We start from the raw sequence: 115,343 nt of genomic DNA, 5'->3' as shown, positions 1-115,343 counted from the left end.
AGAAAGCGGTAATTTTCTTCATCTAGTAGATATGAAACTAGATTGTGACCAAGATGCTTTATTAGTTAAGGTAAATCCCGTTGGTCCAACATGCCACAAGGGAACCGATACCTGTTGGGAAGAGGAAAATAACGCTTCTTACGGGTTTTTAAGTAAACTCGAGGCTATTATCCAAAATAGAAAAGACCAAGCAGAAGGTAAAGTAGTCCAGGAAGAAGGCGCTAAGCCAAGTTATGTCTCGTCCCTCTTTAAAAGCGGAATCAATAAGGTTGCCCAAAAGGTCGGAGAAGAAGCTGTGGAAGTGGTTATCGAGGCAAAAGATAATGACGACAAACTGTTTAAGGACGAAAGTGCCGATTTGTTGTTCCACTATCTAATATTACTCCAAGCAAAAGGCTTTACCTTAAAAGATATTGTAGCGGTTTTGGAGGCACGCCATTCTTAAGAAATTAAAGATTACTTACTGGCTTCTGGTTCAGCACTAAAACACTCGTCCATTAGTCCAATAAGGTCTTGGGTGCTATTGTAGACTTTTTTGCTATAATAGCGCCCTCTATCCCAATCGACTGGATCGGAAGCCTTTTTCGCATCTTCTATGTTTTCTGCTACCTTGTCCGAGAGATTGTCGCATTTACAATCTGTTAGGTATTCGACAATTTTTTCATAAGAGGCCAAAGCTTTGGAAGAAGCATACTTTTGATGGTCGAAATTATTAGCCTTTAAGGCTTTTTTTGCGTGCATTAAGGCATAAGTAGCTGTGGAATAAGCTAGTTCACAGTTGCTTTTCTTGGGGAGGGTATACGTACAGAAAAAAGCGCATAAAACACAGTATATTTTAATCATCGTCAAAATAGGTTAAGATTGGTTCCTAGAAGAACGGATTATATGTGCTATTATTGTTTTTTATAGCATTCAGAAAACCAGTTTCTCCTGTTTTTTTAGAGAGTATCCAATGTTCATTGCTTTGGAAATAAAATCACCACCAAACTATAAAGTGTTTTTCTATAGGTCGCAGCGGCTTTTTAATCCATATCATAAGCGACTGTTCATTTTTCATGTAATTCCTTACCGTTGGTAAAATATCGAAATGTGAGGACCAGATGACGTCTTTATGGGGGGGTATGGGCCATTCTTTTTTGGCTGGAATATAGTATTCGAATTCTTGAAAACCTTCGGATTCAAAGATCTGGAATGAAAACCAATACCCTATGATGCATTTTGGATTGAAGGAGGGTAATGTTGTACTTTTATTAGTAAACGGTACAAACAATTGTGCTTTAAAACATACGTGATGCTGTAATGCTTCCTGGGCTATCCCTAGGTCACTTAAAGCTAAAATTCCCTCAGGAGAATATATTAGGGGGATTTGGTGATTTATAATTTTTTCTTTTTTCCTAAAAAAAGAATCCCTTCGGTTAGGACCTATCAATTGTTGCTGCTCCTCCGGAATATTGGGGTCTACTAAATAAAACTTATAGGTAAGCTCTATGTGTATAAGAAGGTTTGCAGTTAAATCTTCTACAATAAAATCTATTTCACCTAGACTGATCTTGTTTTTTCTAACCGGAGTATTATGTGCTAGGATACGGTAGGTGGCAGCGCTATTGATTAGCTGAAAGAAAACCTGCTCTAATTGATGTCCTAATCTTAGATTCGTAGGTAATGGTTGAGGTTTAAAATCTTTAAAATCTATCTCGGGAAAAACAAACTGTTGTATACCATTTAATTGACCGATCCATAATGGCGGTGTTTCATAAAATCCAATAAACCTTGACAAGTTCTTGTCTTCCATAGCTGTTGGGTACGCTTTGATCCGTTAAGTTTTGTTTAAAAAGCCCAAGATATAAACCAAATGTATTAAATTTATAGTATGGGCAAGAATAAAAGAAAAGGGTTTCGCTTTTCAAATTACGAAGCACCTGAACTGACTCCCTTCGATAAGCTTTTTGATATTTTCAAAGAATTAATCACACATACTTCGGGCGATGTGGATGAGGCTTTAGATTGGCTAAGGGAGTTAGATAAGGAATACGAGCTTACCGATGAGAACTATACCATTGACGACTTTATAGCAGACCTTAAAAACAAAGGATTCCTCCGGGAGGAGCATAAAGCAGATAAGAATGATGGTGGGGGTGCCGGAAAGAGCGATATGGCCATCACGGCTAAAATGGAGCGTATTATTCGTCAAGCGGCCTTAAATCAAATATTTGGAAAAATTAAACGCAGTGGTAACGGCAGCCATAAGACCGGTACCTCTGGCAGGGGAGATGAGCATTTGGGCGAATTGCGAGAATATCGTTTCGGCGATAGCCTAGAGCGTATCTCCATGACAGAAAGTTTAAAAAATGCCCAGATTAACCACGGGATGGGTAACTTTTTTCTTAGTGAAGAAGATTTAGTGGTTGAAGATACCCAGTATAAAGCCCAAATGAGTACCGTGCTGATGATCGATATCAGCCATAGTATGATTCTTTATGGAGAGGATAGGATTACCCCGGCCAAAAAAGTAGCCATGGCATTGGCAGAATTGATTACCACCCGATATCCAAAGGACACTTTGGAGGTATTGGTATTTGGAAATGATGCCTGGCCCATTCCTATAAAGGACCTGCCTTATTTAAAAGTAGGCCCCTACCATACCAATACGGTTGCGGGGATATCACTGGCCTTGGATATGCTGAGAAGGAAAAAGAATACGAATAAGCAGATATTTATGATTACCGACGGAAAGCCAAGTTGTCTTAGGTTGCCCGATGGTACATATTATAAAAACAGCGTTGGCCTGGACGATTATATCGTAGAGAAATGTTATAACATTGCTAGGCAAGCAAGGAAATTACATATCCCCATAACCACCTTTATGATAGCTAAAGACCCCTATTTAACGCAGTTCGTAAGGCAATTTACAGCGGCGAATAAAGGGAAAGCTTTTTTTACCGGATTAAAAGGTCTTGGAGAAATGATTTTCGAGGATTATGAGCAAAATAGAAGAAAAAGATTAAAGGGATAAGTAACAACAATAAGAATCCTGCGACAGTAGGGGTTTAGAATATAGAAATATGGATGTAAACTATACGGAAATTACTAACCTAGAACAGCTTAAAGCATCGGGCTACCAACCAAAGAAAATTAAAGACGAACTTAGGGACAACCTTATTCTCAAAATAAAAAACAAGGAAAACAGCTTTCCAGGGGTATGGGGGTATGAAAACTCCGTAATCCCCGAATTGGAAAGGGCAATTCTATCGCGGCACAACATCAACCTCCTTGGCCTAAGAGGGCAGGCAAAAACCAGGTTAGCGCGCTTAATGGTAAATCTATTGGACCTGTACATTCCTATTGTTGCCGGTTCGGAAATAAACGACGATCCATTAAACCCCATTTCTAGATATGCTAAAGAATTGATAAGGGAAAAAGGAGGCGCAACTCCAATTTCTTGGTTGCATAGGGATGAACGGTTTTACGAAAAACTTGCTACTCCAGATGTCACTGTGGCCGACCTAATAGGGGATGTAGACCCTATTAAAGCGGCTAATTTAAAACTTTCCTATGCCGATGACCGGGTAATCCATTTTGGAATGATCCCTCGTGCCAACCGTTGTATATTCGTGATTAATGAACTTCCCGATTTACAAGCAAGAATACAAGTGTCCTTGTTTAATATTTTGCAAGAAGGCGACATTCAGATAAGAGGATTTAAATTGCGACTACCCCTCGATTTACAGTTTGTGTTTACGGCAAACCCAGAGGATTATACTAATAGGGGGAGTATTGTGACACCTTTGAAAGATAGGATAGGGTCTCAGATATTAACCCACTATCCAGAAGATATTGCAACGGCTAGAAAAATTACGCAACAAGAATCTAAACTCGATAAGCGTCAGATCGATGCGGTATATATGCCTGATGTAGCCAAGGATTTATTAGAGCAAATAAGTATCGAAGCTAGAAAAAGCGAATATGTAGATGCTAAGAGCGGTATCAGTGCCAGGATGAGCATAACAGCCTTTGAAAATTTATTGAGTACCGCAGAACGACGAATTCTTAAAAGCAAAAAGGACAATACAGCGGTTAGATTGTTAGATTTTATGGGCGTCATACCGTCCATAACCGGAAAAATAGAACTAGTCTATGAAGGCGAACAGGAAGGCGCTGATGGTGTTGCGCAAATTTTGATTGAAGATGCCGTAAAATCTATTTTTGCCGAATATTTCCCGAAAATAGAAAAGCTAGAACGCAAGGATGTCGAAGGGCCATATGATGAGTTGATCAGTTGGTTCTTTAACGGAGAAGGGCTCGTTGTTTTAGACGATGCTACCGATGAAGAATACAAGAACCAGCTGAACAATATACCGCCATTAAATGCCTTAATGGAAAAATATAATCCTAACATTATAAAAGAAGACGTCTACTTTTATAAGGAATTATTGCTTTGGGGATTGGCCGCTTATAATAAGCTTAGCAAACAGCGATTTACAGAAGGATATGAATTTAAAGATTTATACGGAAACTACATTAAAGGGCTGTAAACGGTGAGTAAACGTCGAGGTGTTATTCAATTTCGGACGCTAGATCCGGATCTAAATAATTATGGTTGTATTTTCCTCTAAGGAGTTTACGTTTAATAAATAAAAACACGGTGAATAGTAGCAAGAACACCTTTAAACATATCTTTAGTGCGGCCATGGGGATCAATGTAGACGGAATAATTCGATCGTGGAATTGTCCCAAAGACACGACAGGAATCAGGGTTTCGATTATTTGAAAAAGGTATATCAAGCATATAAAATACATAGTATATTCAATATCTCGCCTCACCGTATCCGGGTATTCCATATAGGTAGTTTTAGGCCAAAAAATGTATAGGGGATAAATGATGGCTAAAATCGGGGAAAATGTAATTTTTTAATTTGTAAAAAAATTAAAACGGTTGAAGTATAGGCCGTAAAAACTTAAAATCACAATAATTAGAATCGCCAAAAGCGTTGAGGATATGGAAACCTTCATAATTTTAATGTTGGGGGAAGTATGCAAATGCCTCGGTGTTATAAGATATTCTTATATATAGATATTATTTTAGGCGGTAACTTTTAAATAAAGTCGTTATGCTGTTACTAATCGGAGCTTAACAAAAAATGCAATCAATATAATAAGTTTTTGTTTAATTATTGGGGCGTTCCCTCCTTCGTCGGGCGGGCCCTTGGCTATATCCCTTGCTTTGCTGCGGGGATGCCGCCGCGGTCCCTAACGCATAAGACATTCATCAGGATGAAAATATCTTCTAAAAAAAGTCAACAGTAATCCACTTCCTAAGGTCGCGTAATAGGTTTTCTTTTAGAAATAAAATAGGAGCTTAATAAATAAGTATGGCTTCCTTAAAGATACGAATAATACAATCGCAATTAAGGACTTAATAGGATGTTTATTGGTGTTTGTTTAGAATTAAGAAGTGGTAATGACCTAGGATTTGTTGTCTATGTCTAAAGGTTATTAGGCTAAGCAGTGCTAAGAAAAAATACATCAAGGATATCACAATGACCATAAAATGAAATACTTCCGATTGTAGGGTGCTTTCGAACTTACTATAAGAGAGGAGATTTATTAAAGTTTCAGCACCTCTATACATGTAAATTAAAAATGCAGGATACAAACCATACTCCAAATTTAGCACTGTAGAATCTATAGAGGCCGATCTTCTAATCCGACTGTTCAAAACATAAAGATATATAAGATGTACAATGGCTAAAACCGGAAAAATATAATTGTCGACTTTATTAAAGTAGAATTTATTGGAGTATAGGCCATAAAAGTTTAATACAACTAGAAAAATCAGTGCGATCACTGATAAAAGAAGGCAAACTTTAAAGGAAAAAATACGTAAAATGAATTTCATTTTGGACTTGTTCACTATTTTTTTTCAAAAACACAAAGATCGCCCTGATATTTCGAAACAATATAATTAATCGATAAAAGGTATAAGTTGCTAGAGGAAATACCGTTTGCCGAGAATATATTGAGTTTAATGAGGTGTTTAATTAAATTTAAAAAGTAAGAATTGCACATAATGTTTTAGAAAAAAGAAGGGGTTAAAAATGGCTTTTTAAAATAAACGTATGGTGCCAAAACAACTGTTATTTGATATTGGTTTTGATGCTTTAAACTCCAGTATATCCTGTTGTATCGGTTGTTTTTAGTGGTCCTATTTGTTAAAGGAGTCTTTTCTTTACGTAATTTTCGAACTCCTAAAAAAAATCGAAATTGAAACACAGCTCATAGGGTAGGTTAAAAAGTTAACCATCACCTGTATTGTAGGAGGTAAAATGGTTTTATCCGATGTTTTTGGAGTATAATTGATGGGTTTAGAGTATTATTGTTGCCGATAAATTAAAACTTAATAAACTATATAGTCTTTTTGTCCGGATAACCGATTTTAACATAAAACAACAAAACATTACAATTAACAAAAGCATGCAAACACAACGGTTTTATTACGTAATTCATGTCCAATTTTTAGGATTTCGGTATAGTGGTTGGCAAAAACAACCACAACACAAAACAATAGAAGGCATGTTGGTTAAAACCTTAAAGTACATATTGCCAGAGAGGAAATTTAAAATATTAGGAGCCGGACGAACCGACGCCAAAGTGTCTGCGCTAAATACTGCCTTTGAATTGTTTTTAGATGACGAACCTATAAGGAGCCCTACTGATTTTTTAGAAGAATTCAATACCAATCTTCCTCCAGATATCCGTGTAACCAGCATTAATACGGTCGATGAAAATTTTAATATTATCAAAGAAAGTAAATGCAAGGAATATGTGTACCTCTTTTCTTTTGGGCAAAAGAACCACCCCTTCGCAGCTCCTTTTTTAGCCAATATTATCGACGATTTAGATTTGGATTTAATGAAAAAAGGGGCATCCTTGTTTGTGGGAACGCATAATTTTTCTTCCTATACAGCCAGGTTGCAGCCTAATACTAAAGTGAACCGCACGATTGATTCTTGTGAAATAAAGCGAAATGAAATAATACAGGCTAATTTTTTTCCCGAATACAGCTATGCCTTGCATATAAAAGGAGCTGGTTTTATGCGGTATCAAATAAGAATGATTATGGGAGCACTAATTCAACTTGGAAAAGGAATACTAAGCCTCGAGGACATAAAGACTTCCTTGGAAGAAGTAGATTCACCTACCTTAACTTTTGTAGCGCCTGGCTCTGGATTATTGCTGAATAACCTAGAGTTTAATTAATACGATTTCCAATTATTAAAAGTTTTTATTTACAAGATCGTTTTTAAAGTTTTTTTGATTGCCGGAATAAAATTTATCTAGGAAGTCAATAAATACTAAATTAGTGGACAACTGTTCGCGACGAGATTTTAAAAACCTCAATAATACATCCCATGGCCAAAAAGAAACCCAACAAAAATACACCTCCAAAAAAACACTCCAAAAGACATCAGAAAATGGGGAAAGCCCCAGGAACTGTTATTTACATGGGGTATAGGGATGGGGGGAGTACTTCGGTCAACGTATTGGAATATGATGAAAACTCTATCCTTGAGCGGACGATTGACCCAGATACCCCTGATGGGCTTACATTTATTGAAGAGTTGACGGCTTCACCTACAACCACTTGGATAGATGTAATTGGGCTAAGCGACGAGTCTTTTGTAGAAAAACTAGGTAAAACACTTGGATTAAATCCATTATCCATTGAAGATGCCGTAAACACCAATCAGCGAGCAAAAATAGATGAATACGATAATTATATTTTTGGGGTTTTTAAAATGCTTTATTTAGACGCCGAAAATGAATTGGTGGCCGAGCATGTTGCATTGGTCTTGTCCAAGAATACCGTTGTGGTTTTTCAAGAGCTCAAAGACGATGTATTTAATGGCTTAAGGGATCGTATTACAAACAAGACAGGGCGTATTAGGTCCAGATCGGCAGATTATTTGTTCTTTGCCCTTTTAGATGCTATTATAGATCATTATTACGTAGTTCTCGAAAACGTAAACCTGAAAATTGAACTTTTAGAGGAGGAAGTATACGAAAATCCTAAATCACGAACCGCACATAAAATCCAGGAATTAAAGAAAGAGGTTCTTAGAATCAGAAGATATGTATATCCTGTAAAGGAACTTGTAAATAAATTAATAGATTCTGAACATGAGCTCATTTCTAAGGATACCAAGCTTTTCTTGAGAGATGCTATGGATCACAGTACAGAGATAAATGAAAGCCTGCAGATATATAGGGAGATGTCTATGAGTTTAATGGAGATGTACATGAGCAATATCAGCAATAAAATGAACGAGGTGATGAAAGTGCTGACCATTATGGCTTCAATTTTTATTCCATTGACTTTTATTGTAGGGGTTTATGGGATGAACTTTGATAATATGCCTGAGTTAAAAATGCCGAATGGTTATTTTTATGTTTGGGGACTCATGTTAATAATCTTTATAGGCTTGTTAATATACTTCAAAAAAAAGAGGTGGCTTTAACTTTTGTTAAGTTAATTCCACTTAATATTCGTTAAAGGACGTTAAAAATGTGAGAAACACCCTTAAGGTTGTTATCTTAAGGGCGTTGGGAGACAAGGCCGATGCCTATCCAAATGGTTGTATTCCACCTGCTATTCTCTAGAATAGCCTTTCTTGTCAATATTCTTCCCAAATTAAAACATATTGTTCAATCACTAAAATTTATTTCATATTTATGGCCTATCTAAATATTAAAGAAGAAAAATTGTTACCTGTAGTCGTAGAATTAAATACACTTTTGGCAGATTACCACATGTATTATCAAAAGTTAAGGAATTTTCATTGGAATATTCTTGGGAAAAACTTTTTCGAATTGCATCAGAAGTTTGAAGAACTTTACGGAGATGCCAGAATAAAAATCGATGAGATTGCCGAACGGGTACTGACTTTGAGATATCATCCATTGAGTAATTATAGCGATTACCTCAAAACTTCGGCTATAGAAGAAAGTGAAAGTTTTTTAAACGATCGAGAAATGGTTTCCGAGATTTTAGGATCTCATAAAATTCTATTGAGCCAAATGAGCAAGGTTATACAGGCAGCCAATACGATCGAAGATGAGGGGACGGTAGATCTAATAGGCGCATATATCCGCGATCTAGAGAAAACGAGCTGGATGTTGGATGCCTGGCTAAAAGACTCTTCCGATCATTTAAAAAGCGTTGCACAGGGCTCATAAAGTCCTTTTTAGAACGAAATAAAGTCAATTTTAAATTTTAAGGGCTAAGAATGTATTAGTTTAATTAAAAATTGTATTATCTTGTTATGTAAATTGTTAGATATCATATAAATATAAACTTTTAAAATTCAAAAAATGAAAAAAGTAATTTTGAGTATGATTATGTTGTTTGCCTTTTCATCCATAACTATTGGTTGCAGGGAAACAAAATCAACAGAAGAAAAAATCGAAGACGGAATTGAAAAAGTAGGCGATGATCTCGAAGAAGGTGTAGAGGAAATTGAGGATGAGATTGATGATGCCACCGATGATTCCCAATAAAAAAGACAGGGAATTTACAGCAAAAAGAGCACCTCAGGTGCTCTTTTTATTATATATAATGATTTGTTTTCACTTCTATAGAAGTGAAAACTTTATTGGCCCTAGCATATTAATCGAATAAATCAGAGGACAGATAGCGATCGCCCCGATCACAAATTATAGTAACGATAACGCCTTTGTCTATACTTTGAGCTAGTTTCACAGCTGCTGCCACGGCACCGCCACTGCTCATTCCTGCAAAAATCCCTTCTTCTTTTGCAAGTCGCCTAGCCATTTCGCTAGCCTCCTTTTCGCTGACTTCCATGACCGAATCTACCTTTTTAGGGTCAAATATCTTGGGGAGGTATTCTTTTGGCCATTTTCGTATTCCTGGAATTTTAGATTCATCGGTAGGCTGTACACCTACAATCTGTATCTTGGGATTTTGCTCTTTTAAAAAGGCTGAGGTGCCCATAATGGTACCTGTTGTACCCATGGATGACACAAAATGTGTTATTTTTTCAGCGGTATCCTTCCAGATTTCTGGTCCAGTGGTTTTGTAGTGTGCTTTCCAATTGTCGTCGTTAGAAAATTGGTTGATCATGACAAAGCCTTCTTTTTTGACTTTTGATTCGGCGTAATCCCTAGCGCCTTCAATACCTACATCTGCTGGCGTTAGGGTAACCTTTGCCCCGTAGGCACGCATGGTCTGTACTCTTTCTTTGGTAGAGTTCTCGGGCATGACCAGTTCTATGTTTAATCCGTAGATACCGGCAATCATCGCTAAGGCTATTCCCGTATTGCCGCTAGTAGCTTCTATTAATTTAGAGTCCCTCGAATAATCGCCACGCTCTAATCCGCCTTTGATCATGTTTAGAGCTGCGCGGTCTTTAACGCTTCCTCCTGGGTTATGGCCTTCGAGTTTAAAAAAAAGTTGAACATTCGGGTTGGAATTTAGGGTAGTGGACAATACTAAAGGTGTATTTCCAATAATATCTAAAATACTATAAGGCATGTGAAATGGGTTTTATTTTAATTTCTGGGGAATGAAAAACGGTTGAGTTAGCAGGTACGGAGGCTGTTATCCAGGCGTTTCCACCAATAACGGAATTTTTTCCAATAACGGTTTCTCCCCCTAAAATAGTGGCATTGGCGTAAATGGTAACATTGTCCTCAATGGTAGGGTGCCGTTTTGTCTTTTGTAGGTTTTTGGCAACGTATAAGGCCCCAAGGGTTACTCCTTGATATATTTTTACATTATCCTTAATGATGGCCGTCTCCCCAATAACAACACCGGTAGCATGATCGATAAAAAAAGATTCCCCTATTTGTGCTCCAGGGTTTATATCTACCCCGGTTTTGCTATGGGCGTATTCTGTCATTAAACGAGGAACTAAAGGAAATCCGTCCTTGCATAATTCATGGGCTAGCCTATAAATAGCAATGGCATAAAATCCCGGATAGGCTAAATACACTTCTTCGATGGACAGAGAAGCCGGGTCACAGTCTACGATAGCCTCGGCATCCTTGTTTAATTTTTCTAGTATTTCAGGTAATCTAACAACATAGTTGTCCCAAACTTTTTTACAAGGTTTATCTACCTTCCAGCAAGCTAAATCAACCAAGTGCTGAAATTCTTTCTCCAATAAATCCAAATTTTCGGCAACTGGAGTGTCAATATCAAAAAGCGTATAGAACAAGCGGTCTATAAATAGTTCTGTCTTCTCTTTAAGTTCAAATCTTAAGTTAGGCTGTTTTTTATGCGCCTTTATGTTTTTTATTATTTCTGATTTATCCATGAATTCTATTCCTTATCAGTCAAAATTAACCATTAATTCAAAATCACCTCAATCTTATTTGGTTAACTTTGATACAAAGTTACAATCAAATGAGTCGTATGGCACAGCGAGTAATTACGAAAGAAGTTTTCCTTTTTCTGCAAAAATTGGATAAAAACAATAATAGAGAATGGTTTACAGATCATAAAATGGAATTTAAAAGTATTGAAACCGAGGTGAAGGATTATTTTACGGCTTTAAAGGAGCGGCTTCAAGAACACGATGAGATAGAGCAACAAAAAATGTTCAGGATTTATAGGGATGTGCGATTTTCGAAAAACAAAACACCCTATAAAACCCATTTCGCCGGGTCGTTTTCCCGCGCCGGAGCACAGCTAAGAGGTGGGTATTATATACAAATAAAACCAAAAGGGTCTTTTATTGCGGCCGGATTTTGGGGGCCCACCAAAGAAGATTTGTTAAGGATCAGAAAGGAATTTGAAATGGATGCCTCTGAAATAAGAAGCATTATCAACACCCCTTCCTTTCGTAAAATATGGGGAGAATTAAAAGGAGAGGCTCTTAAGACCGCTCCCTCCGGATTCAATAGAGAACATCCGGATATTGACCTGATCCGGCAGAAGCAATTTGTTTTTGTAAAAGAGTTTAGCGACGAGCAAGTGTTGTCCCCAGAATTTATAACTATGGTAAACGATTCTTTCTGTGCCTTACGCCCATATTTTGACCTTATGAGCGATATATTAACTACAGATCTAAATGGTGCCTCCCTGCTAGAGTAAAACCGACGTTTCAAAATACTGTAGTTGGTCTTTAATACGCTCTGTAACCATTTGCATCATTCGTTTATTTAAGGCCGAAGAACTTTTTATATACAGGGTGTATTCTTCAGTTGTAAACTGACCGATGATGATTCCTGTTAGAGAGTTTCTGAACTTTATATCCTTCTGTATGGCATTTTCAATATATAACATACGATTGCTAAGGCTAAGTTCGTAGAAACGGTTCTTGTGTTGTTCAAAATAATTCTGAAAAACCACTAGCAGCAAGGAGTTTTGCATTTTAATGACCGGACGTAAAGTTTTGTTCTGAAACTGTTCTTCAGTGCTCATGTTTTCGGAAACTTTGGCAGAAGGAATTAGCGGTCGTATTTCTAGAATACGAAGGGATCTGTCGCTCATTTTTAAGGGGTTTTTATAAAGATATAAATTAGGGGCTCTTAAATAAAATAATAATGGACAGTTTTTACGCAATTTATGCGATTGACTTATTAATCCTTACGGCTTGAAGGCCCATATTCTTTAGGAGGAAGGTACATTGTCAATATGAAATATTTTAAAGGTTCTATTTGGGGAATTAAAGATATGGGAAGGGGTTATTTTTCAAAATGAGAAAACCAATTAAATTAGGATCGATTAATAGTTTTTACGATACAAACTTTTCTAACTTTAATAATTAAAAGTATTTGTTATGAGATTTCACACCAGAAAATGGGTTAAACCAGAAGATTTAAATGCCAATGGCACCTTGTTTGGAGGCCGACTGTTAGCATGGATAGATGAGGAGGCTGCACTGTACAGTATAATTCAATTGGAAAACAAGAAGGTGGTTACCAAGTATATGTCTGAGATAAACTTTATGAGTAGCGCTGTAGAGGGCGATATAGTAGAAATAGGGATAGAGGCGTTAAAATTTGGAGCTTCATCTCTTGTCTTAAGTTGTGAAGTGCGCAATAAGATGACTCGCGAAACTATTGTTACCGTAGATCAAATTGTAATGGTAAACTTAGGAAAGGATGGCCAACCGCTCCCTCACAACAAAACTAAAGTAGAATTTGTCAAAGATCGATTGGCCAATAAATCCTAAACTTTATTGAAGGGTAGTCGCTACTTCTTGTACCTTGTCAAGAACGCGCAAAAGGTTGCCTCCCCATAGCTTTTCTATGTCTTCTTCGGAGTAGTCCCTTTTCACTAGCTCTAGGGTAACATTAAAGGTTTCGGAGGCATCTTGCCATCCTTCAATACCACCGCCGCCATCGAAATCGGAGCTGATCCCTACGTGGTCTACTCCGATTAAATTGACCATATAATCAATATGATCAACGAAATCCGAAACCGCCACTCCTAGTACGGCATCTTTCCTTTTCGCAGCGAGCTCATCGGCGATTTTCTTTATCTCCTTGTGGTTTTCCAATCCTAAGGAGTCTGCTACTTCATCATAGAGTTTTCGCATATAAGCAGTTCTTGCCTCGCTTTTTTCGGTGTTCAGGTAAGAGGCAAAGGCCACGGTTTGAACCACGCCGCCGTTTTCCTTCATCAATAGCAATTGTTCGTCATCCAAATTTCGGCTGTGGTTGCACAAAGCGCGGGCCGAACTGTGCGAAGCGATTATTGGAGCCTTGGACAGGGCTATCATTTGTTTCATGGATTCTTTTGATGGATGCGATACATCGATCATAATACCAAGCCTATTCATTTCAGCAACGGCTTTCTTTCCCAATTCACTTAAGCCGTTATGGAGCCATTTTCCGTCTTCCTCTCCCGTGTTGGAATCGCAAAACTGACTATGTCCGTTATGGGACAAAGAAATATATCTGGCACCTAAATTATAGTAATTTTCAAATTCCGATAAATCCTCCCCCATAGGGTAGGCATTTTCTACCCCTATCATGGCTACTTTTTTTCCGGCTTTGGTAATCCTCCGTACGTCTTCAGAAGTTAAGGCAAGTTCAATCTGATCAGGAGCATAATCTTTACAGAGCCTGTGAATAGCGTCAAATTTTGCCATAGCATTCTCCTTTGCTTTCGCGTATCCCTCTTTGTTTAGCTCTCCTTGTCCTGTATAAACGATTAACCAAGAAACATCTAATCCGCCGATATCCATTTTAGGAAGATTTAACTGATTGTCCAATTTTTGAGTGTAGTTAATACTATCCGTAAAATTAGCCACGGTAAAATCGTCGTGTGTGTCAATGGTGATAACGCTGTTGTGAATTCTCAGAGCTTTATCCTCGAGCGATTCGGGGATTTTTTCTGTTTTTTCCTTGCACGAGAAAAAGGTAAGCGTGCATAATAGTCCAACTAAATGTTTCATGGTATAATTTTTTATGACTTACAAATAAAATCAATTAACCAGAGAAAATGAAGGTTATTAAACTTATTCTTGCTCGAAACAAGCAAAGAATGGCGTTTTGTTTTTAATATAGTTCAGAATAAAACACGGTATTATTTTATGAAAATGTGTAAGAATAGTTTGGCGCTAAAATCATGGGTGATAACCCATAATAATAAGTCGTTGAAATCTAAATTCTTAGTGATATAATTAATCAAATTAAAGAAAATACTCTCTTTATTGGATTTTAAAATTTATAATAGTAGTATTACCCTACAATTAAGCCTTGAAATAGAAAGTAAAGTTTTTAATATTAAAGAGGTTGGAGGGAAATAACAAAGGGCTATGGTGTTAAATAGTATTAAAGAAAAAAGTAATCTGGGGTCGGTTTTTTTTATGACAACACTGCTTCTGATTATTTAAAAGGTACTTGTAATGATTAAAAATGAAAAGAACAACGACTGGGAAGAGGAGTTTGAAAACGCTAAAAATCTATATGCTCAAGGGAAATCTGTAATCCCAATAGAAAAATCAGCCTCCTCCAAAAACGTTCCTGCTCAATCTTCGGATTCTGTATATAGTCAAGAATTAGACCCTAACATCAAGGAACAAATGAGAGCGCTTTTGGAGGGGTATAAGAATGAAAAAAAAGCAGATCTACAATTTAAGGCCGACCGTAATATCATTCCATTAACAGGCTTGCCAATTCCCCCTGTCATAGCGCATAGTCCAAAGGATAAGGACCGGGTAAAATCTATCTATGCTATTTATGAGACTGGTGAATTTTGCAATGTGGCAGTTTTAAAGCAATTGGAAGGGTGGCTTAAGGAAGAGAAAAACGAATCTATTTGCTGCTTAATTAAGGAGATTATAAGTAAATTTTATTCGGATGAGGACCTGTTGGTCAAAGAAGTCTGTTATTTAAATAACTCCTCAAATATCTAAACTGCTCAATGAATTATACGAACAAAAGGAGGTGTTTATAGTGTGTTAGTTGTTGAATTATTTGTTTTCACAACAAAATAAGTAATAGACACCACAAATTGTTGCTTTACCTAGCAGGAATAGATATGTTTATGATATAGTTACGGAGCCCAATCTGTAATTCTAAAACCAGATCTTATCATGTTGTACGAAACCTACGGAGAAGAATACTTATTGTTTTTGCAAAACTTAAATAAAATACTAATTTTCAATGAGTTGTCAAAAATAGACTATATCTAAACGGTATAGTTTTAAGAACCTTTAATAACCAAACTATTATGGCTAAAGAAAATCAAGAAAACCTCGCGTATTTAAATTTCCTGGAAGATTTAAACGATATTTTAACAAACTTCAATATCAAAAAACTCAGTCATCTTTAAAAATTATAATCATGAAAAAAGTCCCTTAAAGGGACTTTTTTCATGATTAACCTAAATATGTTTTTAGCAGCTTACTTCTTGAGTGATGTCTTAGCTTTCTAATAGCTTTTTCTCTGATCTGTCTTACTCTTTCTCGGGTAAGGTCGAAGGTTTGTCCAATCTCGGCCAATGTCATCGCTTGATGGTCTCCTATACCGTAATACAGCTTTACAACATCTGCCTCTCGTGGAGAAAGGGTGTCCAAGGCTCTGATTATTTCCGTATTCAAGGATTGTTGCATCAAGGAATTATCTGGTCTTGGCGATTGTTCAAAATTTAGAACATCGTATAGATTGGAGTTTTCTCCTTCGGTTAAGGGCGCATCCATAGAGACATGTCTTCCTGAATTTTTCATGGATTGTTTTACTTCTGAAACACTCATGTCTAATTCCTTGGCTATTTCTTCGGGAGAAGGTGGTCGCTCATGGGACTGTTCCAGGTAGGAAAATGCTTTATTGATCTTATTGATCGATCCAATTTTGTTTAAAGGCAGGCGTACAACTCTAGATTGTTCGGCCAATGCCTGAAGTATAGCTTGTCGAATCCACCAAACGGCATAAGAAATAAACTTAAAGCCTCGGGTTTCATCAAAACGTTTTGCTGCTTTTACTAATCCCACATTACCTTCATTGATTAAATCGGGTAATTTTAAACCTTGATTTTGATATTGTTTGGCTACAGAGACCACAAATCTTAAATTTGCAGTGGTTAATTTGTTTAAAGCCTGCTGATCGCCTTCCCTAATTTTTTGTGCCAATTCAACCTCCTCGTTCGCAGTAATCAAATCAATTTTACTGATATCTTGCAGGTATTTATCCAAAGACTTTGACTCTCTATTGGTAACCTGCTTGATAATCTTTAATTGCCTCATTTATAAATGTTTTTGGGATTAATACTGATAATCTATCATAATACGTCTTTTTTATTGGTTTTCCAAAGAAATAGGGTTTGGAGTATGTAATTTGTGAGAATTTTAAGATAAATCATCTTTCTTCTTAAAATTTATATCTTATTTTGTGATTTTGCGTCAATTTTTCAATTAACATTGAATTTCAATATTCCGAGTAGTAGAACCTTAATAGAATGAGTAAAAGAGCATTGACCAAATACTTGGCAGAATTAAAAAAGAAGGAGCTAGAGACCCAGCTCCTGGATTTGTATGTTAGATTTCCAGCGGTAAAGGAATACTACGATTTTGTCTTCAATCCTAAGGAAGACAAAATGGTACAAGAAGCCAAATTAAAAATCTCCAATGAGTATTTTCCTTTTAAGAGGAAAAGACCAAAAGCCAGAAGATCTGTGGCGCAAAAATTCATCAAACATTTTATAAGCTTGGGGGTAGCACCCCATCTAATTGTTGATGTGATGCTTTATAATTTGGAGATTGCACAATCTTATTCGGAGAACAGGAATGTGCCCGATGCTTTTTATAAGAGTTTGGAGAATTCATATAAAGAGGTGGTTCAGTATGTTTCTGTCAATGGGTTGCTTCCAGATTTTAAGGATAGAGTTTTGAAGGTTTATTTTTTTACTAAAGCACAAAAATGGCCTAATGCAGAGTCTTTTTCACGAATTTTAGATATAATAGATTAGTTATGAGTATTGTAATAATAAGACAAGATGGAAAAATAAATGAATGGATAGCTTCCCTCAAGAAAAACAACTCGGATATAGAGGTGTATAGTTATTTGGAAGCACATCCTAAAGACAAAATTACCATGGCGATTGTTTGGAAACACCCAAACGGAAGTTTGTTGGAGTATCCAAATTTAAAGTGTGTTGCCTCTTTTGGAGCGGGAGTAGATTTTATTTTTGACGATCCGGGTTTTCCTAGGGGCGTAGCCGTTACTAGAGTTGTAGACCCTGTTCTAGCCAGTGATATGTCCGAATTTGTTATCGCTAATATTTTTAATTTTTTAAAAAACTTAACCGATTACAAATCTGATCAACTAAGCGAATATTGGAACCGTAGACCATATAAAAGAATTGCCGATGTAAGCGTGGGGATTATGGGGATGGGGGCATTAGGGAGTCTGGCCGCTAAAAACTTAAAGCAGTATGGGTTTAGAGTGCATGGTTGGGCTAACTCTCCAAAACCAAATCATGAGGTAAGGACTTATGTAGGCCAAACAGAACTCCAATCGTTTTTATCCGCTACCGACATCTTGGTATGTTTGCTTCCGTTGACAGAAGAAACGAACGGAATTCTCAATAAAGAATTGTTCAGGAATTTGCCGCATGGAGCCTATGTCATCAATGTTGCTAGAGGAGGTCATTTGATAGATGAAGATTTGCTCGAGATGTTAGACAATGATCACTTGGCCGGGGCCAGTTTAGATGTTTTTCACGAGGAGCCTTTGCCAAAGAAACACCCGTTTTGGAGACACCCTAAAATACTTGTGACCCCGCATACGGCAAGTGTGTCGGATATGGACTCTGTGGTTCCGCAATTGCTAGAAAATTACAATAGATTGCAAAAAGGAGCGTTTTTACACAACATCGTATCCGCAAAAAAAGGCTATTAATTCCATGTTTTTACGCTATTAATTTTTAACAAGCACAAAAAACTGTTAATTTTGTAAGGTTTGAATGTTGCATTTTTTTTAAACTACCCACCAATTTGAAGTTACCTGTACAGCGCATAGAAAAAAAACTTTACGATTATCAGGAGAAGGATCTAAAAACTATTTTTAAGTTTTTAGAGGACTCTTCCTCCGATGCAAACCTCTTGTATCAATTACCTACGGGAGGAGGAAAAACGGTGGTTTTCTCTGAAATTGCAAAAAGATATATCCAAAAAACACAAAAAAAGGTTGTGGTGCTTACTCATAGGATAGAATTAAGCAGTCAGACCTCACAGATGTTAACTGGATTTGGAGTTAAGAATAAAATCATAAATAGTGACATAAAAGAGCTTAACGATCAAGACGAATACATGTGTTTTGTAGCCATGGTAGAAACCCTTAAAAACAGGCTGCAAGATGACAAGCTTACTTTGCACAACATTGGCTTAGTAATCATTGATGAAGCACATTATAATTCGTTCAGAAAGCTTTTTAAGTATTTTCAACAATCAACCATATTGGGTGTTACAGCGACTCCATTAAGTTCTAACATAAAACTCCCTATGAAAGATAATTACCAAAAACTTATTGTAGGAGAGTCTATTTCTTCTCTTATCGATAAAAAGTTTTTGGCAAAGGCAAATATGTATAGTTACGATGTAAGCCTAAAAAGTCTGAAACTGGGAATTAATGGGGATTATACGGTAAAATCTTCCGATGAGTTCTATGGGAATCAGAACATGTTGGCCAAACTGTTAAGCGCCTATGAGGAAATTGGGAAAGGGAAAAAGACACTGATTTTTAACAATGGTATTAGTACCTCTATTTACGTTAGGGATGTTTTTAAAAAGGCTGGGTATAATATACGCCACCTGGACAATAAGAACAGTGCTTCTGAACGGAGGGATATCTTAAATTGGTTTTCAGAAACACCAGATGCTATCCTAACCTCTGTAAGTATTCTAACGACCGGTTTTGATGAGCCAACGGTAGAAACGATTATGCTAAATAGGGCAACACGATCTTTGACCTTATATTTTCAGATGATCGGAAGAGGGTCTCGGATCTTGCCTGATAAGGAAGAGTTTACCGTAGTAGACCTGGGGAATAATATCGCAAGATTTGGAATGTGGCACGCACCCATAGATTGGCAAGAAATTTTTCATTTTCCTGATTTCTATTTGGAGAACATAAAAAATGACGAGGAAATAGAAAAAGATTTTGTGTATGAAATGCCTGCCGATTTAAAAGCCTTGTTTGCTAAATCCGAGAACATCGAATTTGATATAAAGGCCGAGTATAAAAAGGTGTTTGCCCAGGGCCTAAAATCTAAAACCGTACTAGAACGCAGTATAGAGCAACATGCGCAGATATGTGTTGAGAACAGTGATGATGTTTTTGATGCTCGGATTTTGGCCAAAAAATTAAAGGAAGAAATAGCCTTTAGGGTACGTCAATATTCCTATTGTATCATGAACAATACAAAAAACTATAAGGAGTGGCTGCAAGAAGACTATGAACGGAAATTACGCTCTAGTATTTCTGGGAAATTTGCGGCTCGAATGAAATAAGTTCTCAAAAAAATGCAAAAGAAACTATTGATTATAGGCTATGTATGGCCAGAACCGAATACTACAGCTGCGGGAGGCCGAATGTTACAGTTGTTGCATTTTTTTATAAAACACCAATATCAAATTAGCTTTGCCAGTACGGCCTCCGAGGGCGATTACTCCTTTGATTTGGATGTGTTGGGAGTTGCTAAGGTGGCAATCAGGCTAAACCACTCTAGTTTTGACGAGCTGCTTCAGGATTTAGACCCCGACATTGTCCTTTTTGATCGATTTATGACCGAAGAGCAATTTGGATGGAGGGTGGCTCAATATGCGCCCAAAGCAGTACGAATTTTAGATACGGAAGACTTGCATTCCCTGCGAATGGCAAGGTATGGGGCATATAAAAAACACACCCCCTTTTCTTCCGATCAATGGTTGGCTACAGATTTGGCCAAAAGAGAAATCGCCAGTATTTACCGATGCGATTTTAGTCTGATTATTTCCTTCTTTGAAATAGAACTGCTGAAAGAAGTCTTAAAGATCCCCGATCAATTAATATTACATTTACCTATAATGGTCCATGAGATTACAGCTAAGGATCAGCAGGAATGGCTCGGGTATCATGAAAAACAAGACTTTGTTTGTATAGGAAACGGCAAACACGCTCCAAATATCGACGCGGTTGTACGTTTAAAAAAAGATATATGGCCGCTGATAAGACAGCAATTGCCCGAGGCGAATTTAAGGGTCTACGGGGCTTATTTACCAGAGCATATTCTACAGATGAACAAGCCTAGGGAAGGTTTTTGTGTTTTGGGGCATGCTAAAGAGGCCAAGGAGGTCATTGGTAGGGCTAGGGTAAATTTGGCACCTCTTAATTTTGGCGCTGGCATCAAAGGCAAGCTAATAGATGGGATGCGTTTTGGTACCCCAAGCGTCACGACCACCATAGGAGCAGAAGGCATGCATCCGGGCTATGATTGGAACGGCCTTATCGCCGATGATGCCCTGAGTTTTGCGAATGCAGCAGTTGCTCTGTATAGGGAGAAGGCTATTTGGGAAAATGCTCGGAAAAATGGAGTGGAAATAGTGAATCAATTATATAACACCGATATTTTAGAGGATAGGTTTTATTCTAGAATTGAGGAGGTGCAGCATCGTTTGTCCGACTTTAGGGCCAAAAATTTTATAGGTGAAATGCTAATGCATCACACCATGGCGGGTACAAAATACATGTCCAAATGGATAGAAGCTAAGAATATTATCTCATAGTTTAACCGAAGAAATATAGGTTTTAGTAAAGAATACTATCTTTGACCAAGTAAATAATATTTAGAAATGCAAAAAGAGATCAACTGGAAAGTCGTCAGAGAGTTTGAGGACATTACATATAAAAAATGTGACGGAGTAGCCCGTATCGCTTTTAACAGGCCAAACGTGCGAAATGCCTTTAGGCCAAAAACCACAAGTGAATTGTATCAGGCTTTTTATGATGCACAGGAAGACACCTCTATAGGGGTTGTATTGCTATCGGCAGAGGGGCCGTCTACCAAAGACGGTGTATATTCCTTTTGTAGCGGGGGCGATCAAAAAGCCAGAGGTCATAAAGGTTATGTTGGGGAAGACGGTATGCATCGTTTAAATATTTTGGAAGTACAAAGACTTATAAGGTTTATGCCAAAGGTCGTTATTGCAGTGGTCCCTGGATGGGCCGTTGGTGGCGGGCACAGTTTGCACGTGGTGTGCGATTTGACCTTAGCCAGTAAGGAACATGCTATCTTTAAACAAACGGATGCCGATGTCACTAGTTTTGACGGAGGATATGGCTCTGCTTATTTGGCAAAAATGGTAGGACAGAAAAAAGCGCGGGAAATATTTTTCCTCGGACGTAATTACTCTGCCCAAGAAGCTATGGATATGGGAATGGTAAATGCCGTAATCCCTCATGAAGAGTTAGAGGATACTGCCTATCAGTGGGCTCAGGAAATACTGGAAAAATCTCCGACCTCTATTAAAATGCTGAAGTTTGCCATGAACCTTACCGACGACGGGATGGTAGGTCAGCAAGTTTTCGCAGGAGAAGCCACTAGATTGGCCTATATGACCGAGGAAGCTAAAGAAGGAAGAAACGCTTTCTTGGAAAAAAGAAAACCGGTTTTTGGAAAGGACAATTGGATTCCATAGACTAGAAGAACCGACTCGGGTAGTTTTAAATAGAACTGCCCGAAAAGGACTTGTGTAAATGGAAGATAAATATAGGGACCTAGACAGTTATAAATAGGTGCCTTTTTTTAAATTGCAATATACAAAGCAACAAATGGACGTGAACGCTAGGAACCCCGTTTTTTTCGATGCATTCTAGCAGAGGGTAGTAGTAAACGTTCCTTTGCAAAGGATTTTCTTATATAATCGTATAGGGAAGCGATGGAGGTCTAGTAACTCCTTAGGTAAAAACTATAACAAAAAAGAGCCTTATCTTATGGGATAAAGCTCTTTTCCGAGAACACTATATGAAAATGAAAAAATTATTACGACTTATTACACTTCTAAAGTAATGAGGAAGTTCTCATTTCAAAAGAAATTGTTGTGAAAGCCTAAGAACTTGTGGTGAAGTGCAGGAAAACTGATATCAATGATCATTACAAGGACTAATTAATAAAAATCAATCAAAAAATATGTCATTTAAAAAATTACAGCCAGAATTGCTGGAAGCTTTAGATCGGTTAAAAATCACAGAGCCCTTACCGTTTCAAAAAAAGGTGCTTTCCAAAATAAAGGGAGGAGCAAGTGTTTTTGGAATCGCCCCCGAAGGCTCTGGAAAAACTACTTCAATTGTTATCAGTACCATTCAGAAACTGGAATGTGCGGCATTTGAGGATGCGCCACGAGCTTTAATTTTTGTAAAGGACAAAGAGGCCGCCTTAGCTTTGGAACAAGAGTTTAAGCGCTTCACCTATAGAATGGACTTGCGAGTGTATTGTGCTTATGAAGAATATGATTTTGAAGCTCAAAAAAATGACATTTACGATGGTGTTGATATTGTTATTGCGACTCCAAAAAGGCTCAATAAAATTTTCTTTTTAAACGGGATTAATTTAGGGAAGTTAAAACTGTTCTTTGTGGAGGATGCTGAGTTTTTGGTAAAATCAAGTATGTTCGCCGATGTTATTCGTACTCCCGAGAGTCTAGAAAGATGTCAGTATGTTGTGTTTTCTACCGTTTTTGATCATAGGATGACTCGTATGCAAGAACTATTTATGGCCAATGCACAGATTGTAAAAATGTGATAATATGTTTTAAACAATAACCGTAGGAACCGGTATAAAACTATTGTGATAACGGAATAATAGAACCCATGTAGGCAATTTGTATGCATGGGTTTTTTTGTGCAAATAGGTTTTTAATAGGATTCGGGGGGGGGTAACCCAAGACTATATTATTCCGCGTTAGGGACCGCAGCGGTATCCCCGCAGCAGGGCAAGGGATATAGCGGAGTGCCCGCCCGACGAAGGAGGGAACGCCCAAATTATTACACGACATACAACTGATGTTATGGGAGTGTTATTTCTACTTTATAAATCATAGCCGTGGTCGCTGTGAGGAGGAAAACCATGGGGAATTATATTTATTTTGTCGCTATTTGCAAAGAACACCTATGTGATTTTAGATTCCTTAGTGCGTTTATTTCTTACAATACCTATATTAAGGGGCGTTTTTAATCAAAATATCTACAATATTGAAACAATTATACCTTCTGTTAATCATTTTTCCCTCTCTTTTTTTTGGACAACAGATTAAGTTTAACACCCTGACCACCGAAGACGGTTTATCTAATAATTCTATTTTAGGGATTACAAGTGATAAAAATGGGGTGCTGTGGATTGGAACTTGGGACGGTTTGAATTCTTATGACGGGCATACGTTTAAGGTTTATAAGCATATAAAAGATAGCGCTAATTCCTTGGCCGGAAACGTAGTGCGAGATTTGGTTAGGGATGCGAACATGGATATATGGGCCTTGACCGATAATAAGTCGGTGAGTAAATATATAGGCGAAAATAGTTTTCAGAATTATAGGTTTGAAAAGGAGGTTGTGGCCTTGCGTTTATCTGGAGAAGGAAAGCCATTAGTTACCCTCGATGGCTCTAAGGAACATTATGAGTTTAACGGGGATACGTTTGTAAGGGTTGAGCCCAAAAACCTGGACAATGAGAACGTTGCTGCCTTACATCGAATTTTGCATAAGTATCATCCTGAACTGGTTATTAACCAGGTCATGAAAGACAGAAAAGGGAACGTTTGGTTTGCTACTAAATACAATGGCGTTTATATTCTTCCCAACAAGAGTTCTAATGTGCATAGTGAACACATTGAGCATTACCGATATGATCCTTATTCCAAGTACAGCTTTAACAGTAATGAGGTAGAGAAATTGTACGAGGACGATTTTGGCAATATATGGCTAGGGCACAAAGACGGAGGCTTGAGTATGGCTTATAGGGAGTCCGAAAAGATAAGTTTGGTAGCCCCACACCCGGTACATTTTCCGAATCTGCCCAATGAAACCATTCGCGCTATTACCAAAGACCAGAAAGGCGACCTTTGGTTGGGGTATTACAATCAAGGGTTGTTTAAGTACGACCAAAAATTACAAACCTATGTGGCTTTCGAAATCCCCGAGGCAAGATTAAATAAAGAATGGAATCGGATCAGGAGTTTGTTTACTTCTTCGGACGGATCTGTTTGGGTAGGGACTTATGGCGGTGTGCTTAGGATTAATGACGATAGGATTCATTCCTATACCGCCGAACACAACAAGTTATTGCCAAACAATAGGAATTACTCTTTCTATGAGGACGACCATCATGCTATTTGGACGGCTTGCTGGGGCGGTCTGGCAAAATTTTCACTGAAAAATAATAGTTTCGAGAGTTTTAAAGGGCAAGATACGTTACGCCAGTTGCAAATAAGAAAGGTGAAAGTGCGGGAGCAAGAAGTTTTGCTCGCTACTGAAAATTCTGGATTGGTGATCTTAGACCTTCTTACTGGAAACCTAAAGGATATAACCAAGGCCGATGGTGCTCTTGGAAATAGCATTTACGATGTTTATAAAGATCCGAGAACTAATTATTATTGGATTGCCAGTTTAGGAGGGATTACGGTATATGACCCTAATACCGGGCTGGTCAAAAATATTACGGAAAGAGAAGGGTTGCCAAGTCATATGGTGTATAGCCTACTCCCTAATAATGATGATATTTGGATCAGTACTACCAAAGGGATTGCTGCTGTAAGCCGAAGTAATTACTCCGTATTGAGTATGAATCCGGAGGAGGGGTGGCAGGCTGCTGAATTCTCGGAAGGCGCCTATTATCAAGATGTAAAGGGAGGGCTTTATTTTGCAGGGGTGTATGGCATGAACTATTTTTCTCCCAATAGTATTAATTTTTTTAAAGAGCAGCCGAAGCTTCAGGTAAGGGTAGATCAAAAGAGCTTTATGGGAACCCGTATTGAAAAAAGTTACGGAGAGAACCATCTTTCCGTAGCCATTACTCCAGTATCTTTTCCTAAAGACCCCAATAATCGGGTGGTATACAAATTAGAGGGCTATGACCACGCCTGGGAAACATTTAAATCCAATCCTATTCGTTATAGCGATATTCCATATGGAGATTACAGATTTTTAGTTAAAAATGCCTTGGATGAATCAGGTGCCAATACGGTAATAATACCGTTGTCCATAAAGAAGCCTTTTTATGTGAAATTTTGGTTTTTAGTGACAATATCGGTCTTTTTATTGGTGACCCTCGGATGTATATTCTTTCAAAGAAACAAAAAGGCATTGGGATACCGGAGAGAGCTAGAACGTAAAATTCAGGAAAGAACCCAAACAATCAATAGGCAAAAAGAAGAACTAATTACGGCAAATAACATCCTTGCTGAAAAGCATAAAGAACTTTCAGATCAAAAAAATCAACTTTTAAATACGCATCTCCATTTGAAAAAGCAGGAGTTTGAAATAGAAAGCTTCAAGACTTTTGTCTTGTCCGAATTTAAGGAACCGATTGGCAAAATTCTAGACCTGTCAGGAAAACTTAAGGATGAAGACGCTATAAAAAACATCCTTTTGGTGCAGGCGGGTACATTGACCAACCTTTTAATGGAATGGGATTTTCTAAATCATGTCAAGGATATTGGGACATCTAAAAAGTCTGCGGTAAAATTAGAACCTATTCTAAATCAGATGTTAGATCAGCTAAATTTGAATGCGGCAACCTCTAACATTCAATTACATTATACCGTACAGCTAAAGGGTGATTGGATCGCCATTGATGTATTACGATTTAAATTACTGATTAAATATTTGTTTTTTGAGGTGATAAAATATGGTGTCGAAGAAAGTAATTTAACAGTAGATGTTACTGTGGAGCAGGATAGTTTTTTGATGAAGGTTCTTTCTGATAGTGCTATTTTTACCAAAAACGCCCGTAGTATTCAGCGATATAGTCCCTATTTTAGAGCCGTTGATACCTTGGTGCAAACTCTTGAAGGGACCTTGGTCTTCAATGATAAAACGAATCAACAGGAAATACGGGTAAGTCTACCGGTACAAGTAGTAGCTAAAGATGCTATTGTGCAGGAGGAAATACAGTGGAGGCATTTAAAACTGGAAGAGAAAATGCAATCTGACAAGAATAATATTGTAGTATTCTGTGAAGAAAGCGATTATTTGAGTTGCCGACAATTGCTGTTTAAAGAAGATCATAATTTGTTTTTTGAAAATTCTGTAGGCGCCGTTTCCTCTTTAATAAAAAAGGCAAGTGTACACGGAATGGTTATTTATAACGCTGCAATTACCGAGGAACTCATTGTGCTATTGCAACAAGCCAAGGATAAAACACAGCTAATTGGCTTACCTGTGTTATACATTTCAGAACAAATAGACTATTCCTTACAAGAACAGACTATGGAGCTAGGGATAGATGCATTTATACAACTGCCTGCGCGAGATTCCTTTATTCAGAAAAGACTGCACGGCCTTATAGCAACAAGAAAGGAGTATCTGAAAGATATGTCTAAATTCCAGTTATTTGGTATAGGAAAAGATGAAAGAAAACACTTGAGCCCTAATGAAAAATTACTAAACAAGGCCTTAGAAATCATTCATAACAATATGGGAAGCACTTCCTTTAACGTTCAGGAATTAAATGAACAGCTTCAAATATCGAAAATAAAAAGCTATCGTATATTTAAGGAAGTTCTCAGTAAATCTCCCTCAGAAGTTATTACCGAATTGCGAATGCAAAAGGCCGAATATCTTCTTCAAAGCAAAACCTTAAACATTTCGGAAATAAGTTTTGCCTGTGGTTTTAACGATCCAAAGTATTTTAGTCGGATTTTTAAGAAACATTTTGGGTGTTCACCGAAGGTGTATAAGTTGAAAAAAACAGCATAATCAGTATTATCGCTATATTTACAAGAGGTTAGCTTAATGTTAATGAAACAATAGTGCCCCTAATCTGTTCGTTTTGTCCTCTTTATTGTTTAAATGATGCCCCTAAAGGATACTATTATCAACCTGTTGGAAAGGGGCTTCCTGTAATTTTATAAGGAACTAAAACTTCTTATAAATGAAACAGTATTTATTTTTATTATTGACCATGGGGCTATTTTCTAGTGTCATGGCCCAAACCACCCTTTCTGGAACGGTGGTTTCAAAGACCGACGGGATGCCTATTCCCGGAGCAAGTATTATTCCTAATAATCGTACCCAAGATGGTGTAGCCACTGATTTCGACGGTAATTTTACGCTAACTGTCGCTGCCACTGATGGCGTTCTCCTAGTATCTTCTATGGGGTATGCGGCTACAGAACTAGCTTATTCGGGGAGCCAAAATTTTACCATAGCCCTGGAAGACCAATCTACAGGTTTAGATGAGGTGGTATTAATAGGGTACGGAACATCTGTAAAAAAGAATATAACCTCGGCCATTGCAACGGTGAGCAATGTAGCCTCAATGGCCAGTAGGCCAGTAGGTACGCTCAACGACTTCTTGCAGGGAAATGTAGCGGGAGTAACGGTACTGCAACAGGGTGGCGATCCTTCGGAAACAGGGAAAATAGTTATACGTGGACTAGGATCTATTTCTAACGAGAATCCATTGATGGTCGTTGATGGGGTGCCCTATTATGGCCCTTCCATTAATCCAAACGATATTGCTTCGGTTTCTATTTTAAAGGATGCTTCCGCGGCGGCCATATATGGGGCTCAGGCAGCCTCTGGGGTTATTGTGATCCAGACCAAAAAAGGTAAGCAAGGCAAGCCAAAAATTGGATTGGATATGTATTCGGGTATGCAGAGCGCAACAGATTTGCCCACTCCCTTAAACGCCATAGAACAGGCCAATGTGTATAATATGGCTGCCGACAATGGCGGTACTCCTAGGCAATCTGCACATGATGCCGCTCAAAACCCATGGGGACAGACCACAAGAACCCAATGGATGGACGCTATTTTTCGTACAGCGCTTTTGTATAACGCCAATATTAATGTTAGTGGAGCCGGAGAACACAGTAATTATATGAGTTCGTTTGGTTACAACAAAAAGGAAGGGGTGCTGCAAGGCACCGGTTCCGAACGATATTCTTTTCGGTTAAAATCGGAGATAGATCTATCCGATAGGTTGACTCTTGGCGAAAATGTTTATTTTTCACATACAGAGAGTGTGGGTACCAACACTTCTAGCGGGTATTCCGGTACTATTTTGAACGCTATTTATATGCCGTCGGCAGCCCCTATTTACGATGATCAGGGTGCTTTTCATGGAGTAGCTCCCTATAACCTGTCGCAATTTGCAGGCGCCTATGGGGATGTTTACAACCCCATGTCCCTTTTGTTAAGACCTACCACGACAAGTCCAACCCGATTTATGAATGCAAATGTGTTTTTGGACTATAAAATTTTAAATGGACTAAAGTTTAAAACTAGCTACGCATATAGTACTTCACAAAACAACTATAAAAGCTTTGATCCTAGAAGACCCGAACTGGGAAGGACAAATTTGGTTAATTCCCTTACTCAAAGTTATGCGACCACTAACAGATGGGTTTGGGATAATCAACTAACCTATAACAAGGCTTTTGGGGATCACAATCTGGATCTTACTGCGGTTTATTCTGCTCAGTTTACAGATTATGAGTTTTATTCCCAAAGAGGGGAGGGTTTTGGAAATGAGAACAAAAACAATCAATATATGTCCAACGCAGCGGATATAAAGAATCCCGTTACCGATGTTTATGAGGACGCGTTAACCTCGGCAATTGGTAGGGCAATGTATAATTATGACAACAAGTACTTTCTTAGTGCCAGTATCCGTAGAGATGAAACCTCTAGATTGGCTACTGCGAATCAGGCAGATTACTTCCCTTCTGCGTCCATGGGCTGGAGGATTTCCGATGAAACCTTTTTTAAGATTCCAGCAGTGAATGATTTGAAGTTCCGTGCCTCTTGGGGACAGATAGGGAATATTAATTCTGTTGGCTATTATTCCTTTGATGTTCCGCTTAGCACACAAACGGTAATTATAGGAGAGAACGGCTTGGAAAACGATAAGGGAGTATATGCCGGAAAACAATCCAATCCCAATTTAACCTGGGAAACTTCGGAATCCATCAACTTAGGTTTAGATGCTAGCTTGTTAAATAACAGGTTAAACGTCACCTTTGACTATTTTGAAAAGAAGACCAAGGGAATGATTTTACCTGGGTTAGAAGACAAGCATCAAGGAACGGCTGCAGCCGATGTAAACGGCGGGGAAGTAAAAAACCACGGTCTCGAACTTTCTGCCATCTTTAACAATAGTGTTGGGGACTTAAATTATTCGCTGGGCGCCAATGCTTCCATGATCAACAATGAATTGGTCAATTTGGAAGGATATAATAAAAGTGGAATTGATTTTATTGCCCATAGCGGTGAAAATGTAAGAAGTACTTTAGAACCGTTTAGGTCAGAAGTGGGAAGGGAATTATATTCTAATTATTTGGTGCCTTATTTGGGAATTTTTCAATCCCAAGAAGAGATTGATGCGTATGTCCTTGGCGGGGATCCTATACAGCCCGAGGCTCAGCCTGGCGATTTTAAATTTAAGGATAGTAACAACGATGGGAAGATAGATAATAATGATAAAGTGTTTATGGGCAGTTATCAGCCAGATCTTACGTTTAACGTCAACTTGAAATTGGACTACAAAAGATTTGATCTTGGATTGATTTTCCAAGGGGTCTCAGGGGTTAAAGCATTTAATGGATATAAGTATAGCGCCTATAATGCCGCCTTACAGGGATATAATTTGGATAACAAGGTATTGGGGTCGTGGACACCTACCAATACCAATACCAATCTTCCTAGACTTTCTACCAAGGATAACAATAAAAACTTTGAAACAACTTCTAGCTGGTATTTGGAAGATGCTTCTTATCTAAGGTTAAAAAACATTACTCTTGGATACAGTGTATCCGATTCATTAATGGATTCGATGATGAAGGGGGCTTCCCTAAGGGTTTACATCTCCGGGGAAAATCTGTTCACCTTTACCGATTATTCAGGTTTGGATCCCGAAGTAGGGGGTAATGGATTGGATGTGGGCAAATACCCATTGTCCAGGATGTTTACTGCAGGTCTTTCATTAAAGTTATAACAACCACTAAAAGAAAAATAGATGAAATTTAGAAATATAAAATTAATTGCGGTAGTGTTAAGCGCTAGTGTATTGGGAATGTTTTCCTGTTCGGATGATTTTACCAACTTGGAGCCTTTGGGCAGCACCTCTTACGGGAATTTTTGGAAAACGGAACAGGATGCCACCGAGGCGGTAAACAGCATGTATTATTATATGAAGGATGAGGATATGTTTGCAAGAGGGTTCTTTTGGTATATCAATGCTTCGGATGACATGGTTACCGGTCGTATTAAGTCGGATGCAGATAATGCAAAGAATTTTAACCTTACAGGGGATGAAAGTTCTTTAAAATGGATGTATTCCCAAAGCTATAAAATAATTCGTAGGGCCAATGATGTTTTAGCAAATGTTCCAACTATGGAAATTAATGAAAATCTAAAAAACAGGCTCTTAGGGGAAGCGTATTTTATGCGGGCCTTTCATTATTTCTGGATCGCGAGTACTTATGGTGATAATAGTGAAAATGGTGGCGTTCCTATTGTCTTGGTCGAAAACATGAACAATGCTGCTGGAGGTTATACCAGACCTGCATCTGTTGTAGAGAATTACGGTCAAATAATTGACGACCTTACTTTGGCGGCCGATTTACTGCCTTTAGTTACAGAAATGAATCCAGAAGATTACGGAAGGGCTCATAAAGACGCAGCGCTGGCCTATATTGCCAAAACCTACTTATACTGGGCGCAATACGATAGCTCAAAATATGAGCAGGTGATCTCGTATTGTGATGCTGTTACCAATTCCGGTTCTGGCAGAGCTTTAATCAATACAGGGAACCCCTCACAAGATTATCGTTTGTTGCACAGCTTTGAAAACAACTGGACCAGTGAATATATTTGGTCAGTGGATTCTGGGATAGAAGGCGGTAGTAAACTTCCTGGGGTAATGTTAGAAAACAAAGGCTGGGGAACCTATAACGGTTGGGGGTATTATCAGCCTACCGAAGAACTGTATCAGGCCTTTGAAGAAAATGATGTCAGACGTGAGGTTACCATTTTAAAATTTGGTGATGAGTTTCAGTTTTTTGGGGAGACCAAAAAATATCAATCAGAAAACTCCTTATCTGGATTCCAGTTCAATAAATACATGTATGAGTACCAATTTGAAAACCCTATAGGTGTCTATGTGAATCCTAATGGAAACGACCCGACTACCCTTTATAACATACCTATTCTTCGTTACGCCGAAGTACTTTTAATGAAATCGGAAGCTTTGATTATGCAGGGCAAAAATGGCGATGCACCTTTAAATATGGTAAGAGAAAGGGCAGGGTTAGCGCCACTAGTGAATGCTTCTATAAATGCTTTAAAGCATGAAAGAAGAGTTGAATTTGCTGGGGAGTTTGCGAATCGTCATTTTGATTTGGTAAGATGGGGCGATGCCAAAGAAGTGTATGCAAAACCTTTGCACGGACGCATTCACAGTGATCGTTCAAATCCAGATTCACCCTATACCGTCCAGGAAATTTGGCCTGCTAGAAATTTTGATCCAACGATTATGCACGTGTGGCCTATCCCTAATGAAACTGTAAGTTCGTCAGGGATCCCTCAAAATATAGGCTGGTAGTTTTATAAATTAATTATTATAGAAGGGTGTTGGTTAAATCAACATCCTTCTTTTTAACCCCCTTCCTAATGTATTATACGATTAAATTCATAGTTCTTTTTTTATTCCTTAGCCTAAGGCCCGTACTAGCCCAAGAAAATAAGGCTTTTAAGATCCACTCCCACAACGATTACCTTCAGAGCGCCCCTTTTTGGAGTGCTTATGCAAACGGGGCCAACTCTATTGAGGTGGATGTCTTTTATAAAAATAACATCTTGTATGCCACCCATAGTGAAGCCGATATCATAGAAGGGCAGACCATAGAGAATCTGTACTTGCAGCCCTTAGAAAAAGCGTATTCACTGCAATTGGGGGCGAAACAAGAATTACAGTTATTGATAGATATTAAGTCGGAACCCTATAGTTCTTTGAAGAAAATTATTTCTGTCCTTAAAAAATATCCTAAAATCATCAAAAATCCAGCAATACAGATAGTGATATCAGGGAACAGGCCCAAAGTGGAAGATTATACAAAGTATCCGGACTATATAAAATTCGACTATCAATCTTTAGACCATAAACCCACTGCTGAAATATGGGACAAGGTAGCTATGGTAAGCCTTAGTTTTAAAAGTTTATCACCATGGAACGGAAAAGGTCGCCTGACCATGGAAGATTTAGAAAGTGTAAAAAACACCATAGAAAAGGCACACAGCTTTGGAAAGCCCTTTCGATTTTGGGGTACACCGGATTCTAAAACTGCCTGGAAAGCATTTTTAGACCTGGGAGTAGATTACATCAACACGGATAAGCCCGAACTCGCGTCCATCTATTTTAATTCCTTAGAGGATAGGGTGTTTGTAAATACACTGCATTCCGCGGTATACAAGCCAACCTATGAGTCTGACCAAAAAGAAATTCCTGTTAAAAATGTAATCTTAATGATTGGTGACGGCAATGGACTAAGCCATATTTCGGCTGCGGTACTGGCAAATGGCGGAGAAACCTCTCTAACACAGCTAAAGAGTATAGGTTTTCTTAAAACCAGTGCTTCGGACGATTTTACCACGGATTCGGCCGCAGCGGGCACGGCCCTTGCCACAGGGCAAAAAACTTATAACAGGGCCATTGGGATGGGAACTGATCGTAAACCAATAACAAATATTACCGAATTTTTGGATCGGCAACAGTTCTTGTCTGGATGTATAACCACCGATGAAATTGTTGGGGCTACTCCAGCAGGGTTTTATGCCCATCAATTAGATAGGGACCATACCCAAGGGATTGCTAGCGACTTGCTAAAAAGTAAGCTATCGCTTTTTATAGGTGGAGGAAGTGCTTATTTCGATCAAAATTTAAAAATTAATGGTTTTTCTATTGTCAATTCATTGGAAGAAATAGGAGGTAGTGAAAAAGATAAAATAGGGATGTTTTTTTCTGAAAGAGGTGTGCCGAGTTATTTAAACGGAAGAGGAAATCAATTAGCAGAGGCTACAAGAAACGGGCTTCGGTTTTTAAAAGGCAAGGAAAAGCCATTTTTTTTAATGGTGGAGTCGGCTCAAATAGATTCTTATGCGCATGCCAACAAGGTAGCAGGTATTGTTACGGAAGGGATAGATTTTGATATAGCAATTTCGGAAGCCATTGCTTTTGCCGATCGCAGTGGAAATACCTTGGTCATTGTTACTGCCGATCATGAAACGGGCGGATTTACAATCCCACAAGGGAATATAGAGAACGGCATGATTGAGGGCGATTTTACCACGTATGACCATACAGGAGCCATGGTGCCTATCTTTGCTTATGGGCCATATTCCCAAGAATTTCAAGGCGTGTACGAAAACAGCGAGGTCTATCATAAGATTTTGAAGGTGTTAAATTTAAACAAGTAAAAAAATATGCGACAGTTTGTTATATTTTTAGTTTTCTTGGTCTTTCAGGGGCTTATTGGGCAAAGGACCCTAAAAGGTGTTGTTTTCGTAGATGAAAATGCCAACGGTGTTCTTGATGGCGAGGAAACTAGGCTTTCTCGTGTCTTGGTAAGTAACGGGAAGGATATTGTAGCTACCGATAATCAAGGTAATTATAGCATTAATACTATAAATGACAATCCGATATTTATCGTAAAGCCTTCTGGGTATATTTCTAGATTAGACGCTGATAATAAAACAAAGTTTTACAGGGAAGAGGGAGATAACAGCAAGTCTTTTAATTTTCCACTATATAAAAATAAAGAGCCAAAGGACTTTACAATAGCTTTGTTGGGCGACCTACAAGTAGATGTTATGGACGATGTTCACCATGTCGGAAAATTGGTCACTGAAGAATTGGCCCGGAATAAACCCGATTTTATAGTGCCGCTGGGAGATCTTTCATTTGATAATCATGATATTTTTAATCCCTTGTCAAAAATCTTAGGGCTTATTGGGGCTCCAATATTCTATGTTATAGGGAACCACGATCTCAATTTTGGGGAGGCTAGCTTGGAAAAAAGGGATAGAAGTTATGAAGAAATCTTTGGGCCGTCCTATTATGCATTCGAATATGGGCAGCAGTTGTTTGTAGTCCTGAATAATAACTTCCCCTTAAAGGAAAGAACATACGAGGGCAGAATAGATATAAACCAGCTAGAATTCATTAAGAACCTTGTCGATGTAAAAAGTAAGGAATACTCCTCTATAAAGTTATTTATGCACATTCCCCTGGAAGAAACAGTTAATAAGGAAGCGTTATTAAGTATTCTTGCACCATTTTCGGAGGTGTTTTTTGCAACAGGGCATACGCATACCCAATATCATAATTACCACCCAAGAGAGGGGCGTTCTGAAGTGCATGAGTTGATCGCAGGCGCGGTTTGCGGGGCGTGGTGGCAAGGATCTCACGATATTAGAGGTGTTCCTTTTGCCCTAATGTACGACGGCACTCCCAAAGGCTATTGGTTAATGGATGTAGGGGCAGAAAGCTACACCTTGAATTATAAGGTTTCCGGATCGGGTAAAGACCATCAAATGAATATTTGGTTGCCAGAGAAAAATGAATGGGATACCGACCTTAATTTTTTAAACGAACCTTTTATTTATGCGAATGTATTTGCTGCAGATACCCGTACAGAAGTTTCTATAAGCTTTGGAAACGATCAGTGGGTGCCTATGGAAAAACATGAAGGTATTGCTCCAGAACTCATTCGTTTTAATGCCTTACAAGAATTGGGGCGCTATGAAGGGCAAAAAATCTCTCATACTCCCAAAGCAACCCAAAACAGCAAACACTTGTGGAGAGTGAAAATTCCTGATGATCTTGCTTCCGGAACTTACCTGATTCAGGTGAAGGCCGAAAATGAGAAATTGAACTTAAATGCTTTTGCCAATAGGGTTCTATGGATAGACTAGAAGACTGTAATAAGCGAAAACAAAAAAATGAAGGCATCCTTGGATGCCTTCATTTTTATATAAAACTGTTAGACCTAAAAGTTTATAAGACTAGATGCTATCAGAATCTAAAAGAGCAAAGAATTTATCCAAATTAGGGATGATTACAATTCTTGTACGTCTGTTGATAGCTCTATTGGCCTTAGTATCGTTTTCTACCAACGGTATATAGCTACTTCTTCCAGAAGCTATTAAATTAGCAGGATTGACTTTGTATTTGTTTTGTAAAATTCTAACAACAGAAGTTGCTCTTTTTACACTTAAATCCCAGTTGTCTTGAAACATGGCAGTGTTAATGGTTCTAGAATCTGTATGTCCTTCTACCATTACTTCCATACTAGGCTCTGAATTGATGACTTCTGCAATTTTACCTAAAATCTTATTAGCTTTAGAGCTCACTCTGTAACTCCCTGAGTTAAATAGTAATTTATCGGAAATATTGATCATTACAACTGTCTTGTTGATATCTACAATAACATCGTCGTCCTCATCGGAAATCGATTTTTTAAGATTGTAAGAAATAGCAAGGTTTATAGAGTCTTCTATTGTTTCAGCTTTCGCTAGTTCGCTTGGATCTACCTTGCTCAAGGTGCGTCTCATTTTCTCTTTGGTGTTATTGCTCATTACAGCAATATCGCCAATAGCGGTAAACTGGCTATCGTTAATTTCTTTTAAGGAATTTATTTTTTCGTTGTACTCGGCAACTCTTGCTTCTATTTTGGCCATTTTGGACTCTAGATCTTCCTTTTCTACCTGTGTTTTCATCAAAACACTTTTAGTGTTCGATAAATCACTTTCTAAGGCTACATATTTTTTTTTAGACACACAGGAAGTAAGTACTGCCATTCCCAATAAACCAACTAACGCTACTTTTTTCATTTGTTTTAATTAAAATTTTACAAATAGTTTTCTGTTAGGTTATACGTAGGTATTTGAGAAATAGTTGTTGGGGTAAGGAAAAATACTGACAAAAAAAATAGGGCATCAAGTCAATGTGATGCCCTATTTTCTGATAATCAGTATGTTTGGTGTATTTTATTTACAACCTCCTGTAAAGCCTTTTGCATTGAATTTTGTTTGCACTGCTCCTTGTTTGCCATCTTTTTTCACCTGAATGGCCAAGTTGCTTTCGCCACTGCCATCTCGTTTAGGGCTGCAATATTCAAATAAATAGAAACTATTGGCAAGTTCGGAAACTCTTCTAGAGATTTCTTTAAAGTTATTTTCCAGCTCTGCTTTATTGCTTGCGAATACACTATAAGTCTTTCCTATTTTAGATAAAATATCGGGGTCTATTTCCGCTCCTAAACCAATACTGAAAAAAGAGATATTTTTGTTGGCATCCTTTACCTTTTGCAGCGCCACACTTTCTGTATAACGGGAAGCCTGATCGGTACCATCGGTAAATACAACCACGGAAGCTGCTCCAATACGGTCATCGGTGGTGCTTTTATTTAATAGGGTAGTCGCAATATCGGTAGCCTTAATCACGGCGCCATATAAATCGGTAGAGGGGTCGTTACTGATATCTTTGTCGATCCCTTGGATAGCGGTGATTAAATTTTGTTTCACATGGGTCAAATCGTTAAGTGAGTGTAATTTATCTTCCCCATCGAACCAATAAATGGCCATTTTAAATGATTCGCTATCCGAAGCTGGCATCACATTGTTTATAAAGCTGATAGAGGCCGATTTCAACTCATCTAAACTACTGCTCAATACACTATTGCTTAAATCGAGTACAAGAATAGTGTTGTTGTTGAATATTTGAGAGTTTGGCGAAATACGAGCAAAGGATTCGGAAGTAGATATGGTTTTAAAACAATCATCGTTCCTTCCTTGTTCATAAATGGTAAATTGGTTTGCCTGAAGTCCAGAAACCGGATTTCCAATGATGTCGGACACCTTAAAGAATATAGATACTTTTCCTGGCAAGGTGGTAAATTGATCTTGAATAGACAACACTAGTTCGCTATCGCCAAGATTTAAACAATTGTCTACCGGTTTACCCATCCCAAGTTCACCGTCGGTTCCGGTATTTACGCCATAGCGTACATCGTCATCGGCATTGCCACAAGAGAAAATCATTGTTACGGCAAAACAAATGGCTGCAATTTTAAAGTATATTTTCATATTATTTGAATTTTGAGTGTTCATCTAGCACAAGGTGCAAATCTATTTAAAATTATGGTAAGGGTTTATATGGCGTGTTAATAATTGTTAAGGAAATAAAGGGGTGGTCGTTATGGTTATTTTTAGTCATAATTTTATTTTTGGTTGAATTCGGTAAGAAATCAATATTCGTGCCGTTTTTAAAAATACCATGGTTCCTGTTGTCTTAATTTTTTGGTGAAAAAAGGGGGGCGAAAAGAATAAAATTACTTGATTTTTGGTACCTTGTAGCTTATTCCATATAAAAACAACTTAAAACTGTCGGCTATGCCTTTGTATACTATCACTGTAAACGGGAAATTAAAAAATGTTGAGGTGTCTAAAGACACTCCTTTGTTGTGGGTGTTACGAGATCATCTAGAATTGGTCGGCACTAAGTTTGGTTGTGGCATTGCCCAATGCGGGGCCTGCACGGTTCATTTAGAAGGCAATGCGGTAAGAAGTTGTTCTTTGACGATGGATGCTGTCGATGGCAAGTCTATAACTACTATAGAGGGGCTTTCGGAAAATGGCACCCATCCTGTTCAAGAAGCATGGAAGGAGCTTGATGTTCCACAGTGCGGTTATTGTCAGGCGGGGCAAATTATGACGGCTTCGGCATTTCTCGATAAGAATCCCAAGCCCAGTGAAGCAGAAATAAAAGCAGCCATGCATGGCAATATTTGTCGATGTGCGGCATATACTCGAATTTTTAAAGCTGTAGAGCTTGCTGCTACCAAAATCAGCTAGTACTATGGCGTGAGTTCGGAAGACTATCTTCCATTGTTAAGAAATACAATTCGGAAATCTATAGAAACTTTAAATAGAAAAAACAAAAAATCATGTCCACTCCATCGATCACATTTAGCAGAAGGTCCTTTATCCGGACTTCATCACTGGCCAGTGGTGGACTGCTTATAGGCTTTAATCTATTCACGGCTTGTAAGCCTACGGTTACTCCTCCTGTAGATATCTCACAGCTGAACTTTAACGATTTTAATGCTTTTATTAAGATCGCCGATAATGGTGCGGTAACCATATTTGCTCCTAATCCTGAGATAGGGCAAGGAGTAAAGACATCAATGCCTATGTTGATTGCCGAAGAATTGGATGTTGCTTGGGACAATGTGTATGTACAGCAAGGTGATTTGGATACTAACAATTATACCCGTCAGTTAGCAGGGGGGAGCCAGTCTATTCGTTTTGGATGGGAACCCTTACGGCAAACAGGCGCTACGGCCAGACAGATGCTAGTGAATGCGGCGGCCTTAAAATGGGGGGTAGACCCATCGGAATGTACTACCTTGGAAGGCGTTATAACCAATGCTTCCGGAGATACTTTTGGGTATGGTGATGTAGTAAAAGAAGCTGCTCTTTTGGAGGTTCCTGAAAATGTAACTTTAAAAGCGCCCAAAGACTTTAAAATCATCGGAAGCGATGCTAAAAATGTCGACCTCGAGAAAATTATAACAGGCAAGCCTTTGTTTGGTTTAGACTATAAGGTAGATGGAATGGTATATGCCGCTGTGCTAAGGCCTCCCGCTTTTGGGAAGGTTCTGGAATCTTATGACGCTACAGAAGCCAAAGCAATGCCAGGGGTTATCGATATTATAAAAATAGGGGAAAAAGCAAAAGAACTGACCAAGGAAGAAAATAGCAACTGGACTGTAGCGATGAGTACGAGTGACAAGGTAGTTGTTATTGCAAAAACTACATGGGAAGCTTTAAAGGCAAAAGAAGCGATAAAGGCTAATTGGGTAACAGAGACCCCATTAGAAAGTACTCAAGATCAAGATCAGAAGCTCTTGGCGCTATTAGATGGCAACAAATTTAACACCTTAAGAAAAGACGGGGATATAAAGAAAGCCTTTGCACAAGCCGAGATGGTGCTGGAACGTACCTACGAATCGCCGTTCCTGCCACATAATTGTATGGAACCGATGAATTTTTTCGCAAATATTACGGATGAAAAAATACATTTGGTAGGGCCGGTACAAACTCCGGAGTTTGCGGCAAATGCTGTAGCAGGGATGCTGGGCAGAGACGTCAATGAAGTGCATTTAGAAATGACGCGCATGGGAGGCGGTTTTGGAAGAAGATTATATGGGGATTTTGTCTATGAGGTCGCTGAAATAGCCGATGCTATTAGAAAGCCTGTTAAGGTGATATTTTCCCGTGAGGACGATATGACGGCGGGCACTTATAGGCCTGCTATAAAATACAGGATCAAAGCAGCAGTTAAGGATGGAAAGCTTACCGCTTACCATTTAAAGGAAGCGGCTGCTAATGGAAATATGTATGGTTTAATCCCTAATTTCTTTCCTGCTGGAGCTGTAGAGAACTATCAAGTAGATGTAGCCAATTATAAGAGTAATATTACCACAGGAGCTTGGAGGGCTCCGTACACTAATTTCCTAGCCTTCGCCGAACAGAGTTTTTTCGATGAATTGGCAGAAACGATGGGGGTAGATCGTATACAATTGCGGTTAGATTTACTGCAAAAGGTAAAAGGCACTACCGATAAACGTATTGAATACTCCCCAGAGCGAATGGAAAACATCATCAAGGTTGCTGTAGAGAAATCTGGATGGGGTAAAAAAGAATCGGGAACATATCAAGGTTTTGCCGCTTATTACTGCCATAATACCCATGTAGCTGAGGTAGCCGATGTAATTATAGAAAATGGGATGCCAGTTGTTAAAAAAGTTACCTGTGTGGTCGACTGTGGAATCGTTGTAAACCCCTTGGGAGCAAAAAATCAGATAGAAGGTGGTATCATCGATGGAATAGGACATGCTATGTACGGCGATCTGGTTTTTGAAGACGGAACGCCCCAATCTCAGAATTACAACAACTATCGCTTAATAAGAATGATGGAAGTTCCGGAAATTGAGACCCACCTAATCCAAAACGATCTATCTCCTACCGGTCTTGGTGAGCCAACCTTACCGCCAGCAGGAGCAGCAGTAGCGAATGCATTAAAAGCAGCTACAGGAAATAGGTTTACGCAACAACCGTTTTCAAAATTCCCGGAAATGATGCAGGCAAAGTCTGCTCCAAAAACAATCATAGGATAATATGACAATTTTATTATTTGGTATCACCAAAGATATTATAGGTACTGATACCCTAGCTATATCGGATTCCACAACAATTGGAACCGGAAAAATACAGACTGTTAGAGAACTTAAGTCGCATTTGATGAAAATATATCCTGACTTAAGATCCCTATCTTCATTAGCAGTGGCTGTGAACAATTCTTATGCAAAAGATGACAAAATAATCAATAATTTTGATGAAATTGCGCTGATTCCACCAGTAAGTGGCGGATAAAAGAAAGGAAGATACATGTTAGTAGATAATCATAATAGAAAAATTAATTACCTGCGCCTAGCGGTGACAGATCGCTGTAACCTCCGATGTAATTATTGCATGCCTTCAGAAGGGATACAGTTTGCTGAAAACAAAAAGCTTTTTTCTATAAAGGAGTTGTGTAAGCTTAGTGAGATCATGGTAGGGCAAGGAATTGATAAAATCCGAATTACGGGAGGTGAGCCTTTTGTAAGGAAGGATATTATGGTGCTCTTGCAAAAGCTATCAACCTTGGAAGGGTTAGAAGATATTTCTATAACTACCAATGCAACATTGATTGGCCCTTATATCGAGGAATTAAAATCCTTGGGGATAAGAAATATAAACGTGAGTTTAGACGCCATACGCAAAGAGACTTTTGAAAAAATTACGCGCAGAGATCAATACGAAACTGTTTATAATAACCTTATTCGGTTGATTAGCGAAGGTTTTAATGTTCGCATTAATTTTATTGCCCTAGAAAATCAAAACATCCAGGACATTATTCCTATTTTAGAATTGATGAAACATTATCCGGTCTCCGTACGCTTCTTAGAAGAAATGCCTTTTAACGGGGGGAGCAAGAAATTTGAAAGTATAAGATGGAATTATAAAAAGATACTAAATCATATAATATCTGTATTTCCAGAGGTTACCTTATTGCCATCTCCCAAGACTTCGACTTCAGTAAACTATCAAATAAAAGGACATAAGGGCACTTTTGGATTAATTCCTTCTTTTAGTCGTACTTTTTGTGGTAGTTGTAACCGCTTACGGATTTCTGCTACTGGCGATGTCATCACTTGTTTGTACGGAAAGCCTAGAACGAATCTATTAGAAGTAATGCGAAGCGATAATGCAGAACAACATATTGAGGAACATATTCTTCAAGCAATAGGGACACGTTCTAAAACGGGGTTTGAAGAACAGGAAAGATATAAAGGAGTATTCGAAAACTCCATGACTTCTATAGGAGGGTAAACAAAGAAGAAAAGTTTACGCCGAATTTTTCCATATAGAAAAAATATAATAGCATCTTTTTATAGGACTAAGCTTCCGTTAAAAAGAGAACAATATTGAAATTAATAGACAATGAATTCCAATAAAGTATACGGTCTTGTACTCTCTGGAGGAAAGAGCTCTAGAATGGGAACCGATAAAGGTACCATTAGTTATCATGGACAACCACAAAGAGAATATCTTTATAAGTTATTAGAACAAGTGTGCGACACTACTTTTATGAGTATCCGTAAAGAACAAGGAGCTACACTATCCAAGGAGTATAATACCATAATAGATCAGGATTTGTACAGAGGTCCCTATAACGGCTTGCTAAGCGCCTATAATCGCGACCCAAAAGCTTCTTGGTTGGTTTTGGCTTGTGATCTTCCACTTATAAACCTTAAAGCTTTAGAGCAGTTAATTCAAGAACGGGATCCAAATAAAGTTGCGACAGCATTTACTCTCAAAGATCATAACTTGCCAGAGCCTCTTTGCGCTATATGGGAAGCAGAAGGCTTACAGAAGTCTATAGACTATCTCGCTGAAGGTAATGGCTCTTGTCCCCGAAAATTCTTAATCAATGCCGATGTAAAAATAGTGAATCCAGACAACGATGAGGTGTTGTTAAATGCCAATTTTCAGGAGGATTACGAACAGGTTATGACAAAACTGAAGCTTTTAAAACAACTATAAAGAGAAAATTCAATTATTAATAATTGGTTTTAAGTTTAAAACTACACATGGGCAAAGGTGTGTTAATTGGTTTAAAATCAGTTTATAGAGATTTTTTGCAATATTAAAAAGTAAGAGTTGAAAAATGCAAAACAATAGATATGAACGTCAAACAAGGCTAAAGGAATTTGGTCCTGAAGCGCAAGAAAAACTATCCAATGCCCGCGTCTTGGTTGTCGGAGCAGGAGGGTTAGGGATTCCGATTTTACTCTATCTAAATGCCATGGGAGTGGGAACATTAGGGATTATAGAGAATGATACTGTTGAAATCACCAATTTGCAACGGCAGGTGCTCTATACTGAAAAGGATTTGGGACGATCGAAATTAGAGGTGGTTACGGAACGGTTACAAGCCCAAAACAGCCAAACATCTCTTAAATTATTCGATACTTTTTTAACTAGGGACAATGCTTTGGAGATATTCGCTCAGTTTGATGTTGTAGTTGACGGCTCCGATAATTTTCCTACACGCTATTTAATCAATGATGCCTGCGTTTTATTAAAAAAGCCTTTTGTGTCAGGAGCTATCCAAGGCTTCGAGGGACAGCTTAGCGTGTTTAATTATAATGGAGGGCCAACCTATCGTTGTTTGTTTCCAAGTATTCCGTCTCCCGAGGACATTCCCAACTGTAATGAAAACGGAGTGCTGGGAGTGGTGCCTGGTATTATTGGAAACTTACAAGCCTTAGAAGCTGTAAAAGTTATTACTGGCGTGGGCAGGCCACTCTCCGGAACCTTGCTGTTATTTGATGGCTTACAGAATAGGTATCAAAAAATTAATTTCGCCCTTCAGCCAGAAAATCTGAATATTAAAACCCTTCAAAGCTCTTATGGCGGGCAATACTGTGATCTTGGAACTACGAAAAGCGTGGAGGAATTACAGCAATTGCTAGACAAAGAGGTCAATATTCAGTTAATAGATGTAAGAACCGAGGCGGAATTTGAAGCGTTTAGGCTCTCTGAAGCCTTGAACATTCCTTTGGACGAATTGGAATTAAGAGTAGCTGAAATCGATTTTAAAAAACCGATATACCTTATCTGCCAATCAGGAATTCGTAGTGAAAAGGCCTTGCTGCGATTACAAGAGCTACATAAGGAAGCTATCTTGTATCATGTGGTAGGCGGAGTGAATAAATTTCTATCGAGCTGTCAGTAAAAAACGAAGTTGCTTAAATCAATTATAAATAATAATTCTAATCTTTTTTCATGATTACTTTTCCAGACGCCTATCAAAAAGTAATGGATAATTTTCAAAACTATGGAGAGGAGAAGGTAGCCTTAAAAGACGCCATAGGGAGAGTATTGGCAGAAGATATATTTGCCGATCGAAATTTCCCTCCTTTCAACAGGGCTACAAAAGATGGAATAGCTATAAACTTCGAAGTTTTTAATCAAGGGCAAAAAGTTTTTAAGATACAAGATGTTTTAGCGGCTGGTATGCCACCAATTCCCTTGAAGGACACTACTAACTGTATAGAAATAATGACGGGTGCCATGGTGCCTTTTAATATAGATACGGTTATTATGTACGAAGATCTGGAGATTGATAACGGCTTAGCTACAATTGTCAAGCCTCCTAAAAAAGGGCAGGATATTCATATTGAAGGCAGTGATCAAAAAAAGGGAGACCTAATATTGCCAAAATCAATTAAAATATCAGCAGCAGAAATCGGTATTTTAGCTACTGTAGGTCGAAGTGAGGTTTTGGTAAAAAAACTCCCAAAAACCACTATTATTTCTACAGGGAACGAATTAGTTGATGTAATAGAAACGCCCTTACCGCATCAAATTAGAAAATCGAACATTTATACCTTGGATGCCGCCTTGTCTCAAGAAGGAATAAGACCCCGGCACATGCATTTATTGGACGACAGGGGTGTTATTAAAAAGGAACTTAAACAGGCACTGCTCCTCAATGACGTCTTATTGCTCAGTGGCGGAGTCTCTATGGGGAAATACGATTATATCCCCGAAGTTTTAGAGGAGTTAGGGGTGCAAAAGATTTTTCATAAAGTACTTCAACGACCAGGGAAGCCCTTTTGGTTTGGACGGCAAAAAGAAACGAAAACCCTTATCTTTTCCTTTCCAGGAAACCCAGCTTCTACCTTTGCCAATTACCAAGTGTATTTTCAAGATTGGTTGCAAAAATCGTTGGGGTTACCGGTTTCAAAATTCAATGTGTTTTTAAACGACGCTTTTGCAGCTAAGGGAGATTTAACCCTTCTGATAAGAGTAAAGCTATCCTTTGATAAGGGAAATATGCTAGCTTCCTTGGTAAAGGAAAACGGTTCAGGAGATTTGACTAGTTTGTCGCTTACAGATGGTTTTGTAATTCTTTCTCCAAGAGAATCGGGTTATAATAAGGGCGATTTGGTGCCTTTTGTTCCCACAAGAAATATCATTTAACTATGACCCATGAGTTTAAAAATATTATTCTCGATTATCTCGATGCTAAGACAAAAGGGATAAAGACGGTGCTAGCTACCGTTGTAGCCTTGGAAGGATCTTCTTATCGGAGGCCTGGGGTACGTATGCTTATCTTGGAAGACGGCAGTGTGAGCGGAGCCGTTAGTGGAGGATGTGTAGAAAAGGAAATAATTAGACAGGCAGAAAGTGTTTTTAAAGAAAATACCTCTAAAATAATGACCTATGATGGGCGATTTCGTTTAGGATGCGAGGGCATTTTATATGTTTTACTAGAACCATTTCGTCCTAAAGATGAGGTTACACAGAGTATTAGAAAGGCACTAAAGGCACGTCAGGAGTTTACACTTCAATCTTATTTTGAGAAAAAGGAAGGAACACACCAAGATTATGGTTCTGTGATGCGTCTTGGAAGCAAGACTCTAAGTTTTTTTGAAGACAGAAAAATAAGTCCTGAGATGGCCGTTTATGAACAACAAATGTCGCCGTGTTTTAAATTGTTTATTATCGGTGCGGAACACGATGCAGTGCAACTATGCGCTTTTGCAGTAAAGGCAGGATGGGAAGTGGTCATTGTAGCCGATCCTAAGGATGAAAAAAATATATTGGATTTCGAAGGGGCCAATGAGTTTCTTAGCGTATTACCCGAAAATTTCCCCACAGAGGAGGTAGATCAGCAGACGGCGGTAATGCTAATGAACCATAGTTACGCCAAAGACTTAAATTTTTTAATGTCCTTACAGTATATTGAGTGTGCTTACTTTGGACTTTTAGGTCCTCATAGAAGAAGGGAAAAGCTTTTTGAGGCACTTATGGAGCATTGTCCAGAATTGTCCTATGAATTTATAGATGGAATTCATGGTCCTGCTGGACTGAATATTGGGGCAGAAACCCCACAGGAGATTGCAATCGCAATCATGGCAGAAATACTTTCGGTTACAAGAAATAAAAAACCGGTGCGCTTAAAGAATAAAAAAACAGGAATTCACGATTAAGAGAAAATGATTCAGGAGCGCTCAAAAATAGCAGTATTGATTATGGCTGCCGGCGAATCTTCCCGGATGCCAGGCATAAAACAGTTGTTGCCATGGGGAAAGACTACTTTATTGGGGAATGCCATTGACAGCGCCAAGAATTCTAAGGGGTGCAAAGTATTTGTAGTATTAGGAGCTTTCGCAGATGAAATTACGCCTAAAATAGATGGGAAGGAAGTGACCTTTCTTTATAATAAGGATTGGAAATTGGGGCTGGGGAATTCCATATCTTTTGCCGTAAACCATCTAAGGGATGCAGCATTTCCCTATGAAGGAATTTTATTGATGCTAGCCGACCAACCTTTAATAGACGAATGTTATTTGGACGAATTGATAGAAGCGTTTAAAAAGAACAAAAGTCATATTGTGGCAACCAAATACACTAAAAGGCAAGGGGTACCAGCGATATTCGGACTCGAATATTTCGAGGATTTAGGTAGACTAAATGGTGATTTCGGGGCTAAGGAAATCATTAAAAAGCACCAGGGAAAGGTGGTCAGTGTTTCGGCAAAAGGCAAGGAAATCGATGTAGATACTTTAGCTGCCTATGACAATTTAATAAACGCTTATTTTAAATCATTATCGGAGTAACCCTCATGAATTATATCATTATGTATCCCCTTTTGAAAAAATACTACATAGGACGTTAACTAAGGAAGTTAGGAATTAGTTCCAAAAATAGGCTATCATCGGGATAAAACCCGTATCCATTTAACACACGAGCATCCTTTTATAGATCTAATGAAGGTATTGCCGTATTCTTCTTCATAACCACAGAGATCACAGATCCTCAGTTAGTGGCAGTATCGCTGTTAGATATAAACCTGAACGATAGGCTGAAAAATTGGAGTTTTCGGGTGATTATCGATAACGTTTTTGACCCCAAATGGAAAGAAGCTCAGTTTGCATCGAGTAGTAGATTGCAAAACGAAGAGGTGCCTGATGAAGAAATTCATTTTATACCGGGGACACCATTTTTTGCCCAGGCAAAGGTATCGGTTAGATTTTAAACCTTTCTTTTTTTACTATTAACAACGCGACAGTTCAAATTGTCGGGTTGTTTTATCTCCTTCTTATACTATTATTTTCCAAGGTCTATGCTCGTCCCAAGAAAATAAATACGCCAACAACACCTATTTTACATAATGTTAAGGTCGGTCCGAAAATAGCTCCCCATAGGGGAGAGGAGGTTTATGGATGGGGAGGAAACTCTACATTATATAATTTTTTCGGGTTCTGATAAATCGCTTATTTCAAAATTTATGAACTTACAGTACGGAATATGAAAATTATGATAAATCTTGTGTTGGATAGATCCCAAAGTAGAAACTTGCTTTTTTAAAACTGCAATAGAAAATAGCAAATGATGTTTTGAAACAACAAGAGTAGCTTTATATTCAATTTTTTTGAGGAGATAAGAAGTATACCGTTTTGGGCGTTCCCTCCTTCGTCGGTCGGGCCCTTGTCTATATCCCTTGCTCCGCTGCGGGGATGCCGCCGCGGTCCCTAACGCAAATTTTCTTCACCTTGGCATAAATCCTAGCTCACACAAAACTTTAGAAAAACCCAAGCTTTTTTTGTTTTACATAATATTAAGGGCGATTCAAAATTCCTACTCAGTGAGGAAGGGGGGGGGTAAGAACAAGCTGAAATCTCAAAAATTCTAAAAAATAGAACTTTCCATAAATCGCGTATTTAAAAATTTCCGGACAATGATACGGAATATGAAAATTATGGAAAACGAAGATTTTTAAGAAAAGTACTCTAATTTGACCGTTGTTATTTTTCATCTAGAGCCAATGAGATCCTAAGTAAGATACCACCTGAAAGTATAGGACCAACGATTTCCTAATTAAGAATTTCCTGACTACAGGGCTTTACTTTATTGAAAATTCTAAAAAAAACACATGCTACCTGTTTTTTTATTTTACATAATGTTAATGGCGTTCCAAAATTCACCCCAATTAGGGAAGAGGGTGGTCTAAGAGTAAGGAAAAATTCCAAAATTATAGCCTTTTGATAATTCTCGTATTTGAAAATTTCTTACCATTAAGTATGGAAAATGTGACAGATCGGTTTTTTGGGTATAATTAATAATTATAAGTTCCTAATCAGTTCTGTCCTAAATACTAATTCTGTTCATTTTTTCCATTGATGAAATGCGGAGCATTCATGAATTCCTTTAAAAAACAATAGACAAGCCATGAATAAAAAACGAACTAGGGTCGAGAGTCAAAGGTATAGTGTACCTTTGGCTGGAGGAGCCAGCCGTAGCGTTGGCCTTTCTTGCGAAATGATTCATTCAGAATATTTTTTTGTCAGCACCTAAATTTTAGGAACTCGCTTTTGAAAAACAGCTAAATAGGATAATTCGTTTAGCTCAGACAGCCTAAAATCTCCAACGCGCAAGCTGGCCTCTTCACTAAAATAGTCCACTGGACTATTTCTTAACGTTCGATCCTCCTTCAAATTTTACGATAAATTTTCGATAGGCCAGAGAAAAATAAAACCTTTAAAAAGACCCCCATATCGTCAAAAATCTTTTAAAATACAGATATATAAAGTGTTTGCAAAGATTGGCTCAAATCGTTTAGGACGCTATTGGTTCCTAATATTTTTTCTACTGCTTAATGTGCTCTTACGTCATAAGTAACGTTTTTTGTGAAAAGCAGTTAAACTGGCGCCTTGTAGACGATACCTATTAGAAAGCTGCTACTAAGAAATATTTCTCTAGCACTACTCTCCTAGATGTATATATTTTCAATTTAAAAAACAAACTTAATAATTATAACGTCTATTCTATTTTACATAATGTAAAAGGCTTTTCAATATCCATTCCTAATAGGGTAGAAGCCACCTAATACAAAGGTCGAATCACTTAATAAATGAACATAAGGACTAATATTATCGGTTTAAAAGTGTTTTTTTTAGAAAACTCTTTATTTTTTGTGATTTTCATAAGAAATCAGGTACTAATAAGAAAAAGAAGGGCCACTATGGGTAAGGAAGCCGATTTTATTTCAATGATAAAAACCAATCAGGGAGCGATATTTAAAATCACCACTATCTATACAAACAATGGTCAAGATCAAAAAGATTTGTACCAAGAAATAGTATACCAACTTTGGAAGTCCTTTGATTCTTTTAAAAACCGGTCCAAAATTAGTACTTGGCTATACCGTGTTGCTCTTAACACGGCCATCACTCACCTTAAAAGAACAAAAAGAAAAGACCAGGTAGTGGCTATAGAAAAAGTAATCTTACAGCAAACAGCTCATTTTGACGATTCATACGAGGAACGTATACGGATCCTATACCACCATATTCAACAGTTAAATACCTTCAACAAAGGGATTATGTTACTTCTTTTAGAAGGTAAATCTTATGATGAAATTGCTGAAATCATAGGTATAACAACCACCAATGTGGGTACAAGGATTTCAAGGATAAAACAAAAATTAAGAAAACAGATTGTTAAAACATAAAGCCATGGATTTAGAAGAACTACGCAGCGCTTGGGAAGAAATGAGCAGTAAATTAGAGGCTCAAAAGTCTGTTACTGACGACATTATCCTAAAAATGACAAAGGAAAATTATAAAAACAATTTAAACAAGATTTCAAGACCCGAAAGCTATGGGGCAATTATAGCCTTATTTGGTGCTTTGGCGATCCTATTTAATTTTTATCAATTGGACACCTGGCTATTGCGGGTTTGCGGAAGTATTAGTTTGATTATAATGATTGTACTGCCTCTCTTGTCATTAATATACTTAAGACGCATGCAGCATATAGACGTTTCGGAAAACAACTATAAAGATGTGGTTCAAAAATTCTCCAAGAATAAACAAAGGTTCCAAAGACTACAGAAAACCAGTGTTTACATAGGGTTTGTTTTTATGATCATACTAATTCCGGTTACTTCTAAGCTTATGAACGGAGAAGATATTTTTAGTCAACCATTTAAGCCATTCTGGTTTTGGTTTTTGCCTCTTGCCTTTATTTTTTATTATCTGTTTAGCAAAAAGGTGTTAAAATGCTATACTTCCAACATAAACCGGGCAAATAGACTATTAAATGACCTGGAACGATAGTGCTCCAATATAGGTACTACAAATTTTCCTTTTCAATAACACTAAGGGCTAGTCTTATCGTAGAATACTCCATTTTTTCTTCAAAATACTCAAAATAGGGCTTTAGGGTTTCCGGACTTTTTAAAGCCTTTTTGGCCTTCACCACCTGAGATACAGATTTTTTATCTACATATTTGTAGATATCAATATCTTTGCCATCAACATATAATTTAGCCAAATGGGAAAATATAGTCGTTGGTTTTAGTTTTCTTATTTTAGCTATTTCTTCAATACTATTTCCTTTTTTGTAGAGCTCATAAGTGTCGTTAAAGGTATGGGAACCACGCTTTTTCTTTGCTTTTTTTTCGTCTTGGAAAGCTTTTATTTCCTGAATAAACAAATCCCCGTACACTTCCATCTTGCGTTGCCCAACGCCACTTATTTGTATAAATTCTTCTTCACTCGTAGGTCTTTCTGCCTCCAGTTCTTTAAGGGTAGCATCGTTAAATACTAAATAAGCAGGTATATTTTCCTCCATGGATATCTGGTACCTCAATTTTCGCAGTCGTTCAAACAAAGAATTCTCAGCAATAGGTTTTGCTTTGTGTTCTTTTTCTACAACAATCTTTTCTTCATTTTTCAACGGTTTGCTCATTAGAACTTTAGTATTTCCAAATAATACTTCTTTGGAAAAAGCGGTGAGCCTCAAAACGTTGTTTTTATGAAATGCAATTTCACAATAACCTTGGTTTATAAGTTGAATGACATAATGCTGCCAATCGTTCCAAGAAATATCCTTTCCAATGCCGAAGGTTTTTATCGTTTGATGATAGTTCTTTTCCAATACCCCGGCATTGTGAGCGCCTCTTAAGACATCGATAATGACTCCTATAGGTTCTACTTCTTTTATTCTTACAATAGTGGATAAGATTTTTTGTGCTATAACAGTTCCGTCAAAAAACTGTGGTGGATTTTTGCATACATCGCAGTTTCCGCAGTCTTTCTTTAAAAACTCCCCGAAGTAGCTCAACAATATCTTTCTTCTGCAGGTAGGGGCTTCAGAAAATTGCTTCATACGATCTAGCTTGGCTATTTGCACTTCTTCATTGGCCGAACCTTCTGCGAATTTACGCAGCTGCATTACATCGCCATAACTATGGAAAAGTAAGGCTCTTGCCTTGAGTCCATCTCTTCCTGCCCGCCCAATTTCCTGGTAATAACCTTCTATATTCTTAGGCATATTATAATGTATGACCCAGCGAACATTAGACTTGTCAATCCCCATTCCAAAGGCTACCGTAGCGCATACAATTTGTGTTTTGTCAAAAATGAAATCTTCCTGCACCTTAGTTCTACTCTCAAAATCGAGTCCAGCATGATAGGCCGTCGCCTTAATCCCTTTTAGGCGCAGTTTATCTACTAGGTTTTCGGTCGATTTCCTACTCAAACAGTAGATAATACCCGACTCATTGGGCCTGCGTGCTATAAATTTTAGGATTTGTCCCACCCTATCGTGGGCCGGACGTACTTCTAGGGAAATGTTCTTTCTATCGAAGGAGGTTAAAAATTGTTGGGCATTTGGAATTTGTAATTGGTTTACAATATCTTGTCTAGTAGCTTTATCCGCAGTTGCGGTCAATGCTATGATTGGTGTGTTCGGAAGTGTTTTTTTTATAAAACCAAGTTGTTGGTAGGAAGGCCTAAAATCGTGTCCCCATGAAGAAATACAATGAGCTTCATCAACCGCGATACAACTCACATACTGTTCTTTTAACACATTGGTCAAACCAGCCAAACTTTCAGGGGCCACATACAATAATTTTAACAAACCTTTTACGGTCTGATCTATAATATGCTCTTGTTCCTCTCCAGACTGGCTGCTATTAAAATAGGCAGCCGGAATACCGTTCGCCTTTAAGCCATCAACCTGATCCTTCATTAGTGCTATAAGGGGAGAAAGCACTATGGTAACCCCATCAAAAAGAAGGGCAGGTAATTGAAAACAGATCGATTTTCCCCCACCGGTGGGCATAATTACTAAATTGTCTTGCTTATCAAGAACCGATGTAATAATGGCTTCTTGTTGATTTCTGAAACTATCGTATCCAAAATATTTCTTAAGTACGGGAAGCAATTTACTTGTAGAATCGGTCAATGACATTTTTATTTGTTTAGAAATCGGAAAGCTGCAAAATTAAAGATTTAAATCCCTTAAAGGAACATTCCTGTGGGTATTTTACTTTAAATATAAGCGTACAATACAATTATTTCTCTTCTTGGTTTTTCTGCAAAAAAAATATCTAAGAGTTACCAACCTTAAAGATGTGGAGCATTTTAAAATAGTATTTTAGCAGGAAAATATAGTATTAATTTAATAATATTAAAATGAAATTAAACCTATCGACTATAATGTCTTTAGTCACGCTGCTGTTTCTACAACATACGATTACTGGGCAGGAAACCTTCGATCCACCAAAACTATCCCACCCAGATTCTTGGTCCGTGATTTTACTTCCAGACACACAGACTTATGCAAAATTTAAGAGAAATCAAGGTATTTTGGAGGTAATGACAGGTTGGATTCGTGAAAATATTGCCCCATTAAATATTGAAATGGTTTTATGTACCGGAGATTTGGTAGAACAAAATGAATTATTGGTACCCGATCATATTAACGGGAATGAGCCTAGTAGGAATCAATGGCAGGCTGTATCCAGAGCCTTTGAAAAATTAGATGGGCACGTGCCTTATATTTTAGCGGCTGGAAACCACGATTTTGGTTATAAAAATATAGAAAATAGATCTTCCAATTATGATGAATTTTTTCCGGCTCATCGGAATGTCTTGAATCATAAGGGACTACGCGCTGCGGCGTATAATGTACATGGGAAGCCCACTCTTGAGAATGCGACTTTTGAACTTACCACACCAAATCAAAGGAAATATTTATTTCTAAACCTTGAATTTGCGCCACGAGATACCATTTTACAGTGGGCAATGAAGGAGGTAGATAAAGATCGTTATAAAGATCATAGGGTTATAGTTCTTACGCACTCCTATTTAAATGAAAAGAACGAGCATATTGAATCAGAGAACTATCCTATAAAGGACGGAAATTATGGCAAGGCTATTTGGGAAAATCTGGTAGCTCCCTCTAAAAACATTCAAATGGTGATCTCTGGCCATATCGGTACTCCAGATAATTTTAAAGCCCATACCGCATTTAAAACAGATATAAATGCCGGTGGTAAAAAAGTAAGTCAGATTACCTTTAATGCCCAGGCCATGGGAGGAGGATGGCATGGCAATGGCGGTGACGGGTGGCTCCGGATATTAGAGTTTTTACCCGATGGAAAAACAGTTAAGGTTATTACTTTTTCTCCTTATTTTGCCATATCGCCCGCTACTAGACACATGGCCTATAAACGGGAAAGCTATCAAGAATTTAGTATTCAATTAGATTGAAAAACTTATTTTAGCGACCTTATTGGCCAAATAAACCTTGGTTTAAACATTTATTAAGAGGTTTTTTGTTGAAAAAAACACATTATATGAAGGGTTTATATTATAAAAACAGGTGTTTGGTCGAATTATTGTCATTATTTTAGTAACAATTAAAATACATATCTAATTTTACACGCTTCTATAACATTTGAAAATAGAATAATTATGAGGAATTATAAGGTGTTATTTTTAATTTTAGGGATCACTTTATTTGCCGGATGTAGTCAGGATGCATTAAATCAATTAAATGATAACAGTTTAAGCAAGGGTCAAGTAATGGCTCAAATGGACATTAATAATGTTTCCGAAGGATTCGATGAGCTTTTATCAGAATTGATAATGTCTAAAAATCAGGATACAGCCAATAAGACTGGAGCCGGTTGCGCTACAATAAGTTCTTCGGATAAAAGTATTTCCATAGTATACAACCAATGTGAGGTAAATGACAATCTCTTGGACGGAACCCTAGTTATTACAGGAGAGAGTATGGAGGAATCTATAGGATCGCCACTTACGATTACTTTTAGCTCTTTTACCTTCAACGGGTATTTATTGGAAGGAACAAAGGATGTTACTTTTGATTTTTCAAAGGAGAACGAACCAATATTTATTATAAAGACTGATATTATCGTGACACATCCCAATAACGTATCAACGATCCATACTGGCACTAAGGAACTAACCTGGTATTTAAGTAATTTTAATGGTGAAGGACCAGATTTTTCTTGTACCGGGCAATGGGACATAGTTCTAGAGGATACTACCTTTAATTTCGAAATAAAATCACCTCTCTCAGGGAAAATAGGATGTCCTTATATAACTTCTGGGGTTATTTCTATAGAGATGAATGAGTTAACGGCAAAGATCGATTTTGGTGATGGGGCTTGCGATCAAAAAGGCATGTTGATTTATCCGAACGGAAAAAGCGAGGAATATTCTTGGTAAAACAATTATATCGATACTATTATTTAAAATCCCTTGACATAGCGTCAGGGGATTTTTTTTGTTTTTGTACGTCTAGATATTAACGATACCCAAATCGTTCGTAATCACCTCTCATTCATATAAATTATAAGAAAAATACAGGTAATTAAATAACAGCATCTAGTAGTATCCTCTGCAATGATCTCTGCTATTATAGTTATAGAGCTTCAATTTTCTGATTATTGGATTTTTGTTCTTTTATCGTTTTTTTAGACTGCTGCTAGAATTATTTCACCCGCGGCCTTAATATTGTTTAAATTAAGGTTCTGTATCATCAATAAATAATGATTTAAAAACACTTTTCCTTTATTTAAGACCAATTGTTTGATCTAAGGCTTTAATCTATTAAAATCACCCTAAGTCGCATTAAATACGCTAAAATACAGTTATTTACAGCAACATAATCTATAATAAAAAACTGTGTTACACTAAATAAAAAGGGTAGGAGCAGTAATAATATAGCCATTGATTTGTAAAAAAAATTAATTTTAAGAAATTGTTATCCTTTATTTTTTGTAAGATTTTTCGAGTATTGTGTGCTATCTTTAGCAAAAATTCCCCGTTAGTTAATTTATGTTAAAACTTATTCAGTATGGAATTAACCTATAGAAATTTTTGGAAAACAAATTGTATTACACCTAGTAGCATGGAATGTTTAATCAAACTCCGGCGAAACTATACCGATTTACTTCAAATTGAGCAAAAAATTTGCTCTTATACCTTTGAGCCAAATACTTACGTAATGTTTTTAAAATCTGAGTCTATCAAAAAAAGAGTGAAGACGCTTATTAAAAGCAATCAAGACTTAATTGAATTAATTAAAAGGGAAGAAGAACAAAAGGACTATATGACTTTAAAAGTAGCTAAACAGCTCGAGGGACTTTCTGATTTGTATCAAACGCTTTCGGATTATGAATCCCATATAAAATAGCAAAAAGCAGCTTTAAACTTATTCTATTTGACATAATATAAATTATAGAACACCTGCTTGATGTACAGTTTCCGTATAGCTGTGCTATTTGATATAATATCAGATATCGGCCGTTAGGACTATATCGGCAGATATTATGTCAAAGGAAACAAACACGCTATACTCAAATAATGGTTTTCCATTGGTTAACTATAATTCGATTATTCAAAATATCCCTGGGTATTTTATTAATTAAGCGAATTATGACCAGGTCATGAATCTTTCTTAGCGGTGTCTGGGCCCCATGTTTTAATTGATATTTATAATTAGCCGCTTGCCAACGCCAAGGTAGTCGCTATATATGGACTTAATAATACAATCTAAAATCAAGTAATTTACAGACATTGTAATGTCTTTGATGCAATTCTTCTACAACATCTAACATATTATCATCTTCTTTAAATAAGTTAAAGAGTGCTATATCAAGATTCGAGCTGCTTATTCCATTAAATTCATTTCCATAGCCAGAAACCCCTTTAGCGCCAGTGATATCTAAAAAATATTGTGCTTCCTCTTCGTCTAAATCTAGAATTTTCGCATTTGAAAAATGTAAAATCTTACCTTTTAACCTTCCTTCAAAAATTTCTGCAATTTCCTGAAAACTATAGTGGTAGTCATTTAAACAAATACTATTTGCTTCACCTGTTATAACAAAGTAAATTATTTCATAGTCTTTAAAATTATGATCATCCAATACCAGTGCATTTAAACTATCTTCCAGTCCTTCAATGGTATCGCATGTTTTATAGATACTTGCTATTCCATAATTCAAGGCCAATTGTTCCAAATTTTCTTGTGCTTCGGTAAATTTGTCCGTTTCTATTTCATGAACCCCTTCTAAACAATAAATAAAATAATCTGTATCTATAAATTGTTCTTGGGGTAATTGTTGTCTTTTCTCTAACAAGTTTTTGAATTTAAATGAAAGTATAGGAATTACAAAATTAATATAACTCTGCTATTCTTTTAATCGTTTTTTTATAAAATACCATTCCACATACATTTACTCATGCCTTGTCATTTAGTAATAATCACCCTTTTCATAACTTCAATATTCCGGACTATGGGCCAGAAATTTTCAAATACGCGATTCTCAGGAAGCCGGTTGTAAACGAAATTTTAAACTTTTCTGCGGTATTAAAGACATGCCCTCTACCCTGAGAGTATTTTTTTAACCGGCATGAACATTATGTAAAATAGAGGTGAAGTAGGAACTTTAAGACTTAAAAAATAAAGCTCAATATTTATTAAATAGATATTGAGGTTTAAAATCATATAAAGTTTTAATTACTAACTATTTATAATTTTTGACACATTTTCCTGAGCCATTCTTTTTCATCATTGTCCAACTTAGGTGATAATTCTTCGAAAACCATTTTATGATACTCATTAAACCATTTTTTCTCCGAAGTTGTCAATAGCGAATCCTTTATCAGCTGTCTGTCTATCGGAAAGAGGGTAATGGGAGTAAAGCCTATAAACTCTCCAAATGCCGTGGTTTCTTTTAGAGACGAAAGGACTACATTTTCAATGCGAATTCCAAAAGCATCCTTTTTATAACAACCAGGTTCTATGGTTGTTAATTGATTTGGTGCATGTTCTGTACTACCGGTACTGGTGGTAGGATTCGTTGTAAAGCCTTGCCCAGGTTCATGTACCATTCCAAAACTCCCAATACCGTGTCCTGTACCATGAGGATAGTCTAGGCCTAGTTTCCATAAATATAAGCGTGCAAAGGCATCTATTTGCATTCCTACGGTCCCTTTAGGGAATTGCAATTGTTCCAACGCTATATATCCCTTTAAAACGGCAGTATAGGCCTTTTTTATTTCATCGGATGGTGTACCTCCTAACCAAACTGTACGGGTAATATCTGTAGTGCCATCCTTATATTGTGCACCACTATCAACTAACAGAATATCTTTATTTTTCACCATGGCAGCACCTTTTTCAGAGGCGGTATAGTGAATGATTGCTCCATTACCCTTGTAGCCAACAATAGCAGCAAAAGATTCGCCCATATAGAATTCTTGTTGTTGTCTTTTTGAATTTTAGAGCGTGTTGTTTCACCGCTAAATTCTAACGGATGTATATCTATTGGAAAATCAGGTAGACTAGGTCTGTCTGTCCAGATTTCACCCACCAGTTCTGTTATATTTTTAAGTTCAATATTTTTTGATTTCGATATTTCCTTGATATGGTCCATTTGGGCCTTGGAAAACTGTAAAAAATCTACTCCAATAACCGCATGTTCTTCTAAACTATCGCATAACCATTGAACGTGTTCGGGGGCATAGGGAATGGATTGTTTATATAGGGTAATTTCATAAGCCTTGCATTCTTCTTCAAATTGTAAAAAATAACGTGAATCTGTCCATAGTGCCGTTTCATCACGCTTTACAACCAATACTCCAGCTGATCCGGTAAATCCTGAAAAATATTCTCTTACTTTCCAATGTTTTGCAACATATTCGGATTGATGGGGATCTGTAGATGGAATAATAACTGCGTCTAAATTATATTTAGACAACTGTTGACGAAGCTTTTCTAGCCTTTTATTTATCATTTGTAGTATAAATTTTCTATTTAAATCTAAAGGGGTTCAATATAAGGATTAGTAAATCCAATTTCTTCAAATACCGCTGATATTATGCTGATCCCATAAGATAAATTGGAATATAAATACCATGTGCTATAATTCTTATATTCTGGATCAAGGGTCGGAAATATTCAAATACGCGATTTATGACAAATCACCAATCAGCTGTAGTTTTATCACTTTTGTCTTGGGGAATAAACCACCTCTTCCCTATTAGTGATATTTTTCAAACGGCCTTAACATTATGTAAAATAGAAATCATCATGAAGTTGCACATTATGTAAAATACCCTCGAAATTAAAAAGTTTGCCAATTTTGAGGGGTGCAGTTTTTAAAAACAAACCTAATCCTACCAACACAATATATCAATTATGCCTTTTGTCTATCGGAGACCTATTAGGAAGGAGAGGGAGCTATCTAATTGGCGCATGGGGAGAACTAGCCTCTAAATTGAAGTTATTCTCGCTACTGGTAACCCTCAAACTGATTGCCCGTGATTGTTATAAAAAACGTCTTCATGGAATTAGGATAACAACTAATCTTACATAGATAAAAACATGAATATCAATTAATTTTAATTTATACCCCAAATTTTGTCCTGTTTTTGGAAGAGGGCCTAGAGCATCTTTTTAAAATAATTCTTCCTTTTCAAGGTAGTATTTTTGCCGGTACTTCGCTTTCTGTAAAGCGTGCCGTCGTTCATTCGATGGTTTGACATAGTGTTGGTTGTTTTTGATATTCTCAAGCACTTTTGTCCGTCGATATTTTCTTTTGTAGCGTTTTAAGGCTCTTTCGATATGTTCCCCTTCTTTTATTTCAATTTTTAACATAGATCTTTTTTTTTAGTATTACGAATATGTCCACAAAACCTTATTGCGGACCTGTTGCAATGACACTCATTGAATTATATCCCAGATTCCGTTGTAAAGCCTTGTTGATGTCACTTTCTCTTTCCGTCAGTAGCATGACGAGAATCTTTGAAATCCCCCTTGTCGGGTTTTTATAATTCTTTTGATTTCACCAAGCTGTATAGTGCATAAATCTCTTCCTTCTTCAAGGGCGTATCCAACCACAGCTGTCTTCCAGAATTTTCGAAGCACTTTTAACTTAGACGACGCTTACATGAAGATCCTTTGCTTTTGCGCCATCAGCTAACACATAAAAACCTGTTTAGTTCAGTATTCCATATAAAATCTATCAATTTTTAGCAGAAATCCAAATAAAACCAGGGTTTTATAAGTTATTTCCTTTTATATTCTTGTTGGGCTTAAATATCAGCCCTGTCTGTATTTTAGGCTGGGTAGCTGTCATCAAAGGCTATTTATGGGGAACAATAGAATTACAAATCCCAATCCATTATCTGATTAACTAGGACTCGTTGCGTACTCGAAGAGAATCACTTACCGGCGTTCTTTGAAAGTAATAGCATAATCTTTATATTAAAAGCCCCATAGACCATGAAGGCCAAGGGTAGTAATCCTTAATATGTGAATAAAATGTACAATGAAGAAGGATGAATTAGGATAAAAGCGCTGTTTTTATTCTTCTCATAGTTTTCATATTCCGTACCAAAGGTCAATTATTTTCAAATACGCAAATTATGGGAGGCTTAGTATTTTGGTGGTTTTGAGATCTCACCTTGATCTTAAACCTCCCCTTCCCTACTGAAGGCAATTTTCAACCGCTCCATACATTATGTAAAATAGAAGTCAATGTAATTATTGATACTTCAAAGGACGAAAGAAACACTACCGTCCACTGTTCAAAGAGTTGGTTAGGTATAGGCGCTATTAGAAGAAAACTCCTTATTTTAGATTTTAAAAAAATTGATGACAATAGAAGATCTTTCCTTACCCGAATTTATTTTCGGGGAATTCCCTATAAAGAACGACAGCATTCACGACCAGCGCCAATTTATACTCCATAAGGGAATATCCCTAATTGAGGTAATACCGCAGGATGAATTAGAAAATATTGCTTTTGACGATAAAACGAGCAAGCACTTTTCTTATTTTGGAGAAGATTTTACCTTATTCTATCAGACCAACAATACCGCTGCTTCTAGTCAAAGCGAAATAGAGGTTTTGGACCGTGCCTGGGAATGGTACCGGGAATATTTAATTTGGGAAGACACTCAAGAGGAATAATCCTTGACTAAGGTTGAAATTAAAACAAACGATCCTAAAACAGCCACACGACAACAATCTTTTTTGCTTTAACAGTTTTATCCCGAAGGCATTTCCAAATTTGATTATGTGCAACTTCTATGAGTATCAAAAAGGAGAGTTAGGAGCGCTTTTGAAAAGTTATCAGAAGGAAAAGAACGGACCAACATCAAAGACCTAATAAAAAATGCGGAACTACTTTATAGTAATTCCGCATTTCGATATAAACATTGCGTTTGCTTTTATCACTGTTTTCAAATAGCCCATCTTTTCAGACAAGTTCTTTTTTCTGTTCACGGTATAAGGAAGAGGCATTTTATTCCCTTAACGACATTCTTTATGAGGTTAAAAAAGAAATCCTTTTAATACAGTTCCTATACTCTATAAATTTCCTGAATAACATCTAACAGCCTAGACCCATTTAGTTAATCCTGGCTAATACAAGGTTTTCCATAACTTTCATATTCTGGACTAGAGTCCATAAATTTTTAAATACGCGAATTATGAGAAGCTTAATTTTTCGAAGAATTTGAGATTTGACCTTGCCATTAAACCACCCCTTCCTTGCTGAGTATGAATTTGGGATCGCGCTTTACATTATGTAAAATAGAGTAGAAACTAAGTGTCTCTGAAATTTGCTGTGGGCTGAAGCTTTGGCCTCAACTACCTAGATTTATTGAAGATTCTATTTTCCTGGCTTTGGCCCCATTTATTTGGATGTTGATTTTTGGTTCTTTTCTAAATATTTACACCAAAACATATTTAATTTATATGAATTAATTAGTATAATCTAGTGATTAAGAAAACAGTAAACGCCGATACGTTTTCCCAACCCGCTCCATTAACCTATATTTATAGTAGCCAGATAAATTAAGAAAATGACTTTAGAGATCGCTTTAACATTCTTAATTATAGCCACCATAGTGGTACTGTTTGCTCTAGAAATATTCACTATGGACAAAATAGCCTTTTGTACCATAGGGTTTTTAGTGTTCTTTGGCCTTATTACTCCTGAAGAGGCTATTAGCGGATTTTCTAATACTGCTGTTATCACCATTTTATGTCTTATGATTATAGCCGTAGCCCTAGAGCAGAATGGTGTGATTTCATGGATGGCCCATGGTCTAAAAAAGTTTCGAAATTGGCCGGTTTTATTAATGGTTCCGGCTTTTATGTTCATCACCGGCACTATTTCGGCATTTATCAGCTCTACGGCTGTAGTCATCGTATTCATTAAAATTGTCACGGAACTTTCTGATAAATACGATATCTCCAAGAGTAAACTTTTAATGCCGATATCTTTTGCCAGTATACTTGGGGGTAGCTGCACCTTAATGGGAACTTCTACCAATCTTATTGTGAATTCTATTTATACCGAGCGCTTAGGGAAAGAATTTATGTTTTTTGAATTTTCTTGGTTTGGGGCTATCTTTTTATTGGTATCCATTGTACTGATAAGCTTTTTGGCACCGCTACTCCCTAAGGATTCGAAGGATAAACTACGGGAGCAGTACAATGTAGATAGCTACATAACAACCTTGGAGCTTGCCCCTAATTCTAGCCTTATAGGGAAGCGGTTAGAAGATTCCTTCTTGGGAGCTTCTGGTATTTCGGTACTGAAACTTTTTAGGTCAGGATTTGATAGTCCACTCAATATGAATAGAATAACGCTTCAAAAAGGAGATCGTCTTATGTTGTCCTGCACCCTTGATCATCTTTTACGGATTAAGAGTGACTCCGAAGTCATTATTTCGCATAGTGAAGCAGCTAAAAACGTGTATGGTCAATATGAATTCAAAGAAAAGGAGCTAGCTGACAAACCGATCAAAGATAGAGAAGTACAAACTGTTCTCGTAGAAATGATGATGTTGCCAGGGGCTCGTTTTTTAGGAAAATCCCTTAATGAACTAAAAAATATGATGATGCACGATGCTATTCCATTGGCCATAAAAAAGAGAAAAAATCTCCGCCATTTTAAGGAGAGGGTATCCCCGGATACGCTAGAATTTACACGGCTAAAAGTTGGTGACCGAGTGCTGCTTGACATTGATCCTGATAAGATAAAGGATTTTGATCTCTCTGATAACGTTGCTATCTTACAACAATATGAGGCGCCCGAAATCTCCGAGTCCCCAAAACGGAATATGACACTCCTTATTTTATTGGGAGTAATACTCCTAGCTGCAACAGGCATTCTATCAATCTTAACGAGCACCCTATTGGGTGCCGTGGCTCTTCTGTTGCTGAACCATGTTACGCTAGAGAGCGTGTACAAAAAAATTAATTGGCAGATCTTGTTTTTATTGGCTGGAATGATTCCTCTTGGAATTGCCATGCACAATACCGGTGCAGATGACTGGTTATCCGACAAGCTATTAATTTTTATGCAAGGCAGGCCTTCCATGTTTTCGATAGGAACGCTGTTTTTCGCAACCATGCTGTTAAGCGCCGTTATATCTAACAATGCAACGGCTATTATTATGACTCCAATCGCAATTTCTGTAGCTACGGGAATGGACTTAGAAGTGAAACCTTTTATACTGGCAGTGATGTTCGCATCCAATTTTAGTTTTTTCACCCCCGTGGGCTATCAGACCAACTCCTTGATCTATAGCATGGGGATTTATAAATTCAAACACTTTGCAATGATAGGAGGCATTATTTCCATAGTTCTCCTGATATTGGGCACCTTGTTGCTGAATTCAATGTTATGACCTTCCGGTTTTTATTCAGACAACAACAGATGGTTTAGAATAAACTCAAACATTGGGATGGTAGCTTCATTTTTCAACTAGTATGCGTTAGGGACAGCGGCGGCATCCCCGCAGCATAGCAAGGGATATAGCCAAGGGCCCGCCCGACGAAGGAGGGAACGCCCAAATAATTCGGCTGAAATTTATAGAAAATATCAGCACCCTTTCCCCTAACTCTTTTGATACTGGTCTTATTGCTTAGGCTTAAAACTGAATCACCGTTTTTCCGATGCTCCTTCCAGACTCTTGCAATTGATGTGCCTTTTTAAGATTCTCTACCGTAAACCCCTTCAAAGTAGTAGTCAAAGTGGATTTGAGCGTACCGGCATCGAATAATTCCCCAATTTTATTCAGAATTTGATGTTGTTTTTCGATATCGTCCGTAGTATACATAGACCGAGTGTACATGAATTCATAGGAAAGGGTAACGCTCTTATTTTTTAATACATTTAGAGGTAATGGATTGTTGCTACCGGTAATGGTAACAATATGTCCCTGAGGTTTTATTATATCTGCAGCCATTTCCCAATACCCTTCTAAATCCACAAAATCTAAAATATAGTCCATTTGACTATGCCCTATTTTCTCTAATTCTTCCTTTAGGCGATGGTGATTTACCACATAATCCGCTCCCAGCGCTTTGCACCATTCTATGGATGCTGGTCTTGAAGCCGTAGCCAGTACGATAAGTCCGCCTACTTTTTTTGCTAATTGGATGGCTATAGATCCTACGCCACCGGCCCCGGCTAAAATTAACACTGTTTTTTCTTTATCCTTTTCTGGATTTATTTTAATACGATCGAAAAGCGATTCCCAGGCCGTTAATCCGGTTAATGGAATGGCGGCAGCTTCGGCCAGCGTCAGACTTTTTGGTTTATGGCCAACGATGCGTTCATCTACCAGTTGGTATTCTGCATTACTACCGCTTCTGGTTATATCGCCTGCATAGTAGACTTGATCGCCTACCTTAAATTTTGTTGTTTTATCGCCTACGGCCTCTACCGTGCCCGCGGCATCCCATCCAATAATTTTTGGAGTATCTAGGACCGTATCCTTTGCGGCATTTTGCCTGACTTTAAAATCGACCGGATTTACGGATACGGCCGCTATTTTCACCAATAGGTCATATCCTTCTGGCATGGGTTTTTCAGTTTCAAACGCCATAAAACTGTCCTTTTCCGTGATGGGTAACGATTGTTTAAATCCTATTGCTTTCATGTTTTATATTTTAATCTAAAAGAAAGATTCTTAAACTTTATTCCTAGCAGAACTCTTCTCTTTTAAATCTAATTTAATTGTCTTAAGATACTACAATTTTTAGCAGATGAAAATTAAAGTTGCATAGAAGAACACAATGTCGTCCTTGATTTTTATAAGTAAAAAATCTCAAAATCCCTTTTCTTTAGACACTCAATAAAGGAAGGGTGTTTTTAGAAAACAGCTTCATATAAGGTGGTGAGAATATAAGAATACGCTAAACTTAAACCAAGTATGGCTCTAGGGAGTTAAAGACCAATGGTGATTCTGTAGCATTACAGCCATGTGAATGCTTATCTTCTATAAGATAAGTACAATTTCTTAGCCCCATTGACATAGGGGCTAAGAGACTTATTGGTACGATTGTGATCGTTATTTTTTTAAGGTAACTGTTTAGAACAACACCTCAGCAATAGCTTTCGATAAAGTATATTTTATCTTGGGCTAATTTCTTTTTTTCTTTTTAGACTTTTCTAGTGGTTGACTCGCAGTCGTAGTTTCTGCGAGGTGATTTGCCAATATTTTCTCTACCAATTCTTCCTTGGTCAGATGATGGAATATGGTGCTTATTTTTTCTTTAAATTCTTTAGAAACAGTGCGGTTTGGTTTGGTCTTAAATATTTTTTTAGCCCAAACCAAACTGTTGTTTTCCTCTATACTTTGTGCATCTGCCTTTTCAAATTTATGGAAAACTATGCCTAATTCCTTTTCAAAATCGGCTATCTCTTCTACTTCTTCTTGTTGTAAAATAGTCAAGGAAAGCCCTTTGGCCCCTGCCCTTGCCGTACGTCCGCTTCTATGAACATAGGTATCGTAGGTATCTGGTAAATGATAATTGACCACATAGGAGATTTCTTTAACGTCAATACCACGTGCTGCCAAATCGGTAGCCACAAGTACATCTATATACCCCTCTCTAAATTGCCCCATAACCCTATCTCGTATTCCTTGGGTTAAACTTCCGTGAATAGCTCCTGAGGAGAATTTATTGATGGCTAAGTTTTTGGCTAATTTATTCACCGCAGCCTTTGTTTTACAAAAAATGATTCCTCGTTCGCCTTCTTTAGAATTTAAAAAGTGTAGCAGCACCTCTAATTTTTCAATAGGCTCTACAACCATATATTGATGGTCTATGCCTTGGTGTCCTACAGTGTCCATGTCAGCCTGGACCTGCACAACATGTTTAGACATATAATTCTGTACCAATTGCTTTATAGCGCCAGGCATAGTAGCCGTAAATAATAGTGTTCTTCTAGACTTAGGCGTTTCTTTGATAATTACATCCAAGTCTTCTTTTAAGGCACTAACCATTTCATCGGCTTCATCTAACACTAAATAAGCGATGTTTTTGATGCTAATGGCCTGTCTATTTACCAAATCAACTAAACGCCCTGGGGTTGCCACTACGATATGAGTTGGGCTTTTTAAACGTTCTATTTGAGGTTTTATAGGGATTCCTCCAAATGCAGAGGCTATGGAAATAGCTGGACTATGAGCGCTAAAAGAAGTTAGGTTCGCATAAATTTGTTGCCCAAGTTCCCTTGTTGGCGCAAGTATTACTGCTTGGACCGCTGTATTTTCTTCGTCGATCAAATGCAATAAAGGCAATCCAAAAGCAGCCGTTTTACCGGTTCCTGTTTTTGCCAAACCAACGACATCTTTGTTCTGATTTAGGATTAAGGGAATAGTCTTTTTTTGGATATCTGTGGGTACAGAGATTTGTAATTCGCCTAAACTTTGTAGTATTTGTTCATTAATTCCTAAATCGGAAAACTGTTTTGACATAAAATATTTTTTGGCAAAGATATGCTCTTTTACAAGGAATACTGCCAATAGTTTTATAATCCTATGGAATAAGCCGCTAAACCATTGAAAAGTTGAGTTCCGACTAGAGAGTAGCCTCATATAAGCACCTCTACCTTAATTTCGGTTTACATTATAAATCCTTAGCACTGTTTTATCTCTTTGTTTTAAAGCAAAAAGAACCTCAACTATAGTACCTCATCGTTGTATCTATAGGATATAGCAAAGGTCTTTTACACGCCTTAAGGAAGAAAAAAACTTTATAAAATAATAAGAGTATTTTAAGAAACAGTTTGCTTCAAATACCATACTTTTGCGGCCTTAATTATCAAGAATCTCAAAAGAGATAGCAACCTGCATTAACAAGCAAGGTGCTAAATAGATAAGCCAAATATCATTGGAACAAATGTTAACCCATATTCCCAACTATTTGCTGTCATTTCTTTTGAGCTTCCAAAAATATTAAAATGGCATATTCAAAAGACAAAAATCCAAGTTTTACTGCACTGATTCCCTTATTCGTATTTGTATTCACTTTTTTAGGTGTTGGCATCTATCAAAACGATTTTTATGCGCTACCTTCTCCCATAGCAGTACTGGCAGGAATTATTGTTGCTTTTCTACTATTTAAACATTCTGTAAATTCAAAAATAAAAACGCTTTTAAAAGGTTGTGGCGATAATAAGATTCTTACTATGTGCCTTATCTATCTGCTTGCCGGAGCCTTTGCTGCGATTACCGAGGCCACCGGAAGTGTCGATGCCATCGTCCATCTTGGGTTAGATTATATCGCTATAGAGTATATATATATTGGCGTTTTCCTTATAGCTTCCTTCCTATCTGTGTCTACCGGGACTTCTGTAGGAGCCATTGTGGCCCTAGCTCCTATTGTAGTAGGTTTTGCCGATAAAGGCGGGGTTTCCTTGGCAGTACTGTGCGGTGCCTTGTTAGGAGGCGCTATGTTTGGTGATAACCTTTCCCTTATTTCAGATACCACGATCGCCTCTACACAATCCTTAGATTGTAAAATGAGCGACAAGTTTAAGCAAAATATTAAAATAGCCCTACCCGCAGCGCTGCTGACTATAGGTGTTTTAATCTTTCAGGGAATGGATATTAATACCACCCCAACCGAAACCGCTATCTATACGTATTCTATCATTAAAATTATGCCATATCTATTGGTGATTCTGTTATCAATAATTGGGATTAATGTATTTGTAGTGCTTCTTTTAGGTATTCTTTCCGCTGGGCTATTAGGTGTTTTATATGGAAACTTCACCCTCCTTGAATCGACCAGAATAGCCTATACTGGATTTACCAATATGACCGAGATTTTCTTGTTGTCGTTACTATCTGGTGGTTTGGCCGCTTTAGTTGCTTTTAATGGAGGGATCGATTATATACTGAATAAAATAAAAGCTTTGATTAAGAACAAGACCTCAGCTCAATTTGGAATCGCTGCCTTGGTCGGGGGTGTTAACACGGCTATTGCCAATAACACCGTTTCTATCATTATAGTGGGCGCTATCGCTAAAACAATTAATGACGAGTACCAATTGGACAACAAAAAAACCGCTTCTATTCTCGATATATTTTCTTGTATTTCACAAGGCCTCTTACCTTATGGCGCACAAGTATTAATGATTTTAAGTTTTACGGAAGGAAAAATCGATTACCTGGATTTAATGGCCAATACCTCGTACTTGTTCCTTTTATTATTATGGACTATTTTCTTTATTGGTTATAAGCCTCTTAAATCAAAGGTTTTCAAACCAGCCTTTTAGCGTTTAGGCTCTTTGGCTACCAATAAAAGGCTGTTCCTTTTTAAAACACCGCACTTGTCCTCTATACAATAGTCTGGGGTATGCGGTGTTTTCTAATTTGGCTAGACTTTAGGTTTTGATCCCCTACAAGGCAGGTGCGTGTTTGCCCTTACTAGGTCCATTCGGGTGTCTGTGGCACGAATTACCCGTAAGACCCGAAATAGTTCCTGAAGAGGTGCCGCAGTGCTTACAGCTATAGGTAGACTTCTCACTGCCCTCATACAATTTATGCTTTCCTTTCCCTAAAGGATGACGGTGACAGCTATTGGCAGTAAGGGTAGTGATGGTAGCGCTTTTGGCTCCGCAATATTCACAATAATAATTGGCCATGATATAGTATTTAAGTGGATTGATTTAATTTAGTAACCTAAAGGGTACCTTTATCTGCTTTTAAACTTAAATAAGAATTTACCACCAAATCGCACCATTGCATAACCGTAGGTGTTTTACGGATTTTCGGGTTATCGGCCACAACTCCTTATGCACTCTTTTTTTTGTCTTTCACCAAACCGAACTCCCTTCCCTTGTCCTATGAAATCAAAAAAGGGACCATTAGGGCCCCTTTAATTTTACGGTATGATAACACAAATCGATTATTTTAAGCCACGTGCCTTTAGCATCGGCTCAATTTTTGGTTCGCTACCGCGCCACTCTTTATACATTTCTTCTAGTGGCAAGGTATTTCCACGAGAAAGTACCATATCTCTTAGGCGCTGTCCGTTTTCTCGGGTAAGTCCACCATTATTTTCAAACCAATTGTAGGCATCGTGGTGCAACATCTCTGTCCACAAATACGAATAATACCCAGCTGCATAGCCACTTCCAAAAACATGGGAGAAGTAAGTAGATCTATAACGTGGTGGCACTGCCGATACAACGTCTAACGCCGTTTTACGAAGCGCCTCTTTTTCAAAAGCATTGGCATCATCAATCTTTTTATCAGCACCAATAGTATGCCATTGCATATCTAAATTAGAAGCCGCCAAATTTTCCGTTAGGCTATACCCCTGGTTAAAGGTGCCAGAATTCTTGATTTTATCGATCAAGGCTTGTGGAATCTGCTCTCCTGTTTTATAATGAAGGGCGTAGTTCTTAAGGATTTCCGGATACAAGGCCCAGTTTTCGTTGAACTGTGATGGGAATTCAACAAAATCACGTGCTACAGAAGTCCCGGATAGCGATGGATATTGCTGATCGGCAAAGAAACCGTGCAAAGCGTGACCAAACTCATGAAACATAGTCTCTACCTCATCATAGGTCAATAAAGCCGCTTCACCTTCCGCTGGCTTAGGATAGTTACACACATTGTAGATTACCGGTTTTTTGTCGTATAATTTCGATTGCGTCACAAAGTTGCTCATCCAAGCCCCACCTCGCTTACTAGGACGTGCAAAGAAATCGGCATAAAACAAGCCTAAGGCATCGCCATTTTCTTCGAAAAGCTCATACACTAAAACCTCATCGTGGTAGGTAGGGATATCTGTTCTTTCTTTAAAAGTAAGACCGTACAATTTTTCAGCAGCATAGAAGACCCCTTTTTCCAAAACCGTTTTCATTTCAAAATAAGGCTTGATCTGGTTTTCGTCTAAATCGTACTTGACTTTACGCACCATTTCCCCATAGTAATTCCAATCCCAAGGCTCCAAGCTAAAGTCGCCTCCCTTTTGCCGAATCATTTTCTGAATTTCCTTGGCTTCTACGGCCGCTTTGGCAGTAGCCGCAGGAATAAGTCCGTTAAATAAATTAAAGACATTCTCTGGTATTTTTGCCATGGTGTTTTGTAGGCTCCATGATGCATAGTTATCAAAACCTAACAAGGCTGCTTTTTGCGCACGTAATTCCGCTATTTCGGCAATAATGGCCTTGGTGTCCTGAGCAGTACCATCGGCCCTGTTCCAAGCTGCTTTAAATATTTTTTCTCTCGTAGCCCTATTGTCCAAAGATTGTAACAAAGGCTGTTGCGTAGTGTTCAGTAGTGGAATCTTCCAACCTTTAGAAGCTGGGTCTTCCAAGGATTTTAATACTCCTTCTGATAAGCCTGCCAAATCTTCCTTTTTCGTAAACACAATAGCACCACTATTATTGGCTTCCAACAGGGTTTTGTTAAAAGTATTGATCAGAGTCGCTAAGCGCGAATTATATGTTTTTAAAGTTTCCTTGTCGGCCGCAGATAGATTGGCACCGGCAATTTCGAAATCTTCAAAATACTTCTCCAATAATTTAAGGGACTCCGCATCCAATCCTAAGGTCTCCCTTGTTTCGTGCAAGGTTTTTATACGATCAAATAACTTTTCATTCAAATAAATGGCATCGCGCTGTTCCGAGAACTTAGGCGCCATTTCTTCCTGAATAGCTTGTAAGGTATCGTTGGTGTGAGCTCCGGTAAGACTGTAAAAAACATTTTCTACCCTGTCTAATAAGGCACCGCTCTTTTCTAAAGCCAACACCGTATTTTCAAAGGTAGGAGCTTCACTAGCATTGACTATTTTTGCGATAGCCTGTTGCTGGGCTTCCATTCCTTGTAAAAGGGCTGGTTTAAAATGGCTGTTTTTAATTTGTGTAAAATTGGGAGCACCATAAGGCAAGGTGCTTTCGACAAGTAAGGGGTTTTCTGTCATATTCTGTGTCATAGCATCCATATCGGATGCCTTGTTTTTGGATTTGGAATCGTTACAAGCTGTAAACAAAACCGTTAGCATTAACATGGAACAAACGTTTTTCATCTAAGATGTTGTTATAATTGTGACTCGTAAAGATAGGAAAATTGTCCTGATAAAGGAAGTCGTCTTAAGTGCCCTAATTTTAATCTCAACACTTCGTAAAACCTTAATTATCTTGAGGGGGTTCTGCCTTAAATGCTTATTTTTATTTCCATGGACGGCAGTAAACTACTCTTTCCAAAAACACGACCGCATGAAATCTATTTCTTGGACAGAAAAATTATACGATTATATAAACAATGAGGAAGATGCCCGCATTTGTAAGGACATCGACGAATCGGCCTGTGAGTATACGCCTAAAAATTATTTCCTGATCCTTTTAAGCAATACCTTTTCTAAACTAGGCGATACCCTTAGTAATCCAAAAACAGTTTTGGCCTGGGTAATGAGCTATGTAAACGCCCCGGTTTACCTCATAAGTTTTATAGTCCCTATTCGCGAATCGGGGTCTATGCTTCCACAACTCATCATTGCCAGTTATATCCGTACCAAAGAGAAACGCAAATGGGTCTATGTTATTGGGGCCGTGCTTCAATTTTTATCCATGGTCGCTATTGGTATGGTTACCCTGCACACTACTGGCAGTACAGCGGGTTGGCTTATTATACTATTTCTTATTACCTTTAGTTTATCTCGCGGCCTCTGTTCGGTTGCTTCAAAGGATGTCTTGGGAAAAACAATCCCCAAAGGCCGTAGAGGAAGGCTCAAAGGATATACGGTTTCCGTATCGGGCATTTTGGTACTGGTAGCCGGACTTTATATGATGTACCAATCTAAGAACGGCGCCGATAGTACCTTTTACAGTTATACTATTTTCTTTGCTAGCGTCATGTGGCTTATATCGGCCTTGATTTATGCGGGTATCAAAGAGTTTCCTGGTGCTACCTCGGGTGGACAAAACGGGTGGAAGGAAGCCCTTGCTCGGATGGATCTCCTTAGAACAGACATGCAATTTAGGCGTTTCATAATTGCTAGGTCGCTACTGCTTTGCTCGGCATTGACCGCTCCTTTTTATGTGATTTTAGCGCAGCGTTATCTAGGGAAGGAAAGCTATCTCCTAGGGCTTTTTATCATTGCAAATGGTCTAGCCGCTATTATCAGCGCCCCCGTTTGGGGCAGAATGGCCGATAGATCGAGTAAAAATGTAATGGGGTTTGCGGCTATCATAGCCTCCTTGTTGGGGGTGTTCATGTTTTGCCTGGTGAGCTTTGCACCCATTGCAAAAAATGCCTATTGGCTTTATCCGCTGGCTTTCTTTATTTTGGGCATAGCGCATAGTGGTGTTCGTTTGGGCCGTAAGACCTATATTGTAGATATGGCCCATGGCAATAAACGTACCGACTATGTGGCGGTAAGCAATACCATCATAGGCGGTATTCTCTTAATTACAGGAGGAATAAGTGCCGCGGCTTCTGTCGTCTCTACCGAAGGGGTTATTTTAGTGCTGTCCCTTTTTGGGTTGGCAGGTTCTTATATCAGTTATACACTCCCTAATGTAGAGTGATTCTTCGTCAACGGCTATTGATCATAGTCCAATTAGTGTGTTCCATTGTATTCCAAGCCAAAGGTTTTATTCCGGATCTTCGGTAATCAAATGGTCTTTGGGTACTCCAAGGGCATATATTTCTGCTGACAGGGCATCCATCATAGCAGGCGGACCACAAAGGTATACATAGCCCGAGCTGTCTATTTGCTGTTGCTCCAAAAAGGCGCGATTGATATGCCCATGGGGAACATGGTCTTTATCTTCCTTAGACAGCATATGTACTACATCATCGCCAAGCCAAGTCTTTAGTTTGTTTTTATAAATAATATCTTTCTCCTTTTGATTGGCAAAAAACAACCTATGTCCCGCTAATTTTCCTTTGCGGTTCAGGTCCTTAAGAATCGCTATAAATGGGGTCACTCCGGCACCCCCGGCAATAAAAACTCCCGGACCTTTGTATTGTATGGTGCCCCAAGCATCGCCAATAAGAAGACAATCGCCTACTTTTAGATGATGTAATTCTTTGGTGACCCCATCATGCGAGGGGTATATTTTTATAGTAAATTCTAAATCCTCATCCTCGGGCAGACTGGTAAACGTAAATGGTCTTTTCTTGGCGCGAAATCCTTCCTTGTCTATAGACACTTCCGTAGCTTGTCCTGGGCTAAAGGAATACCCTTTGGGCTTTTCGGCTATTAAATGTAAAACATTGTGAGTGACGTATTCAACTTTCTTAAGTGCTATTCTATGTTCCATGATACAGCCGTTTAAATACAGTTTATAAGTTAAGGGACGATAGTTGTATGCCTTCACTCCTATTACCCGCTTTAAAATTTTCATTTTTCAAGAAAGGCATCATGAAAATACGAAATACCAAGCTGATACCCAAGTATTTCCTTAAAGCTTTTACCCTTAGCAGCTGTTTCCTTCCAAGCACCTTTAAAACAAGAATACAAATGGACCAATTTTAAAAGATGTGTTTGGACGCTATTATTAGAGCCAAGTTGTCAATACGTATAATCCAAAGCAGTTGTATTTGGGCGTTCCCTCCTACGTCGGGCAGGCCCTTGGCTGTATCCCTTGCTGCGCTGCGGGGATGCCGCCGCGGTCCCTAACGCGGCATCCAATTAATAGGGAACAATGAACAATTATCCATGTAAATATCTAAAACCATACAGCTCTAATAAGGGAATTACATGTAGAAGGTTGTACTAATTTCGGGAAGCCTTAATAAATCAAAAATTGTAATCGCCCTATGTTACTCGCATCTAATAGATTGGTAAAAAAAGAAAGGACCAAGTTGGTCCTTTCACTAAAGTTTAGATTAAGAAATATTGATACTTCTCGGCGGTTTCTGTTTCGCCTCTTCCTTTTTAGGCAGATGAATACTCAGAATACCATCGTTATACTTAGCTTGTATCTTATTTTCCTCTATGGTTTCGGGCAGTTTAAAGCTTCTTTTAAAGGAAGAATAACCAAACTCTCTGCGAGAATAATTTTCTTTGTTTTGTTCATTTTCTACCTCCATAGTAGTTGCTATTGATAGTAGTTGATTATCCAAATCTATCTGAAAATCGGATTTCTTTAACCCCGGAACGGCCATCTCTACAAAATAAGCATCTGCGGTCTCTTTAATATTAACTTTGGGCACACTGATGCCGGTATTAAAATTTGAATTCAAAACCATTGGGTAATCTCTATTGAAGAAATCATCGAATAAAGAAGACCAAAGCGGAAAGTCTGGCCTCTGATTGGAATTTGTCTTTGCCAAACCTTCATTTTTAGGAACATTTACTAAAGTGCTCATAATTCATAAAATTTTAGTTAAACAATAAATTCACCCTATAAAGAACAATTTTAATACCAATCCAAAAAAACTGTCATTTTTACTGCATCAACTCCATTTTTAAAAAGAAAAATCCTACGATACTATTCATTAAGCACTTTTTAAATGTCAAATTGGCAAGGCATAATGCCCCGCTAGCGTCACGCTAGTACTATATAATTCATCACTACCTCAACCAACCTTCTCGCTCCACGCTTCTGTATTAATATTGAAATCAGGTACATTGTCTCGATCGGCGATGGTTCTCAAGTGCTTCCCAATTTGCTTGGTATTCATATGTGCGTTGTAGTGTACGTTCTAAGGCTCAAAAAACGATAGGTCTGTAAATCCGTGGCCGCGGTAACCCGTTTGAGAATTTCTACACTGCTTTCTCCTTTTTTATCCTAAGATAGTTTTTCAAAGGGCACCAAGGTTACTTCTATATGAATATGGGGATAGGCAAATTCCATTTAGATTCGAATAGGTACCGCGGTCAAAAAGGTAATATCTATGACTCTCTAAAATGCAAACAACTTCAAATTAATAATAAAGGTAATTTCCTACATTTTTTTAATTTACACCTTAAATAGTTGCTATATTTGGAATAAAGGAACAAAAAAATCATGAGCGATTGTTGTAAAATACTGACTATAAATCTACCCCAGTCTGTTAATTTTATGGTTTAAATCGTGCAATTCAATATTTTAACATAATGACCCTAGAAAAAACTGCAATACTATATGAGGAATCTGTTCTCCCCGGTTTTAGTGAATTTAGATATTTGACCAGAGCGGGAGTAGATAAAGCTTCCATGGAAGATTTTGATTATGTTTCTGGATCCCGTGCTAGTTTTAATGGATTTGCCCGTAGATTACGTGTTGCAAAGTCCATAGAATCAATAACATTTAATGATTTTGGAGAAGGCACTTCAAAAGGATATGAAGCGCTAAACAGACATTTTTTAATGTTTAGTGCTTTTGAGCGCTATGTGACGGATTGTGAGGGAATTGAAGGAGGCATGTACCATTTGGCATTACAGAAAGTGCCAGCTTCCATGTTTAAACAAATAAAAGATGCTTTTGATATTGTTGACACCAATGACGCTATATTTAATTTTTTATTAGAAAACTGTAATTCTTTTGCCCAACGTAGAAGTCTAAAAGAATTTAGAAAAGGAGAAGGTGCTAGAAAAGGATTGTATGTAAGCGCCATGCTAAGAAATTGCTTTGCGCATGGCCTTTTAACAGCCCATCCTAAAGATGCTCCGAAAGGTGCTATAGAAATGTTGTGTAATTTTATGTCAGATTTTTTATATAACGCACTTTGTTATGATTTTAATCATAGACTACAAGAGGTAAGACAAAATATAACATAAAAGAGCACTTAAAAAAAGGATACTATACGTTTCAGCGTCTAAGTGTAAAATAACTGGGGTTGGACTTTTTTTAAGTCCGACCCCTTTTTCATAGATCGTCGGGAACTGATTTAAGCTGATTTCCCCTACCCTAACCAGCCTTCTCGGTCTAAACTTCTGTATTGAATAGCTTCTCCAATATGGTTGCCTTTGACCTCGGGGGCGTTTTCTAGATCGGCAATGGTTCTAGCTACCTTAGTTATACTTTTTTATGTATAATTCATTTTTAAAACTATCTTTATCGTTTAAATCACAACGTTATGAGGAAAGCGGTAGCCTATTTACGGGTTTCTAGTGAGGAGCAAAACCTACAAAGACAAAGGGAAGATATTGCGGAATTTGCCACATCAAAAAATCTGAAACTGGTTAGAGTCTTTGAAGATACCGTAAGTGGTTCAAAGACAGATGCAGAACAAAGGGAAGGGTTTATCCAGCTAGAGAAGTACCTAGAGGACAATAAGGATATAACAGATATATTGGTTCTCGAAATATCAAGGCTTGGAAGGAAAAACCGAGATATTTTAAATGTGGTCGAAAAGTATGCGGAACAAGGTATCTGTATCCACTTTAAGGACTTGGGCATCTCTACACTTGAACCCAACGGAAGCAGGTCTATAGCTTCGGAAATGCTTATCAGTTTGTTTGGGATAATGGTTGCAAATGAAAGTCGTCTATTGTCCTCTAGGATTAAGTCGGGTAAATTATCTAGTGCAAAAAAAAATAAAGCATTCGGGGGAAAAATAATAGGGTTCAAGAAAGGTAAAGACGGTACACCGATAATTGATAACGATGAAGCACCTATCATCAAAAAGATTTTTGAATTATGTGCCAGTGGCCTAGGAATGCGGAGTATATCGGCTATGATAGAGACCGAGTTTGACCGCAAACTTCACATGTCAACATTGGGGGGAATCATACGAAATCCATTTCATAAAGGCGAAAGGGTGTATATGGATTTAACACTAGAAGTTGAACCAATTGTATCGAAAGAGCTATGGCAGAAAGCTAATGACTCGATGAATAGTAGAAGTAAATTCGGTACTAAAACCAAAGTACATACCAATGTAGTAGAAGGAAGGATAAAATGCCACTGCGGAAACCCTATGTATCAAAGAGTTATTGAAAGCGGTAGGCTGAATCTTTATATCTGCAAAGACCCGAAATGCAAAAACTCTATCAATCGACCTTGGTTATTTCGGATGGTAAAAAAAGTAGTTGAAAGGCACGCAAAGAAGCAAAAAGACGAACAATATAAAAAGGATATAGACCTTCAAATAACATCCCTTGAAGCTCAAATCCAACTAAACAACAGAGAAGAAAAAAAACTCACCGAAAGGAAATCTAAAGCTATGGATTTGTATATGGACGGTGATTTTTCAAAAGAGGAATGGGAGACCAAGAGAAGCGAAATAGAGGGAAGATATCAAATAATAAAGGCGGACAATTCCAAGCTTAAGGAGTATATAGAGCTCTTAAGAAATGACAGAAAATCCGAAATAAAACACTTTAGCGACGACCTAGAAGAATTTAAAATCGAAATAAAAGACGTTGTTAATTACGTTGAGGTTGATAAAAATAGCGTTATTATCAATGTTTTTGGGCGGTGGAGCTATGACCTTGAAAAGCCAAACCCAAGTAAATTGGGGTGGGAATCTAAAAAGCCCGAGAGCGAAAGATATAAAAATGAAGAACTACCCCTAAGGTTTCCCATTGAAGATGATGATATCGATATGATGGTAGATGACTATTTAAAGGAGAAAAGCAAGTAAGTAATATTAAGAGCTTTTAAAGCTTTGCATATTTCAATGCAGTACTTACTATCACTTTTAAACTAAAGCACCTTAAAACGCCTAATACACACCTTAAACAGCTTGTTAGGTTTGTATTGAAGTTTCTTTTTAACTCTATGGGAGATGTATTGTGTTTTTCCATAGAGTTAAAAAGAAACGCTTTAACCTCAACTATTTGGATGAGGTTTTTTTATTTATTATTTTTTTATTTTTATTCAACATATTAAGTTAAGTATTTAACAAATTGTTACAAATGTAACAATATAAAATACAGGGTATTTACCCTATAATCGTAATTAGCTCTTTTAAGAGGTTTTAATAACCTCATCTATACAAACATATCGCTTTTACATTAAAGCTCCTTAAAACGTCTGTTGGATACCTAAAATGAGATACAAGGGGTTTTGCGGTCATGTATTTTCCTATCTACTTTATGAGAGGTTGGTATTTTGTTGAGGTTCTTTTTTAATGCGCATTTTAAATTCCTTTTTTTAACTCTATGAAAATAACCTCCTTCCCATAAAGTTAAAAACCTCAAAAAAAAATCAATAGTTGGAATCCTTCCAATTATTATATTTAATTCTTATAGAAAAGTAATATAAAGGAAACTATTGTTTTGGAACATACGGACTATTGTTTTGGAACATACAGACTATTGTTTTGATACACTCTATTTTTCGATAAATCCTAAAGAAAAACACCTCAACACTCCTCATTAAGTTTTTCATTGCACCCCTTCAAATCTCCTCGATTTTTTTAAAAAACTGGTTTTAAAATCAAATTGTAAACACTTGGTAATCAACATATAACATCTATATATTTTTAACTTAATATATAATGAAGAAATAACGGTTTTTATATTAACAAAAAAAAGCATTTAAAAAAAATGGAAAGAAAAAAAACAGAGGGTCATACCTACCTGTATAATGGTGTGACCTACAGCAATATGAAAGAAGCGTGCGAAGGGATAGGGATTAAATCAAAGCTATTTCGAATCCTAGTAAAAAACAAGTTGATAATCAAATCTAAGGAATAAAAGAAAATGAAAAAAGAACAAGGCAAAAATGGCCAAAGGAAAGGACAAAAGCCCTACGAACAAATGCCAGCTTTACAGAGATATATCAAACATACCTTTAAGGAAGGGGATTTTTACAAAAAGGTTAATCACGACATCATACTAAATGGAAGCTTATCTATTGGAGATAAAGCGGTGTACATGGCTATTTTGAAAAGCTGCGACACAAAAACCTTCAGAAAGCTTCCTATCAAGGAAATAATAAAGAGCTGCGGAATGTCCGAAGCACCAGTAGTCAAATCAATAAAGGTTCTTGTTGATAACCATTTCATACAGTCGAAAAAAACCCGATACGAAAGCAAATACAAGCTAAGCGAAGGAGGCAAATACCTAAAAATAAGTATGAAACAATTCGAGGGCCTGAAGAAAGACTATAGGACATACATTAAAAGGTTGATGGCAATCATACTGTCATCATACAACGACGCAATACCTAGTTATAAGGCCTGTAGTAAACGAACGGGAAAAATAAGTATGAGACTATACCGAGAACTAAAAAACAAGTTCTACAAAGAGGAGCTGTACGAAGATGATGACTATGACTGGAATTATTTTAAAATAAATTTCGATGCAGGGAACTATGACCACTTATATACAGATGAGGCAAAAGATGAAATGGATGAAGACGAACTATTTGAAGACGGTGCATGGTACACTGGTGCAGAAAACTCCATCCTAGAGGATGACAAGGAAACCTACAACCCTACTAGAGATATGATACTAAGTGCCGATGTAATTAACTACCTAGCACTGGAGGAATATCAATCCTACAACTCCCCTGTAATTAACCACCTAGCAATGAAGGGGAAACAATCATGCAACACCTCGCCATGTCCCTTGATAGAAGAGCTGCAACTTATACTAGACAGATAAATTAACAATTAAAAACAACAAAACAATATGAAACAAATATCACCAAAACAGGATTTTAAAATCAATTTAGAAGCAACAATCACCAGCAAAGAGTTAGGTCTCGTACAACGATTAATGATTATTTACATTTTAATAAATCACCAAAAAAACAAGGACAAACTTAGCTATATCAAGAACGGCGAAATGCAAAATAACCTAAGAATCAGCACAATAACTTTTACCACACATCGAAACAAGCTCGAAGAAATGAACCTATTTACGGTTATGATAAAGGTCGATGGGAGATATATCGAGGTAGAGCCAAGCGCAAGAAAATCAAAAAGACTTTATTACTTCCCCAACTGGGATAAACTGAAGGGAATGAACCTCATAACTACCTAGGATATGACCAACATCAAAGCAGAAATCAAATCGGGGGACTATTTTACTTTCGGCGTCTTTTTAAACCTAGCAATCCAAGACTTCACCGTCTACATTGGAGACAGTTTGATTGCCAATAAAGACGGTAATGTAATTGAACAGGACGCAGACAACCCCAATTTATATATCGTAAAGCTATCATCAAAATTTACCAACAAATTAAAGGGCAGATATGACGCAAGGATAGCCACCGTAACGGACGAACGAGGGCGTAAGATATCAGATACCCTCTTTGCGCTAGATGTCGCATCTAGTGGACGATATGCAAATGAATCTAAAGTAACGGATGATATATCACTATACGTCGACAAAGGCGGGAATATGATAATTCAGGATTTTTTTAGCGAGCTAAAAGAAAATGAGGAAGAAATAATAAAAATAAAATAACATGAAAAAGAAAATAACACTAATGGTTAACGAACCATTAAAGCAGAATCTAGAAAGCAAGGTACAGGATATACTAAATGAAATAACCGATTTAAAGACTGACCTCGACAAGGGTATAGACTATGATACCAATAGCGTGGACAAAGTGATTAAGTTCATTAGAACGTACGGAAATGACCTATATTTAAATGATGAGGTCAAGCAAAATGAAATAATCCTCATAAAGTACAGGGATGAGGTGCAAGGAGTTAGAAAGCTGTACCCCAGCCTTATAAAGCTAAAAGCAATAGAGATGTTCAAGAATCCCGAGGACGTAACAGTAGTAAAGAATTTAATCCAAAGGGCTACGGGCATTAACAAGGAGATAGAGAGCATTAAAGGGTTGACCTTAGAATCCTTTGTACTCAATGAAGAGTTTAAAATGAATACCAAAGTAGATACCGTACTAAAGGAAATTTATTCAACCTTTTGTAAGAACACCAAGCAAAACGAATTGAAGCAATTAGCTGAAAAACTTTCTACTATAATCGAATGGGGTTTAAAACAAGGGATCGTATCCAAGCATTATACGGGGATCAACCTATCTGAAATCATTGATTTGGATACGGGTAAAGTGGACTATAATAGAATCGCCTCGATTAGATAAACGGAAATCGACAAAAATATAAGTTAACATATTGATTATTAATCTTTTAGGTTTTAAAGTCAATATGTTAAAATGATGTGTAAACACCAACAAAAAAAATAAAAAAAAATTTTTTCTATAGGTGTTCTTTTTGCGCCTAAGCCCTTGATGGCATTGGGTTCATGGAATTTAAAAAATTGTAAAAAATTGGAAGAAAATAAAGAAGAAAAAGAAACGAAAAGGAAAGCGGGACGGCCTAAGGGAAGCCTCAAACAGCCCGCAGATGTTTTGATCAGAAAGGCTATAGGGGAATCCTTGGAAAGGTATTTCGTACATGGGCTTTATAAGGAAGATATGGAGTTGAATAAGACCGCTCGTCTTAAGCTCCATATGGATCTGTTGCCCTATGTCTTATCGAAAAAGGAAAGTATAAAGACCTTGTTAAATGGAATGGATGAGGTCGAGACAGACGAACTGGTTCAACGATTAAAGGACAGCATAAAATGAGTGTAAGGAAACTACGGGAGAAACTAGAAATCGAACAAATAACATCCCATAGAGTCAGCTCTATAGCGTTCAGGGATTTAGAAAATGGCAAGCTTTACGAGGATGTAGGCCATACAAGGGAGATAAGACCCGAGGATATTAAACACATTCGTACGGCTATCGTGTTTAAAAAATAGATTTAAAGCTCTTAGATTAATTTCTAGGGGCTTTTTTTTAGTTTTGCCTATTCACTTCACATAAAGTAAAATCTAAACCTCAACCCATTTCAGACGTTTTAAAGCCTCTTTGATTTAAATATAGTGATATATGTCACTTTAGTGTTAAAGCTCCTTAAAACGCCTGATACACGTCTTAAATAGCTTTATGGCTGATTATAGTAACCTCAACTTTATGAAAAGAGGTAAAAAATTTCGTTTTGGATTTTCTTACAGGTTATTGTAAATGTCGTTCAATTCCTCTTGTTGTATCCCTAGATAGGTTCTAGTGACAAGAGTAGAACTATGATTGAAAAGCTGCGACAAATAAACTAAACTCTTTTCACTCTCCCCGTTGGATTCGAAGACCCTACGCCCGAAACATTTACGCAATGAATGAGTAGTTACCTTACCGCTCCCAATGCCTTTAAATGCTTCTTTAAGCTTCCTGTTGAGGTGCTGAGAGCTAAACCTAGTTCCCTTTTGGCTAATGAATGCAAACCCTTTTACATCTTCAGAGAAGTAAGATACAGCCGTTTTGATGTGGTCGTTTACTGCAAGGGTTCTAGTTTTGTTCGTCTTCCCTTCAGTAATAGTAAAGGTGTCTTTTCGCAAATCTTCAAAAGTAAGGTTTGTAAGGTCATCTATCCTAAGACCTAAATTAATACCACATATAACCAGTAGGGCAAAACTTTTGTCTTTATCATCTTTTATCATTTTAAAAGCTTTGTTTAAAGTCCTATCGAAATCCAAGTAAGTTGATCCAGTCATGATTATAATTGTTTGGTGAGATACAAATATAATGTTCATTAATGAGTTTACAAAACAAAACTGAACATTATTAATACGTTTTATTCAAAAACCCCTGTATTTCCTAACAATGTTCATTTTTGTACAAAGTGAACATTATGAAAAGGCGTTAAATATTTTAATATATTGTTGAGGTCTTTTTTTAACTCTATGAAAACGGTTTAAGCTTTTCATTAAGTCGAAAAGTATTAAGATGAAAAACGAAATAAATAATAATATGCTGATTATTATTTAGTTAATGGGTTATACATAAAAATATTAGTCTTTCAAAATCCGATCGTAGGCTCTGGCAGAGAGATTTAGGCGATCCATGGCATTTTTAAGCAACTCTTTAGAGGCCTCGTCCATTTGGCAGTGCTTTCGAATCTGCTTGGTATTCATCTGTGCGTTGTAGTGCACATTCTCGGACTTAAAAAAGCGTTGGGTCTGCAATTTCCTGGCAGCGGTAACCCGCTTGCGAATTTCGACACTACTTTCTCCTTTTCTATCTTCAGAAAGCTTTTCAAAAGGCACTGGGGTTACTTCTATATGAATATCGATCCTGTCTAATAAGGGACCCGAAATCTTTCCTAAATAGCGTTGCATTTCTGCCGGGGAGGATGTCACCGGGGCATCGGGATCGTTGAAATAGCCACCGGGACTGGGATTCATACTTGCCACCAGCATAAAACTACTGGGATAGGTAACCGTAAAACGCGCTCTGGAAATAGTAACCTCCCTATCTTCGAGCGGTTGCCGCATCACTTCTAATACCCCGCGTTTAAATTCGGGCAATTCATCTAAAAACAATACTCCATTATGGGATAGGGAAATTTCCCCAGGCTGTGGATAGGCGCCACCGCCGACCAAGGCAACATCGCTAATGGTGTGGTGGGGACTTCTAAAAGGTCTTTGGTTCATGAGTCCCATATTCTTTATTTTCCCTACTACACTGTGTATTTTAGTGGTTTCTAAAGCTTCATCCAAGGTCATGGGCGGTAAAATAGATGGCAGTCGCTTCGCCAGCATGGTCTTCCCTGCCCCTGGAGGGCCTATCAGAATAATATTATGTCCGCCTGCCGCCGCTATCTCCATACACCGTTTGATGCTTTCCTGTCCTTTTACGTCTGAAAAATCGAATTCTGGAAAATCTAAATTCTTATAAAATTCGGCTTGGGTATCTATCACCGTTTCTTCTAGGGGCGTACCGCTATCAAAAAATTCAATGACCTCTCCTATATTCTCCACACCATATACTTTTAACCCCTCGACAATAGCGGCTTCCTTGGCATTTTCCATGGGTAAAATAAACCCTATAAAACCCTCTTCCTTCGCTTTTATAGCGATCGGCAAGGCACCTTTTATAGGTTGAATACTCCCATCCAAGGACATTTCTCCCATAATAATATAACGCTCCAGATTCTCGGACTTAATTTGTCCAGAGGCGGTAAGAATCCCCAAGGCTAAGGTAAGGTCATAGGCCGACCCTTCCTTTCGCAGATCGGCTGGGGCCATGTTTATGGTAATTTTCTTTCCAGGTACTTTATAGCCATTGTTTTTTAAACCTGCTGCAATACGGTAGTTACTCTCTTTAATAGCATTGTCTGGCAAGCCTACCAAATGATACCCAACCCCCTTATCGATATTAACCTCTACAGTAATTGTAGTGGCTTCAACTCCGAACACAGCACTTCCGAAAACTTTTGTAAGCATTTACATCTCTTTTAACTAAAAGTAGTTAAATAAAACAAAACATTTAGTATATAAGAGACTAGATATTATATAATTAGCCCAAAATAGTAAGAAAAAAGATGAACAGCATATAATTGCCTTCCCGGTTCCTACGACTTTGGTTTAAATATGAGCAAGGATTTTTTAGTCCTAATAATTTCTTCTTTGTTCATCATCATTTTACGAAAATGACCTTTGTTGAACATTTTTGCCTGGTCCCTATAATGGGGACTAAACGGATTGCCCGATTGCCCGGTGGGGAGAATACTGATGCTATTTTCTATATCCGAAAAATCAATAATCCTTCTGGTCGAAGGTCCCGAAGTAACGGGATATTTTCCAGTTTCATCATAATTAAAAGCCATGTTATTGATAACTTCCCTAGTTCCCACTGCCGGGAAAGGCCCCACATTAAAGAAAGACCTAAGCGCTTTTATGCGCCCTATCGGATGCCCATGCTCTAGGGTATGTACTTTCCCCCACGTCCACTTCTTGTTGTTTTTTCCAAAATCGGCCTCCAGTGATGCCACAGCCAGTTTAAAGGACTCGATTACGGCCAGTTGCTTTGTTTCGACAATGTCTTTTGTTGAAATATTATCCCACCAAACAGAAGTTTCCTTTTCGGATAAGGGTGCTATTAGTCTTTTAAACATATGGGTAGCCAATAATTCTTGAAACATTTCAGGCCCCAATTCGTCTTCAAAACCATATTTTAATAACTGATACAACCATCGGTGATAAATCGTAGGTTCTATATTTTCCAACTGGTTGTTCCCATCCCATAAATTTAACTTATCCAGAATATGAATTTCTTGGTCCGACAAGTTTTTTATATCCATTAATTTAACCAAGTTGCTTACAATATCTATATCTACCGGAGCGGTAACATCTAGAATCATTTCAGAGACCTGCTGCTTATCCCAATCGTCTTTAGGCTCTAATAAGGATACAATGCGTTTGGCTCTGTTTTCGGGCAAGTAATATCCAGGATAAAGGATTCCAGCAATTGAATCGGGCTGATTGTTGGCAGAATACACTTAGTTCCAAGGGGGATTGATAGCCATAGGGTTTTCTGAAAAATCCAAATAACCAAGGGGTTCGTCCTTACCACTGCTCCCATCTAAAATAAACTTGGTATTAGTACTATCGGGCATGGCGTATAATTTTGCCGTTGCAAACCATGCCACATTCCCAATAGCATCGCCATACATTATATTTAACCCTGGCGCATGAATATCCGGGAGGGCCTTTTCAAAGTCTGATAGATTATTGGCATGAGACAAACCATAGAGCGCATCCATAACTTTGTTTTCTACCTTGGTGTACGCCCATGACATAGCAATACTTTTGTCGTCGCTAAGTTCAGTCGTTATTCCATGAACTATAGGGCCATGTACAGATTCTTTATAGGTGAACGCTACCGCCTCCTCATCTTTTACCCTTATAGTGTTGTGCACCAATTTATAAGGTACATAACCACCCGTGGTTTTATAACTATTGCGATCTAAGGGGGAGTCTTCTTCGTAATAAAAGTCTATATCATCGTTTTCGAACATCGTTAGTCCGTATGCCAACTTTCTATTATGGCCTAATAATGGAAACGGCACACCTGCCAAATGATAGCCATATTTTTCATAGTCCGGGGTACTCAGATGCGCTTCGTACCAAACCGAGGGCTGAGCAAAACCAATATGGGGGTCGTTCGCAAAAATAACTTTTCCGTTTTTAGTCTTTTCAGGCGCTATTACCCAGCTATTGCTTCCCTCAAATTGTGCCAACGGAAGGTTTTTTAAAATACCGCTTAATTTTTTCGTTATCACCTCATGAACACCACCTACCTGAAAAGATTGTTTATGGTTTTTAATCCAAACAGTACTGCTATCTACGTCTATTTCTAAATCAACCAAATAGTCTGGTCCTAACTTGTTTTTTATATTGGTCAGCAAGGGGTCTGTTTTATGGGCCATAGCAAAACTAAAGGCCATATACCCCACCGTATTAAAAACATCTTTTAGAGTAAAGGGTCTTTTTTCTATCCCCGTCAGGTAAAATTCGACCGGTGTTGGCCCCTGCTCAATAAACTGATTGATACCATCCAGATAGGCTTGCGATAATAGCACCATTGGTTCGGTTGGCACTATGTTTTTTACGGTGTTTTCTGAAGCTTCATTGATTCCTAGCGATAAAAAGAACTTATCTGTTTCTAACAAATCTGCACCAAAGACTTCAGAAAGTCCACCCCTTCCTATTCGCCGCAACAGTTCCATTTGCCACAGCCTGTCTTGGGCATGCACATACCCTAAGGCTCTAAAAGCATCGGCTTCATTTTCTCCATATATATGAGGAATACCGTAGGCATCGTAATACACCTTTACCTCTTCGGTCAGTTTAGACAACGTCTTTTCCCCATTATAATTAGGAGAAAGCTGATAAAAAACTATAGTGGCAATCATTGCCAAAACAGCGATTACCCCTAAGATAATCAGCAATGTCTTTTTAAATGTTCTCACATAAATCAATTTAGATTTAAAGGTATATTAATTTTTACGATAAAAAAAAGCACCCTCGTTAGGATGCTTTTTTTATTAGATGTAAGACTTTTATTATGGTTGCAATACGGTAAACTCTATAACAGAGGAATTATACACCTTATGGGTTTGCTTTTGAAAATCCTCGGCTTTGGCTTTAAAGATATTATCGACATAAGTTTGCGGATTCAAATCTATATAGGGAAACCAAGTGCTTTGTATTTGCACCTGAAGCTTATGCCCTTTTTTAAATGTATGAAAAACATCTTGCAGTTTAATATTGACGGCTGTTTGCTGGTTGGGGACAAAAGGCTCTGGTTTAGAGAAATCGTTTCTATACCTTCCTCTAAGTACTTCGCTACGAACCATTTGATGGTAATTCCCCATTTTTAAATACGCCTGCGTTTCCTCGTACTCCGGATGGTCTGCCGGATAAACATCTATGACCTTCACGATCCAATCGGCATCGGTACCCGTAGTAGCCACCTTTAATTTCGCCAAGATATCCCCTGCTAGTGTCAGCGGCGATTCTAAAGGATCCGTTTCAAAAACCAATACATCGGGCCTCCGGGCGGCAAAACGCTGGTCGTCTGTCATAAATTTTCTCGGTGTAAAGACCATTTTTATATCCTCGGAATACGGCACTGGCTTTTTAGGGTCGCTAATAAACTCCTCAAAAGAGTAGTCCCTAGTTGCTTTTTGGGATAAACGCTGGTTTTGCTGCAAGAAATAGCTTTCCTTCCTCGTTTCTTTTGGAGGCCAAGTATCGAATTTTTTCCACGCTTTTATACCGGTATCAAAAACATATGCCTCGGGCAAACCAATGGCTTCTCTGCTTTCTCCTTTTAAAAAGTGGTTAAAAAATTTGCTCTCTATATTTTCCTGATAAAATTTAGAGATATCGTCTCCAAAATAAACATTGCCTATCGCCTGACGTTTTTTCTCCCTGGACCAATCTCCATGACTCCAAGGCCCCATCACTAAAGTATTATAATTGTCGCTGTTTTTTTCAATGGCAGCATAGGTATTCAATGGCCCGTAAAGGTCCTCGGCATCAAACCAACCCCCAACGGTCATTACCGCAGGTTTTATATCTTTTAAATGTTGAATAATGCCTCTTTTTTGCCAAAACTCGTCATAATCGGGATGATCTTTTAATTGCTGCCAAAAAACATTGTCCTTATCGTAATAGGCATCTAGGTTTGTTAATGGACCAACATCTAAAAAGAACTGATACTGATCTTGGGTACCTAAGTCGGGGAAAGTGTACCAATCTTCGGTCGTAGGCTTGTCCTTCATATATCCAAAAACAGCGGTGGCGCGCCAGTAACTCAACAAATAAGCCCCATTATGGTGAAAATCGTCAAAATAAAAATCACCTATAGGCGCTTGGGGAGATACCGCCTTTAATGCCGGATGAGCGTCTAATAACGAATAGGTTGAATAAAAACCAGGATAGGAAGTTCCCCAAATCCCCACCTTGCCGTTGTTGTTCCCTACATGGTTTACCAGCCATTCTATCGTATCATAAGTATCGGTAGCCTCATCTATATCTCCTTCCTTTTTATAAGGGATATAAGGGCGCATATTATCATAAACGCCTTCGCTATTCCATCGCCCCCTCACATCCTGATAGACGACTATATTGCCTTCTTCCATCATTTGGCGATTAGGAGCTATTTTGTTCCTAAAATTATCCGCTCCATAGGGCTTACAACTATAAGGTGTTCTAGATAGTAAAATAGGATACTTTTTAGAAGCGTCTTTAGGTGCGTAAATAGTAGTGTGCAATTTAATTCCGTCCCTCATAGCGATAACAACCTCCTTTTTGGTATAATGGTCCTTTACATTATAATTATCTACAACCGATGTGGTAGTTTCCCCTGAAGGCAAATTTTTAGTACTACGCCCACATGAGATTATCATAAGACCGAGAAATAGAAATAGAAGTTTTTTCATGTTTAGATATTTATTGTTTTAAAGGACATATGTAATTCGCATAGCTGAATTCGTAGTTGTGACTAGTTTCCAGTCATGCTCATTTCATAAACAATTTCAGTTATTTTGCGATGCGTTTTAATAAAAAACGCATAGGATATCTACTTTTTTAGATTCATTCCCATGCGTTTTCTTGACTATGTTGATGTTTTAGAAACCGCAATATCGCGATATTTTCTAAAGTCACCAACGATGGTTTTAAATACTATTCTTTTAGATGGGTTAGTTTACGGAAGCTCGATATTCCTTTCTTTAACCACTCCCTATAGGTGTCCTTATCTGTATATTGTACTGCCGCATTCAGCACTTCCAAATCTGGCGACAACACTACATAATAGGGTTGTGAGGCTGCATTGAAATTTAAGGTCTGGAAGGTCCCCCATTTTTCCCCTATAGTCTTAATAGTTTTTACTCTGCCCGACTCATATTTAAAATCAAATTGTTCGGCTTCGGGAAGTTCTTTTCTATCGTCTATATACAAAGAGATTAATACATATTCTTCTTTTAGGATCGGATAAATATCAGATTCGCTCCAAACATTCTCTTCCATTTTACGGCAATTAACACATGCCCATCCGGTAAAATCGAGCAAAATAGGCTTGTTTGCCTTTTTAGCATATGCCAAACCTTCTTCAAAATCCTTAAAACAATCGATCCCCAGAGGGCAATCGCTTTCCGTTTCCATAACACTGTAAAAGGCTGGAGGCGGGAAACCGCTCAGCAATTTTAGATCGGTCACTTTCACCAGTCCTAATATCAAATACACCGCGAAAGCTGCACTAAGGGCGGCAGAAATCTTTCTTCCCAAAGACATTTTTTGTTTAGGTCCGTCGTGCGGGAACCTAAAGATTCCAAAAAGATACAAGGTCAGTAGCACAAAAAGCACTACCCAGATTCCTATAAATATTTCGCGTTTAAAAATCCCCCAATTGGCCACTAAATCGGCATTGGACAAGAATTTAAAGGCAAGTGCCAACTCAAAAAAGCCTAAGGCAACCTTTACGGTAGTCATCCAGCCACCAGATTTAGGCAGCGAATTTAACCAAGCTGGAAAAAGAGCAAACAAGGCAAAGGGCAAGGCCAAGGCCACACCAAACCCAAGCATTCCAGCGGTAAGATTTGTGGCTACGTCCCCGTCGGCCAAGGCTGTACTTCCCAACAACCCTCCTAGGATAGGACCGGTACAAGAGAAAGAAACAATCGCCAAGGTTACGGCCATGAAAAATATTCCGATACCACCTCCTACTTTGGAAGAGGCCGAATCCATTTTATTAGCCCATGAGCTTGGTAAAGTCAGTTCGTAATAACCAAAAAACGAGAAGGCAAAAAAGATAAAGATCACAAAGAATCCAACATTTAACCATACATTGGTCGCTATGGTGTTCAGAATCTGAGAATCTACGGAGTCGAATAAATGAAATGGCAGACTGAGCAAAAGGTAAATAAGTACAATGAAAAAGCCATATAGCAGGGCATTGATTATCCCTTTAGATTTGGTGCCGGATTGTTTGGTAAAAAAGGAAACCGTTAAAGGGATCATAGGAAAAACGCAGGGTGTCAATAAGGCGATCAACCCTCCTAAAAAACCAAGACCAAAAATGGTCCATAGGCTCGTTTTAACATCTACGGAATCGGCTCCGCCACTTGCCAAAAGATCTTTATTCTTAAGGTCCAATATCAAGGCGGCACTTAGTTCCTTGCTGCGATCGTCTACATTTTTATCGACCACTACAGCTGCCTCTCCCGTCAGGGATATATAAAAAACCTCTTCCTTAGGAATACAAACCTCTTTACATATTTGATAAAACAGATTCACTTCAATCTGTTTTAAATCAGGTTTCAGCAATTCTATCCTTTGAGTAAAAACAGCCTTGTTCTTAAAGAAAGTCTCTTCTACTTCAAAAATATCTGAGTATTCTCTATACGTTTTGCTTTCGGAAGCCTTCCCTTGCAATGTATAATCCTCTCCCTCCTTTTCAAAGGTCAATTCACTAGGCATGGAGCCATTTTCATCTGTGAATTGTGAATAAATATGCCACCCATCGTAAATATCTCCGGAGATGACAATATCGAACTCTGTTTCCGACACCTTTATTGCTTCGTAAGACCACACAGAAGGTTGGTCATCGGACTGGGAAAAGGTAAGGAAAAAGTTAAAAACCAGTAATGATAATGCTACATAATACTTCATTCGATAAAATCAATCTTTAAAATTCTATTAGTACTCCCTGTTACTTTAAAACGATCGTCGGCCCGTTTACCGATGACCCAGACAATATCGGCTCCGGAACACAACAACCACTGGTTTTCCTTTGCAAACATATCTATCTTTTGGTCTTTGAAATATTTGGCTATTTTTTTCTTGCCCTTCATTCCAAAAGGGTAAAAATAATCCCCTTTTTCCCATTTCCGTAGCACCAAGGGGTAGTTTAACTTTTCTTTATCTAGGTAGACTGTATTGGCCGAAATTGCCCTAATTTCCCTAACATCCTCTAAACGAAGCGAAACGGGCAGTTTTATCTCCTTTTGCCCTTCCTGAATGTTAAATACCTGTGAATCTTCCTGCTCCTTAAGCTTCAATAATAAATATGCCCTATCCTTTAAAAGTCTATGAGTGGGCGAATGCACCTCTTTTCCGCTCATTGCGGAAAGCAGCTCATCTATATCCTCCCATTGGGTAAAGCCATAATCTTTAAAGAAATGAAACAAGTAGGTCTTTCTAGGAGTCAAGGGCAAAAGATCGGCTATTGCGATCTTTATATGGTTCGATTCACACTTAAAAACCCTTTGCCTTAGACCTTGAATATGAGCTTGTAATATTTCTAGGCTTTGCTGTAGGTGTTCCTGGGTTTTTAAAAAATTATCCAAAAAACTAGGGTGTAAATTCTTTAAAGACGGAACAATATTGTGACGGATATTATTTCTCAAATATTTGGTATCTTCATTACTAGCATCGTCTCGCCATGCTATTTGGTGCTGTTTTGCATAGGCTACAATTTGGGCTCTAGAAAACTTAAGTAAAGGCCGGGAAATTGTGGCAGTATCGGCTGGGATACCACAAAGCCCTTCCAAGCCTGTCCCTCTAGATAGGTTTATTATAAAAGTCTCTAAGTTATCATCGGCATGATGAGCAGTTACCAAAGTTTTTATATTTTCTTTTTCCATGATTTCTGAAAACCATTGGTAGCGAAGTTCCCTGGCCGCTATCTGAATAGATACTTTATGTGTTTCAGCATAAAATTCTGTATCAAAATGAGTTACATATATCTCTCGCCCTAAAGTCTTTGCGAAATCCCGAACAAAAGCCTCATCTCCATCACTCGCTTCTCCTCTTAAATGAAAATTACAATGCGCTATAGAAAAGTCCATTCGGCTATTAGCGCATAAATGGGTTAATACCATACTATCTATACCTCCACTACTGGCCAATAAGAACTTCTGGTTACTTAAGTGCGGAAAAAACTCCGCTATATGATGCTTAAAATCGTCTTGCATGTCGCTAAAATAAGGAACAAAAATGATTCCTACGAATATGAAACACCAATGACTTCGAAAAGACATAGGGCTTTTGAGGCCGGGCGCAGATACTTTATGGTAAAGGAGGTTGCATTTTCTCTTTTACCCGCGTTAGGGACCGCGGCGGCATCCCCGCCGCGAAGCAAGGGATATAGCTAAGGGCCCGCCCGAGGAAGGAGGTAACGCCCAAACCAATACACTAGAGACTAAGAACTTTCCCGTTAGCTGTAACCGAACATATTTCAATCTTCCAAAACCTGCCTCATCGCCTTTGCCTTCAGCAGACACTCATCGTATTCTTTTTCCGGGACGGACTTAGCGGTAATGGCGCTACCTACAGAAAAAGAAAGATATTTCCTTGTGTAATTGTACAATATACTGCGAATCACCACATTAAAATCAAAATCGTTTTCCGGCGTAAAGTAACCCACTGCCCCACTGTACAATCCGCGTTTGCTTGCCTCCAATTCTTCGATGATTTTCATTGCCGACACCTTCGGGGCCCCCGTCATACTACCCATAGGAAAGGTTTCTTTGATAAGCTCAACCGGATTTTTGTTGTCAGGAACCGTAGCAGTTATGGTCGAGATCATCTGATGCACCTGATCAAAAGTATACACCTTGCACAGTTCTTCCACGGTCACCGTACCTTTTAATGCGCTCTTAGAAAGATCATTGCGAACCAAATCTACGATCATAACATTTTCTGCTCTTTCCTTTATATCGTTCTCTAAGTTGGTCACCAAAAGCCTGTCTTCTTCCAAATCTACAGAACGCTTGGCCGTGCCTTTAATAGGCTGAGAAATGATTTTATTCGCTTCTTTCTTAAGATACCTTTCGGGGGACGCACATAATAAATACTTATCGTTAAGCTTTAAAAATGTAGCAAAAGGCGGGCGCGATATACTATTGAGCTTTTGATAGGTCTTCTGCGGATCTATCCCCACATTTTCGGCATAAAATTCCTGACAAAAGTTTGCTTCATAAATATCACCTCTATGAATATGCTCTAACATCTTTTCTACCTGCCTAAAATACTCGTCTTTAAAGATCCTTAGCTTAATACCTATGTTTTTAGACTGCTTCTGCTGGCTTTGCAAATAATTACCCTCAGATATATCTTTAAGGTCGTTTTCTATTTCGTCATCAACCATATTCAGGTAGTTGAAAGTAACCCTGTTCTTATGGATGGTGATAATCTTTTTAGGTTGAAAAAAATATAAAGAAGGAAAATGCAGGCCATCAAAATTAGTGGAAGTCAACGCCTCAATATCATTTTTTAGATCATAAGAGAGATACCCAAAAAGCCAGTCCTTTGTGTTAGACTGGTAAATCTTTAAATCTTCAAAAGCATTCTGCGTATCTGTTTCTATAGCCGTTAGGGCATCTACTGCCAAAACGCTGTCGAAAGAACTATAGGTGTTTTGATGAGCATTGCTATCTAACCAAGCCATTTCTTCGAATTGCTGGCCCCATTGCAAAAGCGCCTCTTTGAATTGAGCGATATCGGGTATCGTAAATGTGAGTTTTTTTCGCAAGTGTTTCTAGATTTTGGATAAAAATAATTCCAATGCTTTTTTATGTTCTTCAGAAAGTTCAGCATCTGTGACACCCTTAGCCTCGTTAAAAGTATGATTAAAAGAGGGCAGTGAAAATGTCGCAACCACATCAGCCCCAAACCTTGGAAGAATAGCCTTTATAATCCCCAAAGAACTGCTCCCTCCTCTTTTGCCACGAGAGGTAGACATTAATAATACCTTTTTATGGAGCAAGAAATCCTTATTAAGGCGAGACAACCAATCTATCACATTCTTAAAATAAGCAGAAGGACTGCTATTGTGCTCATTTACCGAAATAATTAGTCCATCTGCGAGCTTTATCTGCTCCATTAAATCTATCAAAACATCAGAATACCCCTTTTCTCGTTCCAAATCCTCGCTAAACATGGGCAAATTATAGTCCACCATATTCAACAATCGACTCTTATGCTCTCCTACAAGTGACACGGTATATCTTGTTAACTGATAATTAATTGAGGTTGAAGAATTGCTTCCAGCAAAAGCTACAATATTCGCCATAGTATCGGTTTTAATTTTAGTATGACGAAATTACCGCAAATTACATTGAATTGCGAGGATTTTGTATAATTTTGCAGCCTTTAAAAACCAAACATACTGTTAACCAAGTATATAAGGTATCTTTGATAGATAAAATGGAAAAAAACGAATTTCGGCTTTACTTTATTGATGCCATAAGGGCATGGGCTATTCTGATGATGTTGCAGGGACATTTTGTAGATGGCTTACTCGATAACGCATATCGGGTGGACTCCAATGTTTTTTATACCGTTTGGAAATATTTTAGAGGTATTACAGCTCCGGTATTTTTTACGGTGTCCGGTTTTATATTTACGTACCTACTCATTAAAGGCGATGCTTTTGGCTTAAGCAATCCCCGGGTCCAAAAAGGCATTAAAAGAGGATTGTCTCTTTTGTTTATTGGCTACCTTTTAAGGTTAAATTTCTTCGGCCTTTTAAAGCTTCAGATTTACAACTCCTTTTACCTTGTAGATGTCTTGCACTGTATTGGGCTATCCCTATTGGGAATCATTGGCCTTTATCTATTAACAGCCAAAAGATCCTTGTATCTATTTGCGGCAACTCTTATTAGTCTCAGCGTTTTTCTTTTTGTTTTTGAACCCTATTACAAGCAGTTTACTTTTAACTATCTACCATCATTACTAGCCAATTATTTCACCAAGAGCAATGGCTCTGTATTTACTATATTTCCATGGTTTGGCTATGCTGGGATCGGAGCTTTTATTTCGGTTATATTTAATAGGTTTAAAACACATCGCTTTCTATATCCCGCTACAATTAGCAGCTTTATAGCATTGGGCTTGTCCCTGATATTTTTCTCTTCTGATCTCTTTGCTTTCCTGTCCCAAAAAACTGGCGTGGAGATATTTGCCCTAATTTATTTCAACAATTACCTATTTATTCGATTAGGTGATGTTTTGTTGGTTTTTGCGATCTTTATGTTGTTTAGAAAATTCATGACCAATCCCAAGATGTTGCAAATAGGACAAAGTACCTTATCTATTTACGTGGTGCATTACGTGCTTCTTTACGGTAGTTTCACCGGCCTAGGGCTGTATTATTTTCTCCACCACACCTTGCCGCCAAGCATCGTTATTCCGGGCGCCTTAATTTTTATCTCGTTAACCACAGTACTGGCTTTGAGGTACGAAAAAAACAAAGCACAGATTAAAGCTGCGATTGCGAAACCCTCCAAGTTAATATCCCAGAAAGCAAGACAGGGAATTCACGAAGAATCGCTAAGATTTCTAAAGGCTTTTGCCATAAAATCTAAAGGAACCCTGTTAAGGTTATTTAGACTCGTAAAGAATTAGGGGGTGCTATGTTTTTCTTGTTATGATTAGCTTATTTTCGCAATCAAAACTATAATCATGAACGATACGAATCAGCGTTTTTCACCAATTGCAGTGGAATTAGAAAAGGATAAAAAATATTCTTGGTGTACTTGCAGTCATAGCAACAATCAGCCATTATGCGATGGATCGCACCGAGCAGAAAAAGCAACACCACCATTAACTTTCATTGCAGAAGAGGACAAGAAAGCTTTTTTATGCACTTGTAAACTCACCAAGAACCCACCATACTGTGATGGGTCGCATAAAAACTAGCCTAGCTATAGGCTTAATCTCTTAACACTTATAAAAGCCAATATTGTTAGAAAGCAAAAGACCTGTCACTTATTTAGTGGCAGGTCTTTTTTTATATCGGTATCGCCATTTAAAGCGACTCTAGGTCTTTTAAATATGCAAGGCCCTATCTGCTGTAGCAGCCAGTGCAGCTTCTTTTACAGCCTCAGCATAGGTAGGATGCGCATGGCTCATTCTAGAGATATCTTCTGCCGATGCTCTAAATTCCATTGCCGTTACTGCTTCCGCTATCAAATCGGCTACACGAGCTCCGATCATATGCACTCCCAGTACTTCATCAGTAGTTTTATCGGCTAATATTTTTACAAAACCATCGATATCCATACTAGCACGGGCACGCCCCAAGGCACGCATAGGAAACTGCCCAGTTTTGTATTCTATACCAGCTTCTTTCAGTTCTTCTTCGGTTTTACCTACTGCAGCAACTTCTGGCCATGTATATACTACCCCGGGGATTAAGTTATAGTCGATATGTGGTTTTTGTCCTGCCAATATTTCAGCAACCATAGTGCCTTCTTCTTCTGCCTTATGGGCTAGCATAGCACCACGGACAACATCTCCGATAGCGTAAACATTAGCGACATTGGTCTGTAAATGGTCATTGACGGCAATTGTTCCGTTTTTTTCCATAGTTATTCCGGCAGCCTCCAAGTTAAGACCGTCGGTATAAGGACGGCGCCCTACACTTACCAAGCAATAATCTCCTTTAAAAGTTACCTCTTGCCCTTTTTTATCGTCGGCTACCACCACAACCTCGTCTCCGTTGGTAGTCACCGATTTAACCTTGTGCGAAAGATTAAACTTCACTTTTTGTTTCTTCAAGACTTTTAGCAGCTCTTTAGAAAGCGCTCCGTCCATTCCTGGCACAATACGATCCATAAATTCTACAACTGTTACATCTGCGCCCAAACGCTTGTAAACCTGTCCTAATTCCAGACCGATAACACCACCACCAATTACGATAAGATGCTTCGGAATTTCTTTTAGTTTTAAAGCCTCCGTAGAAGTAATAACGCGTTTTTTATCAATATTGATAAAAGGCAGGCTAGATGGCTTAGAACCAGTAGCGATGATGGTATTCTTAGCCTCGATAGTTTCTGTAGACCCGTCGTTCTTTGCAATATTTAGATGAGTGGCATCTTTAAAACTTCCCACCCCTTCGTAAACTTCTATTTTGTTTTTATCCATTAAGAACTTTACTCCGGCACAGGTTTGATCTACGACAGTTTGTTTTCTGCCAATCATTTTCTCCAAGTTTACCTTTATTTCTCCTGGAATTTCTATTCCGTGATCGCTAAAGTGCTTTACAGCATCTTCATAATGGTGCGAAGAATCTAAAAGTGCTTTAGAAGGAATACAACCTACATTAAGACAAGTACCTCCTAAAGTGGAATATTTTTCAATGATTGCGGTTTTCATTCCTAATTGTGCGCAACGGATTGCTGCTACATATCCGCCAGGACCAGAGCCTATTATGGCTACATCGTATTGGGTCATATTACTTTTTTATTGTGAATATTAGTGTGTCGGTAAATTTAATGCAATAATTAACGTAGCAAAAGTACAAATGTTTTATTATTTGACAACAATACGGTTTCTTATACTGAAAAATATAAATTCTTAAAAACTCCTTATTTAAAACAATACATATCTAAGCAGATTACAATAAAAATTTCATATAGCTACTGCGGTAGTATTTTTCAATTCCTTGATAACAAAAGCACTTTGTGTACTCCCAATATGCTGGATTGTGGTAAGCTTTGTCACCATGAATTCCCGATACGCTTCCATATCACTTACATATATCTTTAAAATATAGTCGTAATCCCCACTGATATGATAGCAATCTACCACCTCTTTAAGTTTTAAAACCTCCCGTTCAAACTGCATTAAAAACTCTTTATTGTGTTGTGCTAGTTTTACATGACAAATGACAACATGCGATTTGTTTATCTTTTTCTTATCGACCAAGGCTACATACTTGGTTATAACCCCTGTTTTTTCTAATCGTTTTATCCGCTCGTAAACATCTGTTACCGAAAGACTTAAATTATTTGCGTATTCCTTAGTCGTTAGCTTGGCATTGTTTTGCAGCATACCTAATAATTTAATATCAATCTCATCAAACATCATATGATATATTTTCGTTTAATCAACTCTAAACCTATTCAACAACAAACCACAATCTACTAATATACAGATTTATAGTTTTATTTTCTATAGAATTTGGTTTACATTGATTTATCTCCTGATTATCCTTAATTTTAAAAAAACTAAAACAACATTATGGATTCCAAAGCACCTGACAATTTACAAGATTTACATTATTTTGGCGAATACGGAGGCGTTAATCCGTCTATCTCTGATTCATCTACCTATACTTTTTTATCGGCAAAAACTATGTTCGACACCTTTGAAGGAAACACAGAGGGCTGTTATTTATACTCCAGACATTCTTCTCCGTCTAATCTGTATTTAGGAGAAGCCTTAGCGGCTTTGGAAGGCACGGAGACCGCTAATGTTACCGCTAGCGGCATGGGAGCCATTACAGCTGTCATTTTGCAACTTTGCGAAGCCGGAGACCATATTGTGAGCAGCAGAACTATCTACGGAGGCACCTACGCCTTCATGAAAAATTTTTTGAAAAAATTTAATATCGGGGTCTCCTTTGTAGATATCACTAAAACTTCTGCGGTTGCAAAGGCGATAACACCTATAACCAAAATGATTTATTGTGAATCGGTAAGTAATCCGTTGCTAGAAATTGCGGACCTGGAATCTCTTTCTGGCTTGGCTAAAAACCACCATATCCCATTAGTGGTAGACAACACATTCTCTCCTTTATCGATTTCCCCTGTTAATTTTGGTGCCGACATTGTTATACATAGTCTCACTAAATTTATCAATGGGACTAGTGATTGCGTTGCGGGGGCTGTTTGTGGCACCAAAGAATTTTGTCTAAGCCTAAAAGATGTCAATAACGGCGCCGGAATGCTTTTGGGAAGCACTTTGGACAGTTTACGAGCAGCTTCTATCCTCAAAAATATGCGCACCCTGCATCTACGGATAAAAAAACACAGTGAAAACGCCCTGTATTTAGCTGAAAACTTGGAAAAGGATGGTCTTAAAGTAGTGTACCCTGGTTTAAAATCGCACCCTGGACACGAGGTGATGAAAAAACAATACAATGCCGAATTTGGATATGGCGGCATCATGACCTTAGACGCAGGTTCCTTGAAAAACGCCAATGCCCTGATGGAATTAATGCAAAAAAGGCATTTGGGGTATTTAGCAGTGAGTTTAGGGTTCTATAAAACCCTTTTTAGCGCTCCAGGATCCTCTACATCCTCAGAAATCCCTTTGGAAGAACAAAAAGAAATGGGACTTTCCGATGGCCTGATCCGATTTTCCATAGGTTTAGACAACGACATCTCTAGAACTTATACTGCCATAAAAACCTGCATGTTACAATTAGAGATCCTAAAAAGCAACGACAAGACCCATTTAAACAAAATTTAAAACACTTGCACAAAAGGTGTCAAAATTGTAATATTACTGCCTAACTAATCAAGAATACATGCAGAATCAAGATCTTAATTCCTTAGAGCCGCAAACTGAAAACATAGTAGAGAATAAAGAATTAAGTATCTGGGAAGCTTTAATACCGGTGATAGCACTGGTAGCCATGTTAGCATATAACGTGTTTATTTTTGGGGACGATGCTTTAAGCGGCTCCAATCAGTTTATTCTTCTCTTAGGAGGAGCTGTGGCTGCTATTGTAGGGGTTTTCAATAAAGTCTCCTACACCAAAATGATGTCTGAGGTTGCCGAAAACGTAAAATCGACCACTGGGGCACTGCTAATTCTTTTGATGGTAGGTGCCCTATCGGGCACTTGGCTGATTAGCGGTATTATACCAACCATGATTTATTACGGTCTTCAAATTTTAAATCCGACAATTTTCTTAATGGCCTCGGTTATTATCTGCGCCATCATATCTATAGCCACAGGAAGTTCATGGACCACCTCTGCAACAGTAGGTATTGCTTTAATAGGAATTGGGAATGCCTTAGGGATCCCATTAGGAATGACCGCCGGTGCCATCCTTTCTGGTGCTTATTTTGGCGACAAGATGTCGCCTCTTAGCGACACCACTAATTTAGCCGCCGCAATGGCCGGCAGCGATTTGTTTTCCCATATTAAATACATGTCTATTACCACAATCCCTACTATTTTGATCACCTTGACGGTGTTTGTTGTTTTAGGCTTTACCATAGACACTACGGGATCAACCGACACTCAAGCCCTTCTAGGCTCTATTAGCGATACATTTGAAATTAACGGCTGGTTATTTTTAGTTCCTGTTGCTGTTGTGCTATTAATTTTAAAAAAGGCTCCTCCTTTACTAGCTTTATTAATCGGCACTCTTTTAGGCGGCTTGTTTGCTTTAATATTTCAACCAGAAGTTGTTATAGGGATTACTGAGGCAAAAGAATTAACCTTTCGTTCTGGTTATGAAGGAGTCATAAAAGCAATTACACAAAGCACCTCCATTCCTACTGAAAACGCCGTTTTAAGGGATTTGTTTTCGTCTAAAGGAATGGGCGGAATGCTTGGTACCATCTGGCTTATTCTTTGCGCCATGGTCTTTGGCGGCATTATGGACGGTATTGGCGCACTATCTAGAATAAGCGCTGCTTTATTAAGTATGGCCAAATCTACCTTCGGTCTTTTCAGCAGTACTGTCGCTAGTTGTTTAGCTTTAAACATTACGGCTTCTGACCAATATTTAGCGATCGTCGTTCCTGGAAAAATGTTTTCTAAAGCCTATCAAGACAAAGGACTTGCTCCAGAAAACCTAAGTAGAACCTTAGAAGATTCGGGTACCGTGACCTCTGTTCTTATTCCATGGAACACCTGCGGAGCCTATCACAGCGGTGTATTAGGTGTTAGTGTGGCAGATTATTTTTTCTATGCCATATTTAACTGGCTGAGCCCGTTTATGACCTTGCTTTTTGCTGCCTTGAGCATTAAAATAAAAATGTTGGCTACCGCAACAGGGAGTGCTAAATAACACCCCTACATTCCATTAATGGAGAGCCCCTAAATTAATCGGAAGAATAATAAAACCTTCGTCTTAAACCAAGGCAGTCGGTTTTCAATAAAAAGGAACCAAGTTTAAAAAACACTACTAAATACGGCTAATCCCCTGAACAATAGCCTTCATTTTTTACAGCATATAGATTAGCTATAAGACTATAAGTTTTTTAGATCGACATTCTTACTTAACATTGACAATAAGCAGTATTTTTGAATCAGAAATTAATTGATAAAAGAATAAATATGGCTTTAGTAGGAAAAAAATTCCCAAATCTTAGTGTTAATGCTATGAATGATTTAGGAGACACTTTTAAAATTAACGTTTTAGAAGAAGCACAAAAAAACAACAAGAAAGTAATCTTATTTTGGTACCCAAAAGATTTCACTTTTGTTTGCCCAACAGAATTACACGCTTTCCAAGCAGCTTTAAAAGAGTTCGAAAGAAGAAACACTATTGTTATCGGTGCTTCTTGTGATACTGCAGAAGTACATTTTGCATGGCTGAACACTGCAAAGGACAACGGAGGAATCGAAGGTGTTACTTACCCGCTTTTGGCAGACAGCAACAGAAACCTAGCATCTACTTTAGGGATATTAGACATCACCAATGAAGAGTACAATGACGAAACTGGAGTTGTTACTGTAGAAGGAGACAACGTAACATACAGAGCTACTTATTTAATTGATGAGGAAGGCACTGTATTCCATGAAGGGATTAACCACATGCCTTTAGGAAGAAACGTAAACGAATTCCTTCGTTTAATAGACGCTTACGCTCACGTTCAGGAAAAAGGAGAAGTTTGTCCTGCTAACTGGGAAGAAGGAAAAGAGGCTATGACCGCTGACAGAAAAGGGGTTGCTTCTTACCTATCGGCTCACGCAAACTAAACACCCAACAACACAAATGAGGAGTCAATATTTATCACAATAGTTGGCTCCTTTTTTTATATTATAATTTTAAAAACTGAGGAATATGTTATTAGAATTGGAAAACGACAATTTAAGAGAAATTATCAGCCAAAACCCAAAGGTAGTGGTACAATTTTCTGCTACTTGGTGCGGTAACTGCCGAATCATGAAACCAAAGTTCAAAAAAGAGGCTACTCAAAATGAGGGCATCACCTTTGTACTTGCCGATGCGGAAAAGTTCCCTGAATCTAGAAAACTGGCCAATGTAGACAATCTTCCTACTTTTGCCACCTTTACCGATGGGGAATTCAAAAACCAGGTTCAAACGAACAAATATGATGTACTAAAAGACTTGATAAGTGAAATTACCAGTAATTAAACACCTGACTAACTTCATTGAAGAAAACGATGAAGATTTCGTAATAGAAACCATTGAAACCTTAGAAGCCTTAACAGAGGTCCCTTCGTTGAAGGACGAGGAATTAGATGTCATTGGAGAATTGATCTCTAATATGTATGGTGCCATAGAGGTACACAAGTCCATTAAGGAAGGTAGCTCTCAAAAAGACGCATTAAACAGTTTCATGAAACGCGTTGTGGGGTCCATTGATAAATAGCGACTTACATTAAATTTAAAAATAGGCTCATAAAAGATACTTTTTTGATCCTATTTTTTTTGTGGTCAAATTCTAAAAATCACCTATATATTCGTTATTTTCACCCAAAAATTTAAAAATCTTATTTATGGCTATTGTAACATTAAAAGGAAATACTTTAAATACTATAGGCGACTTGCCAGAGATTGGCAATAAGGCTCCAAATTTTGAATTGACAAAAGGAGACCTTTCTGCTGCAACCTTAGAAGACTACAAAGGAAAAAAACTAGTGCTTAACATATTCCCAAGTGTAGATACAGGTACCTGTGCTCAATCCGTTAGACAGTTTAACAAAGTGGTAGCAGAATTACCTAACACTAAGGTATTATGTGTTTCTAAAGACCTTCCGTTTGCACAAGGCCGTTTTTGTGGAGCAGAAGGAATAGAGAACGTAGAAATGTTATCGGATTTTAAAGACGGTAATTTTGGTAAGACTTACGGCGTAGAATTTAAAGATGGACCATTAAAATCTTTACTTTCCAGATCTATAGTTGTTCTAAATGAAGAAGGAGTAATCCTTTATAACGAGCAGGTTGCCGAAACGGTAGACGAGCCAAACTACAAGGCAGCATTGCAAGCGTTAATAGATGCCTAAGGAAAGTTTTATAGTCAACAGAATTAGAAGTGTTGGATTTGCAGCGAAGGGAGCACTACTTTTAATAAAAACCGAACCTAGTATTAAGATTCAAGTTTTTATTACGGTAGTGGTCACTGCCGCTGGTTTTTATTTTAATATTTCCAATATAGAATGGGCGCTTCAAACAATCGCTATCGCGATGGTATTAGGCACTGAAGGAATGAATACGGCCGTAGAAAAACTGGCAGATTTTATTCATCCGGAACACGATCCTAAAATTGGCTTTATTAAGGATGTTTCCGCAGGCGCAGTGATGTTGGTATCTATTGCCGCAAGCATTGTGGGACTTATTATCTATATCCCTAAATTACTATAAAAAAAAACCTATCTTCCTCATCTAACTTAGACATGAACATACAGTAAAGGTTCTTAATCAAATCGTAGGTTGAAACAATGCAATTCTAGGAAAGGAGTAAATTAGAGCGCTTAACCTAATAGAGGGTCAACGAATTTTAGGGCATATCAAAAAAGTTAGAATGAGTTCCTGTGTAAATTTGTAATTTAGCTCCAAGAATATAAGATTTAATGGCAAAGAAAACAAAAAAACCAAGGTCTTCGGGAATCAAAAAAGACTTTACCATACAATTATCCAAGCAAAATAAAATTATTACCGGAAGCTTGTTAATGCTCTTTAGCATTGCTTTGTTTTTCTCTTTTGTATCTTATTATTTCACCTGGCAAGAAGACCAAAGTCTACTTACCGAATTCGCCAATAGAAATGAATTAGCAAAAAACTTATTGAACAAGTTTGGGGCCAGTGTCAGCCATTTCTTTATTTATAAGGGCTTTGGACCAGCTTCTATAATATTCACCTACCTCCTATTTATTAGTGGTTATCATATGTTTTTAAGCAAACCTGCCAATGGTTTGTTACGAAAATGGATTTGGGGCTTGGTACTCATTATATGGTTTTCTATTGCCTTTGGATGTTTTGCTCCCAACCAGCCTTTATTAGGGGGCTTAATAGGCTACGAACTGAATGATTTTATGCAAGATTACACCGGAAAATTAGGTGTGATTCTTTTGCTCTTATTTGGGTTGACCATTATTTTAGTCAGACTCTTTAAGCTTAGTCCAGATGTCGTAGCGGTGTTTTTAAAAGCTAAGATAGCAGCTATTCGCGCAGAGTTAAAATCAAAGGCCTCCCCTACCAACACTGTACCTAAAGATGATTCCAATTCTGAAGAAGACCCTGAACTAGAGCACGCAGATACCGAGGAGAGCACAAATATAATAGACACCTATACCCATAAACAAGACATTCCTCCTATACAACCAAAAAAGGCAGAGGACCAGTTTGAAGTAGCAATTGCCCCCGAGGAAGATCTTGCCGAAGAGGAAAATATTGCTATGGAGGTTGCCAAATTAGCTGAGGAAAAGGAAGAAAAAGACAATATTTCCGAAAAACTTGTGGAGGATTTTGGAGAATTCGATCCTACTTTGGAGTTGGGCAATTACAAGTTCCCCTCTCTGGATTTATTGGACAACCACGGTACTACTGGCGGAATTACCATCAATCAGGAAGAATTAGAGGAAAACAAAAATAAAATTGTAGAGACTTTAAAAAACTACAAAATTGGCATCGCGCAAATAAAAGCCACCATAGGGCCTACCGTTACTCTTTATGAAATTGTTCCGGATGCAGGAGTACGTATTTCCAAGATCAAAAACCTTGAAGACGACATTGCCTTATCCTTGGCGGCTTTAGGGATCCGTATCATAGCCCCCATTCCAGGAAAGGGTACCATTGGTATAGAAGTGCCCAATAAGAACGCTACCATGGTTTCTATGCGTTCGGTCATTGCTTCCAGCAAATTCCAAAAGGCCGAAATGCAATTGCCTATTGCCTTTGGAAAAACAATTAGCAACGAGACTTTTGTTGTAGATTTAGCGAAAATGCCCCATATGTTAATGGCAGGGGCTACCGGACAAGGTAAATCGGTAGGATTGAACGCGGTATTAACCTCCTTACTGTACAAAAAACACCCGGCCGAAGTAAAGTTCGTTCTTATCGACCCGAAAAAGGTAGAACTTACCTTGTTCAATAAAATAGAAAGGCATTTCTTGGCCAAGCTTCCCGATTCGGAAGAAGCCATTATAACAGACAATGCCAAGGTTATCAACACCCTTAATTCGCTTTGTATAGAAATGGATAACCGTTACGAGCTTCTTAAGCTTGCAATGGTTAGAAATATAAAAGAATACAATGCAAAGTTTAAGGCCCGAAAATTAAACCCTAACGACGGGCATGTATTTTTACCTTATATTGTCTTGGTCATAGATGAATTCGCTGATTTAATCATGACTGCCGGAAAAGAAGTAGAAACCCCTATTGCACGACTGGCCCAGTTGGCAAGGGCTGTTGGTATTCATTTAATTATTGCCACCCAAAGACCATCGGTAAATGTTATTACCGGTATTATTAAGGCCAACTTCCCGGCAAGGATAGCCTTTAGGGTTACGTCTAAGATAGACTCTAGGACCATTTTAGATACTCAGGGCGCCGATCAGCTAATTGGCCGTGGAGATATGCTCTTTACACAGGGCAACGATGTGACCAGGATTCAATGTGCCTTTGTAGACACTCCAGAAGTAGATAGGATTACCGATTTTATAGGCTCCCAAAGAGCTTACCCTGATGCTCATTTACTTCCAGAATATGTCGGGAATGACGATTCTGGCACAAGTATTGATTACAATATCTCTGATAGGGACAGTATGTTTCGCGAGGCGGCCGAGGTAATTGTCATTGCACAGCAGGGTTCTGCCTCATTAATACAACGCAAATTAAAATTAGGCTATAATAGGGCCGGAAGAATCGTAGATCAATTAGAAGCAGCTGGTATTGTAGGCCCCTTTGAAGGTAGTAAAGCCAGACAGGTGTTAATACCAGATATGATCGCCTTAGAACAATTTTTTACCAATGAATCAAATAAATAACATGAAAAGAATACTTTTAATAGCATTAACATTAATTCCATTTTTATCCATAGCGCAAAATGCCGAAAAAGCTAAATCGCTGTTAGATGAAGTTTACAACAAAGTTAAAAGCTATGACAATATATATGTAGATTTTAAATACACCTTAAATAACAAAGAGGCCAATATAAACCAAGAAACCAGAGGAGATGTCACCATGCAGGGCGAAAAATACCTGTTTAACTACTTAGGTTCCCAACAATTGTTCGACGGCAAAAAAGTCTACACCATTGTTCCCGAAAACGAAGAAGTTACCATTGAAGCCAAGTCCGAAGACGAAAACACTATTACTCCTTCTAAAATGTTGACTTTCTATAGAGACGGGCATCGTTATTCTTGGGATATTTTACAAAATATACAGGGACGAAAAATTCAGTTTGTTAAATTGGTGCCCATAGATTCCAAATCAGAAATAAAGTCTATTTTATTAGGAGTCGATGTAGAGACCAAACATATTTACAAACTAATAGAAACGGGTAAAAATGGGACTAAAACCACTATTACCGTGAATTCTTTTAAAATAGATCAGCCTTTATCCAAAACCTTATTTACTTTTGATGAAAGCAGATACAAAAATGACGGGTATTATATAATAAGAAATTAGGCTTTGAGAATATTAGATCGATATATATTATCCAGCTTCCTTTACAATTTTTTCAGTTCGTTTTTTATATTGATGTTTATCTTTATATTCCAAACGATCTGGCTCTTTATTGATGATTTTGCAGGCAAAGGCCTAGACATCTTCATTATAGGGAAATTCATGTTTTATTTGATGCCAAATTTAATGGAACGGGTAATTCCCTTGACGGTGCTTTTGTCATCGATCCTCACCTTTGGCTCTTTTGCGGAAAACTATGAATTTGCCGCAATGAAGGCTTCTGGTATTTCCTTGCAGAGATCTATGTTGAGTTTGATTATTTTTGTGACCTTTTTAGGAGGAGTAACCTTTTATTTTGCCAATAACATCATTCCTTTATCCGAACAGAAAATCTACAACCTAAGACGTAATATCGCAAAGGTTAAACCTGCAGCTATTATTTCTGAGGGTGTTTTTAGCGATTTAGAGGGTACCGACATGAATATGAAGGTAGATCGCAAACACGGGGAAAAAGATCGGTTTTTGGAGAATGTCATTATCCATCAAAAATCTAGGACCAACGTCAATACCACGGTTATAAAAGCCGAATCTGGAGAGCTTATCAGTAGCGAGGACTCGGACCTCCTACAATTGGTATTAAAGGATGGCCATTATTACAAGGAAATGGAACCTAAAAGCAATAAGAATAAGAATAAACACCCCTTTACCAAGGCCGATTTTAAGACCTATACCATTAATAAAGATTTGTCCGACCTTAATAATGTGGACATGAACGAGGAACGCGATGTTAGCACCGATAAAATGAAAAACATTTCGCGTTTATCCAAGGATATAGATTCGCTTAAGAAGGACAATATAAAAGTCGTAAATGCTTTCTCAAAAAATATAGTCAATAGAATGGGAGCTTTTATGGTGGTCGAAAAACCCGACTCCATTACAATGGCACGCATTGAAGAGAAAAGAGCCCAAAAGCCCAGGCCTCGCTTTTCCGATCTTGCCCAAATCCCTACCGATAGTATTGTTGCGTTATTTCCAGAATGGCAAACCGCACAGATTATAGGTTCGGCAAAAACAGCTACTTCGAATATCTTAACAACCATAAAGGGAAAGAAAAAAGAACTTCAATTAAAATACAAAATTTATAACCTACACATTTTGTCCTTGCATAAAAAATATGCTTTAGCCTTATCGTGTATTATTTTGTTTTTTGTTGGAGCTCCTTTGGGTGCTATTATTAGGAAAGGTGGCCTCGGATTGCCTATGGTTATTGCCATCGTTTTATTCCTTACCTATTACTTTATTGGTGTTTTTGCCGGCAACTACGCTAAGGAAGGCAATATTGATCCTGTTCTAGGAGCATGGCTTTCTACCTGTATTATGTTACCTTTGGGAATATTCTTAACAAGAAGAGCTACCGCCGATAAAGGATTAATTTCCATAGGGAGCATTATAGATTATATTAAGAAATTAATTACAAAGAAAAGAAAAATATCTACGACATGACAACGAAGATTGATAAGCCTGTTGCGCTGAATACCATAGAAGAAGCGATTGAGGATATTAGACAGGGCAAGGTAATTATTGTGGTAGATGACGAGAACAGGGAGAATGAAGGCGATTTTTTAGCTGCAGCAGAAATGGTTACTCCAGAATTGATCAATTTTATGGCTACCCATGGAAAGGGGCTTATTTGCGCTCCCCTTACGGAAGGGCGCTGCAAGGAGTTAGGCCTTCATATGATGGTTCATAACAATACCGACCCCATGGAGACCGCCTTTACCGTATCGGTTGATTTAAGAGGATATGGGGTGACCACGGGCATATCTGCTTCGGATCGTTCCAAAACCATCTTGGCCTTAACCAATGAAAGCACCAAGCCTCACGATTTGGCAAGACCAGGACATATTTTTCCGCTTGTCGCCAAGGAAGGTGGCGTTTTAAGAAGAACCGGGCATACCGAAGCTGCGATAGATTTTGCCAGATTAGCTGGCTTTCAGCCTGCTGGGGTTATTGTAGAGATTATGAACGATGATGGTACTATGGCCAGGTTGCCGCAATTGATGAAGGTAGCCAAGACCTTCGACCTTAAAATAGTTTCTATAGAATCGTTGGTGGCCTACAGAATGGAACACGATAGCCTTATCCAGAAAAAGGAAGATTTTGATATTGTTACTAGATTTGGTGAATTTAGGTTGCGTGCTTATCAACAGACCACCAATAACCAAATTCATATAGCCTTGACCAAGGGAACGTGGAAAAAAGACGAAAAAGTTCTTACCCGCATCAATTCGACCTTAATTAACAATGATATTTTAGGCACGCTTACGAACAATCCGGACAAAAAATTGGAGGATATGTTCAATGCTATCAATAAAGAAGGCAAGGGCGCCATTGTTTTTATCAACCAAGAAACCGAAACTTTAAATTTACTGGGAAGGTTGGCTGAATTGAAACAATTGCAGAAAAAAGGAATTTTTAAGGCGCCAAAAATAGATATGGACGCCAAAGATTTTGGCGTAGGAGCACAAATTTTACACGATCTAGACATAGCCAAGATCCGCTTATTATCTAATTCTACACAGACCAAACGAGTAGGATTAGTAGGATACGGCTTGGAGATTACAGAATACGTATCTTATTAAGACATAGCCTCATTATTATACACAAAAAAGGATAGCGTTAGGCTATCCTTTTTTGTGATGTATTTTATGAGTACAATAAATTACCCCTTGACTTTAGTTTCCGCTACGCTATGGTCTTTTACTATGGTCTTTATAACAGAAGCCATTTTCCGAGCTCTTTCTTCTACTTCCTCAAGACTCCAATTTAGTTTGATAAGGCAAGAAATATTTCGTCCTACCCAATGATCAGATTTTGAAAAATCGGTCTTATGGTAATCGGGAAGACCTTTTTTTACCTGATCCGAAACTGGCCCCAGACTTTTTAAATCCTTTAAATGTTCCCATTTTTTATAGTAATGCCAATTATTATCGAACCAATAAAAGCAACCATCTACCCCTGTTACCGACAATTTTGTCGCGGCTATTCTGGCCAAGGTCTGTGAAGGAAGGTAAAAGTTCAAAAAAGAATAATTTTCCACTCCACCTTCGGGGACTCTTCTAAAGCTAAGCCCATCGATTTCTTCCAGAACTGTTTTTAGAATGGTATAATTCCTTTTTTGTATTGCTAATATATCGTCCAGCCTACTGATCTGTGCCAACCCAACGGCAGCATGAAGCTCCGAAATTCTGTAGTTATACCCTAAAATCGGGTGCCCCTCCGCTCCCCTGTCCTTTCCTATATGGTCATGTCCATGATCGGAAAAGTGGTCTGCACGCATAGCATAGGTTTCATTATTGGTAATTACAGCTCCCCCTTCTCCACAAGTAATGGTCTTGACATAATCAAACGAAAAGCATCCTAAATCACCATAGCTCCCTAGGAACTTCCCCTGATAAGAACCCCCTATTGCCTGACAAGCATCCTCAAGCAGTATCAGGTGGTGTTTATCACAAAGGGCTTTTAAAGGTGCCATATCGGCCATAGAACCGCACATGTGGACGGGCATAATTACCTTGGTTTTTTCAGTGATTGCCTTTTCTACCGCCGCCGGGTCCAAGGTTAGGGTATCGTCTACATCTACCAAAATAGGAATGGCCCCAACGGACAAGACAGCTTCAAAACTAGCAACAAAAGTAAAAGTAGGAAGTATCACCTCGTCCCCTGCCCCTACCTTAGCAACACTTAAAGCAACCGTTAAGGCAGCAGTTCCGCTACTGACCAATTGGGCATGGTTTACCTGCATCCGTTTCTCCAAGGCCTGCTCTAATTCCTTAGCTTTCCAATGGCCTTGGCGCTTACCATCGAATCCGTAGCGCATCAGCACCCCTGAATCTAGAACATCGTTTACTTGGGCGCGTTCCTTATCTCCAAAAAGTTCAAAACCTGGCATATATATTGTTTTTTTTATTGATAAATGGTGAATTATTAAAATTAGGGGACTATTCAGAAATACGGATAACACTTTCGTCTAATTCCTTACGAACCTTTTTTAAAGTTGCAAACATATCGTCTTGGGCCCTATATCCTATCGGAAGAGCCAATACCGAGGTTAACTCCTTTTCTTTAAGCCCTAAGGCTTTATCGTAGGATACAGGATCAAAACCCTCCATAGGACATGCGTCAATATCTTCAATAGCACAAACAGTCATCAAGGTACCGAGAGCCAAATAAGCTTGGTTAGTAGCCCAACTACGAACCTCGTTAATTTCCTTTTTAGAAAAAGTCTCAATCAAAGCCCCTTTAAAGGGATCTAGAATTTCATCTTTCGTATTTCGCAATTGTTTGACCCTATTGAAATATTTACGGATATACTCCGCTCCAATATGCTTTTCGATACAGATCACAAAAACGTGAGAAGCCTGTGCCACCTGTTGTTGCCCATAAGAATGAGACATTAATTTTTTTTGCAGCTCTTTATTTTGGACTACCAATAGCTTAATTGGTTGCAAACCATAGGAAGTTGCCGTTAAGTTAAAGGCCTGTATAAGCTTATTCAATTTTTCTTCGGACAATAATTTGTCTTCATCAAATTTCTTTACCGCATACCGCCACTCTAATTTTTTTATGACATCCAATGTAAATTCCTTTTTTTAATTAACACATAATTTATATAACCTCTATAAAACAACTTAATTGCTCATAATAGATGTTATCAAGTATCACTACCTAGACCTTATTGCTATTAGAAGTTGATTCTACACCTGCAATAAGTTGGATAGCCAAAGTTAAGTTTATTTCCTTGTTTCATACCCCATTCCTCCCTTAAAAGTACTAAGGTATCTCGCACTAGAAATTGATTCAAGTAGATTTTTCAAAAAGCCCGGATTGATAATCCCAAAGTCTATAAGAAAAAAGAAACAATAAAAGTAAAGTATCTTCAAGTAGACAGATGTACAGCCCTCATGCATACCCTGCTTTCAAAATTATAACCAACTACTCCTATTTCTTTTAAACTTCCAAAACAAACACACTAGGTCTATGTTCTTATTAACAGTGTTTGGAAGAGCTCTTATTTTAATGTTAAAGTTAGCGCTTATTGATAATTGTCATTTCGTATACTACTAACAATAAGGACCTTATGTCAACAATAAAATAAAAAACGATGACACAAGCAGAAATATTTGACCGACATGTTGAAGAATACGAAAAATGGTACGATGACCATTCCCAGGTATATGAATCAGAGCTTCTAGCTATTAGGGAGCAATTATCCAAACTGCCTGAAAATATTAAAGGTATTGAGGTAGGTTTAGGTACCGGTAGATTTTCCGTCCCCTTAGGAATTAAAGAAGGTGTGGAGCCTTCAAGGGCCATGGCACAAAAGGCTATAAAAAGAGGGGTCGAAGTTATGGAAGGAACCGCAGAGCGCCTTAAGTATGGTGACCTTCAATTCGACTTTGTACTTTTTGTCACTATCTGCCATTTAAATGATATAAAAGACGCCCTATCGGAAGCCTATAGGGTATTAAAGCACCAAGGGGTTGTTTTGATCGGATTTTTGGATAAAGAAAGAAGCATAGCGACACAATATATCGAAAAACGGAAACAAAGCACCTTCTACGCAAAGGCTAATTTTTATACTGTAGCCCGCATCCAGACCCTGTTAAAGGAAGCGAGATTCAAAGATCTAGAGTTCACCCAGACACTTTTTGGCGATTTAGAGGATATAGAAAATGTACAAATGCCGAAACCCGGCCATGGAGAAGGTTCTTTTGTAGTGGTGAAAGCGACCAAAAAATGAAAGTAGAATACCTTCCCCATACTGCCGACATACGGATGAGGATTACAGCTGCTCATTTACAAGAACTATTTCATGTGGGAATAATAGGAATGGGGAATATCCTAAAGGAGAATTTTTGCCTTCAGGATTACCCTTTCGATCAGAAGTTAAAAATTGAAATTACGGCATCGGATCCTACTTGCTTGCTTATTGATTTTTTGTCTGAAGTGCTTTCTGTTTCCTGCACCGAAAAAGGGATATTTTGCAAGGTGATTTTTATAGAATTTACCCCTATCAAAACTATTGCCGAAATATATGGGAAGCATGTCTTCGGTTTTGATGAGGAAATAAAAGCAGTAACCTACCACGAGGCCGATATATTTAAAAATAACGACGGGCATTGGGAAACTATGGTCGTTTTTGATATTTAAAAAAATGAAAATTCACAAAACAGACATCAATAAGGTCACCGATTATATATGGGAAATCCCTAAATCTTTCAGGCCGGCTATGCGGGTCCCTGCAAGGGTACTAGCTTCTGAGCCCTTGCTCGATGACATTATGGGAGATAGGTCATTGGTACAGTTAGTTAATGTTGCCTCCTTGCCAGGAATCAAAGGTGCTGCTCTAGTTATGCCAGATGTTCACGAAGGTTATGGTTTCCCTATCGGTGGAGTCGCGGCCACCATATTCCCCGACGGAGCTATATCTCCGGGTGGTATTGGGTATGACATTAATTGCGGGGTTCGCTTGTTGACTTCGAACCTAAAAAGAGATCATATTAAAGATAAAACGGAAGCCCTTTCCAAGGAAATGTACGCACAGATACCTTCGGGCATGGGAAAAGGCGGCCAAATAAGACTTTCTGAGCAAGAAATGGACCAGGTATTACTCAAGGGTGCCGAGTGGGCTATTGAAAAGGGATATGGAAAAAAAGAAGACCTAGCTTATATGGAAAGTAATGGAAGACTTCAAGACGCCGATCCTTCCTTGGTCTCGGCAATGGCCAAAAAAAGAGGCACCGATCAGTTAGGGACTATTGGTTCCGGAAATCATTTTGTTGAAGTAGATTATATCGAGGAAGTATATGATGAAACTATCGCCAAGGCATACGGACTTTGCAAAGACCAAATAGTGGTCATGATACACACAGGATCCCGTGGTTTGGGACACCAAATAGCAACGGACTATACAAAGCAAATTATTACGGCCATGCCTAGGTACGGCATGCAAGTACCTGATCGGGAACTTGCATGTGTTCCTTTCAACTCCATAGAAGGTCAAAATTATTTTAAGGCCATGTGTGCTGCGGCCAACTATGCCTGGTGTAATAGGGAAATCATTTCATGGGAGGCAAGAAAAGCATGGGCAAACATCTTTGGCGCCAAAGTTGAGCCTTTAAAATTAATGTACGATTTAGCCCACAATATTGCCAAAATTGAAACACATTTGGTCCATGGAGAGAAAGCACAACTTATCGTTCATCGCAAAGGGGCAACAAGAGCTTTTGGTCCAGGATTTAAAGAATTGCCTCAAGACTATAAAGCCGTCGGGCAACCCGTTATAATTCCTGGCAGCATGGGCACTTTTTCCTTTGTATTGGCCGGCACTCCAATAAGCGAAGAATTGACTTTTGGTTCTTGTTGCCATGGTGCTGGAAGACGATTATCGCGTACAGCCGCCAAGAAACAAGTAAATGCACCGGTACTACAGGAAAAACTTAAAGAAAAAGGCATTTTTGTAACTGCGGGTTCCTATAAAGGAATTGCCGAAGAAGCACCAATAGCTTACAAAGATGTCAATATGGTAGTCCAGACGATTAGCGACTCAGGTATCGCCAAGAAAGTGGCTAAACTGCGTCCGGTCGCAGTCATAAAAGGGTAGTTCCTTTTTTTATATTATGCAATGACCACTGATGATTAGCTTTAAATAAAATCGTCTTTTGCTTCAGCTTTTACCGAATACATAAAAAACCCATATAAAGTCCACATGGAACACCCGAGTTTATCCTCTGATAATATTGCCAGCGAAAATGCAGCACCCCCATAATAACATCTCTGACCGCTACATCTGTATGATTACCTCCTATCAACAGCGACCCAGCAATAACCTCTAACATTACGACAACCACATAGGCCCCTGTTTCGTTTTTATGAACACAAGAATACCTGCCATAATTTCAATTACACCTACGATCTTCATAAATACAGCTGACTCAAAGGGTAGTATTCCAGCAATATTTTCGGAAATATAGTGACTCCAATCGGTCGGTAAATTAGCAAATTTGTCTAGACCAGTAATTACTGGCACCACACCAAAAGTGTATTTTAATACCGTTTTTACCAATAGAACATCTGCATTCATATTAGTATATTTTATAATTAAACAGATTAGATTCAATAAAGCTAAACACGGTTACAAGAACTAGGGAGATATTATAGCTTTATGCTCTTTTTAGAGGTGAAAATTTTAAACTAAAACCTCCCTTGCCCCTGCGTTTTACTAGGATTTTGCAAAATTAAGCGATAAGACAAAATTTTATTACCTGTAAATCAATACAATATATTTTTTTTCAGAAAAAAGACACAAAAACTCTTTGTGATTCAGAAAAGGTCCCTATATTTGCACCCGCAATCAACAATCATAGTTGATGAGACACTCAAGGAGAAATGGCAGAGTGGTCGAATGCGGCAGTCTTGAAAACTGTTGAGGGTCACACCTCCGGGGGTTCGAATCCCTCTTTCTCCGCAAAAGGAA

Annotated in this window: 96 protein-coding genes, 1 tRNA gene, 3 pseudogenes and 1 riboswitch (1 of these 101 running past the window's edge); of the genes and pseudogenes, 65 read left to right on the top strand and 35 right to left on the bottom strand. The window is 38.0% G+C overall.

From position 1 onward, the window contains the following. Window positions 1–445, top strand: the 3' portion of a protein-coding gene (hisIE, locus tag BUA16_RS07755) for a bifunctional phosphoribosyl-AMP cyclohydrolase/phosphoribosyl-ATP diphosphatase HisIE (RefSeq protein WP_262482956.1). Its footprint begins 197 nt before the window's first position; only the last 445 of its 642 coding nucleotides appear in the window; its start codon lies off the left edge, out of view; it ends in the stop codon at window positions 443–445. An 11-nt stretch (window positions 446–456) separates the two neighbouring features. On the opposite strand, the gene BUA16_RS07750 is transcribed toward hisIE, so the two are convergent. After that, window positions 457–843 carry a hypothetical protein gene (locus tag BUA16_RS07750; protein WP_143150473.1) on the bottom strand — a complete coding sequence of 129 codons (387 nt, stop codon included), beginning with the start codon at window positions 841–843 and terminating at the stop codon, window positions 457–459. Window positions 844–976: 133 nt separating this feature from the next. Beyond that, complete coding sequence (locus BUA16_RS07745; RefSeq protein ID WP_072764173.1) at window positions 977–1,792, bottom strand: DUF1853 family protein; 816 nt, start codon at window positions 1,790–1,792, stop codon at window positions 977–979. Between the two features lie 78 nt (window positions 1,793–1,870). Between BUA16_RS07745 and BUA16_RS07740 the strand changes: the two genes are divergently transcribed. Together BUA16_RS07740 and BUA16_RS07735 are read left to right on the top strand one after the other, a co-directional pair. After that, the gene (locus BUA16_RS07740; protein ID WP_072764172.1) at window positions 1,871–3,013 is read left to right on the top strand and encodes a vWA domain-containing protein; all 1,143 of its coding nucleotides are present in this window, start codon (window positions 1,871–1,873) and stop codon (window positions 3,011–3,013) included. Between the two features lie 49 nt (window positions 3,014–3,062). Continuing rightward, window positions 3,063–4,532: a magnesium chelatase gene (locus BUA16_RS07735; protein WP_072764171.1), complete on the top strand. Its 1,470-nt coding sequence runs from the start codon at window positions 3,063–3,065 to the stop codon at window positions 4,530–4,532. Window positions 4,533–4,554: 22 nt separating this feature from the next. Here the strand turns inward: BUA16_RS07735 and BUA16_RS07730 are convergent, their stop codons facing one another. Further along, complete coding sequence (locus BUA16_RS07730) at window positions 4,555–4,839, bottom strand: hypothetical protein (protein WP_072764170.1); 285 nt, start codon at window positions 4,837–4,839, stop codon at window positions 4,555–4,557. A 1,632-nt stretch (window positions 4,840–6,471) separates the two neighbouring features. On the opposite strand from BUA16_RS07730, the gene truA reads away from it, so the two are divergent. From truA to BUA16_RS07705, 4 genes are all read left to right on the top strand, one after another. Further along, entirely contained in the window at window positions 6,472–7,257 is a 786-nt protein-coding gene (gene truA / locus BUA16_RS07720) for a tRNA pseudouridine(38-40) synthase TruA (protein WP_072764168.1), read from the top strand. 152 nt (window positions 7,258–7,409) lie between these two features. After that, window positions 7,410–8,516 (top strand): magnesium/cobalt transporter CorA, encoded by a 1,107-nt coding sequence (gene corA / locus BUA16_RS07715; protein WP_072764167.1) that lies wholly within the window; start codon window positions 7,410–7,412, stop codon window positions 8,514–8,516. A gap of 214 nt (window positions 8,517–8,730) precedes the next feature. Further along, on the top strand, window positions 8,731–9,234 hold the full coding sequence (locus BUA16_RS07710) for a Dps family protein (protein ID WP_072764166.1): 504 nt from the start codon (window positions 8,731–8,733) through the stop codon (window positions 9,232–9,234). A 135-nt stretch (window positions 9,235–9,369) separates the two neighbouring features. Then, window positions 9,370–9,555, top strand: coding sequence for a hypothetical protein (locus BUA16_RS07705; protein WP_072764165.1), 186 nt, complete (start codon window positions 9,370–9,372; stop codon window positions 9,553–9,555). A gap of 109 nt (window positions 9,556–9,664) precedes the next feature. Here the strand turns inward: BUA16_RS07705 and cysM are convergent, their stop codons facing one another. Continuing rightward, a complete protein-coding gene (gene cysM, locus BUA16_RS07700; protein ID WP_072764164.1) occupies window positions 9,665–10,549 on the bottom strand; it encodes a cysteine synthase CysM in 885 nt (294 codons plus the stop codon). Continuing rightward, entirely contained in the window at window positions 10,539–11,333 is a 795-nt protein-coding gene (gene epsC, locus BUA16_RS07695; protein ID WP_072764163.1) for a serine O-acetyltransferase EpsC, read from the bottom strand. The genes cysM and epsC overlap by 11 nt, the downstream gene beginning before the upstream one ends. Before the next feature lie 98 nt (window positions 11,334–11,431). On the opposite strand from epsC, the gene BUA16_RS07690 reads away from it, so the two are divergent. Beyond that, window positions 11,432–12,112 carry a DUF2461 domain-containing protein gene (locus tag BUA16_RS07690; protein WP_072764162.1) on the top strand — a complete coding sequence of 227 codons (681 nt, stop codon included), beginning with the start codon at window positions 11,432–11,434 and terminating at the stop codon, window positions 12,110–12,112. Here BUA16_RS07690 and BUA16_RS07685 read toward each other — a convergent pair. Continuing rightward, the gene (locus tag BUA16_RS07685) at window positions 12,104–12,511 is read right to left on the bottom strand and encodes a glyoxalase (protein WP_072764161.1); all 408 of its coding nucleotides are present in this window, start codon (window positions 12,509–12,511) and stop codon (window positions 12,104–12,106) included. The genes BUA16_RS07690 and BUA16_RS07685 overlap by 9 nt on opposite strands. A gap of 289 nt (window positions 12,512–12,800) precedes the next feature. Here BUA16_RS07685 and BUA16_RS07680 point away from each other — a divergent pair, with 289 nt between their 5' ends. Next, window positions 12,801–13,196 carry an acyl-CoA thioesterase gene (locus BUA16_RS07680; RefSeq protein WP_072764160.1) on the top strand — a complete coding sequence of 132 codons (396 nt, stop codon included), beginning with the start codon at window positions 12,801–12,803 and terminating at the stop codon, window positions 13,194–13,196. A gap of 3 nt (window positions 13,197–13,199) precedes the next feature. Here the strand turns inward: BUA16_RS07680 and BUA16_RS07675 are convergent, their stop codons facing one another. Further along, window positions 13,200–14,423: a dipeptidase gene (locus BUA16_RS07675; RefSeq protein WP_072764159.1), complete on the bottom strand. Its 1,224-nt coding sequence runs from the start codon at window positions 14,421–14,423 to the stop codon at window positions 13,200–13,202. A 453-nt stretch (window positions 14,424–14,876) separates the two neighbouring features. Between BUA16_RS07675 and BUA16_RS07670 the strand changes: the two genes are divergently transcribed. Continuing rightward, window positions 14,877–15,386, top strand: coding sequence for a hypothetical protein (locus tag BUA16_RS07670; protein WP_072764158.1), 510 nt, complete (start codon window positions 14,877–14,879; stop codon window positions 15,384–15,386). A 465-nt stretch (window positions 15,387–15,851) separates the two neighbouring features. Here the strand turns inward: BUA16_RS07670 and BUA16_RS07665 are convergent, their stop codons facing one another. After that, complete coding sequence (locus BUA16_RS07665) at window positions 15,852–16,715, bottom strand: sigma-70 family RNA polymerase sigma factor (protein WP_072764157.1); 864 nt, start codon at window positions 16,713–16,715, stop codon at window positions 15,852–15,854. A gap of 212 nt (window positions 16,716–16,927) precedes the next feature. Here BUA16_RS07665 and BUA16_RS07660 point away from each other — a divergent pair, with 212 nt between their 5' ends. The 11 genes from BUA16_RS07660 to BUA16_RS07610 all read left to right on the top strand — a co-directional run bounded on the left by BUA16_RS07660 (window position 16,928) and on the right by BUA16_RS07610 (window position 35,634). Beyond that, on the top strand, window positions 16,928–17,437 hold the full coding sequence (locus BUA16_RS07660) for a DUF6155 family protein (protein WP_072764156.1): 510 nt from the start codon (window positions 16,928–16,930) through the stop codon (window positions 17,435–17,437). Window positions 17,438–17,439: 2 nt separating this feature from the next. Continuing rightward, a complete protein-coding gene (locus tag BUA16_RS07655; RefSeq protein ID WP_072764155.1) occupies window positions 17,440–18,369 on the top strand; it encodes a 2-hydroxyacid dehydrogenase in 930 nt (309 codons plus the stop codon). Between the two features lie 95 nt (window positions 18,370–18,464). Next, window positions 18,465–19,979, top strand: coding sequence for a DEAD/DEAH box helicase (locus BUA16_RS07650; protein WP_072764154.1), 1,515 nt, complete (start codon window positions 18,465–18,467; stop codon window positions 19,977–19,979). A gap of 12 nt (window positions 19,980–19,991) precedes the next feature. Beyond that, window positions 19,992–21,233, top strand: coding sequence for a glycosyltransferase (locus BUA16_RS07645; protein WP_072764153.1), 1,242 nt, complete (start codon window positions 19,992–19,994; stop codon window positions 21,231–21,233). A gap of 66 nt (window positions 21,234–21,299) precedes the next feature. Continuing rightward, a complete protein-coding gene (locus tag BUA16_RS07640; RefSeq protein WP_072764152.1) occupies window positions 21,300–22,145 on the top strand; it encodes a 1,4-dihydroxy-2-naphthoyl-CoA synthase in 846 nt (281 codons plus the stop codon). A gap of 491 nt (window positions 22,146–22,636) precedes the next feature. Further along, on the top strand, window positions 22,637–23,248 hold the full coding sequence (locus tag BUA16_RS07635; protein WP_072764151.1) for a DEAD/DEAH box helicase: 612 nt from the start codon (window positions 22,637–22,639) through the stop codon (window positions 23,246–23,248). Window positions 23,249–23,697: 449 nt separating this feature from the next. After that, window positions 23,698–27,417, top strand: coding sequence for a two-component regulator propeller domain-containing protein (locus tag BUA16_RS07630; protein ID WP_084668454.1), 3,720 nt, complete (start codon window positions 23,698–23,700; stop codon window positions 27,415–27,417). Window positions 27,418–27,592: 175 nt separating this feature from the next. Beyond that, window positions 27,593–30,658, top strand: coding sequence for a SusC/RagA family TonB-linked outer membrane protein (locus BUA16_RS07625; RefSeq protein WP_072764149.1), 3,066 nt, complete (start codon window positions 27,593–27,595; stop codon window positions 30,656–30,658). 21 nt (window positions 30,659–30,679) lie between these two features. Beyond that, window positions 30,680–32,266 carry a RagB/SusD family nutrient uptake outer membrane protein gene (locus tag BUA16_RS07620; RefSeq protein ID WP_072764148.1) on the top strand — a complete coding sequence of 529 codons (1,587 nt, stop codon included), beginning with the start codon at window positions 30,680–30,682 and terminating at the stop codon, window positions 32,264–32,266. A gap of 68 nt (window positions 32,267–32,334) precedes the next feature. Then, window positions 32,335–34,137, top strand: coding sequence for an alkaline phosphatase (locus BUA16_RS07615; RefSeq protein WP_084668453.1), 1,803 nt, complete (start codon window positions 32,335–32,337; stop codon window positions 34,135–34,137). Between the two features lie 6 nt (window positions 34,138–34,143). After that, entirely contained in the window at window positions 34,144–35,634 is a 1,491-nt protein-coding gene (locus BUA16_RS07610) for a calcineurin-like phosphoesterase C-terminal domain-containing protein (protein ID WP_072764147.1), read from the top strand. A 90-nt stretch (window positions 35,635–35,724) separates the two neighbouring features. Here the strand turns inward: BUA16_RS07610 and BUA16_RS07605 are convergent, their stop codons facing one another. Both BUA16_RS07605 and BUA16_RS07600 read right to left on the bottom strand, forming a co-directional pair. Continuing rightward, the gene (locus BUA16_RS07605; RefSeq protein WP_072764146.1) at window positions 35,725–36,552 is read right to left on the bottom strand and encodes an OmpA/MotB family protein; all 828 of its coding nucleotides are present in this window, start codon (window positions 36,550–36,552) and stop codon (window positions 35,725–35,727) included. Window positions 36,553–36,708: 156 nt separating this feature from the next. After that, entirely contained in the window at window positions 36,709–37,806 is a 1,098-nt protein-coding gene (locus tag BUA16_RS07600) for a vWA domain-containing protein (RefSeq protein ID WP_072764203.1), read from the bottom strand. 306 nt (window positions 37,807–38,112) lie between these two features. Here BUA16_RS07600 and BUA16_RS07595 point away from each other — a divergent pair, with 306 nt between their 5' ends. The 12 genes from BUA16_RS07595 to BUA16_RS07540 all read left to right on the top strand — a co-directional run bounded on the left by BUA16_RS07595 (window position 38,113) and on the right by BUA16_RS07540 (window position 50,459). After that, the gene (locus tag BUA16_RS07595) at window positions 38,113–38,574 is read left to right on the top strand and encodes a (2Fe-2S)-binding protein (RefSeq protein WP_072764145.1); all 462 of its coding nucleotides are present in this window, start codon (window positions 38,113–38,115) and stop codon (window positions 38,572–38,574) included. 92 nt (window positions 38,575–38,666) lie between these two features. Continuing rightward, a complete protein-coding gene (locus BUA16_RS07590) occupies window positions 38,667–40,901 on the top strand; it encodes a xanthine dehydrogenase family protein molybdopterin-binding subunit (RefSeq protein ID WP_072764144.1) in 2,235 nt (744 codons plus the stop codon). 1 nt (window position 40,902) lies between these two features. Then, on the top strand, window positions 40,903–41,157 hold the full coding sequence (locus BUA16_RS07585; RefSeq protein WP_072764143.1) for a MoaD/ThiS family protein: 255 nt from the start codon (window positions 40,903–40,905) through the stop codon (window positions 41,155–41,157). A gap of 15 nt (window positions 41,158–41,172) precedes the next feature. Further along, the gene (gene moaA / locus BUA16_RS07580; RefSeq protein ID WP_072764142.1) at window positions 41,173–42,156 is read left to right on the top strand and encodes a GTP 3',8-cyclase MoaA; all 984 of its coding nucleotides are present in this window, start codon (window positions 41,173–41,175) and stop codon (window positions 42,154–42,156) included. A gap of 111 nt (window positions 42,157–42,267) precedes the next feature. Then, window positions 42,268–42,870, top strand: a complete 603-nt coding sequence (locus tag BUA16_RS07575) for an NTP transferase domain-containing protein (protein ID WP_072764141.1) — start codon at window positions 42,268–42,270, stop codon at window positions 42,868–42,870. Between the two features lie 124 nt (window positions 42,871–42,994). Further along, window positions 42,995–44,065 (top strand): HesA/MoeB/ThiF family protein, encoded by a 1,071-nt coding sequence (locus BUA16_RS07570; protein WP_072764140.1) that lies wholly within the window; start codon window positions 42,995–42,997, stop codon window positions 44,063–44,065. Between the two features lie 50 nt (window positions 44,066–44,115). Further along, complete coding sequence (locus BUA16_RS07565; protein WP_072764139.1) at window positions 44,116–45,315, top strand: molybdopterin molybdotransferase MoeA; 1,200 nt, start codon at window positions 44,116–44,118, stop codon at window positions 45,313–45,315. A 2-nt stretch (window positions 45,316–45,317) separates the two neighbouring features. Then, a complete protein-coding gene (locus BUA16_RS07560) occupies window positions 45,318–46,328 on the top strand; it encodes an XdhC family protein (RefSeq protein WP_072764138.1) in 1,011 nt (336 codons plus the stop codon). A 6-nt stretch (window positions 46,329–46,334) separates the two neighbouring features. Beyond that, window positions 46,335–46,958 (top strand): nucleotidyltransferase family protein, encoded by a 624-nt coding sequence (locus BUA16_RS07555; protein ID WP_072764137.1) that lies wholly within the window; start codon window positions 46,335–46,337, stop codon window positions 46,956–46,958. Between the two features lie 206 nt (window positions 46,959–47,164). Further along, the gene (locus BUA16_RS07550) at window positions 47,165–47,377 is read left to right on the top strand and encodes a hypothetical protein (RefSeq protein WP_072764136.1); all 213 of its coding nucleotides are present in this window, start codon (window positions 47,165–47,167) and stop codon (window positions 47,375–47,377) included. A gap of 1,875 nt (window positions 47,378–49,252) precedes the next feature. Beyond that, a complete protein-coding gene (locus BUA16_RS07545) occupies window positions 49,253–49,852 on the top strand; it encodes an RNA polymerase sigma factor (protein ID WP_245795532.1) in 600 nt (199 codons plus the stop codon). A 4-nt stretch (window positions 49,853–49,856) separates the two neighbouring features. Next, a complete protein-coding gene (locus BUA16_RS07540) occupies window positions 49,857–50,459 on the top strand; it encodes a hypothetical protein (protein ID WP_143150472.1) in 603 nt (200 codons plus the stop codon). A gap of 16 nt (window positions 50,460–50,475) precedes the next feature. On the opposite strand, the gene recQ is transcribed toward BUA16_RS07540, so the two are convergent. Then, window positions 50,476–52,599, bottom strand: a complete 2,124-nt coding sequence (recQ, locus tag BUA16_RS07535) for a DNA helicase RecQ (protein WP_072764134.1) — start codon at window positions 52,597–52,599, stop codon at window positions 50,476–50,478. 224 nt (window positions 52,600–52,823) lie between these two features. Between recQ and BUA16_RS07530 the strand changes: the two genes are divergently transcribed. The 3 genes from BUA16_RS07530 (at window position 52,824) to BUA16_RS07520 (ending at window position 55,857) form a co-directional block, all read left to right on the top strand. Continuing rightward, a complete protein-coding gene (locus BUA16_RS07530; protein WP_178338858.1) occupies window positions 52,824–53,903 on the top strand; it encodes a metallophosphoesterase in 1,080 nt (359 codons plus the stop codon). A 204-nt stretch (window positions 53,904–54,107) separates the two neighbouring features. Further along, window positions 54,108–54,887 carry a hypothetical protein gene (locus tag BUA16_RS07525; protein WP_072764132.1) on the top strand — a complete coding sequence of 260 codons (780 nt, stop codon included), beginning with the start codon at window positions 54,108–54,110 and terminating at the stop codon, window positions 54,885–54,887. A 631-nt stretch (window positions 54,888–55,518) separates the two neighbouring features. Continuing rightward, complete coding sequence (locus BUA16_RS07520; RefSeq protein ID WP_072764131.1) at window positions 55,519–55,857, top strand: hypothetical protein; 339 nt, start codon at window positions 55,519–55,521, stop codon at window positions 55,855–55,857. Between the two features lie 346 nt (window positions 55,858–56,203). On the opposite strand, the gene BUA16_RS07515 is transcribed toward BUA16_RS07520, so the two are convergent. From BUA16_RS07515 to rpsU, 4 genes are all read right to left on the bottom strand, one after another. Then, window positions 56,204–56,803: a DUF6642 family protein gene (locus BUA16_RS07515; RefSeq protein ID WP_072764130.1), complete on the bottom strand. Its 600-nt coding sequence runs from the start codon at window positions 56,801–56,803 to the stop codon at window positions 56,204–56,206. 391 nt (window positions 56,804–57,194) lie between these two features. Next, window positions 57,195–57,917 (bottom strand): M24 family metallopeptidase, encoded by a 723-nt coding sequence (locus BUA16_RS07510; protein ID WP_072764129.1) that lies wholly within the window; start codon window positions 57,915–57,917, stop codon window positions 57,195–57,197. Then, window positions 57,827–58,462 carry an aminopeptidase P family N-terminal domain-containing protein gene (locus BUA16_RS18225; protein ID WP_084668456.1) on the bottom strand — a complete coding sequence of 212 codons (636 nt, stop codon included), beginning with the start codon at window positions 58,460–58,462 and terminating at the stop codon, window positions 57,827–57,829. The genes BUA16_RS07510 and BUA16_RS18225 overlap by 91 nt, the downstream gene beginning before the upstream one ends. Window positions 58,463–59,124: 662 nt before the next feature. Next, window positions 59,125–59,325 (bottom strand): 30S ribosomal protein S21, encoded by a 201-nt coding sequence (gene rpsU / locus BUA16_RS07500; protein WP_072764128.1) that lies wholly within the window; start codon window positions 59,323–59,325, stop codon window positions 59,125–59,127. A 999-nt stretch (window positions 59,326–60,324) separates the two neighbouring features. Between rpsU and BUA16_RS07495 the strand changes: the two genes are divergently transcribed. Together BUA16_RS07495 and BUA16_RS07490 are read left to right on the top strand one after the other, a co-directional pair. Then, window positions 60,325–60,642, top strand: a complete 318-nt coding sequence (locus BUA16_RS07495; protein WP_072764127.1) for a hypothetical protein — start codon at window positions 60,325–60,327, stop codon at window positions 60,640–60,642. Between the two features lie 896 nt (window positions 60,643–61,538). Next, window positions 61,539–63,374, top strand: coding sequence for an SLC13 family permease (locus BUA16_RS07490; protein WP_072764126.1), 1,836 nt, complete (start codon window positions 61,539–61,541; stop codon window positions 63,372–63,374). Window positions 63,375–63,617: 243 nt separating this feature from the next. Here the strand turns inward: BUA16_RS07490 and BUA16_RS07485 are convergent, their stop codons facing one another. Together BUA16_RS07485 and BUA16_RS07480 are read right to left on the bottom strand one after the other, a co-directional pair. Continuing rightward, the gene (locus BUA16_RS07485; protein WP_072764125.1) at window positions 63,618–64,631 is read right to left on the bottom strand and encodes a zinc-binding alcohol dehydrogenase family protein; all 1,014 of its coding nucleotides are present in this window, start codon (window positions 64,629–64,631) and stop codon (window positions 63,618–63,620) included. A 483-nt stretch (window positions 64,632–65,114) separates the two neighbouring features. Beyond that, complete coding sequence (locus tag BUA16_RS07480) at window positions 65,115–66,455, bottom strand: DEAD/DEAH box helicase (protein ID WP_072764201.1); 1,341 nt, start codon at window positions 66,453–66,455, stop codon at window positions 65,115–65,117. 338 nt (window positions 66,456–66,793) lie between these two features. Beyond that, a riboswitch (SAM-I-IV-variant riboswitch) is annotated at window positions 66,794–66,890 on the top strand. Between the two features lie 50 nt (window positions 66,891–66,940). Here BUA16_RS07480 and BUA16_RS07475 point away from each other — a divergent pair. Next, the gene (locus BUA16_RS07475; protein ID WP_072764124.1) at window positions 66,941–68,260 is read left to right on the top strand and encodes a Na+/H+ antiporter NhaC family protein; all 1,320 of its coding nucleotides are present in this window, start codon (window positions 66,941–66,943) and stop codon (window positions 68,258–68,260) included. Between the two features lie 123 nt (window positions 68,261–68,383). Here the strand turns inward: BUA16_RS07475 and BUA16_RS07470 are convergent, their stop codons facing one another. After that, window positions 68,384–68,629: a hypothetical protein gene (locus tag BUA16_RS07470; RefSeq protein ID WP_072764123.1), complete on the bottom strand. Its 246-nt coding sequence runs from the start codon at window positions 68,627–68,629 to the stop codon at window positions 68,384–68,386. 263 nt (window positions 68,630–68,892) lie between these two features. Continuing rightward, window positions 68,893–71,022 (bottom strand): M3 family metallopeptidase, encoded by a 2,130-nt coding sequence (locus BUA16_RS07465; RefSeq protein ID WP_072764122.1) that lies wholly within the window; start codon window positions 71,020–71,022, stop codon window positions 68,893–68,895. Between the two features lie 190 nt (window positions 71,023–71,212). On the opposite strand from BUA16_RS07465, the gene BUA16_RS07460 reads away from it, so the two are divergent. After that, window positions 71,213–72,523 (top strand): MFS transporter, encoded by a 1,311-nt coding sequence (locus tag BUA16_RS07460; RefSeq protein ID WP_072764121.1) that lies wholly within the window; start codon window positions 71,213–71,215, stop codon window positions 72,521–72,523. A gap of 66 nt (window positions 72,524–72,589) precedes the next feature. On the opposite strand, the gene BUA16_RS07455 is transcribed toward BUA16_RS07460, so the two are convergent. Beyond that, on the bottom strand, window positions 72,590–73,261 hold the full coding sequence (locus BUA16_RS07455; protein ID WP_072764200.1) for a ferredoxin reductase domain-containing protein: 672 nt from the start codon (window positions 73,259–73,261) through the stop codon (window positions 72,590–72,592). Between the two features lie 568 nt (window positions 73,262–73,829). Continuing rightward, on the bottom strand, window positions 73,830–74,312 hold the full coding sequence (locus BUA16_RS07450) for an Hsp20/alpha crystallin family protein (RefSeq protein WP_072764120.1): 483 nt from the start codon (window positions 74,310–74,312) through the stop codon (window positions 73,830–73,832). Window positions 74,313–75,042: 730 nt separating this feature from the next. On the opposite strand from BUA16_RS07450, the gene BUA16_RS07445 reads away from it, so the two are divergent. Further along, complete coding sequence (locus BUA16_RS07445) at window positions 75,043–75,705, top strand: hypothetical protein (protein ID WP_072764119.1); 663 nt, start codon at window positions 75,043–75,045, stop codon at window positions 75,703–75,705. 125 nt (window positions 75,706–75,830) lie between these two features. Here the strand turns inward: BUA16_RS07445 and BUA16_RS18220 are convergent. Next, window positions 75,831–75,947 (bottom strand): annotated as a pseudogene (locus BUA16_RS18220) (magnesium chelatase subunit ChlI family protein); the annotation flags it as partial. Window positions 75,948–76,004: 57 nt separating this feature from the next. Here BUA16_RS18220 and BUA16_RS07435 point away from each other — a divergent pair. From BUA16_RS07435 to BUA16_RS07405, 7 genes are all read left to right on the top strand, one after another. After that, window positions 76,005–77,513: a recombinase family protein gene (locus tag BUA16_RS07435; RefSeq protein ID WP_072764118.1), complete on the top strand. Its 1,509-nt coding sequence runs from the start codon at window positions 76,005–76,007 to the stop codon at window positions 77,511–77,513. 1,063 nt (window positions 77,514–78,576) lie between these two features. Continuing rightward, the gene (locus BUA16_RS07430) at window positions 78,577–79,482 is read left to right on the top strand and encodes a hypothetical protein (protein WP_072764117.1); all 906 of its coding nucleotides are present in this window, start codon (window positions 78,577–78,579) and stop codon (window positions 79,480–79,482) included. A gap of 27 nt (window positions 79,483–79,509) precedes the next feature. Beyond that, complete coding sequence (locus BUA16_RS07425) at window positions 79,510–79,863, top strand: hypothetical protein (RefSeq protein WP_072764116.1); 354 nt, start codon at window positions 79,510–79,512, stop codon at window positions 79,861–79,863. Between the two features lie 3 nt (window positions 79,864–79,866). Next, a complete protein-coding gene (locus tag BUA16_RS07420; RefSeq protein ID WP_072764115.1) occupies window positions 79,867–80,289 on the top strand; it encodes a hypothetical protein in 423 nt (140 codons plus the stop codon). A gap of 1 nt (window position 80,290) precedes the next feature. After that, window positions 80,291–80,935: a hypothetical protein gene (locus tag BUA16_RS07415; RefSeq protein WP_072764114.1), complete on the top strand. Its 645-nt coding sequence runs from the start codon at window positions 80,291–80,293 to the stop codon at window positions 80,933–80,935. Between the two features lie 186 nt (window positions 80,936–81,121). Beyond that, the gene (locus BUA16_RS07410) at window positions 81,122–81,421 is read left to right on the top strand and encodes a hypothetical protein (protein ID WP_143150471.1); all 300 of its coding nucleotides are present in this window, start codon (window positions 81,122–81,124) and stop codon (window positions 81,419–81,421) included. After that, window positions 81,418–81,597: a hypothetical protein gene (locus BUA16_RS07405; protein WP_072764112.1), complete on the top strand. Its 180-nt coding sequence runs from the start codon at window positions 81,418–81,420 to the stop codon at window positions 81,595–81,597. The genes BUA16_RS07410 and BUA16_RS07405 overlap by 4 nt, the downstream gene beginning before the upstream one ends. Before the next feature lie 249 nt (window positions 81,598–81,846). Here BUA16_RS07405 and BUA16_RS07400 read toward each other — a convergent pair whose 3' ends face one another. From BUA16_RS07400 to BUA16_RS07360, 8 genes and pseudogenes are all read right to left on the bottom strand, one after another. Beyond that, entirely contained in the window at window positions 81,847–82,386 is a 540-nt protein-coding gene (locus tag BUA16_RS07400; RefSeq protein ID WP_178338857.1) for a tyrosine-type recombinase/integrase, read from the bottom strand. Between the two features lie 303 nt (window positions 82,387–82,689). Then, window positions 82,690–84,117: pseudogene (locus BUA16_RS07395) on the bottom strand (YifB family Mg chelatase-like AAA ATPase); the annotation flags it as partial. Between the two features lie 128 nt (window positions 84,118–84,245). Beyond that, window positions 84,246–86,588, bottom strand: a pseudogene (locus BUA16_RS07390) (penicillin acylase family protein). Between the two features lie 150 nt (window positions 86,589–86,738). Continuing rightward, on the bottom strand, window positions 86,739–88,622 hold the full coding sequence (locus BUA16_RS07385) for a CocE/NonD family hydrolase (RefSeq protein ID WP_084668451.1): 1,884 nt from the start codon (window positions 88,620–88,622) through the stop codon (window positions 86,739–86,741). A gap of 244 nt (window positions 88,623–88,866) precedes the next feature. Beyond that, entirely contained in the window at window positions 88,867–90,852 is a 1,986-nt protein-coding gene (locus tag BUA16_RS07380; RefSeq protein WP_072764111.1) for a protein-disulfide reductase DsbD family protein, read from the bottom strand. Beyond that, window positions 90,849–92,222, bottom strand: coding sequence for a tRNA lysidine(34) synthetase TilS (tilS, locus tag BUA16_RS07375; protein ID WP_317045391.1), 1,374 nt, complete (start codon window positions 92,220–92,222; stop codon window positions 90,849–90,851). Before tilS ends, BUA16_RS07380 begins: the two co-directional genes overlap by 4 nt. 197 nt (window positions 92,223–92,419) lie before the next feature. Continuing rightward, entirely contained in the window at window positions 92,420–93,715 is a 1,296-nt protein-coding gene (locus BUA16_RS07365) for an anthranilate synthase component I family protein (protein WP_072764108.1), read from the bottom strand. Window positions 93,716–93,721: 6 nt separating this feature from the next. Then, entirely contained in the window at window positions 93,722–94,255 is a 534-nt protein-coding gene (locus BUA16_RS07360; protein ID WP_072764107.1) for an NADPH-dependent FMN reductase, read from the bottom strand. Between the two features lie 71 nt (window positions 94,256–94,326). Between BUA16_RS07360 and BUA16_RS07355 the strand changes: the two genes are divergently transcribed. Both BUA16_RS07355 and BUA16_RS07350 read left to right on the top strand, forming a co-directional pair. After that, window positions 94,327–95,589, top strand: a complete 1,263-nt coding sequence (locus BUA16_RS07355; protein WP_317045390.1) for a heparan-alpha-glucosaminide N-acetyltransferase domain-containing protein — start codon at window positions 94,327–94,329, stop codon at window positions 95,587–95,589. A 57-nt stretch (window positions 95,590–95,646) separates the two neighbouring features. Next, on the top strand, window positions 95,647–95,883 hold the full coding sequence (locus BUA16_RS07350; protein ID WP_072764106.1) for a CDGSH iron-sulfur domain-containing protein: 237 nt from the start codon (window positions 95,647–95,649) through the stop codon (window positions 95,881–95,883). A 129-nt stretch (window positions 95,884–96,012) separates the two neighbouring features. On the opposite strand, the gene lpdA is transcribed toward BUA16_RS07350, so the two are convergent. Continuing rightward, complete coding sequence (gene lpdA / locus BUA16_RS07345) at window positions 96,013–97,419, bottom strand: dihydrolipoyl dehydrogenase (protein WP_072764105.1); 1,407 nt, start codon at window positions 97,417–97,419, stop codon at window positions 96,013–96,015. Window positions 97,420–97,596: 177 nt separating this feature from the next. Beyond that, the gene (locus BUA16_RS07340) at window positions 97,597–98,055 is read right to left on the bottom strand and encodes an Lrp/AsnC family transcriptional regulator (RefSeq protein ID WP_072764104.1); all 459 of its coding nucleotides are present in this window, start codon (window positions 98,053–98,055) and stop codon (window positions 97,597–97,599) included. A gap of 153 nt (window positions 98,056–98,208) precedes the next feature. Here BUA16_RS07340 and BUA16_RS07335 point away from each other — a divergent pair, with 153 nt between their 5' ends. The 11 genes from BUA16_RS07335 to ribB all read left to right on the top strand — a co-directional run bounded on the left by BUA16_RS07335 (window position 98,209) and on the right by ribB (window position 109,446). Then, a complete protein-coding gene (locus tag BUA16_RS07335; RefSeq protein ID WP_072764103.1) occupies window positions 98,209–99,441 on the top strand; it encodes an aminotransferase class I/II-fold pyridoxal phosphate-dependent enzyme in 1,233 nt (410 codons plus the stop codon). Between the two features lie 58 nt (window positions 99,442–99,499). Further along, entirely contained in the window at window positions 99,500–100,996 is a 1,497-nt protein-coding gene (gene nhaC, locus BUA16_RS07330) for a Na+/H+ antiporter NhaC (RefSeq protein ID WP_072764102.1), read from the top strand. A 269-nt stretch (window positions 100,997–101,265) separates the two neighbouring features. Continuing rightward, window positions 101,266–101,910, top strand: coding sequence for a peroxiredoxin (locus tag BUA16_RS07325; protein ID WP_072764101.1), 645 nt, complete (start codon window positions 101,266–101,268; stop codon window positions 101,908–101,910). Between the two features lie 85 nt (window positions 101,911–101,995). Beyond that, window positions 101,996–102,310 carry a thioredoxin family protein gene (locus tag BUA16_RS07320; protein ID WP_072764100.1) on the top strand — a complete coding sequence of 105 codons (315 nt, stop codon included), beginning with the start codon at window positions 101,996–101,998 and terminating at the stop codon, window positions 102,308–102,310. After that, window positions 102,291–102,548: a DUF6952 family protein gene (locus tag BUA16_RS07315; RefSeq protein WP_072764099.1), complete on the top strand. Its 258-nt coding sequence runs from the start codon at window positions 102,291–102,293 to the stop codon at window positions 102,546–102,548. Before BUA16_RS07320 ends, BUA16_RS07315 begins: the two co-directional genes overlap by 20 nt. A 127-nt stretch (window positions 102,549–102,675) precedes the next feature. Next, window positions 102,676–103,182 carry a thiol peroxidase gene (gene tpx / locus BUA16_RS07310; protein ID WP_072764098.1) on the top strand — a complete coding sequence of 169 codons (507 nt, stop codon included), beginning with the start codon at window positions 102,676–102,678 and terminating at the stop codon, window positions 103,180–103,182. Beyond that, entirely contained in the window at window positions 103,175–103,540 is a 366-nt protein-coding gene (locus BUA16_RS07305) for a diacylglycerol kinase family protein (protein WP_072764097.1), read from the top strand. The genes tpx and BUA16_RS07305 overlap by 8 nt, the downstream gene beginning before the upstream one ends. A 209-nt stretch (window positions 103,541–103,749) precedes the next feature. Further along, entirely contained in the window at window positions 103,750–106,164 is a 2,415-nt protein-coding gene (locus tag BUA16_RS07300; protein WP_072764096.1) for a DNA translocase FtsK, read from the top strand. Between the two features lies 1 nt (window position 106,165). Then, on the top strand, window positions 106,166–106,807 hold the full coding sequence (locus BUA16_RS07295) for an outer membrane lipoprotein periplasmic chaperone LolA1 (protein WP_072764196.1): 642 nt from the start codon (window positions 106,166–106,168) through the stop codon (window positions 106,805–106,807). A gap of 72 nt (window positions 106,808–106,879) precedes the next feature. After that, complete coding sequence (locus BUA16_RS07290; protein ID WP_245795530.1) at window positions 106,880–108,307, top strand: LptF/LptG family permease; 1,428 nt, start codon at window positions 106,880–106,882, stop codon at window positions 108,305–108,307. Next, complete coding sequence (gene ribB / locus BUA16_RS07285) at window positions 108,304–109,446, top strand: 3,4-dihydroxy-2-butanone-4-phosphate synthase (RefSeq protein ID WP_072764095.1); 1,143 nt, start codon at window positions 108,304–108,306, stop codon at window positions 109,444–109,446. Before BUA16_RS07290 ends, ribB begins: the two co-directional genes overlap by 4 nt. 80 nt (window positions 109,447–109,526) lie before the next feature. Here the strand turns inward: ribB and BUA16_RS07280 are convergent, their stop codons facing one another. Together BUA16_RS07280 and BUA16_RS07275 are read right to left on the bottom strand one after the other, a co-directional pair. After that, entirely contained in the window at window positions 109,527–110,756 is a 1,230-nt protein-coding gene (locus BUA16_RS07280; protein ID WP_072764094.1) for a DegT/DnrJ/EryC1/StrS family aminotransferase, read from the bottom strand. A 49-nt stretch (window positions 110,757–110,805) separates the two neighbouring features. Then, the gene (locus BUA16_RS07275) at window positions 110,806–111,441 is read right to left on the bottom strand and encodes an NAD(P)H-dependent oxidoreductase (protein ID WP_072764093.1); all 636 of its coding nucleotides are present in this window, start codon (window positions 111,439–111,441) and stop codon (window positions 110,806–110,808) included. 527 nt (window positions 111,442–111,968) lie between these two features. Between BUA16_RS07275 and BUA16_RS07270 the strand changes: the two genes are divergently transcribed. The 3 genes from BUA16_RS07270 to BUA16_RS07260 are packed head-to-tail and all read left to right on the top strand — an operon-like array spanning window position 111,969 to window position 114,470. Then, a complete protein-coding gene (locus tag BUA16_RS07270; protein WP_072764092.1) occupies window positions 111,969–112,607 on the top strand; it encodes a class I SAM-dependent methyltransferase in 639 nt (212 codons plus the stop codon). Then, window positions 112,604–113,017 carry an archease gene (locus BUA16_RS07265; protein ID WP_072764091.1) on the top strand — a complete coding sequence of 138 codons (414 nt, stop codon included), beginning with the start codon at window positions 112,604–112,606 and terminating at the stop codon, window positions 113,015–113,017. Before BUA16_RS07270 ends, BUA16_RS07265 begins: the two co-directional genes overlap by 4 nt. 4 nt (window positions 113,018–113,021) lie before the next feature. After that, window positions 113,022–114,470, top strand: a complete 1,449-nt coding sequence (locus BUA16_RS07260) for an RtcB family protein (protein ID WP_072764194.1) — start codon at window positions 113,022–113,024, stop codon at window positions 114,468–114,470. 234 nt (window positions 114,471–114,704) lie between these two features. Here BUA16_RS07260 and BUA16_RS07255 read toward each other — a convergent pair whose 3' ends face one another. Then, window positions 114,705–114,950 carry a hypothetical protein gene (locus BUA16_RS07255; protein ID WP_072764090.1) on the bottom strand — a complete coding sequence of 82 codons (246 nt, stop codon included), beginning with the start codon at window positions 114,948–114,950 and terminating at the stop codon, window positions 114,705–114,707. 299 nt (window positions 114,951–115,249) lie between these two features. On the opposite strand from BUA16_RS07255, the gene BUA16_RS07250 reads away from it, so the two are divergent. Next, window positions 115,250–115,334: transfer RNA gene (locus BUA16_RS07250), tRNA-Ser, on the top strand. The last annotated feature ends 9 nt before the right edge of the window (window positions 115,335–115,343 follow it).

The sequence above is a fragment of the Arenibacter nanhaiticus genome, assembly GCF_900141935.1.
In the GTDB taxonomy this organism is placed as follows: domain Bacteria; phylum Bacteroidota; class Bacteroidia; order Flavobacteriales; family Flavobacteriaceae; genus Arenibacter; species Arenibacter nanhaiticus.
The sequence above is the reverse complement of the archived record's forward strand: the minus strand, read 5'-3'. Positions and strand labels throughout refer to the sequence as shown.

What these genes read in the sequence shown, in the direction of transcription:
- BUA16_RS07705 (WP_072764165.1), top strand. Translation starts at nt 9,370, where the DNA reads ATGAAAAAAGTAATTTTGAGTATGATTATGTTGTTTGCCTTTTCATCC.
- BUA16_RS07510 (WP_072764129.1), bottom strand. Translation starts at nt 57,917, where the DNA reads ATGGGCGAATCTTTTGCTGCTATTGTTGGCTACAAGGGTAATGGAGCA.
- BUA16_RS07380 (WP_072764111.1), bottom strand. Translation starts at nt 90,852, where the DNA reads ATGAAGTATTATGTAGCATTATCATTACTGGTTTTTAACTTTTTCCTT.
- corA (WP_072764167.1), top strand. Translation starts at nt 7,410, where the DNA reads ATGGCCAAAAAGAAACCCAACAAAAATACACCTCCAAAAAAACACTCC.
- BUA16_RS07520 (WP_072764131.1), top strand. Translation starts at nt 55,519, where the DNA reads ATGGAATTAACCTATAGAAATTTTTGGAAAACAAATTGTATTACACCT.
- BUA16_RS07640 (WP_072764152.1), top strand. Translation starts at nt 21,300, where the DNA reads ATGCAAAAAGAGATCAACTGGAAAGTCGTCAGAGAGTTTGAGGACATT.
- BUA16_RS18225 (WP_084668456.1), bottom strand. Translation starts at nt 58,462, where the DNA reads ATGATAAATAAAAGGCTAGAAAAGCTTCGTCAACAGTTGTCTAAATAT.
- BUA16_RS07530 (WP_178338858.1), top strand. Translation starts at nt 52,824, where the DNA reads ATGAAATTAAACCTATCGACTATAATGTCTTTAGTCACGCTGCTGTTT.
- BUA16_RS07690 (WP_072764162.1), top strand. Translation starts at nt 11,432, where the DNA reads ATGGCACAGCGAGTAATTACGAAAGAAGTTTTCCTTTTTCTGCAAAAA.
- BUA16_RS07655 (WP_072764155.1), top strand. Translation starts at nt 17,440, where the DNA reads ATGAGTATTGTAATAATAAGACAAGATGGAAAAATAAATGAATGGATA.
- BUA16_RS07280 (WP_072764094.1), bottom strand. Translation starts at nt 110,756, where the DNA reads ATGCCAGGTTTTGAACTTTTTGGAGATAAGGAACGCGCCCAAGTAAAC.
- BUA16_RS07435 (WP_072764118.1), top strand. Translation starts at nt 76,005, where the DNA reads ATGAGGAAAGCGGTAGCCTATTTACGGGTTTCTAGTGAGGAGCAAAAC.
- BUA16_RS07260 (WP_072764194.1), top strand. Translation starts at nt 113,022, where the DNA reads ATGAAAATTCACAAAACAGACATCAATAAGGTCACCGATTATATATGG.
- BUA16_RS07480 (WP_072764201.1), bottom strand. Translation starts at nt 66,455, where the DNA reads ATGTCAAAACAGTTTTCCGATTTAGGAATTAATGAACAAATACTACAA.
- BUA16_RS07305 (WP_072764097.1), top strand. Translation starts at nt 103,175, where the DNA reads ATGCCTAAGGAAAGTTTTATAGTCAACAGAATTAGAAGTGTTGGATTT.
- BUA16_RS07670 (WP_072764158.1), top strand. Translation starts at nt 14,877, where the DNA reads ATGATTAAAAATGAAAAGAACAACGACTGGGAAGAGGAGTTTGAAAAC.
- BUA16_RS07290 (WP_245795530.1), top strand. Translation starts at nt 106,880, where the DNA reads ATGTTTATCTTTATATTCCAAACGATCTGGCTCTTTATTGATGATTTT.
- BUA16_RS07340 (WP_072764104.1), bottom strand. Translation starts at nt 98,055, where the DNA reads ATGATGTTTGATGAGATTGATATTAAATTATTAGGTATGCTGCAAAAC.
- BUA16_RS07270 (WP_072764092.1), top strand. Translation starts at nt 111,969, where the DNA reads ATGACACAAGCAGAAATATTTGACCGACATGTTGAAGAATACGAAAAA.
- BUA16_RS07570 (WP_072764140.1), top strand. Translation starts at nt 42,995, where the DNA reads ATGCAAAACAATAGATATGAACGTCAAACAAGGCTAAAGGAATTTGGT.
- BUA16_RS07635 (WP_072764151.1), top strand. Translation starts at nt 22,637, where the DNA reads ATGTCATTTAAAAAATTACAGCCAGAATTGCTGGAAGCTTTAGATCGG.
- BUA16_RS07605 (WP_072764146.1), bottom strand. Translation starts at nt 36,552, where the DNA reads ATGAAAAAAGTAGCGTTAGTTGGTTTATTGGGAATGGCAGTACTTACT.
- BUA16_RS07300 (WP_072764096.1), top strand. Translation starts at nt 103,750, where the DNA reads ATGGCAAAGAAAACAAAAAAACCAAGGTCTTCGGGAATCAAAAAAGAC.
- ribB (WP_072764095.1), top strand. Translation starts at nt 108,304, where the DNA reads ATGACAACGAAGATTGATAAGCCTGTTGCGCTGAATACCATAGAAGAA.
- BUA16_RS07320 (WP_072764100.1), top strand. Translation starts at nt 101,996, where the DNA reads ATGTTATTAGAATTGGAAAACGACAATTTAAGAGAAATTATCAGCCAA.
- BUA16_RS07450 (WP_072764120.1), bottom strand. Translation starts at nt 74,312, where the DNA reads ATGAGCACTTTAGTAAATGTTCCTAAAAATGAAGGTTTGGCAAAGACA.
- BUA16_RS07585 (WP_072764143.1), top strand. Translation starts at nt 40,903, where the DNA reads ATGACAATTTTATTATTTGGTATCACCAAAGATATTATAGGTACTGAT.
- BUA16_RS07525 (WP_072764132.1), top strand. Translation starts at nt 54,108, where the DNA reads ATGAGGAATTATAAGGTGTTATTTTTAATTTTAGGGATCACTTTATTT.
- BUA16_RS07590 (WP_072764144.1), top strand. Translation starts at nt 38,667, where the DNA reads ATGTCCACTCCATCGATCACATTTAGCAGAAGGTCCTTTATCCGGACT.
- BUA16_RS07400 (WP_178338857.1), bottom strand. Translation starts at nt 82,386, where the DNA reads ATGACTGGATCAACTTACTTGGATTTCGATAGGACTTTAAACAAAGCT.
- truA (WP_072764168.1), top strand. Translation starts at nt 6,472, where the DNA reads ATGCAAACACAACGGTTTTATTACGTAATTCATGTCCAATTTTTAGGA.
- BUA16_RS07735 (WP_072764171.1), top strand. Translation starts at nt 3,063, where the DNA reads ATGGATGTAAACTATACGGAAATTACTAACCTAGAACAGCTTAAAGCA.
- BUA16_RS07750 (WP_143150473.1), bottom strand. Translation starts at nt 843, where the DNA reads ATGATTAAAATATACTGTGTTTTATGCGCTTTTTTCTGTACGTATACC.
- BUA16_RS07485 (WP_072764125.1), bottom strand. Translation starts at nt 64,631, where the DNA reads ATGAAAGCAATAGGATTTAAACAATCGTTACCCATCACGGAAAAGGAC.
- BUA16_RS07420 (WP_072764115.1), top strand. Translation starts at nt 79,867, where the DNA reads ATGACCAACATCAAAGCAGAAATCAAATCGGGGGACTATTTTACTTTC.
- BUA16_RS07575 (WP_072764141.1), top strand. Translation starts at nt 42,268, where the DNA reads ATGAATTCCAATAAAGTATACGGTCTTGTACTCTCTGGAGGAAAGAGC.
- BUA16_RS07465 (WP_072764122.1), bottom strand. Translation starts at nt 71,022, where the DNA reads ATGAAAAACGTTTGTTCCATGTTAATGCTAACGGTTTTGTTTACAGCT.
- BUA16_RS07540 (WP_143150472.1), top strand. Translation starts at nt 49,857, where the DNA reads ATGGATTTAGAAGAACTACGCAGCGCTTGGGAAGAAATGAGCAGTAAA.
- tpx (WP_072764098.1), top strand. Translation starts at nt 102,676, where the DNA reads ATGGCTATTGTAACATTAAAAGGAAATACTTTAAATACTATAGGCGAC.
- BUA16_RS07405 (WP_072764112.1), top strand. Translation starts at nt 81,418, where the DNA reads ATGAGTGTAAGGAAACTACGGGAGAAACTAGAAATCGAACAAATAACA.
- BUA16_RS07595 (WP_072764145.1), top strand. Translation starts at nt 38,113, where the DNA reads ATGCCTTTGTATACTATCACTGTAAACGGGAAATTAAAAAATGTTGAG.
- BUA16_RS07475 (WP_072764124.1), top strand. Translation starts at nt 66,941, where the DNA reads ATGGCATATTCAAAAGACAAAAATCCAAGTTTTACTGCACTGATTCCC.
- BUA16_RS07555 (WP_072764137.1), top strand. Translation starts at nt 46,335, where the DNA reads ATGATTCAGGAGCGCTCAAAAATAGCAGTATTGATTATGGCTGCCGGC.
- BUA16_RS07710 (WP_072764166.1), top strand. Translation starts at nt 8,731, where the DNA reads ATGGCCTATCTAAATATTAAAGAAGAAAAATTGTTACCTGTAGTCGTA.
- BUA16_RS07660 (WP_072764156.1), top strand. Translation starts at nt 16,928, where the DNA reads ATGAGTAAAAGAGCATTGACCAAATACTTGGCAGAATTAAAAAAGAAG.
- nhaC (WP_072764102.1), top strand. Translation starts at nt 99,500, where the DNA reads ATGCAGAATCAAGATCTTAATTCCTTAGAGCCGCAAACTGAAAACATA.
- epsC (WP_072764163.1), bottom strand. Translation starts at nt 11,333, where the DNA reads ATGGATAAATCAGAAATAATAAAAAACATAAAGGCGCATAAAAAACAG.
- rpsU (WP_072764128.1), bottom strand. Translation starts at nt 59,325, where the DNA reads ATGTTAAAAATTGAAATAAAAGAAGGGGAACATATCGAAAGAGCCTTA.
- BUA16_RS07620 (WP_072764148.1), top strand. Translation starts at nt 30,680, where the DNA reads ATGAAATTTAGAAATATAAAATTAATTGCGGTAGTGTTAAGCGCTAGT.
- moaA (WP_072764142.1), top strand. Translation starts at nt 41,173, where the DNA reads ATGTTAGTAGATAATCATAATAGAAAAATTAATTACCTGCGCCTAGCG.
- BUA16_RS07645 (WP_072764153.1), top strand. Translation starts at nt 19,992, where the DNA reads ATGCAAAAGAAACTATTGATTATAGGCTATGTATGGCCAGAACCGAAT.
- BUA16_RS07565 (WP_072764139.1), top strand. Translation starts at nt 44,116, where the DNA reads ATGATTACTTTTCCAGACGCCTATCAAAAAGTAATGGATAATTTTCAA.
- BUA16_RS07335 (WP_072764103.1), top strand. Translation starts at nt 98,209, where the DNA reads ATGGATTCCAAAGCACCTGACAATTTACAAGATTTACATTATTTTGGC.
- BUA16_RS07430 (WP_072764117.1), top strand. Translation starts at nt 78,577, where the DNA reads ATGAAAAAAGAACAAGGCAAAAATGGCCAAAGGAAAGGACAAAAGCCC.
- lpdA (WP_072764105.1), bottom strand. Translation starts at nt 97,419, where the DNA reads ATGACCCAATACGATGTAGCCATAATAGGCTCTGGTCCTGGCGGATAT.
- BUA16_RS07265 (WP_072764091.1), top strand. Translation starts at nt 112,604, where the DNA reads ATGAAAGTAGAATACCTTCCCCATACTGCCGACATACGGATGAGGATT.
- BUA16_RS07495 (WP_072764127.1), top strand. Translation starts at nt 60,325, where the DNA reads ATGACAATAGAAGATCTTTCCTTACCCGAATTTATTTTCGGGGAATTC.
- BUA16_RS07490 (WP_072764126.1), top strand. Translation starts at nt 61,539, where the DNA reads ATGACTTTAGAGATCGCTTTAACATTCTTAATTATAGCCACCATAGTG.
- tilS (WP_317045391.1), bottom strand. Translation starts at nt 92,222, where the DNA reads ATGTCTTTTCGAAGTCATTGGTGTTTCATATTCGTAGGAATCATTTTT.
- BUA16_RS07445 (WP_072764119.1), top strand. Translation starts at nt 75,043, where the DNA reads ATGACCCTAGAAAAAACTGCAATACTATATGAGGAATCTGTTCTCCCC.
- BUA16_RS07665 (WP_072764157.1), bottom strand. Translation starts at nt 16,715, where the DNA reads ATGAGGCAATTAAAGATTATCAAGCAGGTTACCAATAGAGAGTCAAAG.
- BUA16_RS07425 (WP_072764116.1), top strand. Translation starts at nt 79,510, where the DNA reads ATGAAACAAATATCACCAAAACAGGATTTTAAAATCAATTTAGAAGCA.
- BUA16_RS07360 (WP_072764107.1), bottom strand. Translation starts at nt 94,255, where the DNA reads ATGGCGAATATTGTAGCTTTTGCTGGAAGCAATTCTTCAACCTCAATT.
- BUA16_RS07325 (WP_072764101.1), top strand. Translation starts at nt 101,266, where the DNA reads ATGGCTTTAGTAGGAAAAAAATTCCCAAATCTTAGTGTTAATGCTATG.
- cysM (WP_072764164.1), bottom strand. Translation starts at nt 10,549, where the DNA reads ATGCCTTATAGTATTTTAGATATTATTGGAAATACACCTTTAGTATTG.
- BUA16_RS07385 (WP_084668451.1), bottom strand. Translation starts at nt 88,622, where the DNA reads ATGAAAAAACTTCTATTTCTATTTCTCGGTCTTATGATAATCTCATGT.
- BUA16_RS07740 (WP_072764172.1), top strand. Translation starts at nt 1,871, where the DNA reads ATGGGCAAGAATAAAAGAAAAGGGTTTCGCTTTTCAAATTACGAAGCA.
- BUA16_RS07680 (WP_072764160.1), top strand. Translation starts at nt 12,801, where the DNA reads ATGAGATTTCACACCAGAAAATGGGTTAAACCAGAAGATTTAAATGCC.
- BUA16_RS07255 (WP_072764090.1), bottom strand. Translation starts at nt 114,950, where the DNA reads ATGAATGCAGATGTTCTATTGGTAAAAACGGTATTAAAATACACTTTT.
- BUA16_RS07600 (WP_072764203.1), bottom strand. Translation starts at nt 37,806, where the DNA reads ATGAAAATATACTTTAAAATTGCAGCCATTTGTTTTGCCGTAACAATG.
- recQ (WP_072764134.1), bottom strand. Translation starts at nt 52,599, where the DNA reads ATGTCATTGACCGATTCTACAAGTAAATTGCTTCCCGTACTTAAGAAA.
- BUA16_RS07730 (WP_072764170.1), bottom strand. Translation starts at nt 4,839, where the DNA reads ATGGAATACCCGGATACGGTGAGGCGAGATATTGAATATACTATGTAT.
- BUA16_RS07470 (WP_072764123.1), bottom strand. Translation starts at nt 68,629, where the DNA reads ATGGCCAATTATTATTGTGAATATTGCGGAGCCAAAAGCGCTACCATC.
- BUA16_RS07625 (WP_072764149.1), top strand. Translation starts at nt 27,593, where the DNA reads ATGAAACAGTATTTATTTTTATTATTGACCATGGGGCTATTTTCTAGT.
- BUA16_RS07745 (WP_072764173.1), bottom strand. Translation starts at nt 1,792, where the DNA reads ATGGAAGACAAGAACTTGTCAAGGTTTATTGGATTTTATGAAACACCG.
- BUA16_RS07460 (WP_072764121.1), top strand. Translation starts at nt 71,213, where the DNA reads ATGAAATCTATTTCTTGGACAGAAAAATTATACGATTATATAAACAAT.
- BUA16_RS07415 (WP_072764114.1), top strand. Translation starts at nt 80,291, where the DNA reads ATGAAAAAGAAAATAACACTAATGGTTAACGAACCATTAAAGCAGAAT.
- BUA16_RS07675 (WP_072764159.1), bottom strand. Translation starts at nt 14,423, where the DNA reads ATGAAACATTTAGTTGGACTATTATGCACGCTTACCTTTTTCTCGTGC.
- BUA16_RS07545 (WP_245795532.1), top strand. Translation starts at nt 49,253, where the DNA reads ATGAACATAAGGACTAATATTATCGGTTTAAAAGTGTTTTTTTTAGAA.
- BUA16_RS07610 (WP_072764147.1), top strand. Translation starts at nt 34,144, where the DNA reads ATGCGACAGTTTGTTATATTTTTAGTTTTCTTGGTCTTTCAGGGGCTT.
- BUA16_RS07350 (WP_072764106.1), top strand. Translation starts at nt 95,647, where the DNA reads ATGAACGATACGAATCAGCGTTTTTCACCAATTGCAGTGGAATTAGAA.
- BUA16_RS07560 (WP_072764138.1), top strand. Translation starts at nt 45,318, where the DNA reads ATGACCCATGAGTTTAAAAATATTATTCTCGATTATCTCGATGCTAAG.
- BUA16_RS07455 (WP_072764200.1), bottom strand. Translation starts at nt 73,261, where the DNA reads ATGGAACATAGAATAGCACTTAAGAAAGTTGAATACGTCACTCACAAT.
- BUA16_RS07295 (WP_072764196.1), top strand. Translation starts at nt 106,166, where the DNA reads ATGAAAAGAATACTTTTAATAGCATTAACATTAATTCCATTTTTATCC.
- BUA16_RS07615 (WP_084668453.1), top strand. Translation starts at nt 32,335, where the DNA reads ATGTATTATACGATTAAATTCATAGTTCTTTTTTTATTCCTTAGCCTA.
- BUA16_RS07685 (WP_072764161.1), bottom strand. Translation starts at nt 12,511, where the DNA reads ATGAGCGACAGATCCCTTCGTATTCTAGAAATACGACCGCTAATTCCT.